The organism is Neisseria sicca (assembly GCF_017753665.1).
Lineage (GTDB): Bacteria > Pseudomonadota > Gammaproteobacteria > Burkholderiales > Neisseriaceae > Neisseria > Neisseria flava.
The window spans coordinates 2,415,164-2,530,506 of record NZ_CP072524.1; the positions used below are offsets into that span (position 1 = coordinate 2,415,164).

Sequence of the window (115,343 nt, forward strand, 5' to 3'; positions counted from 1 at the left end):
GATGGTTTCGACGTCGGCGCGAAAACCGGTACAGCGCGTAAGTTGGTCAACGGACGTTACGTTGATAACAAACACGTCGCAACTTTCATCGGTTTTGCTCCTGCCAAAAATCCCCGTGTGATTGTGGCGGTAACCATCGACGAACCGACTGCAAACGGTTACTACGGCGGCGTAGTGGCGGGTCCGGTCTTCAAACAAGTCATGGGCGGCAGCCTGAATATCTTGGGCGTTTCCCCCACCAAGCCTCTGACCAATGTTGCAGCCGTTAAAACACCGTCTTAATCCGAGTATCAACGAGATTATTTTATGTTCAGCAAGTTAACCCCTTTAGCTGAAACCAACATTCCGCCTCTGCTGTGTGCAAACGCAGCAGGGCGTTTGTTGCATTCAGACAGCCGTCAAATTAAACAAGGTGATATTTTTGTTGCCTGTCAGGGCGAATATACGGACGGCCGCAGTTATATCCCCGCCGCCATTGCCAACGGCGCGGCTTTTGTTTTTTGGGACGACGACGGCAAATTTGCGTGGAATCCCGAATGGAAAGTCCCCAATCAAGGCATCAAAGATTTGAAACACCGTGCCGGCATGTTGGCAGCGCAAGTTTACGGCAACGTTTCAGACGACCTCAAAGTCTGGGGTGTAACCGGTACCAACGGCAAAACTTCCATCACACAATGGCTGGCGCAAGCCGCCGATTTGTTGGGCGAAAAAACCGCCATTATCGGCACGGTCGGCAACGGCTTTTGGGGCGCATTGGAAGAAACCACGCACACCACCCCCGCCCCCGTCGATGTCCAAACCCTGCTCTACCGTTTCCGTCAACAAGGCGCGACAGCCGCCGCGATGGAAGTCTCCAGCCACGGTCTTGACCAGTCGCGCGTCAACGGCGTGCCATTCCGCAGCGCAATCTTCACCAACCTCACCCGAGACCACCTCGACTACCACGGCACGATGGAAGCCTACGGTGCCATCAAGTCGCGCCTGTTTTACTGGCACGGCTTGAAACACGCCATTATCAACGTGGATGACGAATACGGCGCAGAATTCATAGGTCGTCTGAAAAAAGACTGTTCCGATTTGGCTGTTTACGGCTACGGCTTCAGCGAACACGCCGACATCCGCATTGTTCATTTCACCGCTTCTTCAGACGGCATGGAAGCCGTATTCCAAACCCCGTGGGGTGAAGGCCGCTGCCGCACGCGCCTGCTCGGACGGTTCAACGCGCAAAATCTCGCCGCCTGCATCGCCTTGCTTTGTGCCAACGGCTATCCGCTTGATAAAGTATTGGATGTGTTGGCAAAAATCCGTCCCGCCTCAGGCCGTATGGATTGCATCATGAACAGCGGCAAACCCTTGGTCGTCGTCGATTACGCCCACACACCCGACGCATTGGAAAAAGCACTCTCCACCTTGCAGGAAATCAAACCGCAGGGTGCGGTTTTGTGGTGCGTATTTGGCTGCGGCGGCAACCGCGACCGCGGCAAACGCCCGCTAATCGGAGCAGCAGCCGTACAGGGTGCAGACAAAGTCGTCGTCACCAGCGATAACCCGCGTTTGGAAAATCCGCAAGACATCATCAACGACATCCTGCCCGCCGTTCCCGCGCCCGAATGCGTCGAAGCCGACCGCGCCGCCGCTATCCGTTACGCAGTCGAACGTGCCGCCGCAAACGACATCATCCTGATTGCCGGCAAAGGACACGAAAATTATCAGGACATGCAGGGAGTGAAACATCATTTTTCTGATTTTGAAGTGGCAGAGAAAGCATTGGCAGAGCGGAGATAACAACGGGTACCAAAGTTTTCAGACGGCCTGAAGGTCATCAAGGTCGTCTGAAAACGTTTATACCCACGATAAAAACAACAGACACACGCATTACGGCACGTCAGCTATTAAACCTATCGCAGTTGTTTCAGACGGCCTCTAATTATCATTTCAAGAGGCCGTCTGAAAAACAAGGAGACCGATTTGATGCTGAAAATGCCGACAAAAACCCTTTTAATTAGTGCAGCCATGATTTTATTTGCAGGCTGTACCATCAAACAACTGCCGCGCCCGAACGCCGAAATTGCCGAGCTGAGGGCGAAAGAACCGCCGACGGCGCAAAGCCTGCCCAATCCCGTTAAAGGCAAGCGTTTTGACGACACTTGGGGCGCAGCGCGCAGTCAGGGGCGCAGACATGAAGGCGTGGATATTTTCGCCAAGAAAAACACGCCGATACGCAGTACGACGCCCGGTATCGTCACCAAAATCGGGCGCAACCGATTGGGTGGCAAAGTCATCGGCATACAAGGACCGGGCGCATGGCACTATTATGCCCACCTCAACAAATTCGCCCGCGTCCGTCTGTACGACCGCGTGAAAGAAGGGCAAGTCATCGGCTATGTCGGTAAAACCGGTAACGCCAAAACCACACCGGCGCACCTGCATTATGGCGTGTATTTACCAAACGGAGCGATCAATCCCTATCCGTTGATTAATCAGGACAAATAGGTCGTCTGAAAAAAGAGTGAAGAGATGAACGCAAAAAAATTGGTCAAGGCAACGAACATCATCGGTATGGTAGCAGTGACACTGCTGGTGTACTGGGTGTTCGCGTTGATATTGATTCAAGTCTTCGGACTCAAGGTGTTCCGTGAACACATTACAGAAATTTTCCTGATGAGTATTTTGGGGATTTTGGCTGTGATGGGCGGCACGTTGATGCTGAACATCATGTTGAATCTGACCCGTATTGCCGAGCGCGGGCAGGAAGAAGAAGTCCGTGGCGGTAGGAAAACCGTATATCTGCTGTTGGCGGTATTTCCTATTTTGGCGGTGTTGCTGTTCGGCGGCAATTACCTGACTATTCAACAAAAACGCGATATCTTAATCCAATCGTCGGAGCGCATCGTCAAAGACAATTCTGCTCAACTCGATGCGTTGGCCGATTACCGTTTTGACTTGGCGTATATCAGAAAAACGTCGGAAATCTTGGATTTGATGGCTAAAGATGATTCTTCGTTCAACGCTGCCATGATTATCGTGCCGGATAAGATCGGCAACAAACCGGTTTATCTGGCTTTTTCAGCCGACTCCACCCGTCTTACCCTGAGTGACGAAGTCGTGCCTGCCGCCAATCAGAATGCAGAAGGTGGCGATAATTTCGTCGTGAATCGAAATGGTGAGAAAGTGGCGGTCAAGAAAACGGACTATGTCTATTCCCCGGATTTGAAGGGGCGCGAATACCTGCAAAAAGTATTTGCCGGACAAACCCAGGAAATGCGCTATGAAGCGGAAGACGGTCATTACAGCCTCTGCCACCCTTACCGTAAAAACGGTAAAACCATCGTATTGTGTTTCTCCGATTATCAGGAGTACGGAAAAATCGGTAGCTGAGTGTGGGAAAATCGGTTTCAATAGTACAGGAATACGTCAAGTGAATGATTTACAAGAAGTATTGCTGAATAAGTATGTAGAGATTTTAAACAAACCGGAACATCAGAACTTATTGCGTGCAATTAGCAATAAAGACAATAAATTATCCAATATCCATTTGGGCTTTGTCCCTGAGCATTATGAAAGCGCAGAACATAAAATTCTGATTGTCGGTCGAGAAACACGAAGTTGGTACGATAGCAAGAAATTTGATGAATATCATGCCGAAAATGTAAGGCAACTGATGTCGTTAAGCAAAGATTTTATTTGGCGGAATTTGACTGGGGATTTAAAAAGAAACACAAAAGGAGCAACATTTTTCAATTTCGTCCGCAAGGTTGCCAAGCGAAGTGGGAATGAGGGCATCTTGTGGGCTAATATTTTTGCGGTGGACTATAAAACTAAACATCCTAAACATTCGGATTGGTTCGAAGATATAAAAACACTTTCCTGTAAATTGTTACGTGCCCAAATTGAAATTTTAAAGCCACAGATTATTCTTTTCGTGAGCGGAGACGGCGGCGTAGCGGCGCGGAGGGAGTGCTTTCCTGATTTGTCCGGCTCGGATCAAGGCATAAACGGCTTGAATAAGGGAAAACTGGAAAAATTTTCTTTTGAAGGTAATAAGGAAATAATATGTTACCGAGCACCTCATCCCAGTACCAGAAATCGAGAAGGAAGGCGTGCTTTAAAGGTGCTCGTCGAAGAGTTGCTGCCTTCTGCCAAAGTGTAAAATGCCTTTGCAACAAAATGCCTGTTTGAAAAAAACAAACGAAAGAAACCATGAAACCACTAGACCTAAATTTCATCTGCCGGACCCTCAACCTTCCGACGCCGTCTGAAAACAAACCCGTGTCGCGCATCGTAACCGACAGTCGCGACATCCGCGCGGGCGATGTGTTTTTTGCTTTGGCGGGTGAGCGGTTTGACGCGCATGATTTTGTTGAAGACGTATTGGCTGCGGGTGCGGCGGCGGTTGTGGTTTCGCGCGAAGATTGCGCTGCTTTGGATGGCGCGTTGAAAGTTGATGACACACTTGCCGCATTGCAAACGCTGGCGAAGGCATGGCGCGATAATGTGAACCCGTTTGTATTCGGCATTACCGGCTCGGGCGGCAAGACGACGGTGAAGGAAATGCTGGCTGCGGTATTGCGCCGCCGTTTCGGCGATGATGCCGTTTTGGCGACGGCGGGCAACTTCAACAACCATATTGGGCTGCCGCTGACTTTGTTGAAATTAAACGAAAAACACTGCTATGCCGTGATCGAAATGGGTATGAACCATTTCGGCGAACTGGCGGTTTTGACGCAAATTGCCAAACCCGATGCCGTTTTGGTCAACAACGCCCTGCGCGCCCATGTCGGCTGCGGTTTTGACGGTACGCTCGATATTGCCCAAGCGAAAAGCGAGATTTATCAAGGCTTGGGCGAGAACGGATTGGCTTTGATTCCGTGCGAAGACGAACATGCCGCCGTGTTTCAGACGAGCTCCCAAGGTCATCAGCAACAGACTTTCGGCGTCGATAGCGGCGATGTCCACGCGGAAAATATCGTGCTGAAACCTTTGTCGTGCGAATTTGATTTGGTGTGCGGCGACGAGCGCACAGCCGTGATGCTACCTGTTCCCGGCCGCCACAATGTTCACAACGCCGCTGCTGCTGCCGCGCTGGCTTTGGCTGCGGGTTTGAGTTTGGACGATGTGGCGGAAGGTTTGAAAGGCTTCAGCAATATCAAAGGTCGTCTGAACGTCAAAGCCGGCATCAAAGGCGCGACCCTGATTGACGATACTTACAATGCAAACCCCGACAGCATGAAAGCCGCGATTGACGTGTTGGCGCGTATGCCTTCGCCGCGTATTTTTGTGATGGGCGATATGGGCGAACTGGGCGAGGATGAAGCCGCCGCCATGCACGCCGAGGTCGGCGCGTACGCCCGCGACCAAGGCATCGAAGCGGCTTATTTTGTCGGCGACAACAGCGTCGAAGCGGCGGAAACGTTTGGCGCGGACGGTTTGTGGTTCGCTGCCAAAGACCCGCTGATTCAAGTGTTGAGCCACAATTTGCCCGAACACGCCACCGTATTGGTGAAAGGTTCGCGCTTTATGAAGATGGAAGAAGTCGTCGAGGCGTTGACGGATAAAGAGGTCGTCTGAAAATGGGGCAGAAAAGAAAACGACCTATACTGTTGCAAGTTATCGTTGGGATGATAGTAGTGGCAGCAGTTTTATGGCCTGCGACAGTGTGGCTTTACATCGAAAATGTAGGATTTGAGACAATAAGGACAGCATACGAAATCACAAGTGGACGTTTACTTTGGTTTTGGTTAGGAAATTTTTATTTGCTTGTGCAAGTCATATTGATGCTGGTTACTGCTGTTGGACTATGGAGAGGTAAGGATTGGGCGCGTAGGTTGTGGCTATTTAGTTGCATTCTGTATATCGGCGGATTCGCATTTGAAGTGCAACTTTCCCTAACAGAAAAAGGCCAGTATGCGGTAGCATACGGCCTTTCCTGCAAGAAAGATTGCCATGAGCTACACACAACTGACCCAAGACGAACGATACCATATCCAATACCTGTCCCGCCACTGCACCGTCACAGAAATCGCCAAACAGCTTAACCGCCACAAAAGCACCATCAGCCGCGAAATCAGACGGCACCGCACCCAAGGGCAGCAATACAGTGCCGAAAAAGCACAGAAGCAGAGCCGGACTATCAAACAGCGTAAGCGAAAGCCCTATAAGCTTGATTCGCAGCTGATTCAACACATCGACACCCTTATCCGCCGCAAACTCAGTCCCGAACAAGTATGCGCCTACCTGCGCAAACATCACGGGATAACACTCCACCACAGCACCATTTACCGCTACCTCCGCCAAGACAAAAGCAACGGCGGCACCTTGTGGCAACACCTCAGAATATGCAGCAAACCCTACCGCAAACGCTACGGCAGCACATGGACCAGAGGCAAAGTGCCCAACCGCGTCGGCATAGAAAACCGACCCGCCATCGTCGACCAGAAAGCCCGCATCGGCGATTGGGAAGCCGACACCATCGTCGGCAAAGGACAGAAAAGCGCATTACTGACCTTGGTCGAACGCGTTACCCGCTACACCATCATCTGCAAATTGGACAGCCTCAAAGCCGAAGACACTGCTCTGGCAGCCATTAGGGTATTAAGGGCACATAAAGCCAGAGTCCACACCATCACCATGGACAACGGTAAAGAATTTTACCAACACACCAAAATAGCCAAAGCATTGAAAGCGGAGACTTATTTTTGCCGCCCCTACCATTCTTGGGAGAAAGGGCTGAATGAGAACACCAACGGACTCATCCGACAATATTTCCCCAAACAAACCGATTTCCGGAACATCAGTGATCGGGAGATACGCAGGGTTCAAGATGAGTTGAACCACCGGCCAAGAAAAACACTTGGCTACGAAACGCCAAGTGTTTTATTCTTGAATCTGTTCCAACCACTAGTACCATAGTGTTGCACTTGAAATCCGAATCCAAGATCGTTTACAATACAGTCAATTATTTAACTGTGAGTTGGGCAAGTTGGTTGTCATGGCCGGATGTTGTTATTCGTGCTGCAATTTGTTATAGCCTATTTTACTTACATCCTAAAGATTATTTTCAGACTCAAGAAAATAAAACTTGAAAAGACCGTCAGAAATATGAAAAAGATTTTTCTATTGGCTAGTTTGCTGATTGCCACGTTTTATGCCGGAATGAAAGTACAGGCATTTATTTATGAAGATACCTGTTTGGACTTGGGCGGCGGCAAAAATCCGGGAAATTATCCGATTTGCGTGATTGAGAAAGACGCTAACGCCGCTGCTACTCAATAATGTTGCCATCTCTCTAAACAACGGATAACGGGTTTGTCAGAAACCAGCATAGAGAGTGAACTTCAGCAGGCGCTGACTGTCATAAGCAGCTTGATAATCAACAAAGGTCGTCTGAAACTTTTTCAGACGACCCAAAAACCAAACTTTAAAACGGGCGATAAGCCCAATGTAACAACAAAAACAAAAGGAAGCCCCATGTTTTTATGGCTTGCACATTTCAGTAACTGGTTGTCCGGTCTGAATATCTTTCAATACACCACATTCCGCGCCGTCATGGCAGCCTTGACCGCCTTGGCGTTTTCCCTGCTGCTCGGTCCGTGGACCATCCGTAAACTGACGCAGTTGAAAGTCGGGCAGGCGGTACGCACCGACGGGCCGCAAACCCACCTCATCAAAAACGGCACGCCGACCATGGGCGGTTCGCTGATTCTGACCGCCATCACCGTGTCCACAATTTTGTGGGGCAACTGGGCAAACCCGTATATTTGGATTCTCTTGGGCGTATTGCTCGCCACGGGTGCGCTCGGTTTTTACGACGACTGGCGCAAAGTCGTCTATAAAGACCCCAACGGCGTTTCTCCCAAATTCAAAATGGTGTGGCAGTCGAGCGTCGCCATCATCGCCGCGCTTGCCCTGTTTTACCTTGCTTCCAATAGCTCCAACAACATCCTCATCGTCCCCTTCTTCAAACAAGTCGCCTTGCCGCTGGGCGTGGTCGGCTTCGTCGTTCTGACCTATCTGACCATCGTCGGCACTTCCAACGCCGTCAACCTAACCGACGGTCTTGACGGACTTGCCGCCTTCCCCGTCGTCCTCGTCGCCGCCGGCCTCGCCATCTTCGCCTACGCCAGCGGACACTCGCAATTCGCCCAATACCTGCAACTGCCTTATGTCGCAGGCGCGAACGAAGTCGTGATTTTCTGTACCGCCATGTGCGGCGCGTGTCTCGGATTTTTATGGTTCAACGCCTATCCCGCGCAAGTCTTTATGGGCGACGTCGGTGCGCTGGCATTGGGCGCGGCACTCGGTACCGTTGCTGTCATCGTCCGCCAAGAGTTCGTCCTCGTCATCATGGGCGGCCTGTTCGTCGTTGAAGCCGTGTCCGTCATGCTTCAGGTCGGCTGGTATAAGAAAACCAAAAAACGCATCTTCCTGATGGCGCCTATCCACCACCACTACGAACAAAAAGGCTGGAAAGAAACCCAAGTCGTCGTCCGCTTCTGGATTATCACCATCGTCTTGGTGTTAATCGGATTGAGTACGCTGAAAATCCGTTAACTATTCAGATCAATATCGAAAAGGTCGTCTGAAACAGATTTCAGACGACCTTTTTCTTTGTTTGAAAGAGAAACAGAAATCACAGGATTTGCTTTGAGGGCTTTCAAAAGTATCTGTTTGAAACGATACTGTGATTGCTGTTCAGCCCTTTAGATTTAATCGGCGCTACTCCGCCCAAATCACTGTTTCCGACGCATCGCGGCGCGGTTTCGGGTTAATGTCGCGCACACGGTAGCCGAAGGTTGCGGCGACGGATAAGCCGTAATTCTCAGGATCGAGCAATCTGGCTTCGGCAAGGATTTTTTCCACTTCAGCATACTCCATACCTTCAATGGCGCAAGAATCGATGCCGAGCATCGCCGCGCCGGTGAGCATATTGCCCAGCGCGATGTAGGTTTGCTTGCTTGCCCAGTCAAACAGGGCGCGTTCGTCGTCGGCGATGGGCATATCGTGGGTTTGGAAACGGCGGTAGCGTTCAAATGCGCCCGCCCTCTCTTCAGCGGTCAGACCGCGTCTGTCCATCATTTCTTCAAAAGCGGGACTGTCGTAGCGGGCGTGTTTTCGTGCCAATAGGAAAACGACATGGCTGGCCTCCAAAATGGAAGCCTGCATCCCCCAAGCAAAGGGTTTGATTTTTTCGCGCAATGCTGTGTTCTGCACAACCACAAACTGCCACGGCTCGCAGCCGACGGAGCTGGGCGAAAGGCGGCCGAAATCAAGGACGGCGGCAAAATCTTCGGCACTGATTTTGCGCGCGGGGTCGTAATAGCGGACGGAAACGCGGCGTTTGAAAATTTCGAGGGCTTGTTCGCGGGTCAGTATCATGATGATTCCTTTGATTGAGTATGGAAGGGGCTTCCTTTCGGACAATCAGAATGGTCAAACGTTCGCAAAGTTTGCAAGACCAGCGGCAGCGAAACCGTTTGACGGTTGTGTGCAGAAAGGTAGGCGGCGTTAATCAGCTCCAGCGATTTCAAGCCTTCGCGCCCATCGACAACAGGATCGGCCTTGCCGCGCAACACATCGACAACATTCCGATAATACAGCGGATGTCCGAAACCGTACACCGACGTGGTTTCGTAATTGGCGGTTTTGACCTGCTCGTCGTAATCACGTTCATTGGCAAAATTCCATTCCTGAATTTCGTTCACCGCCATGCCGCCGATGCGTACCGTGCCGGTTTCGCCCAAAATGGTAATCGAGCCTTCGAGGTTTTTCGGATAGGTACACATGGTTACCGCCATCGAACCGAACGTGCCGTCGCGCCAACGGAGGTTCATCACGCCTGTGTCTTCGGCTTCAATTTTGCGGTGGGTCGCAATCATCGCCTGCACTTCCGCCACCGGGCCGATGAGCCATTCCATCAAATCGACGTAGTGGCTGGCTTGGTTCATGAACGCGCCACCGTCCAGCTTCCAAGTGCCGCGCCAACCACCCCCTTGGTCGTAATACGACTGCGGGCGCGTCCAAAAAACATTCAAATGCACCATATAGATTTTGCCGAAGCGTTGTTCCGTGACCGCGCGTTTGAGCAGTTGCAGCGTGGCGTTGAGGCGGTTTTGTTTCACCACAAACAAGCGTTTGCCCGCTTTATCGGAGGCTTGAACCATGCGTTCACCGTCCGTAAAGCAGGTTGCCATCGGCTTTTCGGTAACGACGTGAAAACCCGCTTCCAATGCCTCAACTGCCTGTTCGGGATGCAAACCGGACGGCGTGGTGATGACGATTACGTCGGCATCGGTTTCGGCGAGCATTTCCGTATAGCAGGTATAGCCTTTCGCACCAGTGCGCTTGACCGCTGTTGCAAGCGCGGCAGGATCGATGTCGCATACAGCAACGAGTTCGCAATCTTCCTGCAACAATTCAAAAGAACCGAAATGATTGTTGGAAATACGGCCGCAACCGACTAAGGCGAATTTGATTTTACGATCGGAGATGGGTTCAGACATTTTCAGACGACGTAACAGAAAAAATGGGGGGATTATAGTGACATTTTGGTGAAGCGTTATAGACGGAAAAGCGCAAAGATATCGTCTGAAAATCTGATTTTGGTTTTTCAGACGACCTTTTACGTTAGGTTTGGTTTATCTCTCTTACGTGTCTGTCTGAAATGATGCAGGACAGTGCGGTCTGTTGTGGAAATGACGAGACGGATATTTTCTGTTTTAATTCCCCTATCGACAGCCCACCGTCGGGAGGTAGTATGTTTTACGGATTGGTTGTGGCAACATCGGCTTTCCTGTGTTTTGGATTTGGAAACTACATCATTAGAAACAGATGGTTGAAGGGGATAGTGTTATGTTCGGGCTGGATTTTAATGTTTTTTACCCAAGCAGAGGTACAACGGATGGTCAGTGTATATCCTGCTTCCTCAATCCGTAACTATTTCCTTATTGTGTTTGTCGAAGTGGTTTGCCTTATCTTTTTGTTCCGTAGATTTTCCCGATGAGGTCGTCTGAAAACCGTTTTCAGACGACCTTTTTCTATTTCCTGAACTCTTCCCTGACGATGTCCAGCCAAGCCCTGAGCGCGGGGGTGGGACGCTGGTGTTTTTTCCAAGCCATCGTCAGTTGCCAGCGGATTTCGGGTTCGGTCAGCGGGACGGCGGCGAAAGTGTCGGGGTTGATTTTGCGGGCGTAGTATTCGGGCAGAAGGGCGATGCCCATATGGTGCGCCACCATGTCGGCGAGCAGGTCCCATTGTCCGGTGCGGCAGACGACGTTGGGCGTGAAGCCTTGGCTGCGGCAGGCGGTTTGGATGGTTTCGTTGAGGGAAAAGCCTGAGCCGAAGAGGATAAACGGTTCGTGTTGCAGGCTTTTGAGGCTGAGGGCGGCATGGCGGGCTTGGGCGCGCGGCATGAGGACGACGAGCGGGTAGTCGCAGAGGGTAATGCTGTCGAAGTCTTCGTGGACGGGGGCGAGCAGTTGTCCGGCGTCGAGTTCGTTGTTGCGCAGGGATTGTTCGATGGCGAGCGAACCTTGTTCGAGGAAGGTCAGTTCGATGCCGGGCCATTGGCGGCGGAAACGGAACAGGGCGTTGCTGAGCAGATCGCTGCCGAGCAGTGCCAAACCCAGCCGCAGCGTGCCGCTTTTGATGTGGTGGTAGTCGTCGATACGTGCGAGCAGCAGGTCGCGTTCGTGCAGGAGGTTCAGCGCGTGGCGGTACACCTCTTCGCCGATGGGTGTGGTGGCGACTTGGCGTTTTTTGCGACCGTTTTCTTTAACCAGCAGCGGTACGCCCAGCTCTTCTTCCAATGCCTGTATGGTTTTGCTGACGGTGGGCTGGGTCAGGTTGAGCGCGGATGCGGCGGCGGAGAAACTTTGCAGGCGCACGAGTTCGGCGAAACAGTGCAGGCTTTTGAAGTCCATTATTCCTCTTGAGCATGATTTTGATGCAGATAATTCATATTATGCGTAAAGGAAACCCCTATAATCAAGCTTTTTGCGGATGCAGGCATTGCACCCGACATTACCTCAAACAACTATATCGATTACTACTAAACATCATGGATTCTTTCAGCAGAATTTTTCAGACGGCCTTGCAACTGGCCATTGTCGGCTCAGTATGGGTCGTATCGGAAGCCGTAGTGCGTTTTACCCACCTTCCCGTATCTTCGGGCGTATTGGGCCTGTTTTTAATGTTGGCCCTGTTGGGCAGCGGCGTGATTAAAACCGGCATGGTCGAGCGTGGCGCAAAATGGGTGTTGGGCGAACTGGTGTTCTTCTTCATCCCGATTATGGTATCCGTGTTGCAGTACCGCGATTTGCTGATGTCGGAAGGCTGGCAGCTCGTGCTGACCATCGTCGTCGGCACCGCGCTAGTGATGATCATCACGGCGCTGACGCTAAATTTCTGCTACCGCTGGAAACGCCGCCTGCATAAAAAATTGCACGCCTGATAGGGAATTAAAATGGATTACGCCGCGCTTACCTGCTTCGCTTGGACTTGTTTCGCCTATTTTGTGGCGAAAAAAATCTACCGCAAAAAACCGCTGATGATTTTCTCGCCCGTCGTTACCGTCTCGGTCAGCACCATCATCCTGATGCTGCTTTTAGGCATTTCCTACGATACTTACCACAAATACACGCAAAGCATCGTTTTCCTGCTCACGCCAGTAACGGTCGCCTTCGCCATCCCGATTTATGAAAACCGCGAAGTCATCCGCCGCCAGCTTCCCATCCTGTCGATAGCGATTATGGTCGGCATGTTCGTCGGCGTTGCCAGCGCGTTTTTGATGGGCAATATGTTCCACTTCGACAGCGAAGTCACCAACAGCCTGATGGCGCGCTCGATTTCCACGCCGTTTGCCGTCGTATTGGCAAGTGAAATCCACGGCTCGGCTTCGCTGGTGTCGCTGTTCACCATCATCACCGGCTTCGTCGGCATGATATTTGGTGATTTGTTTTTAGCGTTCACTCGCATCCGCTTCCACACCGCCAACGGTGTCGCACTGGGCAACGCCGCCCACGGCTTCGGCACTTCCCGCGCCGGACAACGCCACGAAACCGAAGGAGACCTTTGCAAAATTCCCCAAAATCCCCTAAATTCCCACCAAGACATTTAGGGGATTTCTCATGAGCACCTTCTTTCAGCAAACCGCACAAGCCATGATTGCCAAACACATTGACCGCTTCCCACTATTGAAGTTGGATCAGGTGATTGATTGGCAACCGATCGAACAGTACCTGAACCGTCAAAGAACCCGTTATCTCCGAGACCACCGCGACCGTCCCGCCTATCCCCTGTTGTCCATGTTCAAAGCCGTCCTGCTCGGACAATGGCACAGCCTCTCCGATCCCGAACTCGAACACAGCCTCATCATCCGCATCGATTTCAACCTGTTTTGCCGCTTTGACGAACTGAGCATCCCCGATTACAGCACCTTATGCCGCTACCGCAACTGGCTGGCGCAAGACGACACCCTGTCCGAATTGCTGGAACTGATTAACTGCCAACTGACCGAAAAAAACCTAAAAGTAGAGAAAGCATCCGCCGCCGTCATTGACGCCACCATTATTCAAACTGCCGGCAGCAAACAGCGTCAGGCTATAGAAGTCGATGAAGAAGGACAAGTCAGCGGCCAAACCACACCGAGTAAGGACAAAGATGCCCGTTGGACAAAGAAAAACGGCCTCTACAGACTCGGTTACAAACAACATACCCGTACCGATGAGGAAGGCTATATCGAGAAACTGCACATCACCCCCGCCAATACCCATGAGTGTAACCACCTGTTGCCTTTGCTGGAAGGAATAGCCAAAGACACAACCGTCTATGCCGACAAAGGCTACGACAGTGCGGAAAACCGGCAACATCTGAAAGACCATCGGTTGCTGGACGGCATTATGCGCAAAGCCCACCGCAACCGTCCGCTGACGGAAGTGCAAACCAAACGTAACCGATATTTGTCGAAGACCCGTTATGTGGTCGAACAAAGCTTCGGTACGCTGCACCGTAAATTCCGCTACGCCCGGGCAGCCTATTTTGGGCTGATTAAAGTGAGTGCGCAAAGCCATCTGAAGGCGATGTGTTTGAACCTGTTGAAAGCGGCTAACAGGCTAAGTGTGCCTGTTGCCGCCTAAAAGGCGGCCCGGATGCCTGATTATCAGGTATCCGGGGAGGATTAAGGGGGTATTTGGGTAAAATCAGGAGCAATTAGTGGCAGAAACAGCCGAAAACCTGTGTTTGGGTTTCGGCTGTCGGGGAAAGGGCTTTTTTGCAAAGGTCTCCGAAGGTGTGATGGCGAGCCTGACCATGATATTGGCGGGGCTGTTTATGGTCATCATCGGGCCGAGTATGGTGCATTTGGTGGTTTGGCTGATGGGCTGAACGGCAGTTTTACAAAGAGATTGGAAACGTCGTCTGAAAAGCCGTTAAGCAAAATCTGATGGCAGTATGATACCTTGTTGATATTTATTGCGAAAATACCCATGTTGACATTGCACCCTGCTACGCGGGACAGGCTATGGCAAAAATGATGGAGATTTGGGCTTTTCTTTGAATTGATTGTGTTGATGATAAAAAAGGTCGTCTGAAAATTTTCAGACGACCTTTTTGACAACAAGCTTTACCTATCGTCAGGCTCTTGGTTTTTCTGACGTAGTTTTCTTGGCTGTTTTTTTGCCTTCGGTAGGCGTTATGTAAGAATAGTAGTAGTCGTAAGTGCTGTTTGCCTCGCGTTTTATACCATTGAGGATAACGCCTTTGATGGTGATTTTGTTTTGACGCAGGCGTTCTGCACTGATAGCCAGCTCTTTGGTAGTCGTATTGCCGTAGCGGCTGACCAGAAGGACTGTGCCTGCATGTTGTCCGACAACGACGGCATCGGTTACCGCTAAAACGGGCGGAGTGTCGATGATGATGTAATCGTAACGTTTTTGCGCGTTTGACAACAGTTCTTTGAAACGGTTGTCCATCAGCAGCTCGGACGGATTTTTAGGATAGCTGCCGGTGCTGATGAGGTGCAGGTTAGGAATGTTGGTTTGAGTAACAGCCTGTGCAGGGGAAACCTCCCCGGATAGAATATCGGACAGGCCGAATTCGGGTGTTACGTTCAGCAACTGATCCAGATAGCCTTTGCGCATATCGGTATCAATCAGCAATATGCGTTTACCTGACTGTGCCATCACGGTGGCGAGGTTGGCGGAAATGAAGGATTTACCTGCTTCAGGAGCTGCACCGGTAATCATGAGGATATTATTGCGTGCGTCCAGCATGGAGAAGTAGATGTTGGTACGCAGGGCACGAATGGCTTCGACGGCGATGTCGGTACTGTCCTCGTTTGCCAAAAGATAGTTGGAACGGCCTTGGAGCGATTTGAACTTGCGCTTGATAATGTCGCGTTTTTGCTGGGTTTTTGAATGTGGGATAAGGGCTGAGACTTCGAGATCGAGGGCTTCGATTTCTTCAGACGACGTAATGCCGCGGCGCATACGGCCTTGCAGCAGGAACCACATGGAGGCAAGTGCGCCTGCGGCAAGCGCGCCCAATGCGGCGATAACGGCTTTACGCGGGGCGATCGGTTTTTCCGGCGTGTAGGCATGGTCAACGATGCGGACGTTGCCTTGCGCACTGGCTTTCATGATGTTGAGTTCTTGTTGTTTCGCCAAGAGTTGGACGTAGGTTGCTTGGTTGGTTTCTACGTCGCGGGTCAGACGGATGACTTCCTGTTGGGTGTTGGGCAGGCCGGCAATTTGCTGGTTGATTTTGCTCTTGGCGCGTTCGAGTACCGCCAGTTTATCCAAAACGGCTTTATAGGAAGGGTGTTCCGGAGTGTACAGTTCTGCCAAACCCGCTTCTTCGGTTTTGAGCAAGGTGATTTGGGTTTCGATGCTGGTCAGGCTTTCAAGCGCGCCTTTGGACTCAAGCGGAATATCGAGCGAACCGGAGCGTTCGCGATAGGCGTTGAGTTTGTTTTCTGCGTCTTGCAAGGTTTCTTTCAGACGAGGTAATTCTTCGCTGATGAATGCCAAGCCGCTGGACGCGACTTGAACGTCTCGTTCACGGTTTTGGGAGACGTAATTGTCGGCGATGCTGTTGAGAATAGTGCTGGTTTTTTTAGGATCGGTATCGGTATAAGACAGGTTGATGATAGGGCTGGTTTTACCTTTACTGATGACCGAGAGCTTGTTTTTTAGGTTTTCGATAGCGCTGAGTTTGGAGAATTTGGTCAGCTCGAAATCTTGCTCTGCCTCAGCAAGAATGCGGTCGACTTTTAGAACGGTTTCATTATTGACTTTAAGGGGCGCGCCGACGCGGCCTTCTTTAGTTGTACCGTCAGGGAGTGTCAGCAGATAGGTTTTGCTGTCTTTAACGGTCAGTTTGAAAGGTTTGTTAATCCAGTCCTCAGAAACGGTGAATGCGCCGATTTTTAACATCGGGTCGTCGCTGCCGCTGAGGTTGTGCACCATATTCCCGAAAATCGGGAAGTAGGTGGCTTTGACTTCTTGGTCGAGTTGTAGGTCTTCAACGGTTTTGCCCAATACCAAACGAGATTGAACGAGCTCCACTTCTGCTTCGGACGGGGCAGGTTCGTTGGAAAGCATGTTGTTGATTTCGGTTAGGATTTGGTTTTGTTTGGTTTCGATTTCCAACATGGCATCGGCACGATAGAGCGGGGTGGAGGCCAAACCGATTACGGCACCTGCCAATCCGCCTGCTAAGATTGCGGCGGCGATTTTGTTTTTGTTTTGCCACAGGCTTTGCATTTGTTGGCCGAAGTCGATTTCGTCGTTGCCGGCAGGGGCTGATGAGGGATATTGTTTGTACATCAGTAGACTTTCTTCTTAAACGGGTTCTGTTGTGCGGAAGTTGAGATTATTGCTCTGCCTGTCCGCTCAGTTTATCCGCCCATGTGTCGGCGGCTTGTTCGATTTGTAGAAAGACCGCTTCGAACATTTCGCTGCTTTGTTTGAATGGGTCGGGTATATTTTTTTTCGGTAGCCATTGGGCAAGCAAAAAAGCTTTGCTGCGTGCAGATGGCTGAATGTCGGCAACCATGTCGATATGTGCCGGCTCCATGACCAAAATCAGATCCGCTTCGTCGCACATCTGGGGTGTCAGTTGGCGGGCGGTATGTCCTGCGACAATAACGCCGTGTTTGAGGGCAGTTTTAATGGCTTGGAAGTCTGCATCTTTTCCAGCCAATGCGTTAATGCCGGCAGAGCTGATACGGTGGTTGGGCAGTTTTTTCTGCAAAATACGTTCTGCCGTCGGGGAGCGGCAGATGTTGCCCATACATACTACTAAAATATTTTGAAACATAGGGGAAGCGGTATTTTTTCTTGTATAGGGTCAAATCATTATAAAACAGTTTGCGGCCGGATATTTTATCGGTCTGGATGAGGATTCCGTTCATACATTATTCAGAATTCAGACGACTCATACCCGAACCGCTGTTCCGCCTGACAACAAATGTTGCCGGACCGTCAGGTTATTTGAATGTGCTGTCGATAGAGTTGACGTTGGTAACGAAGCTGGTTATTTGCGACACTACGCGGTTCCAACGGGTAACCGGCGCGGCAGTTACATAGACGATGTCGTTGGGGCGCAAGTCAAAGTCGTTGCCCAATGCGTAAGCAGTCGCGTCTTTCAGGTTAAGTTGGTAAATATGGATAGGTTTGACAGCATCCTCAGGTGCGCGGCGGATGACGAATACGCCTGTTGCATCGGCTTGAGTTTGGTTCATGCCACCAGCCTCACCCAATGCCTGTGTGAGATTTAAGCCATGATTGCCGATGGGCAGGGTCGCTTGGCGGCCGACTTCACCCATGATGTACACTTTGCTGTTGCTGTTGTTGGGGACGTAAACGATGTCGCCGTTGCTTAAGAGGTGGTTTTGCGACATATCGCCATACTGCATGATGTCTTGTAGGGAGATAGTGCGGTCAACACCGTTATGCGTCCATTTGATGTGTTGGGTGTCGGCATTTTGCGCCACGCCGCCCGCTTGGTTGACGGCATCAAGGATGGTCATGGGGACGTTGGTAATCGGCAGTTGGCCGGCTTGTCCGACAGCGCCGGAAATGGAAATGCGTTGCGAACGGAATTCGGTTACGTTGATGGTAACTTGGGGATTTTTAAGGTAACGTTTCAGACGACTTGTCAGGATATTTTGCAGCTCGTCTATGGTTTTGCCTTGTGCTTGGATTTTGCCGACCAGCGGGTAGGTGATGTAGCCGCTTTCGTCCACCCAGGCGCCGCGGCTGACTTGGTTGCTTTGCGGACTGCTTTGCTGAACGGGTGAATTGAGGTCGGTGTGCGCCCAAACCATGATGTTCAATACGTCGCCTTTGCCGATGTGGTAGCGGTAGGCAGCTTTGCTGCGTTCAAGGACTGCGTTGGTTTGCGACAACACTGGCGGTTTGCGCATTTTTTCAACGAGGCCGAAGGTAATCGGATAGATGGCGACACGTTTGTCGAATTTGGTGTCTGCGACGGTTTCGCCATTATCGTAAATGATGGCTTTGTTGCGTGTGTTGATGGTGGAGCCGGGAATGACGGTAGTGCTGTTACAGGCGGTCAGTGCCATCAGCGACAGGCCGATGAGGGCAAGCTGTTTTTTCATGTCGGTATCCTTGTCAATCTTATCTGGGTCGTCTGAAACTTTCAGACGACCTTTTTTGTAGGGTATCTTGCTTTATTGGCAGAATATTTTAATGTGTCTGCTTCCAAACTAAATCGCAAATATCATCTTTGGGATTAAAGCCGGCAGGGGCTTCAAGCAACAGGGCGCGCAGGGTTTGTTGGTCTGAGTTTGCGCATGCTAAATCCATACGCATAATTATGTCATTTAATTTGTCCCACGGCAGCATTACTTCACTGGCGGTCATAATTCGGGGATGAGTGGTTTTTTGCACTTCGTCTCCGATGAGCAACTCTTCGTAAAGTTTTTCGCCCGGACGCAGTCCTGTAATTTTAATTTCGATATCGCCGTCGGGATGTTGGGCATCTTTCAATTTCAGGCCGCTAAGCGTAATCATTTGTTTGGCTAAGTCAATGATTTTAACAGATTCGCCCATATCTAACACGAATACGTCGCCGCCTTTGCCCATTGCGCCCGCTTGAATGACGAGTTGGGCGGCTTCTGGGATGGTCATGAAGTAACGGGTGATGTCTTGGTGGGTCAGAGTGATGGGGCCGCCTTCGGCGATTTGTTTTTCAAATACCGGCACGACGGAGCCTGAGGAGCCTAAAACGTTGCCAAAGCGTACCATACAGAAGCGGGTATATTGGTTGGGTTCAGCCGCGAGTGCCTGCAGGCAGAGTTCCGCCATGCGTTTGCTGGCACCCATGGTGTTGGTCGGGCGCACGGCTTTGTCGGTTGAGATAAGCACGAAGGTGCTGACTCCGGATTCGACGGCGGCTTGGGCGCACAAGAGTGTACCGAAGACGTTGTTGCGGATGCCTTCGACAGTGTTGAACTCGACCATGGGGACGTGTTTGTAGGCAGCGGCGTGATAGACGGTTTCAACGCCGTACGCGGTCATGACGCTGATTAGGCGTTCTTTGTTTTGCACGGAACCAAGTAGAGGCACAACTTCAATTTGACTGCCGGCGGCTGCCTGAGTTTCGCGCAATTCTTTGTCTATGCTGTACAGGGAGAACTCGGACAGTTCGAACAGCAGCAATTTGGACGGGCGGCATTTCAGGATTTGGCGGCAGAGCTCGGAGCCGATGGAACCGCCCGCACCCGTGACCATCACGGTTTTGCCTGTAATGTCCGCGCCCATGAGTTCGGGGCGTGGGGCTACCGGGTCGCGGCCGAGCAAATCGACGACGGAGATTTTTTTCAGTGCGCTGACTTTGATTTTACCGTCCACCAAGTCTTTCATGCCCGGAATAGTCAGCACTTCGCATTTGTATTGTTCCAGATTTTGGATGATGCGGCGGCGTTCTTCCTGAGTGGAGCTGGGGATGGCAAGCAGGATTTTTTCCACGCCGTAGCGGTCGATGAGCGATTGGATGTCGTCAGGACCATAGACGGTGAGGTCGTAGATGACGGTGCGGCGGATTTTGGGGTTGTCGTCAACGAAGGCGACGGCGGAGTATTCGTTAACCTGTTTGATGGCTTCCAGCAGTTGGCGGCCGGATTGTCCTGCACCGTAAATGATGACGGGCACCATTTGTTTTTTGTGGCGGTCGGTCAGGATGGCACGCAGAATCATGCGCGAACTGGTGATACAGACAACCAGCAGCAAGAAATAAACGACGGGCAGGGCAAGGTGCAGTTTGCGCTCAAAAATCAGGGTAGTCAGGCAGAACAAGACGGCTGAAATCAGGCTGCCGAATGCGGCGGCGGTCAGGACGCGGGTACTGACGAAGCGGGTAACGGCTCGGTACAGCCCCAGTTTGACAAACAGCGCAATGGTCAAAAAAGCAGTCGAGCCGAAGGCGAGCCAGTTTGCCATGCTTGCCCATTCGTCAGAATATTGGGCTTTAAGGCTTTGAGCAAACCAAAAGGCGATAAAAACCATCAAAAGATCATGAATGACGAAGAAGGTTTTTTTGACGTTGCGGGGTAGGGATAACAGGGTTTCCAAATTCATTTTGGTATGTTCTGAGTAATGTTGTGGGCGGGTTTCAGACGACCTCGGTCATGCAAAGGTCGTCTGAAAAGACGTTTGTTGCTACGGAGCATTGGTTTTCCGTATGTGTCGGCTGTTTGCCGATTCCCTTTTTTATTTTGCTGAAGCGGTAAACCGCCGCCGTCCCGATGATACGGGTGCGGCGGTTTTTGCTTTATGCCGTGGCTTCTGACAATACGGCTTCGATGTGTTCTTTGCAGAACGCGATTTCGTCGTCGGTCAGCGTCGGATGCACCAAAAACATCAGGCTGGTGTCGCCCAGTTCGACGGCGTTTTTCAGTCGCTCTTTGGGTCGCCACGGCGTGTTGTCGAAGGCTTTTTCCAAATAGACTTCGGAGCAGCTGCCTTGATAGCAGGGGACTTTGCGCGCATTCAGTTCGTTGACGATGCGGTCGCGCGTCCAGCCTTCTTTGAGGTGTTCGGGTTTGACGAAGGCGTAGAACTTGTATTGCGCGTGTTCGATGTAGTCGGCGATTTCAATCAGGCGGATGCTGGCGAACTTGCTCAAGCTTTCTGCCAGTTTGGCGGCGTGTGCTTGGCGGCGAGCAGTCCATTCGGGCATACGTTTGAGCTGGATGCGACCGATGACTGCCTGCATTTCCATCATGCGCCAGTTGGTACCGAAACTTTCGTGCAGCCAGCGGAAGCCGGGGGCGTGTTCGCGGTGGTACACGGCGTCATAACTTTTGCCGTGGTCTTTGTACGACCACATTTTGCTCCACAGCTCTTTGTCGTTGGTGGTGACCATGCCGCCCTCGCCGCCGGTGGTCATGATTTTGTCTTGGCAGAACGACCATGCGCCGACGTGTCCGATGCTGCCGACGGATTTGCCTTTGTATTTTGCGCCGTGCGCTTGGGCGCAGTCTTCGATAACCCACAAATCATGTTCTTTTGCCAAGTCCATGATGCCGTCCATTTCGGCGGGCATACCGGCAAGGTGGACCACGATGATGGCTTTGGTATTCGGCGTCAGCGCGGCTTTAATGGTTTCAGCGCTAATGTTTTGGCTGTTCAAATCCACATCGGCGAATACGGGGTTTGCGCCCGCAGTAACGATGCAGGAAGCGGAGGCGAGGAAGGTGCGCGAGGTAACGATGACGTCGTCGCCTGCACCTATGCCCATTGCTTTAAGCGCGACATCGAGTGCCAGCGTGCCGTTGGAAAGGGCAACGGCGTATTGCGTACCGGCGAAGGCAGCGAATTCTTTTTCAAATTCGCGGCATTCGGTGCCCGTCCAATAATTGACTTTGTTGGACAGCAAGACTTTGGAAACGGCGTCGGCTTCTTCTTGGGTGAAGCTCGGCCATGGGGAAAGGGATGTGTTAAGCATTGGCTTTTCCTGCGAAAAGGCTGGTGGAGTCTTTAGGGGCGACTTCTTCCAGCAGTTGGCGGTTGATCAAGGTGTATTTTTGACCGTCGATTTCGACGTATGCGCCGTCATAAGGCGGAAACCAGAAGGCGCGGATTTTTTTCTCGACATCGTCGCCGTCATGGATTTGCTTCATGGCTTCCATTTCGTCGCGACTGACGTAGCGGCCGCCGATGTTGGGCGTAGTCGGTAGTTTGGCTTGCGCTTCGACGGCGCGGGCGATAATGCGTTGTGCGAACGGCTCTAATGCCTGCATGGTCTTGCGTTCGAGTGATTGGGCGGTTTCGACAGAAGAATCAATGGGGAAACGGTCCACTTCGATGATTTCGCCGGTGTCGATGGATGCATCGACATAGTGGGCGGTGCTGCCCCACTCGGACAATTCGTCCATGATGGCGAGGTTGTAGCCGCCCGTGCCTTTGTATTCGGGCAATAAGGCAGGGTGGAAATTAATCGTGCCTAAATGTGGTGTGGTCAGGAATTCGTCGCGCAGTTTGCGCCAATAGAGTACGGACAAGCCTAAGTCGTATTTCAGACGACCCTCTTTCATGGCTTCCAGGGCGGTGTCGAAAGTGTAGAGCGGCAAGCCCAATTCTTTGGCCGCGGCGGTCGTCGGCGAGCCTTGCAGGTGGCTGTCGGTCAATACGCCGACGATTTCGATACTGTTTTGTAAGGATAAGAATCGTAGCAGGTTGGCGGAAAGCCGTTTACGTCCCATGAATAATATTTTTGTCATGTAATAGTCCTTTTAATATTGTGAGTGTACGTTTGATTATGTAATGGTTAAATGTTTGAATCGATTAGAGAAGCTAAATCTTGAAGGGAGTCGATCCAAAAAGCGGGATGATATTCTGTACTAAAATTTTCGGGCAGGTGACAGTGGATATTACGCCCGGAGGGGCGCAATCCTATGGTTATCCAGCCTAAAACGTTCGGCGTGATGAAGTCTTTGGAAATGTTGTCGCCGATATAGATGAAGCAGTCTGCCTTTGCGGCATATTTGTCTTGTAAATAGTGGAAGCGTTTGCTGTCGGGCTTTTCCGAAGCGCAGGCTTCGGAGACGAGGATGTCGTCAAACAGGGAAGACAGACCCAAGGTTTCCAGTTTCAGGCGTTGGGTCAGGCTTCTGCCGTCGGTAATCAGTGCGCGTGCGGCGAAGGGCGCGGTTAGATCGGACAGGAAATCCGGCGAGGCATACGGCGTCAGCGTCGGGCGGTGCAGCCGGTATTGCCACAGAAGAACCTGTTTTTCCGATTCGTTGAAACCGCAGTGGCAGCACAACTTGTCCAGCCAGTCTTTGCCGTCGGGGTCGATGTTGCTCAAGAGGTCGTCTGAATTCCAATCGGGATACAGGGCGGCAACAGTATCGACGACCGCACGGATACCGGAGAGCTTGTATTCGTATTCCGAATACAGGGTATCGTCCAAGTCGAAGACAATGACGGCGGTTTCGGGATTAATCGTTTTCATGAACCAAGACCTTGGCATCGTAGCGCAGCATGATGAGGTTGTTTTCCCAGTCGTCTGAAAACGGGATTTCTCCGTCGCCGAGGTATTCGCGCATCAGCCAGCCCGGATAATTGCCGCCTGCGGCATATGTCAGCGGGAAGCCGCCGCCGAAGCGGGGGTTGATTTCCACGCCGTAGAATTCGCCGGTTTCTTCATTGCAAAAGAACTGTGCCGTGATGCAGCCGCGTGCGCCTTCCAATACCGCCATTTTTTCCAGCAGCGTTTGGTAGAGGCTGTTTTTGCGGGTGATGCCTTTACTGACTTCGCCGGTACGCACTTCCAAGCGTTTACGCGGAATCGTGCATTTCAGACGACCTTGTCGGTCGTAATACATATCGACGGTAAATTCGGAAAATTCTTTTTCGATATCGATAAGCTGACAGAACATTAATTTGGGGTCTGCCAAAACTTCAGGTGTCAGATCGGCAGGCGTGTCGATTCGTTTGGCACCGATGGCGCGGCTGCCGTCGTAAGGTTTGGCGAAGCAAGGGAAAACCAACTTCTCGCGGTCGTAAATTTCGGGCGAGCGTATGCCGTACTGTGCAAACAGGTCGGCAGTTTTACGTTTGTCGCGGCATCGCGCAATAAAGTCCGCATCGGAAACGACGATGTGGATACCTGCCGCTTCGAAGCGGTCGCGTTCATTCGCGAGTTTTTGCAGTTCGGTATCTATGGTCGGGATGATCAAACCGATGTTTTCGCGTACCGCCAGATTGAAAATGCTGTCGATATACGAATTGGAACTGATCAGCGGCACTTCAAACGAACCGTCGGAAACGTGACAGGCGGAAGACATGCGCGGAACCAAATCCGTCGTCAAAATCTTGACGTCATCTGAAAACTTGGCGGCTTCGGTTTGAAAATCCTGTACCAATTCGACGCGCCTTCCCGCGGAAAGGATAAGTACGTTATTTTTTTTCATCTGTGTCATTCCCTGTGAAATACGGCATGGTGGCTTCTCCCTCTGCCGAAATGCCTTCTTTGATAAAGACTTTTTTGACTGTCAAAAATAGGATCTTCATATCCAGCCAAAAACTGTAATGGTCGATATACCAAATATCGTGTGCGAATTTTTCGTCCCACGAAAGCGCGTTGCGTCCGTTGACCTGCGCCCAACCGGTTACGCCGGGCCTCATTTCGTGGCGGCGGTTTTGAAATTCGTTGTAAAGCGGCAGGTAGCTCATCAAAAGCGGTCGTGGGCCGACCAAGCTCATCTCTCCTTTTAGAACGTTCCAAAGTTCAGGAAGTTCGTCCAAACTCGTCGCGCGCAGTTTCTTGCCGAAAGGAGTCAGCCGCTCGCTATCGGGCAGAGGGTTGCCGTCTTTATCGACCGCATCGCGCATGGAGCGGAATTTGATCATTTTGAACGGTTTGCCGTCTTTGCCTGGCCGCTCTTGGGTGAAGAATACCGGTTCGCCCAAGTTTTTGCGGATGAGGTATATCAAAATCAAAAATACGGGCGAGAGGAAAATCAGTCCCGAGGCGGAGGCGACAATGTCAAACAGGCGTTTGAAGAATTTACTCATGGGCTAATCTTTCAATCAGGTTGACGATTTTTTGATACGCCACGTCGCGCTTGAAGCGGCGGACGATTTCGTCGGATTGAACGGGGTCGTTTTTGCGCGCCAGAATGTCTTTGGCGGCTTGGACGAAGCTTTCCACATCGCCGGAACGGTAGTCCGCGTGCGGCAGCAGGGTGAGGACTTCGGCAACTTCGTCATTGACTTGGCTGTTTAAAATCGGTTTTTGCAATGCCATGTAGTCAGACAGTTTGTTGGTAATCGACTGCATGGCGTAGGAATGGATGGCGTTGACGGAGATATCGCAGCCTTTGGCGACCGACATCATTTCGGCGTAGGGGATGTAGCCGTAAAACTTGATGCCCTCGCAGGCGTATTGTTTGAGCCTGTCCAAATCGGGGCCGCCGCCCATGATGTGCAGCTCTACATTTTCGCCGTCGTCCAAAAGTTTCTGGACGCCTTTGCACACGGTTTCCACGTCATAGCTGTAACTGAGTGTACCCAAGTAGAAGAAACGGGTTTTGCTGTCGCCGAAGTCTTTTGCCGGCGCGGCATCGAGTTTCGGAAAATCCGCACCGATATAGACGACTTCGCCGGGGGCGTTCGGATTGGCTTCTTTGGCGCGGTCGAGGTAGGTCTGCGATACGGCGACCAGCGCGTCGGCGTAACGGTAGGCACGGTTGGCGCGGGAGGAGAAGGGCAGCAGGTTGTGCGGGATTTTTTTCAAAAACGGCACGACCGAGGAGAAGGATTCCGGCCATACGTCCTGCACGTCGATAATCAGCTTGTAGCCCAAACGCGCTTTGTGTTCGCCTAAAAGCAGGTTGGTGGCGATCAGCGGGTAGGCGGAAAAGACGACGTCTTGCTCGCCCGGACGGCAGTTGTTCAGCCATTGCTCAAAATGTTTGACGAACACATGATGGCTTTTGACACGGTCCAGCGAGACGTTTTTGCCGTAGCCGCTCTCTTCCAGCAGCATGACTTTCAGGCGACCTTGCGAGGCGGATTCGGCATCTTCAGGTCGTCTGAAAGATTTGTCGTAGTGTTTGAAATTGCTGGTAATCAGCAGTACGTCATGAGACTGCGACAACAGCTCGGCAAGATACCAGAAGCGGTTGAAATGAGGCTCGGACGGCAGCGAACAGTAGGGGGCGACGATGGTGATGTTCATATTTCAGACGACCTCACATATCGTAAGCAGCCATTGTGGTGCGATAGATTTCATCATCGGAACACAAGGTCTCAACGTGTTTATGCAGGGCTTTGCCCATTTTCTCGCGCAGCTCGGGTTGCTTGATGAGTTTATCGACGGCTTCGATAAAGGCTTCGTCTTCGCCAAAGAGGAAGCAGTATCCGGTTTCGCCGGTAATGACCATTTCGGAAATGCCGCCCATGTTGTAGGTCACGACGGGTGTGTCGTAGAGACCGGCTTCAAGGATATTGTTGCCGACACCTGCGCCGTGGTCGCCGATACAGTGCGGCGTGTTCACCAAAATATCCACGTCTTTGAAATAGCCGGTCAAATCGCGCACGCCGCCGAGGAAGGTGACTTTGTCGTCTATGCCCAAACGTTTTGCTTGCGCTTTCAGATTGTCCATCTCTTCGCCTATGCCCGCCACGTTCAGGCGTACGGGCATATTGCGGTCAACCATTTTCTTAAAGATGTCCAACATCACATGCACGGCGCGGACGGTATCCAAGCGCGACAGCGTACCGAGCATGACGTAGTCCTTGGCGGTTTTTTCAGGAACGTAATCGGCTTTGTGCAAAGCGTTGTAGGTGTAGGTGATGCGGTTGGCGGGGAAGCCGTGGCGGATGAGTTTTTCCTGTTCGTGTCTGCAGTTGCCGATGATGTATACGCCCAGTTTGTCGAACAGTTTGGCGATTTTCGGATAAGTTTCGGCATCCAAACCGCGCGCGTGGTAGAACACTTTGGTTTTGGGAGAAGCTATTTTTGCTGCGATGGCGCAGGCAGGAACGATGCGCGCCATTTGGCAGTGGACGATGTCGGGTTTTTCCTGTTTCAACATCTTCATGTAGGCGAACATACCCTTGATGTAGCCCAAGATACCGCCCTGATAAAAATCAATAGGACGCCATTGGATGCCCAAGGCTTGGGCTTCTTTGATGAGCGGGCCATCGGAAGAGGCAAGGACGACCTCGTGGCCACGCTGCTTGAGCAACCGTCCTAAGCGGAAGGTCGCGTTTTCAGTGCCGCCGAGGCCGGACATGGAAGTAGTCAAAACAATTTTTTTCATAACGTGTTTTCTATCAAGGGGTGTATCGGTACGCGTTATACGCCGCATCGCGCTGGGGCAAGACGCTGTACAGGAAAATCAAAAAGCAGGGCAGCCAAATGAAGGGCATACGCAAAATGGTGGACGGGATAAAACCCGCCAAAAGGAATAACCCCATTGCTGCCAACCCAATGACGCGCTGCTTGCTTTTCATATTCCTGCCTGCGGCGACGCAGAAGAAATAGTATGCGGCATAGAATAAGAAAGCTGCCAACGAAATAAGACCAAAACCGAGATATAGCTCGATAAGGAAGCTGTGCGGGTTTTCAAACGCTAGACTGTCGCTCAAGTGGCCGCCGAAATATTCTTGGAATTTTTTCGGACCATAGCCCAACAGCAGGAATGGGGGATGTTCCCAGAAATAGTTATAGATTTCCTGACGGTAGCCGACCGAATTGTCGCTTTCCAAATCAAACAAGAATAAATACAGGCGTGAGGAAATGTTTTCCAAAAAGGCATTGCCGTGCAGGGAGAGCAGGAAATCAGCAATGTACTGTTTCGGAATCATCGACAAGCCCGCGCCTGTAACGCCTATGGTCATCAGCGTAAACAGCCCGTTGTTACGGTAAATCAGGTTCAGGATAAACAAAATGATGTAACACAAAGTGGCGGTACGCGACGCGCTGGCAAAAATGACTACGCCTAAACATAAAAAAAGTATCAAGCCGAGCAAGTATTCTTTTTTACTGACATCAATATTGAAAAATACTAAAACGGCAGGTGCGAAACAAAGGGCGGTCGTACCTAAGTTATTAGGGTTAAAGAAAAAACCCTTAATAATCCCCGCATCAATCGCCAACACTTCATCTGCTTGAACGAATTGGATGCCGGTCAAAATTTCCACAGCAGGCGGGATGATGATGAATGCGCAGAAAAACAGCAGTAGGCGGCGGATAAACGCCGCCGGATTTTCATGCCGGCTCAATACCAGGTACAGCAAATAAAACAGGCTGGGTAGGGACAGGAAGAAAAACGTATCCATAATCCTGACCGAATCCAGCGTGGTAATAAACAGATGGATGCCGCCCCAACCGCACATGATGGCAAGCGCCGCCAGCATCCTGCCTGCTTTGCCGTTGAACCGTTTGGACTCTAACGCAAAAATCAGCAGGGCGGTAGGCAGCAGCAGGATGGTCAGGGGATTGTCGATACGCGGAATCCCGGCTTTGTACGACAGCATCGGCCCCAGCATATAGGCGGTTGAAATCGTGTATATCAGCGTAATGTATAAAGTTTGTGTTTTGAGTTTCACTTTGTTTCCTGAGGTGGGACGGTTTCGGAAATATTATTATATGCAGAAACAATTTGTCTGACCGCAGAATCCGACTGAATGCGTCGGTAATGTATTGGGCGGTATATCGGCCGAAAAGTTTCAGTTCCGATGGTTTTGTGTCTGTCTGAAAACTGCTGCTTCCTTTCCTTTGGATTATCTTTTCAGACGACTCTTGACAGCAGCTGCTGCCGAAATAAGAGATGACTTGCGACTCCATATCAGATAAGAAAGTCCTACCAGCCAAAGCAAGGCGAACAACGGATAGTTTTCCTTTGTGCCAAAATAGGTGTAGCTCACGCAAAGCAGTACGCTCAAAGCAGTATTGGTATAAATTTTCAGCCGCGGCAGAGGGCGCCATACCCTAGATGAAAATTCGGTTTTGATGACGCAGAACACCCAAAACGATATTGCGCTCGCTATGGCGGCACCACGCGCCCCCAAATGGGGAACCAGTAGCGAGAGCAGACCGAAATTGATGGCAAAAGCGACAATGTTGACTGCTGTAATCAACCAAGTCCGTTTGACAACGTTCAATCCGATACCGCTGACTTCCGTAAGCGTATAGAACAGCGGATATAACATACATGAGAGCAGCAAAAACTGTACCGGAGCGTATTTTTCGGGCAATATCCAAGTAACGACGGGCGAGAAAATGCCGATAAAACAAATCATCGCACTGATTAATTCGGTCATCGAAAGGGTGATGCCGCCGATTTTATCCAAATGGGTTTTGTCTTCCACCCATTTGAACACCAAAGGCGCCCAAATGGTTGAGAATACGCTTTGAAAAATCAGGGCAACCGCGCCGAAGCTGACCGCCATCGAGTAAATGCCAAGCTCATCCAAACCCGCCCACTGTTTGAGCGCAAAACGATCGATCGAGGTCAATCCCCAATAAGCCAAATTTCCGAATGCCAAGGGCAAGCCGTAGCGCAGGCTTGCATGATGAGTTTCAGACGACCAAGGAGCGCGCACAGCTGCGCGCAGTTCATGTCTGGTTTGGTATGTCAAAACGGCGACAGTCAATACTTGCGCCACGGTATAGGCAAGAACAAGACTGACGGTATCAGTTTTGACACCGCTGAAAACGAATAACAAAACCAACGCCAAAATCAGGAATTTCGGTGTAAGTTGGCTGAGGGAAAAGGCAACGGCTTTTTCCTGCATCCTCAGTATTAGGGAGAGAAACCGCGCAAACAGGCTGGTTAGCAGGAAAACTAAAAACAATAACCCCAGGGTTTTATCTTGCAAATCAAAAATCAAATCTGCCGGCCAAGCTATATTCCATGCAAGCACTGCCAAAATCACGACAATCGTCAAAACGAAAGGAGACAGGCTGATGGATTTAAACAGGGACGCTTTATCTTTGGCGGCGTAGTATTCACGGATATACGCCTGATCCAAACCCAGCCCCAAAATCAGGATGGTCAGGCCGGAGATGGTTTGCAGTAAGACGATACGGCCGATGTCTTCCGCAGGGTAGTACCATGAAATCAGCGGAAGCGAGAGTATGCCGAAAGCCGCGCTGCCTATCGGGCCTAAGGCATAGCCAAGTATTTTTTTTATATTCATAAATTAGGAGGGGTTTGTTGCGGACAAGATTTTCAGACGACCTGAAAACGCAGCCGCATCATGCAAATAAGAGCTTTCTTAGGTCGTCTGAAAACAAACGGCCTAAGAAAGCCGACTGCCTGCCGAAACTTGCCGGCAAGCAGTCTGCCTGAATCGTCAAAGGTGTTACGCCTTCACGACTTTCGGGTTTTTCGCAGGGAATTTGCCGCGCGTATCGACAATCAGTTTGGCGTGTTCGGCAATCATGTCGTAGTCAAACTTGTCGTGGTCAGTGGTCAGAACCACGCAGTCGTATTTCGCCACGGTTTCCGGCGTCAGCGGCTCGCTCTTCAGGTCGAAGTAGTGATGACCGGGGATGTATGGGAATTCAAGCACATGCGGGTCAGAGTAGGAAATGTTTGCACCCAATTTGTGCAGGCGGTCCATCACTTCCACAGACGGGCTTTCGCGCATGTCGTCCACATTTTTCTTGTAGGCGATACCCAAAACCAAGATTTTGCTGTCTTTGATGGAACGGTTGTGTTCGTTCAAAGCCAGGCCCACTTTGCTGATGACGTAGTCGGGCATGTGGGAGTTCACTTCGCCTGCCAACTCGATGAAGCGGGTGTTCACGCCGTATTCGCGCGCTTTCCAAGTCAGGTAGAACGGGTCGATGGGGATGCAGTGTCCGCCCAAACCCGGGCCGGGATAGTAGGCAACGAAGCCGAACGGTTTGGTTGCCGCAGCGGCGATGACTTCGTGAATATCGACATCCATTTTGTCAGCGACGATTTTCATCTCGTTCACCAAACCGATATTCACGGCGCGATGGATGTTTTCCAGAAGCTTGGTCAGCTCGGCAGCTTTTGTGGAGCTTACCGGTACGACTTTGTCGATGGCAGGCTGGTATAGCGCGATACCGACTTCCAAACAAGCAGGGGTATGACCGCCGATGACTTTCGGGATGGTACGGGTTTCAAAATTCGGGTTGCCCGGGTCTTCGCGTTCCGGAGAGTAAACCAAGAACACGTCTTTACCGACTTTCAAGCCGCCTTCTTCAACGCGCGGCAGCAATTCTTCTTCGGTTGTGCCGGGGTAGGTGGTGGATTCCAAAGACAACACTTGACCGGCGCGCAGGTAGGGTTTCACCGCGTCGGTGGTGTCGATAACGAAGCTCATGTCCGGCTCGCGGTATTTGTTCAACGGAGTCGGTACGCACAAAATCACGGCTTCCACTTCACCGATGCGGGAGAAGTCGGTGGTGGCTTCAAACAGGCTGTTTGAGGCGGCGGCGATTTTCTCGGCAGGAATATGCTCAATGTAGGTTTCGCCTTTGTTGAGTTTGTCGACTTTGGTTTTGTCGATGTCGAAGCCCAAAACCTGATAACCGATGTCCACATAGCGGAGCATCAGCGGCAGGCCGACATAGCCCAAGCCGACGATACCGATTTTGGCGGTTTTATCTGCAAATTTCTGAATGGTGGTATTTTTCATGATAGGTCTCATGTGATGGAAAACAAATAGACGCGACCTTATTGGATTCGCGTCGTGCCTGCCTGTGGGAGGCGGGCAGGTAAAGAGGTGGAGCTGTTCGCAAGTTTAGAGTAAAAGAGGAAAAAAAAGTTTTACGCTCATGTAAAATATGGCATAGGTAAATACGGTGGCATGCATAAAATATGCATATATTATAAAACAATAATAACGTAATGCAATAAATCTTGTTGTTTTTAATGTGTATTATTTCTATAGTTATAAAAATTTGCATCGTAACTACAAATGAGTGACGGGTGATGGATTCCAAAATATTTTCGTAAATTAACCAAGCTTAAGGATTTCATAAGGCACGATTTAAAATTAAAAAGGTCGTCTGAAAACCTGATTCTCAAGGTTTTCAGACGACCTTTGCCCTAGATGGCGATTAGGCGGCGGCAACGGTAAAGCGTTCAAACAAATGCGCTTTGTTTTCCGCATCGTCGGCGATGGCAATCGCTAAATCCGCTACGCTGATGCCTGACGGAATTTCACCGTCCATCAGCAAATCGTCTTTGCCCAAGCGGTATTTGCCGGTTTTGTCTTCGCTGAAACCGCCGGTAACACCCAGTCGTGCCGGAGGGGAAACGAAAGACCAGTTCACATCGCGACGCGGCAGGAGTGCCGCCAAAAGATGGCGTGCGGCATTGGCGCCGTCGTAAATTTCTTTGGGGAAGTCGGGCGTATCGATAACTTGCAAACCAGGTGCGGCATACAGGCTGCCTGCGCCGCCGACTACCAACAAATAAGGTACTTGTGCTGCTTTTGCCGCTTCGACGATACTGCTTGCGCCGCGTGTAAAATCCGCGCCAATATTGGGATTGGTCCAGCTGGGATTGAACGCGCTGACCACGGCGTCAAAGCCTGCCAGCTTGTCGGCGAAGTCCGCCGCGTTGACATCTGCGGGTACGACGGCAACATTTTGCGCTTGGAACACTTTATCCGTATTGCGGGCAAAAGCGGTTACTTCATGACCGCGACCTGCCAATTCTCGAACGACTGCGTTGCCGACGTAACCTGTTGCGCCGATGACTGCGATTTTCATGTTTGACTCCTTGTTGAGGTGTGATTGATTAGATGAGCGCATTGTAAGGTCGTCTGAAACGCTTGATAATCCCTGATTTGCTGTTATGATTGTGAAGTTAAACTAAATAATCAGCCAAAATGCAAGACATCAAACCCCTGCTCGTTTTCGCCGCCGTCCTCGAACACGGCAGCATGAACGCCGCCGCTGCCGCGCTGGGCATGACCCCGTCTGCCGTCAGCCAGCACATCAACCGCCTCGAAACCCTGCACGGCATCAAGCTGTTAAACCGCAGCACGCGCAGCCTTTCGCCGACCGATGCTGGCCGCGCGTTGGGCGAATACTGCCGCCGCCTAGCCGCCACGCTTACCGATACGCGTACCGTTATCGACAACCTCAAAACCGAACCCGTCGGCGAATTGCGTATTTCCCTGACTTCCAGCGTCATCGAGTCCCGCGCTTTTCAGACGGCGTTTTCCAGATTGCAAACCGAGTTTCCCAAAATCCGCCCCGTCCTCAATTTCAGCGATACCTTGGACGACCTGCAACACAGCCAAACCGACATCGCCATACGCGGCGGCGACCGTGCCTTGGACGATCCCAATTTGGTTGCGCGCCATCTCGTTACCTGGCCGTACAGCATTTGCGCCGCGCCCGATTATCTCGACCGCCATCCGCCCATCACCCATCCTTCGCAGCTTCATGCCCACCGCTGGCTGCACTTCCTGCCCGTCCGCACGACCTTGCAACACGGCGGCGAAAGCTATTTTCTCGATATTGCCGACAGCATTGCCTGCACGCATCTTGCCGCCGTGCGCAGCCTGACCGAAAGCGGCTTCGGTTTGTCTTTGCAAGTGGGCGGCGAAGTTCGGGAAAAAATCGCCCAAGGTCGTCTGAAAACCGTTTTGCCCGAATGGACGCTGCCGCCGGTCAGCCTTTATTTGGTGACGCCTTATCGCGTCCAGTCCGCCAAAACCGAAGCCGCCGTCCGCATCTTCACGGAAAGTTTCGCCAAGGAGGCAGAGGCATGAGCGCGGAAAATTGGCGCGTTTACCTGATTTTGTGCGAAAACGGCGCGCTTTACTGCGGCATCAGCAACCGCCCGCAAGAACGGTTCGCCGCCCACCTCGCAGGCAAAGGCGCGAAATACACACGGCTGAACAAACCGAAGGCGATGCGTATCGTTTCAGACGACCTCTCCAAAAGCGAGGCGCTGAAACGGGAAATCGCCATCAAAAAACTGACGGTAGGGAAGAAGTGGGAGTTGTGGGAAGCGGCGGCGGGAAATGCTTCCCCTGACCAATAGCGTGGATATTTCCGGTAGTTGTGTGATAAAAGGTTGTCTGAAAAACAGAATTCAGACGACCCCTATTTTCTGTAAATCGCTGAATTTAACATTCTTGAAAGATAAGTTGAAATTCCCTAACCGGCAGCATAGTATAATGCCCGCTTTCCGCAAATCTTGAGGCCGCCATGAAACCGATACCCTATATCCTTGCGGCTGCGCTCTGCCTCAGCAGCTCAGCCGTATCCGCGAATCCTGTTACCTATATCTGCAAAACCGCAAACGGCATTGTCTTTACCAACCAGAAAACCGGTGCCGAATGTACCGTGTCCCATGTTGACGGCAGCGCGACCATCAGCAGCGAAGAAGCCGACAGCGCCGTTCCCGAAACGGTCAACCTGAAAGAAGCCATCGGTCAGGCAGCCCCCGAAATCGACGACATTAAAATCCTTCCGCGTCCGGCAGTAAGCAGCGTAACCAACACCGCAGAAGCCGCCAATCCCCGCTTGGATGTGAGACTGCGCAACCAGCCGGATACCAAAGCCGCCAAAGCGCGTGCCGCAGAGATGAACCGCAAAGCGAAAATCCTTCCTGCGCCCGTTGTATCCGCACCTGCGAAGCCTCAAATGTCGCGTAAGCAAATCCTTCAAAAAGAAGTCCGCAACGAGCAGGCCGCACTCGCGCGCGCCCAATCCCAACTTGCCGCCGCCCGCCGTCAGGGGGATCAGGCAAAAATCAACCGCCTGACTCGTGATGTCAGCGACAGGCAGGCAAGCATCCGCGCCATGCAGAACGAAATGGGGCGTTGATTCTTTTTTATAGCTTTATTGAAATCCACCTTCAAAAGGTCGTCTGAAAAGTAGCGAAACCCGCTACGGATATTTCAGACGACCTTTTTGCGTTGTGTTCCCATGTTTGCTAGCGAGAGTTTGAAAGATCGGAATGTAGCGCGGGCTATGCCCACGAATGCAGTTGGCGGGAGTCATGGTGGAAGGGAAGTTGTATTGTCGCGGGAAAGTCCGCGTTACGGTTTATAGCAACCTGTTTTAAGAAGGTCGTCTGAAAAAGCATCGGGCTTGCGATGCACGCATTTTCAGACGACCTTTTTGCGTCGTTTTCCCTATGCCCGCTAGTGAGCGTTTAAAAGATCGGATGTAGCGCGGGCTATACCCACGAATACAGTTGACGGGAGTTATGGCAGAGGAACAGTGGTATTTTCCCGGACTGGCGCAGGCTCCCGCTGCCAATTCCCTTTCTTACGCTAGAAGACGGTAAGCACAGAGTAAGGATTAATTCTACAAATCAATACCGTTGCAACGGCATCTTAAATTTCTTTCATTATATTCATTCAAATATAAATATCATATTAAACGACATAGCTATAAATGCAATATGAGAGTTTGGCATAAAAATTGCAGGATTCCACACATAGTTCCACTTATAAAAGTAAATATGCATCAAAAAATAAAAGAAACTCAAAGATTATCGGAGTTTATTTTGAATAAACGGCAATTTGATGAAGTTTCTATATTATATCTACTGATATAGATATGTTCTAAAAATTGTACTTAAGTGACAATTAACGTCAACCTATTTGATTTTCAATAATATATAAACAAAATAAATGAATGCCTGTCTCATAAAATCCGCGTGTGCCTTGAAGAAGATTTGGCGGCGGGACAGTGCGGGGAGTACTTCTTGTTTTGATTGTATATGCTTGAATTCAATCTGATATTTTTTAATAAATCCAACCAAGAGAGATTGTTATGAATAAGATTTTCAAAGTTGTATGGAACCGTACCATCGGCTCTTTCGTCGTTACCTCCGAATTGGCGAAGGGACGTGTCAAATCAAGCAGCGAAGGTGCTGAAGGGGATGTGCGCGCCTCAGAGGAAGGTCGTCTGAAAACCTTGTTCAGGCTGACGGCGTTGAGCGCGGCATTATTCGGCTTGTCTGAGAGTGCTTGGGCGCATCCTATAATAAATTCAGAGGGAGGCAAGGTTGCAACCGGGAGTGCGAGTGAGACGGCAATTGGTGGCGGCTCCGCAAGAGGTGTGGGATCGGTTGCAGTTGGTGCCTTTGCAAAAGCGGGTACAAGGATTGAGGCTGACGGTGCTGTTGCTATTGGCGGTAGCCAGGCAAGTACAGGTGCTTATGCTGACGGTAACAATGCGATTGCCATCGGTCAGGCAAGTAATGCAAATGCAGCGAAGGCAATTTCTATTGGTTCGGATACCATCGCTTCACATGAATGGACCAGTGCATATGGTGGCCGCGCTGAAGCAAAAAATCTTGGTGCAACAGCCCTCGGTAGCTGGACACAGGCTTCCGGTCAGTTTTCCATAGCCGTTGGCGGTAGCGACCGTTTCGGTCGAAATAATGATGCTGCAACGATCGCTTCCGGAGACCGTAGTACCGCCATTGGTCGTAATGCCAAGTCTGCCGGTGCGGATGCGATTGCTTTGGGTACGGGTGCACAGGCAACGCTAACTAATTCGATTGCTATTGGTAAAAATTCGGTTGCAACGGGTGTGAATAATATAGCTAAAAACCCTGTCAATGTTGGGAATGCGGTTGCGATCGGTTCTGGTGTGCAGGCATTGGGAGAAGATTCTGTTGCTATTGGTGTGTCTGCAGGTGCTAACTTGACAACAGCAACTACAAAACAGAGCCTTGCCATTGGTTGGACAGCGAAGGCGACAGGTTTGGCTCAGGCGGTTGCCATCGGTCCTGATGCCATTGCTTCGGGAGCGCAATCAACTTCCATTGGTAACAATACCCGTGCAATTGGGGATTCATCCATTGCCATCGGTGGCGACGATTGGAATGTCGTACGTACCAAACAAGTTGCAGCAGCAGGAAATAAACAGGTACATCAAGTATTCGAAGAGTTGACCGGTATGCCCATGAAGCAGCAAGGTGAGGCTTATAAAAATCCATTCAAAGGTACGACTGCCGGAGATGCCGCCGTCGCTATTGGTGTAACGGCACTTGCTGAGGGTGTATTGTCCACTGCCTTTGGTTCGGGTACATCTGCATCGGGCATAGGTGCAGCAGCGTTTGGTGTAGGCGCAACCGCCAGTCAGGATAAATCCGTCGCAATCGGTGCAGGTTCGCATACGCGTACCGATGCAACGGCTGTGACTGAAGCAACAGTTAATGGTGTCACTTACAGAGGTTTTGCGGGAACAGAACATATCACTACCGGCTCGCAGGTTTCTTTCGGTTCGGCAGGTTATGAGCGTCAGCTCAAGCACGTTGCGCCTGGCGCGATTACCCCAACTTCCACCGATGCGATAAACGGCAGCCAGCTTTACGCGCTTCATGTAGGGGCGGGTAATATTGCCAAATCGGTCGCCGATGCATTGGGCGGTGGTGCGACTGTCGGCAATGATCCGACAAATAATCAGGGTTCTTTCGTAACCTTGCCGTCTTATGACGTGCTCAAAGGCAGTGATAAGCCGAATACGGCAGGTAATGGCACAGCCAAATTCAATACAACTCCTGCTAAGAACGTCGCTGCTGCGATGACCAATCTCAATACCTACGTCAACCAAGGTTTTGCCGTCAAAGATAATGCGGGCGATACGAAGGGCATTGTTACGCCCGGAGAAAGCGTGCAATTTGCCGACGGCAATGCAACTACCGTTACCGTTGATACCGAAGCAAACGGCAATACTAAAATCAAATACGACGTTAAGGTGGATGACAGCACCATCAAGGTTGTTGACGGTAAGCTGACCGGTGCGTCGCAAACCCATTTTTATAGTGTAAATAGCGCAGATAAAACAAAAGCCAACTACAACAACGACGGCGCAACAGGTGAAAACGCGATTGCCGCTGGCCCTGAAGCCAAAGCGGCTGCAAGTAATGCGGTTGTAATTGGTAGCAAGGCTACTGTTGAGGCGGCAGCAGGCTCTGATTCCACTATTAATGGTGAGACTACCGGCGAAGGTTCGGTCGCCGTTGGCGCGCTAAGTAAAGCAAGCGGCAAGAATGCAACCGCCATCGGCCAAAAAGCAAATGCCTATGGACAAAACTCGTTTGCAGGCGGTCAAGATACTGAGTCATCAGGTAAATCCAGCGTGGCTGTAGGTGATGGTTCAAGAGCTACTGATAATTCTACTACTGCCGTTGGTCCATATGCCAAAGCTACAAAAGCAGGTGCGTCAGCGTTCGGTTTCAATGCCAATGCTCAAGCAATAGGCTCTGTGGCTGTGGGTCGACAAGCACAAGCTCTGAATTTGAATGCTGTTTCGGTAGGTAATGAAAGCAAGGCAAAAGGAGAAGATACTGTTGCTATCGGTACTAGTGCCGATGCTGTGCAAAATCGGGCAATGGCAATCGGTAAAGGCGCTGTTGCTAATGGTGCTGACACTATTGCATTCGGTGCCGCTACGAAGGCAGACCAAAGATATGCTATCGCGATCGGTTCGGGCAATAATGCGTGGAAAACTGATTCTATCGCGTTGGGACGTGCTGCCAATGCAGACGGCGCGGCTTCTTTGGCGCTTGGTTTGAACAGCCATACACGTTTGGACAACGCTATCGCTTTAGGTAATGGTGCAAATGCCGATCATAGTAATAGTATCGCCATCGGTAAATCCAGTCATGCAGCTGCATCCGCGGGAGTTGCTATCGGTAATGATGCACAGGCTTTGAAATATAGCTCCGTTGTTATCGGTGATCAGGCTCAATCCAATAACTCGCGCTCTGTCGTCATCGGCTATCACGCTTCTGCAACCAATCCTGCAAAACCAGCTTCGGCTGAAGAGGATTACAATCAAACCGTTGCTATCGGTGCATACGCCAATGCATGGGGCGATCAATCTACTGCCATCGGTAACAATGTAGACGCAATAGGCAATTCTTCTATCGCTATCGGTGCGGACGACTGGGATACCGTTGCAGCGAAAACTGTAGAAGGTACGGGGGGTAAAACGGTTAAAGAGGTTTATAAAGACTATACCGGCGATGTGATGGAAACCGGCAGTTATACTCATACGACTTCAAGCGAAGCTGCAGTAGCCATTGGTACTAAATCACAGGCAATAGGTCAATTATCCACAGCCTTTGGTACGGGTACGATCGCTGAAGGCGTCGCCTCTGCCGCATTCGGTATGGGTGCGAAAGCCACTCAAGGCAACTCTGTGGCAATCGGTGCGGGCAGTACGACTGCAACCGGTGCAACTAGTGTCAACGAAGCTACTGTCAATAATCTGAAATACTCAGGTTTTGCAGGCGGCAACAGTGTGAATCCAGGCGACCAAGTATCCTTTGGTTCTAAAAACTACGAACGCCAATTGAAAAACGTTGCCCCGGGCGAAATCTCTAATACTTCTACGGATGCCATCAACGGCAGCCAGCTGTACGCGGTACAAAACGTTTTGGGTAATACTGCCCAAACCGTTAAAAATGTATTGGGCGGAGATGCCGCAGTTGACGAAAACGGCAGTATTACTATGAGCAACATTGGTAATACCGGTAAAGGCAACATCCACGACGCGATCAATTCAGTAAAAGAGACTGCCGAGAAAGGTTGGAAGCTGAAAGCGAACGAAGAAGCCGACAGTGAAAGCGAAAAAATCGCTGCGGGCGACACCGTGACCGTGAAACAAGGTAAGAATATCCGTGTGAAACGCAGCAGCAAAGACCTGACAATTGAAACTGCGGACGATGTGGCGTTCAATAAAGTGACAGTCGGCAACAGCGTACTGACTACAGACGGACTGAACACACCGCAAGTCACCGCGGGCGACAGCGTATTGGGCAACAATGGACTGACGATTGCCAACGGTGCAGCAAATGCTCCGGTATCTCTGACCAAAGACGGTTTGAACAACGGCGGCAACAAAGTTACCAGCATTGCCGACGGTGTGGCTGATACTGACGCAGCGAGCTACAAACAAGTTAAAGCTGCGAAAACCGAGGTTCAAAAAGGTACAAACGTCGTCAGTGTCGACAAAACTGAAGGCACGGATGGTCATGCCATTTACACCGTCAATGCCAAAGGTACGGCTGTCTCTGCAGAAGGTACAGAAAACGGTCTGAAACTGACGTCGTCTGAAGATTCAACTACCAACGTAACTACTTACAATCTGGATTTGTCTGACAAAACCAAAGACTCCTTGAAAAAAGCCGACAGTGCATTACAAGGCATTGATGTAAAAGTCAATGATGAAAATGTCAAAACGTTGACTAAAGATGATTCCACGCTGAAATTTGTTAACGGCACAGGTACGACTGCCGAAAACAAAGGGGGCACTGTTACGTTCAACGTAAACAAATCTACGCTGACCACGGGTGCTGGTGGCGTAGTCAGCGCGGATACGGCAGGCGATGTATTTGCTACTGCAGCTGACGTTGCTAAAGCCATCAATAAAGCCGTTGTTGACAGTGAAAAAACCAGCGTTGTAGCAGCAGGCGACAATACTCATGTAGCTGCTGTGGAAGCAGGTAATCAAACGACTTACACTGTTCATGCTGACAATACCACCGTCAGCGTGAAAGATGGCGGTAAATTGGCGCTGAAGTCGTCTGAAGCGACAAACAGTAACCACACCAAAACCACCAACTACGAACTCGACCTTTCAGACGACACCAAAGCTGAGATTCAAAAAGGCGTGGATGCGAAAAATATCGTCGATACCAAAGGTATTACCTTCAGTGGCAACAGCGGCTCTCCTGTAACCAAAAAACTGGACGAAACGCTGGCAATTAAAGGCGACGATACAAATGTGGTTACCGAATCAGGTACAGACGGCATTACAGTCAAACTGAAAGACGAAATCACCGTTCAAACTGTCAATGCAGATAAACTCAAAGCGGGTGATAGTGTTCTGACCAATGATGGTTTGAACATTGCCAACGGTAACAATCCAGTATCCCTGACCAAGTCCGGTTTGAGCAATGGCGGCAACAAGATCACCAAAGTTGCCAAAGGTGAAAATGAAGATGATGCTGTGAATTATGCACAGCTTAAAGAGCTGGCGGAAAAAGGTCTAACCTTTGATGCAGACGGCAACACTTCAACTTCAAGCAAAAAACTGGGTGAGCGAGTCGGCATTAAAGGCGGCAACAACATTACCACTTCTGCAGACAACGACAATGTTACCGTCAAGCTGAATGACGATATTACGTTGAATAGTGTAACTGCGACTACCTTGAAAGCAGGCGACAGCACGCTGACGAATGCAGGATTGGTTACGCCTAAAGTCACTGCGGGCGACAGCGTATTGGGCAACAACGGTCTGACGATTGCCAACGGTGCGACAGGCTCTCCCGTATCCCTGACCAAAGACGGACTGAACAACGGCGGCAACAAAGTTACCGACGTAGCCAAAGGTACGGCGGATACCGACGCAGTGAACGTCAGCCAGCTGAACCCAGTAGCCAAAGCGTTGAACACCAACATTGATCCGACAACCGGAGAGGTTGCAGCGCCTAGCTTTACCGTTACCAAAGCGGACGGCACGAAACATCCTGCCGTAGGCACCGTTCAAGACGCATTGGACAAAGTAGGCGAAGAAGTGACCAAAGGTCTGAACATCGTTGCGGACAACGGGTCGTCTGAAAAAGTGAACTTGGGCGATACGGTCAAGTACACAAGCAAAGACAAGAACATCGTTACCACAAGCGGTACAGGCAAAGAAATCGACTTCAGCCTGGCCGAGAAAGTGACCATCGGTAAAGACGTAGCGAACGGCGGCAAACCGGTAGTGATCGACGGTAAAGAAGGTATTGTCAGCGGACTGACCAACACCACATTGGGCACCGCCCCATTGGCAGGATCGAACAAAGCCGCGACCGAAGCCCAGCTGGACGCTACCCAAGTGAACCTGAAAAACATCTTGGGTGGAGAAGCCAAGAACGAGAACGGCAATGTATCCACAGAAGATATCGGCGGAACAGGTGAAAACACCATCCACGACGCGATCAAGTCAGTGAAAGCGACAGCCGACAAAGGTTGGAAGCTGAAAGCGAACGAAGAAGCCGACAGCGAAAGCGAAAAAATCGCTGCGGGCGACACCGTGACCGTGAAACAAGGTAAGAACATCCTAGTGAAACGCAGCGGCAAAGAGCTGACGATTGAAACTGCGGACGACGTAGCGTTCAACAAAGTGACAGTCGGCGACAGCGTACTGACCACTACCGGACTGACTACGCCTAAAGTGACCGCGGGCGACAGCGTACTGACGACAGACGGTCTGAATATTGCCAACGGTACGGCAAATGCTCCGGTATCGCTGACCAAAGACGGTTTGAACAACGGCGGCAACAAAGTTACCAACGTAGCCAAAGGTACGGCGGATACTGACGGAGTGAACGTCAGCCAGTTGAACCCAGTAGCCAAAGCGTTGAATACCAACATTGATCCGACAACCGGAGAGGTTGCAGCGCCTAGCTTTACCGTTACCAAAGCGGACGGCACGAAACATCCTGCCGTAGGCACCGTTCAAGACGCATTGGACAAAGTAGGCGAAGAAGTGACCAAAGGTCTGAACATCGTTGCGGACAACGGGTCGTCTGAAAAAGTGAACTTGGGCGATACGGTCAAGTACACAAGCAAAGACAAGAACATCGTTACCACAAGCGGTACAGGCAAAGAAATCGACTTCAGCCTGGCCGAGAAAGTGACCATCGGTAAAGACGTAGCGAACGGCGGCAAACCGGTAGTGATCGACGGTAAAGAAGGTATTGTCAGCGGACTGACCAACACCACATTGGGCACCGCCCCATTGGCAGGATCGAACAAAGCCGCGACCGAAGCCCAGCTGGACGCTACCCAAGTGAACCTGAAAAACATCTTGGGTGGAGAAGCCAAGAACGAGAACGGCAATGTATCCACAGAAGATATCGGCGGAACAGGTGAAAACACCATCCACGACGCGATCAAGTCAGTGAAAGCGACAGCCGACAAAGGTTGGAAGCTGAAAGCGAACGAAGAAGCCGACAGCGAAAGCGAAAAAATCGCTGCGGGCGACACCGTGACCGTGAAACAAGGTAAGAACATCCTAGTGAAACGCAGCGGCAAAGAGCTGACGATTGAAACTGCGGACGACGTAGCGTTCAACAAAGTGACAGTCGGCGACAGCGTACTGACCACTACCGGACTGACTACGCCTAAAGTGACCGCGGGCGACAGCGTACTGACGACAGACGGTCTGAATATTGCCAACGGTACGGCAAATGCTCCGGTATCGCTGACCAAAGACGGTTTGAACAACGGCGGCAACAAAGTTACCAACGTAGCCAAAGGTACGGCGGATACTGACGGAGTGAACGTCAGCCAGTTGAACCCAGTAGCCAAAGCGTTGAATACCAACATTGATCCGACAACCGGAGAGGTTGCAGCGCCTAGCTTTACCGTTACCAAAGCGGACGGCACGAAACATCCTGCCGTAGGCACCGTTCAAGACGCATTGGACAAAGTAGGCGAAGAAGTGACCAAAGGTCTGAACATCGTTGCGGACAACGGGTCGTCTGAAAAAGTGAACTTGGGCGATACGGTCAAGTACACAAGCAAAGACAAGAACATCGTTACCACAAGCGGTACAGGCAAAGAAATCGACTTCAGCCTGGCCGAGAAAGTGACCATCGGTAAAGACGTAGCGAACGGCGGCAAACCGGTAGTGATCGACGGTAAAGAAGGTATTGTCAGCGGACTGACCAACACCACATTGGGCACCGCCCCATTGGCAGGATCGAACAAAGCCGCGACCGAAGCCCAGCTGGACGCTACCCAAGTGAACCTGAAAAACATCTTGGGTGGAGAAGCCAAGAACGAGAACGGCAATGTATCCACAGAAGATATCGGCGGAACAGGTGAAAACACCATCCACGACGCGATCAAGTCAGTGAAAGCGACAGCCGACAAAGGTTGGAAGCTGAAAGCGAACGAAGAAGCCGACAGCGAAAGCGAAAAAATCGCTGCGGGCGACACCGTGACCGTGAAACAAGGTAAGAACATCCTAGTGAAACGCAGCGGCAAAGAGCTGACGATTGAAACTGCGGACGACGTAGCGTTCAACAAAGTGACAGTCGGCGACAGCGTACTGACCACTACCGGACTGACTACGCCTAAAGTGACCGCGGGCGACAGCGTACTGACGACAGACGGTCTGAATATTGCCAACGGTACGGCAAATGCTCCGGTATCGCTGACCAAAGACGGTTTGAACAACGGCGGCAACAAAGTTACCAACGTAGCCAAAGGTACGGCGGATACTGACGGAGTGAACGTCAGCCAGTTGAACCCAGTAGCCAAAGCGTTGAATACCAACATTGATCCGACAACCGGAGAGGTTGCAGCGCCTAGCTTTACCGTTACCAAAGCGGACGGCACGAAACATCCTGCCGTAGGCACCGTTCAAGACGCATTGGACAAAGTAGGCGAAGAAGTGACCAAAGGTCTGAACATCGTTGCGGACAACGGGTCGTCTGAAAAAGTGAACTTGGGCGATACGGTCAAGTACACAAGCAAAGACAAGAACATCGTTACCACAAGCGGTACAGGCAAAGAAATCGACTTCAGCCTGGCCGAGAAAGTGACCATCGGTAAAGACGTAGCGAACGGCGGCAAACCGGTAGTGATCGACGGTAAAGAAGGTATTGTCAGCGGACTGACCAACACCACATTGGGCACCGCCCCATTGGCAGGATCGAACAAAGCCGCGACCGAAGCCCAGCTGGACGCTACCCAAGTGAACCTGAAAAACATCTTGGGTGGAGAAGCCAAGAACGAGAACGGCAATGTATCCACAGAAGATATCGGCGGAACAGGTGAAAACACCATCCACGACGCGATCAAGTCAGTGAAAGCGACAGCCGACAAAGGTTGGAACCTGAATGCCAACGATGAGACCTCATCTGAAAAAATCGCTGCGGGCGACACAGTAACCTTCAAAGAAGGCAAAAACGTCAAAGTCAGCCGCAACGGTAAGAGAATTACCATAGCAACTTCAGACGACGTATCCTTCAAGACAGTAACTGTCGGCGACAGTGTATTGACGGATAACGGTCTGACCGTGGGCAACGGCAAAGCAGGCAAACCTGTCAGTCTGACCAAAGACGGACTGAACAACGGCGGCAACAAGATTGCCAACGTAGCCGCAGGTAAAGCCGACACCGACGCAGTGAATGTTGCACAGCTCAAAGCAGCCGCAGCGAAAGCCACGTCCAAAGTGGAAAGCGGTAACGGCAACATTGTCGTTACACCTGAGCAAAATGCCGACGGCAGCACCACTTACAAAGTGGCGACCACACCTAACCTCAAAGCCGACAGCTTCACCGCAGGCGATACCGTTGTGAACAACGACGGCGTTAAAGTCGGCGACAAAGTGGCTCTGGGTAAAGACGGTCTGAAAGCAGGCGATGTGAACATCACCGCTGACGGCATCAACGCAGGTAACAAAGCTATCAGCAACGTTGCCGAAGGTAAGAAAGACACCGACGCAGTGAACGTTGCACAGCTCAAAGCAGCTGCAGCGAAAGCCACATCCAAAGTGGAAAGCGGCAACGACAACATCGTCGTCACGCCTGAGCAAAATGCCGACGGTAGCACCACCTATAAAGTGGCTACTGCCCCCGACCTTAAAGCTGACAGCCTGACCACAGGTGATACCGTTGTGAACAACGATGGCGTTAAAGTTGGCGATAAAGTGGCGTTGACTAAAGACGGACTGGACAACGGCGGTAACAAGGTTGCCAACGTAGCTGCAGGCGAAGCCGACACCGACGCAGTGAACGTTGCACAGCTCAAAGCAGCCGCAGCGAAAGCCACATCCAAAGTGGAAAGCGGCAACGACAACATCGTCGTCACACCAGAGCAAAATGCCGACGGCAGCACCACTTACAAAGTGGCGACCGCACCTAACCTCAAGGCCGACAGCTTCACCGCAGGCGATACCGTTGTGAACAACGACGGCGTTAAAGTCGGCGACAAAGTGGCTCTGGGTAAAGACGGTCTGAAAGCAGGCGATGTCAACATCACTGCCGACGGCATCAACGCAGGCAACAAAGCCATCAGCAACGTTGCTGAAGGCAAGAAAGATACTGATGCAGTAAATGTTGGACAGTTGAACCGTCTGACCGCTGCTGCTAAGACAGAAGTCGAAGCCGGTACCAACATTGCCAGCGTCAGCAGCAAACAAGGTGCGAACAAACAAACTGTTTACACCATTAATGCTGATGGTGCGAGCGTCTCCGCAGGTTCCGACAAAATCGTCGTGACCAAAGGCAAAAAAGATGCCAACAACGTAACCGACTACGCGGTTGACCTGTCTAAAGCCGTCAAAGACGACATCGCCAAAGGCGTAGCGGCGAAAGACGCAGTAGACAACAAAGGCATCAGCTTCGCAGGTGACAGCGGTACGACCGTTGCCAACAAACTGGGTGATACCGTAGCCGTTAAAGGCGATGCCAACATCACCACCACCGCAGGTTCGAACGGCATTCAGGTCGGCCTCAACAAAGACCTGAAAGTAGACAGCGTCACGACAGGCGGCGTAACCGTTAACGCTCAAGGCATTAGTATTGGTGCGCCAACTGCGTACAATCCGGCGAATACCGTCAGCCTCAGCCCAATTGGTCTGAACAACGGCGGACAACGCATCACCAACGTCGCTCCGGCGAAAGAAGGTACCGATGCGGTCAACCTGAACCAGCTTGTCGGCATGGGTAACGCTCTGCAAAACAACATTGCAAACGTCGGCAAAAAAGCCTACGCAGGTGTAGCGGGTGCGATTGCACAAGGCTCGATTCCGCAAGTAACCCGTCCGGGTGCGACCGGTATCGGCGTGGGTAGCGGCTACTACGGTGGTCAATCCGCCATGGCAATCGGCGTGTCTGCGATGAGCGACGGCGGTAACTGGGTTGTTAAAGGCAACTTCTCTGCCAACACAGACGGCCACGTCGGTGTCGGAGCAGGTGCGTTGTACCAGTGGTAAGCTAACGGCTCTTAGCTGAAGCAAAGGTCGTCTGAAATCCAAAATAGGGTTTCAGACGACCTTTTTTATATCTTGTATGAGGGATAAATTGGTTTTATTTGAAATTCATGGCTGGAAGGATGATGGAAGTTGGATTTCTTCTAAAACTTAAATCACATAACGACTTTTTCAGACGACCTTTGGTGATTCAATTTACCAAATCCCTGTAAACGTTTTTTCCGCCCGCCAAAATTTCCAACGCGATTTCGGTGTGAGTGTTAATGCGCCGCCGTTTTCCCCATCGGTCATCAAGGTCAGATTTTTCAGACGACCTGTGTGCAGCGCCTGCCAAATCGGGTGAAACCAGCGTTGTTCCCAATCCTGCAAAATATCTTGGTAGGCCAGTACGTCTGCCGTCGATCCGGTAACGGCCAAATCATCCATAAAAATGACAGCAGTGTCTGTTCCTGTTTCTTGCATCCAAGAGGCAAAGGCACGAAAGTCGTATGGTACATCTACGCGGCCGGAGGCAAATTGCGCCCACGGGCTGTCGGAGAAAAGGGAGGGTGATTGCTGCGTCCCTTGAATATCATGCCACAGCCACAGACCGTTTATCGGCGGTGTTCCGAGTTGGTTGCGAATGTTGTTGATTGGGTGTTGGTGCAGCCACATTTGGATTTCTGTCTGCTTGGCCAGCCATTGTCCGCTATCTTTGCCTGATGCTTGTTCAGACGACCCCATTTGTCCGTAAATATCCAATGCAGGCTTAATTTGCCAGTCTTGCGGATTGGGTAATAAGACAAGCCACAAATCGGGGCGAACGGGGACGAACCGCCAACCCTCGTCCTGATAAAAATCGGACAGTTCGCGACACAATCTGTCTGCCTCGTCAGTGGCAATATCGATATATTCACCGCCAACGACGCTAACTTGGTGCAAACCCATCTGCTGCCATAGCGGGGAAGCTAATGCAGCAGGTTGTTGCTGTGGAACGTTTGCAGCAGTTTTTGCATGTTCGAGCAGGCTGCCGTCCCATAAATAACGCCCGTAAAATTTTGATGTTTCAACTGCTTGTTTGTGTAAATGTCCGAAGCGAAGCAGACGGTTGAAGGCTGGCAGGGCAAGAGGGGGGACGGATTCGTCGCTTTGGCGGTTAAGCGACGGAATGGCAAGGGTCAGGTTCATGGCGGGCGGCAGGTTGGGAAAAAGCATCATTTTAAGGGAGAATGCCGGCCATTCCCAAATGGCTATGGGATGGGGTGTTTGAGGCAATATACGCGATTGTGATATAATTACGGACGTAAATTTCAGAAAAAACGGGTGTAAATCAAAACAATAGCCTTGATAATACGCCCTTGGTTCCCCATTGTGCTGTTTGCCGAAATATGAAAAAGGTCGTCTGAAAGACGGATAAATAGCAGACAGCCTTCTTTTAAATGAAAATCACATTGCCCGTGCGGATTGATAAAGCAGCCGCACCGCCGCATTAAAAGGATAATTCGTGATCGAAACAACCCGATTTCCCTTATTGCGCCGATTTTGGCACAACAAACCTATCCGTTGGTCTCTGTTGGGCATCCTTTTGCCTGTTTCCGGCGCGATGACTGCCTATGCAGTAACCGAACCTGTTCCCGAGTATCAAGGATTCAAAGTCGAGCGCGTTTCTGAAGAACTGCCGGCGGTTTATGTTGAAGCCGGTAATTTTCAGTCCAGTTACTGGGCGCAAGAAGTTGTTCAGCAGGGCGATTCCCTCGCCGATGTACTTACCCGCATGGGTGTGCCCCAAACCGACATCAAGCAAATCATGGCGAAAAACAGTGCGGAACGCGATATGCAACATTTGCGCGCCAACCAGTCTGTCAATATCCGCATCGATGCTTCGGGACAAGTTACCGACGTACAGTTTTTCACGGATGAAGAGCTTGAGCGCAACCTTGTCGCTTTGGAAAAAGTCAAAGGCAAATGGCAGGCTTCTACTTCAGAAGTGGATATGAAGACCATGCCGACCCTGCGTTCCGTCGTTGTCCGCACTTCCGCACGCGGTGCAATGGCGCAGGCGGAAATTCCTGTCGAAATCCGCGAGTCGCTGAGCGAAATTTTCTCCGACGTACTGAGCTTGGAGGATTTGAAAGAAGGCGATGTAATACGATTGCTGTATGACAGTATGTATTTCCGCGGACAACAAATGGGTACGGGCAATATTCTGGCGGCTGAAATCGTCAAAGGCGGTAAAAACCATCAAGCCTATTATTACAGCCAGGGTAAAGGCGACGAAGAGAGCGGCAGCTATTATGATCAAAGCGGTAAATCGCTCCAGCAAAAAGCGGGCTTCAACATCGAACCTGTCGTCTATACGCGCATTTCATCGCCATTCGGTTACCGGGTCCACCCCGTTTTGCATACCGTCCGTATGCATACCGGTATTGACTACGCGGCTCCTTCCGGTACGCCGATTAAAGCGACCGCTGACGGCGTGATTACCTTCAAAGGCTGGAAGGGCGGCTACGGTAATACCGTTATGATCCGCCATTCTAACGGCGTTGAAACCTTATACGGGCATATGAGCGCGTTTACCCCTGCCCAAGGTACGGTGCGTGCAGGCGAAGTGATCGGATTTGTTGGTACGACGGGACGTTCTACTGGTCCGCATCTGCACTATGAAGCACGGGTGAACAGTCAGCCTGTCAACCCGACTACGGTTGCCCTGCCGACACCTAAGCTGACGCCAACCAACATGGCTGCGTTCCGTCAGCAGCAGAAATCGGCAAATACCATACTGGCTTCTGTCCGCGGGCTTCCTGTTTCTGTGGCGCAATTGGATTAATTAGGCTACCCATATAGTATTGGGGCATGCTTTAAAAGGTCGTCTGAAAACCAGGTTTAAGGTTTCAGACGACCTTTTACATTGGGATGGATACGAAAACTTTTTCCAGTTCATAGGGCTTGAGGAAAGTTTTTTGGGAGGGATTGCAAATAACAGAATGCGCCAGAATCTCAATGATATAGTGGATTAACTTTAAACCAGTACGGCGTTGCCTCGCCTTAGCTCAAAGAGAACGATTCTCTAAGGTGCTGAAGCACCAAGTGAATCGGTTCCGTACTATCTGTACTGTCTGCGGCTTCGTCGCCTTGTCCTGATTTAAAGTTAATCCACTATAAATTGATAGGAAATTGAAACGGAAATATCAGGACGGTATTTCTGCAAAAGAGATTTAGAGATATGTATTTGCTGTCATTTTGAAACATGCCTTCATGGCGGTGAGGGAGTACATTCGTTTTTGAGCAAGAGCGGCAGGTAATGTTTTTATTTCATGTGTTATGTTGTGTGATTGCCATAAGAGACTTGTTATCAAAAAAAGGTCGTCTGAAACCGAATTTGAGGTTTCAGACGACCTTTTTTTGATACGGGTACGCAGTTTTTAGCGTTCCTTTCAGTTTTCTTGTAAAGAAACCGTCTGTTTGGCGAGGGGAGCAGGATGCAGTGCAGTCAGCTTCTTCGTCAAGATATTCAAAATCACGCCGTAGGCCGGCAGGAAGAAGAGGGTGCAGATGGTGAGTTTGAACAGATAATCGACAAATGCGATGCCCTGCCAGTTTGCCGCCATAAATTCATCGCTGCTGGCGTAAAAGGCAATGGCGAAAAATACCAACGTATCCAAGGCGTTGCCGATGACGGTTGATGCGGTCGGGGCGATCCACCACGCTTTCAGACGACGTAATTTGTTGAACACAAAAATATCAAGGATTTGTCCGAGTGCGTAAGCGGCAAAGCTGGCTAAGGCGATGCGTCCGACAAAGGTGTTGAATTCGGACAGCGCGCCTAAGCCTGTCCAACTGCCGTCGTGGAACAAAACGGAAAAGATGTAGGAAAGCAAAAGGGCGGGGAACATGACCCAAAAGATAATCCGCCGTGCCAAGTGCGAACCGAAAATGCGGACGGTCAGGTCGGTGGCAAGGAAGATGAAGGGGAAGGAAAACGCGCCCCAAGTGGTGTGGATGCCGAAAATTTGGAAGGGAAACTGCACCAGATAGTTGCTCGCGGCGATGATGAGGATATGGAAAAGCACCAGCCAGAAGAGTGCCTTCTGTTGTTGCGCTGTTGTAAATTCGTACATGGAAATCTTTCGGAAAGGCTTTCAGACAACCTTTTCATGAAAAAGGTCGTCTGAAAATGCGTAAAAGGGGATGGATTATTGGCTGTTGTGTTCGAACAGGCGTTTGCGTGCCAGTGTTTCAAACTCGGTACCTGCTTTGCCGTAATTGGCAAAGGGATGAATGGCGATGCCGCCGCGCGGTGTGAATTCGCCGAAAACTTCGATGTATTTCGGATCCATCAGGGCAATCAGGTCTTTCATGATGATGTTGACGCAGTCTTCATGGAAATCGCCGTGGTTGCGGAAGCTGAATAGGTAGAGTTTCAGGGACTTGCTTTCCACCATTTTGATATGCGGGATATAGCGGATGTAGATGGTGGCAAAGTCGGGCTGCCCGGTCATGGGGCAGAGGCTGGTGAATTCGGGACAGACGAACTTGACGAAATAGTCGTTGTCGGGATGTTTGTTGTCGAATGCTTCGAGAATTTCGGGGGCGTAGCCGGTCGGATATTGGGTTTTTTGATTGCCCAAAAGCGAGATGCCTTGCAGCTCTTCAGTGTTGCGGGACATGAGGGTTTCCTTAGTTTTTTAATGTGGGAGGTTTTCGAACCACGAAGGGCGGATTGTAATATAAGGCAGGGGTGATGTGTAACCTTTATGCAGCATCGGGGATCGTCTGAAGATATTCGCAATTAAACGATTTGAATTGTAAACGCAATTTTAAAAAATGATTAAAAATGTAATTTTTCAAATGATTGCTTTATTTTCAGCTTATTTCTGTCAATTGCGGGTAAATGAGGCTATGTGGTAAGAACTAAGCAGATGTTTGAAAGTTCTAAGAGTCGGTTTGATGGAAGACAAAAATGGGTAGTTCGCTCGAATGCAAATAATGTTTTATGCATAAAAAGTACCACTCGTTATTAACTTTAACCGATTGTCAGATTTTCATCAGAAGAATAGTCAATTAGATTAGTATGTTCACATAAAATAAATATTTGGTATTTTGATTCAATGATTTTTTCATCGTTGCCCTCGTCCGAAGGGCGCAGCGATTGAAGTTGGTAATTAAGAGGAATAAACCATGAGTTTTTCACAAACCGATTTGACCACGGCATTAAAAACCCTATCTGACCGCCTGCCTCAATTTTCCGAGCAGCAGACCAGGGCTGGACGGATGTTGCGAGTCGTAACCGAACGCCTCAGTTCGCATCTGAATGACAATCTGAAAGTATATGGCATCAATGAAAACCTCTGGTTTGCCTTGATGGCGGTTTACGTCAGCCCGAACAGTGAAATTTTGCCATCACGCTTGAGTGATTTGATGGATCTGACCCGCACCAGTGCAACCCGATTGTCGGACGAAATGGTTAGCCGAGGCTGGGTTGCACGCTATATCAACCAGCAGGACCGCCGTCAGATTGTGCTAAAATTGACCCCCGAAGGTGAGGTTTTTATCCAAAAAGTATGGCCGCAGGTTTCCAGTACGAGCCAAGAGGCTTGGAAAGATTTCACCGATGAAGATTACAACCAGTTGCAATATTTGTTGGGTAAGCTGCTGCGCCGGCTGGAGGGCTGATAAAGCGGATGCAGGATGTGGCGGATACCGATGATAAAACGGAGTATTCCATGAAAGCCAATCCCTACAAACAGGGAATCTGTATCGCTACCGCCATTCTACTTTCTGCCTGCGCTCAATTCGGTAAACAGGCTCCTTTGGAAGAACCTACCAATTACGGGCTATCTGAAGGTAAGTCTGCAGCCATGGTTCAAGATGCGTGGTGGATGCAACTGAACGACCAAAAACTTAACCAATTAGTTGCACTCTCTATCCGTAATGCTCCCGATTTGCGTATTGCTAAGGCGCGCTTCGAACAAGCACAAGCGCAGCTGGGAATAACTGAAGCCGCAAACAAAATGCAAATCGGGTTGTCCGCGCGAGGGGCAGGAGCATATGTTGCTCCTAAGCCTTCATCCGGTCATATTGATACTGACCATACCTTATTATTGGCAAATACTGCTTTACAGGGTACTTGGTCGTTTGACTTTTGGGGCAAGAACCGGAAACAGGCCGCGTCCATATTAGGAAAGCGCAAGGCCATTCTGTATGAGGCTCATCAAACGCGCATTGATATCGCCAATGCGGTTGCATCACAATATTTCACATGGCAGATGTTGTTAATACAACAAAATCTATTATCTGAGCGTATGGAAACTGCAGACAAAATGCAGCAACTGATACGCAGAAGGATTAATGCCCGCCTAGCTTCTGCAGAATCGCTTTATCCGGTTGAAATGCAACAGCAAAGTATGCAGTTGGAAAAGCTGGAGTTAGAGCGCCGAATTGCTAAAGTGCGTCATGCTTTAGCAATATTAAGCGGGACAACCCCTGACGGTTTATCTTTGTATATGCCTGAAAAAATGGCAGCAGTTCCCGTTGTTCCAGTCAATAAAATTCATGCAGATTTATTGGGTGCCCGCCCGGATATTGCTGCACAAAAAGCTATGTTGGAATCTCGGTTCAATACGGTCAAAGCAACAGAAGCTGAGTTTTACCCAAATATAGAACTCAAAGTTTTGGCAGGTCTGGCACATATTGATGCTTTTAATGTTGTACGAGGACGCACATCGGGTATGATTGGTGTACTTCCTGCCTTAAATCTGCCAATTTTTACTTCAGGAGCATTACAATCTAAGTTGGCAGGGCGGCGTGCTGAATATAACGAACAGGTAGCTCTTTATGACCGTACTGTTTTAAATGCTATGCGTGCTGCTGCTGATGCAGTTGTTGACTATCAAAATATGCAGAAACGACAAAGCGTTTGGGAAAAAATGCAGGAAACTGCTGAAAAAACAGTCCGTAACGCGAATAGTCGTGTCAATGCGGGATTAGATAATGGTCTATCTGCTCTACAAAAACAGAACGAACTTCTCCAATTAAAAATGCAGAAAGCACAATATCAAGCCGAGTCATTGATTGCATGGAGTAATTTAAATACCCAATTGGGCGGAGGGTTTAAGCTTGAGCCTTTGGGACGAAATGTCTCAAAAAAAAGTACAGGTAAAAAAGTACGCTGAGGAAAACAATGGCGGCTTGTTAATCAAGCTGCCATTTTGCTCTCTGTTGATTGCTGATAGGGTATAAGTGGACTAGTAACAATTAGGGAATGTAAAGAAAGTTTTATAGAAATGCCAATATGATCCTCAATCAATTTACTATTTTAGTTTTCCCTTTGGTGTATTTGAATAATAGGGGCTGACTGTTTAGGAGCGATGACTAGGTTTCAAATGATGTTTTGTTGAGAAAAACACAAAACCCGTTACTTAAAAAGTAGCGGGCTTTGTGTTTTTCGGTTTTGAGTATCTGATATAAGGGGAACAGTATGTCTCGTATATGCGCACTCCGATGAGATAAGAAAATGAAGGGGGTCGTTGTTTAATGACTCGAAGCAGGACGGCATCCGAGTGATTACTATTATATAATAATAGTAATTATTATCAATAACAAATTTTTAAATTCAAGATAACTTTCTGAAAGATATGAAAATTATTTTTTAGATTCGAGTGAAGGCCAAAGTAAAAGATGAAAATATTAAGTATCTAATTGATTTTATTAGTATTTGAATAAGATATTCTGAGCAGCTATTGGTTTATTGGCGTAGGGTACGGTATGTATTAATTAGAAGGTTGGTTAAAATAAAGCGGTCTTGCTGCTTTAATAGCAAGACCGCTTTATTTTCAATAATTTAAAATTTTGGTTTTAGAATAAAGAGTCTAACTGTTTATTATTGCCGGTATTGCTTGGCAAAACCGGTTCCTCTTGTAACTCTTGGCGCCCAGGGCGGCTAGAGTTTTGGGTATCAGACATATTATTGTCAGAAGGTTGACGAGTACGTCTAGATGGTTGAGTGGTCGGGTGTGGTGCTACTCCACCGTTTTCTAAGGCTAAATCGGAGCTGGTAGTCAGTCGTTCCTTCATATAATACTCACCACCATTAGAAACTATGCCTTCAGGTGCCTTCATGCCTTTGTTTTCAGTGCCTTTGAGGGCGTAACGCATATAATCTACCCAGACTGGAACTGCAATCGTACCACCGTAGCCGGCACGCCCCATGCTGCGGGGCTTGTCAAAACCAACATAAACAGCAGTTACCACTTTAGGATTGAAACCGACAAACCATGCATCTTTGTTGTCATTGGTTGTTCCGGTTTTTCCGGCAATATCGCTTCGACCTAATGCTGATGCACCTCGAGCAGTACCTGCACGAACTACATCTTGCATAATTTTATACATGATATATGCGTTTCGAGGGTCAATCGCCTGAGGAGCATTTTCTCCGGCAATTAAGGGTTGCATCTGTGCTTTCAGACGACCTTGGCTATCGTAGATTTTGTCAATCACATAAGCTGAGATTTTATATCCGCCATTAGCAAAAACACTATATGCTTCTGCAATACGGAGTGGAGTGGTTTCTCCAGTACCTAAAGCCATTGATAAACTTGCGGGAAGTTCAGACGGTTTGAAACCAAAACGTTGGGCATATTGCTGGGTATATCCAATTCCGATAGACATCAGGATGCGGATAGAAACCATATTTTTCGATGCGGTTAATGCTTGGCGCAATGTAATATAACCAGAATAACGCCCATCTGAATTTTTGGGTGACCACACGCTACCATTTGCTCCTTTTCCTGGTAGGGATATTGGGGCATCATTGATCATGGTTGAGGCTGTCATGCCTTTAGCTAATGCAGCGGAATATACAAAAGGCTTGAATGTTGAACCAGGTTGGCGCATTGCCTGAGTTGCACGGTTAAAAGTTTTGCTATGGTAGTCATAGCCACCAACTAATGCTTGAACAGCCCCGGTTTTGGCATCTAAAGAAACAAGTGCACCTTGTAGTAAAGGTTCTTGTACAACGGTCCAGCCATTGCCAATATTTTTTACTCTGATGACTGAACCGCGTCGGATACGGTCTTCCCCCATCTTTTCATTATTAACTGCTTTAGCTGCAAAACCTAACGATTTAGTGTCAAGGGTAATTTTACGACCGTTGGGTAGTTGGATTTGTACCGCTTTTCGAGAGGCTTCTAAGACAACTGCAGGAACCATTTTATCCACAGTATATAAAGTAGATAAATATTGGCTGACTGTTTCTTCAACATCATCTGTTTTGCTGAGGTCAATGTAGTTTTCCGCTCCTCTGTAGCTACTGCCTCGGTCAAAGTTTCTTAAGACCTTACGCAATGCTTCGGTAGCAACACGCTGATTTGCGGTATTTACGGTTGTATAAACATGAAAGCCTTGAGTGTAGGCTTCTTCACCATATTTTTCATATAGTTCTTGACGAACCATTTCTGCTACATACAACGCGTTTTGATCAATTTTTTGTACAAACCGCTCGTAATGTAATTCTTCTTTTAATGCGTCGTCACGTTGCTGAGAAGTAATCATCCCTTCTTCTAGCATATTATTCAGGATATAAGTTTGTCGCAGTTTGGCGCGTTCTGGATTCACAATGGGATTGTATGCAGAAGGTGCCTTAGGTAGTCCGGCCAACATGGCAGCCTCGGCCAAAGTCAAATCTTTAACATTTTTATTGAAATAAATCTGCGCTGCCGAAGCAAACCCATAAGCGCGTTGTCCCAAGTAAATCTGGTTGAAATATAGCTCTAAAATCTTATCCTTGCTCAAGGATTGTTCAATTTTATAGGCTAAAAGTGCTTCGTTAAATTTTCGGGTAAATGTACGTTCACTGCTTAAATAGAAGTTTTTGGCAACTTGTTGAGTGATAGTGCTTGCACCAGATTGAACGCCTCCTGCAACGATATTACTAATCGCTGCTCGAGCAATACCCCAAACATCTACTCCCCAATGTTCGTAAAAGCGTTTGTCTTCTGCGGCAATAACCGCGTTCTTGAGAATATCGGGGAAATCGTTGATTTTGGTAAATTCACGCCGTTGCTCACCATAGACGCCAATAATTTGCCCATCTGCCGAGTAAATAGTTAATGGCATTTTGGGTTGGTAGTGTTGTAAGGAGTCTAAGGGAGGAAGTTTTGGGTAGGTTACTAAAATTGCTATAGCAATCAATCCAGTAGTAAAAATTGCTAGGCCCAACATCAAACCGATACAGGTTGTTATAATCTTTTTAATCATGACTAGGTAATAATTTTGCCATTATTGGTATTAAATAAAGTAAAATAGATGTCGATTTCAATAAAACACGGCATTTCTCGTGTAAAGAGCAAGTCCTTTACGGATATCAAAACAGTTACTCACTCCTAAATAATACAGGGAAATCTTATGATTGGCTTATCAAAAAACCCTAAAAATACAACTAGTAAGGCTGGAAAGTCCTCTTCAGGGTTAAGCAACCGTTCTGCCATCGGCATCGATATTAGTCAGCATGCCATCAAGATGGTTCAGCTGTCAGGGCGTAGTTTAAACCAAATTCAGTTGGAAAAATACGTTATTACTAAATTACCTAAAAATATTGTAAAAGGTAACAAAATTCAAGACTACGACCAACTTGTCACTTATTTGCAACATGCATATTCGCAATTGCGCAGTTCTTGTAAGAGTATTATTGCAGCTATCCCTCAAGGATTGGCGACGATTGAGCAAGTGGTTTATTCACAAAAGGATACTGAGTTGGATTTGGATGAATTTGCAGAATCCGAAATCTCCTCAATCGGACCTATCGATGAAATAAATTATGATTATCAGGTCGTCGGTACGTCTGTTATTCCGGCAGGGCAGCAGATTTTGACGGTTGCAGCGCGTAAGGATGACGTTGAACCTATGATCGAAATGTTTGAGGGGGCAGGATTGTCCTTATCGGCGTTAGATTTGGATTTATTAGCGCAGCGTAATGCCTTCGTATTTTGGATTAACCAGTACGCTCCTGAATTAACAAATGAAAAAGTTGCTATATTTGGAATTTATGCAACACAGATGTATGCGTTAATTATTCAGAATGGGCAAATTTTATACAAGCAGGAAATGCCTGTAAGTACTGAGCAATTGAACCAGTTGATTCAACGTACATATCAGGTTACGGAAGAAAAAGCTGCCCAAATGATGGTATCTACGAGTAAACCAACTGATTATCAAACACAAATTGCAGACCGTTTTAATGTTCAAGTGGCTCAGGAAGTGCAAAGAGTATTACAGTTTTATTACACAACACAGCCGACAGATGCTTTTTCAAATGTGAAGCATATTTTATTAACTGGCTCTGCATCGCAACAGACTGGTTTGGCTGAAAGCATTTTTTCGCAGACAAATACAGCAACACAATGTATTCAGCCAGTTACATATGTGGAGCGAGGCGGTAAGGTCGATTTGTCACAGTTACAAGTTGATGCTTCTGCTTTGACACTTGCATTTGGATTAGCATTAAGGGGATTGTAATATGACTGAATTAATTAAAATTAACCTTCTTCCATATAGAGAAGAAATTAAGCAACGTAAAAGACAGCAATTTAAAATTTTGATGCTTTCTTCGTTATTAATAGGAGTTGGTTTATCTGCAATAGCTTATTTAGCGATCACTAATGCTATTAGTGATCAAGAAAGTAGGAATGCATTTTTGGAAGCAGAAATTACCAAGTTGGATAATGATTTAGGAGAAATAAAAAAATTACAGCAGGAAAAAGAAAACTTCTTGGCTAAAAAGCAAAAAGTTGAGGAGTTGCAAGAAAAACGTTCCCAAGCTGCATATATCATCGATAGTTTGAATGTGGTTATTCCAGATAATACTTATATCACTTCTCTTGATGCAGAAAATCCGACTTCTTATAAGATTACAGGTCGAGCGATTAGCGATAATAAAATTGCCATGTTTATGCGGTCTTTGCCAAGTACAGGTATTTTTATGCAGCCAGAACTTTTGGAAATTAAGAAAATTGATAATTATCAAGAGTTTAATATTAAATCTATGATTGGTTCTGCGAGTATTCCAGTCAAGTCGGAGAGAGAAACAATTAATGATGATTCGACGAAAGCACAGAACGGGGAGGAAAAGTAAATGGCCTCAGCAAAATTAAAAAATTTGGATATTCAGAATTTATATTTGTTGAATCCTGCTGCAAAGTTTGTATTAGCTGCATTAGCAGTTGCAGGAGTATTGGCAGTTGGCTATGGAATAGTATTTCGTGATCAGCTGGAAACACTTTCAACCCAAGAGGCAAAGGAGGCAGAGTTAAAGGAAACATATACGAAAAAGAGTATTGAGGCTGCAAGTTTGGATAACTTGAAAGCTGAATTAACATCTATTCGTTCTTCATTTGACATCTTGTTAAAACAGCTACCGACTGATGCTGAAATTCCTACTTTGATTCAAGAACTGCACCAGGCAGGTTCAGCAAACGGTCTTCGCTTAGATAGTGTAGTTCCACAGGTTCCGGTCAATGATGGGCCGATACAGAAGTTGCCTTATGAAATATCGATTACGGGCAAATATAATCAGATTAACCAATTTGCTAGAGATGTTGGTGGGTTATCGCGGATTATTACATTGGAGTCGTTAAAAATATCGCATGTTTCAGATGGTAAAAATAGCAAAGATAGTAAAAACGATACTTTAACACTCAGAGCAATTGCGACGACGTATAAAGCCCGCCCATCAGATGAAGTAGCAGCAGAACTGGCCGCTCAGCAGAGTCAGGCACAGGGGGATTCAGAAAATGGCCAAGCCAATTCTGAACAAAAATAATAAATGATAGGAAAATCATGAAAAATAAAATTTTCTTACTTACAAGTATCCTGTCATTGACGGGGTGTACACCGGCATATGACGATTTGAATGAGTGGATGACTAAGACACGTCAGGATGCTAAGTCTCATATTATTCCATTTGAGGCTCCGGTAGTGAACCCTCCGGCTGTTTATAATCCACCGGCTTATGGTGGTTTAAATGCATTCGATTTTCGACGGTTGGATAATGCACCTAAAGGTAGTAACGCCCCGAATCCTAATCGTCCAAAAGAAGCATTGGAAGCATTCAGTTTAGAAAATATGCGGTACGTAGGGATGCTGAGCAATGGCAGTAAAACTGCCGGTTTTATTGATGTAAATGGACATGTCTATACAGTTTATCCGGGGAACTATATCGGACAAAATTATGGAAAAATCCAAAGCATTACTGATGATTTGATTGTTTTGACAGAATTGGTTGAGGATAGTTCGGGCAATTGGATTTATCGAAAGGCGGAATTGCCATTAAGCAATAATGCTGAAAACAGTTCAAATGATGTCGGTAATGCTTTAGCAACGAATTCAAACTAATTTAAGGGGTCTCACTTCATGAAAACTAAGAATATGACGAAATTATTTGCCGGCATCAGTATGATTGCGGCAGCACAAATTGCGTTGGCAGGTAATATTACTGATATTAATGTATCAACTTTGCCGGATAGTCAAAAAATTATCAAAATACGTTTTGACCGGGATGTGATTAGCCCGAGCGGCTTTGTTACATCCACCCCGTCCCGAATTGCCTTGGATTTTGCCAAAACAAATATTCAATTGGCTCAACCTGTATTGGAATACGCAGATCCTTTGTTAAATCAAATTACTGCGGCTCAGAATAATGACCGATCTCGCATTGTTTTGGGATTGAATAAAGCAGCGCAATATAATACCGAAGTCCATGGTAATGAAGTATGGGTATTCGTTACAGAATCATCTGATCGAACCGAAACTTCTACGGCTATTTCAAATAATGCAAATGCACGTCAGAAGGCAAGCTCGTCTGAAACAGTTAAACAAACGGTAAATTCAGCTAATATTGACTTCAGGAAAGGTGCACATAACTCAGGTATTGTGGAATTGAATGCGCCTGCTTTCACAGGCAAACCTGAAGTGAAGCAACAACGTGATCGGGTGATTATTACTCTGAAAAATTATCCGTTGCCAACACAAGCGCAACGCAGTTTGGATGTTGCAGATTTCAGTACACCGGTTAAAAATATTACGTTAAAACGTATTGGAAATGATGCCCAACTCATTATTCGCAATAATGGCAATTGGGATTTCAATACCAAAGCTGCAAATGGTCAATTTGCTTTTGAAGTAATGCCTAAGTCCGCTAGTACGGAATCAAGTGGGTTGAATGCAAATCCAAACAAATCTTTCCGCGGCCGTAAAATTTCCCTGGATTTTCAAGATATTGAGGTGCGTACCATTTTGCAAATCCTTGCGAAGGAGTCCGGGGTTAATATCGTGGCCAGTGATTCCGTGAATGGCAAAATGACACTTTCTTTGAAAGATGTGCCTTGGGATCAGGCTTTGGATTTGGTTATGCAGGCGCGTAATTTGGATATGCGCCGACAAGGAAATATCATCAATATTGCACCTCGTGATGAATTGTTGGCCAAAGATAAGGCTTTCTTACAGGCAGAGAAAGAAATTGCCGAATTGGGGCCTTTATATTCCCAAACCTTCCAATTAAAATACAAGAATGTAGAAGAGTTTCGTAAAATTTTACGTTTGGACGACAACAATAGTGGAAACTCCAATGGTAGAAATACCTTGTTGAGTGGCCGTGGTAGTGCGCTGATTGATCCTGCAACGAATACTTTGATTATTACAGATAATCGAAATGTTGTAGAAAAATTCCGTAAGTTGATTGAGGAGTTGGATGTACCGACTCGTCAAGTCATGGTTGAAGCCCGTATTGTTGAAGCAAAAGACGGTTTTTCACGTGATTTGGGGGTGAAATTCGGTGTCGCAGGTTCCAAAGGACGCAACGCTTGGGGTAACTCTTGGAGTAATGCGCAAGATAACCATAATACTAATTCAGCTGTTTTGCGAGGTGATGCTAATTACCGTACATGGTCTTTACAACCGAATATTAGCCTGCCTGCAGCAGCAGCGACTAATAATATTGCTCTAGTACGAGCTTTGTCATCAGGTGCATTGGGTTTGGAAATTTCTGCTTCGGAAGCTACTGGTAAAAGTAAGACCATTTCTAATCCGCGTGTCCTGACTCAAGACCGTAGAGAGGCTACTATTGAGTCCGGTACTGAAATTCCGTATCAGGAGGCTTCTTCCAGTGGTGCAACTTCGGTTTCGTTCAAAAAAGCCGTGTTGGGCTTAACGGTAACGCCGAATGTAACGCCTGATGGTCAAGTTATCATGACTGTAAAAATTACCAAAGATACGCCGCAAGACTGTACAGTGGACTCTTTGATTACCAAATGTATTCAGACTAAAAACCTGAATACTCAGGCAATGGTTGAAGATGGTGGCACGTTGATTGTTGGCGGTATCTATGAAGAAGATAATAGCGATACGATTAACAAAGTACCATTATTGGGCGATTTGCCAGTGGTAGGCAATTTGTTCAAATCCCGTGCGAAAAAAGAAGAGCGTCGTGAATTGCTGGTTTTCATCACTCCGCGAATTATGGATGGTGTAGGCAGCAATCTCCGCTACTAAAATTGGAAAAGGCATATACTCGGAAGAGTATATGCCTTTTTAATTGGCACAAATTAGATAGGGAATTTTAGGGATTTTTGTTTATTTCGGAAGGAATATGGTGAAATATCCATAAATGGTAATAGCTATATTCGATGATGTATTTCTATTTATTGAAGAGTTCAATCTAGACTTCGCCACATAGTAAGAGATATTGAGTTTTTTATACACTGAGGGCTGCTTTCATTCTAAATTGTTTGTGACAAATGAGTGGGAATGAAGCTGCTATTACTATAGAGAGGTCGTCTGAAAACATCACTTTAATCTTTAATGCCATCCATGGTCTTAGGTAAGCAGGAGTAAACACGATATAATCGGTACTGTTGGAAACTAAGTATAAATAAGCACCAACGCATGCTCGGCAGTATTCATAAATCTTGTATCGGATGAACACCTTCATGGAAAAGCTCAATGGTAATTTAATTCTCATCGGATTGATGGGAGCAGGAAAAACAACGCTGGGAAGGCAGTTTGCTCAAATGTACGATTGCCCGTTTTATGATAGTGATTTGGAAATTTGCTCAGCGTCAGGTGTTTCTATTTCCACTATTTTCGAGATGGAGGGAGAGGAAGGATTCCGACACCGTGAGACTTTGATGCTGAAAAAGCTGTCGGCATTAAACGGCATTGTGTTGTCGACGGGAGGTGGCTCGGTTTTGCGTGAAGAAAACCGACGTTTCTTGCGTGAGCATGGTACGGTGGTTTATTTGCATGCATTACCTGAAGTGCTGTTGGAGCGTACACGTTATGATAGCAGCCGCCCGCTTTTAAAAACGGACGATCCTTTAAAGAAATTACGTGAATTGTATACGGTTCGAGATCCGATTTATCGTGAGACCGCGCATAGCGTTATAGAGTCGGAGAGTTGTGCTAAAACCCTTCGAAAATTGGTTGAATGTTTGGATGGGCAGCAATTCATTGAATATGATGATTGAAGGTGTTGCCTTTGTTGATTAGGTGTAGAAACCAGTAGCGTTGTTTACAGTATTTCCAGGAGAATACTGAAACATGAACATACACAAAAATACACGTCTCACCCCGCACCACCGCCAAGCCATTTGGCTGGCCTACACGCAGGGGAAGGAAAGCATCACCTCCCTGGCACGCCGCTACCAAGTCAGCCGCGTCACCATTTACCGCGCCCTTAAAGCCGCAAGAGGCAGACTGCTCAAACCCCAAACCAGTACCAACAACCGTTTCAAACAGGCTAAGTACGGAATGAAACGCCTGGCCAAGGTAGAACGCGGCATTCAGGAAAAACTCAAAAAGCAGGCCAAACGCTACAATAAATCCTACCCCGGAGAGCCGGTACATCTCGATACCAAACGGCTGCCGCTGCTCAAAGGGCAGAAAGCCACCGATAAGCGGGATTACCTGTTTGTCGCCATCGACGATTTCTCAGGGGCGCTATACGCCGCCATTTTGCCGGACAAAACCTCAGACAGTGCCGCCAAGTTTCTGACCGAACACCTGATTGATCCCTGCCCATACCTGATTGAGACCTTTGCAAAAAAGCCCTTCCCCCGACAACCGAAACCCAAACACAGGTTTTCGGCCATTTCCTTCCCCCCAATACCTCCTGATTTTACCCAAATACCCCCTTAATCCTCCCCGGATACCCGATAATCAGGCATCCGGACCGCCTTTTAGGCGGCAACAGGCACACTTAGCCTGTTAGCCGCTTTCAATAGGTTCAAACACATCGCCTTCAGATGGCTTTGCGCACTCACTTTAATCAGCCCGAAATAGGCTGCCCGGGCGTAGCGGAATTTACGGTGCAGCGTACCGAAGCTTTGTTCCACCACATAACGGGTCTTCGACAAATATCGGTTACGTTTGGTTTGCGCTTCCGTCAGCGGACGGTTGCGGTGGGCTTTGCGCATAATGCCGTCCAGCAACCGATGTTCTTTCAGATGTTGTCGGTTTTCCGCACTGTCGTAGCCTTTATCGGCATAGACGGTCGTATCTTCGGCAATGCCCTCCAACAAAGGCAACAGGTGGTTGCACTCATGGGTATTGGCGGGGGTGATATGCAGTTTCTCGATATAGCCTTCCTCATCGGTACGGGTATGTTGTTTGTAACCGAGTCTGTATAAACCGTTTTTCTTTGTCCAACGGGCATCTTTGTCTTTGCTCGGTGTGGTTTGGCCGCTGACTTGTCCTTCTTCATCGACTTCTATGGCTTGACGCTGTTTGCTGCCGGCGGTCTGAATAATGGTGGCGTCAATGACGGCGGCAGATGCTTTCTCTATTTTTAGGCCTTTTTCGGTCAGTTGGCGGTTAATCAGTTCCAGCAATTCGGACAGGGTGTCGTCTTGCGCCAGCCAGTTTCGGTAGCGGCATAAGGTGCTGTAATCGGGGATGCTCAGTTCGTCAAAACGGCAAAACAGGTTGAAATCGATGCGGGTGATGAGGCTGTGTTCGAGTTCGGGATCGGAGAGGCTGTGCCATTGTCCGAGCAGGACGGCTTTGAACATGGACAACAGGGAATAGGCGGGACGGCCGCGGTGGTCTCGGACGTAACGGGTTCTTTGACGATTCAGGTACTGCTCGATCGGCTGCCAATCAATCACCTGATCCAACTTCAATAATGGGAAGCGGTCGATGTGTTTGGCAATCATGGCTTGTGCGGTTTGCTGGAAGAAGGTGCTCATGAGAAATCCCCTAAATGTCTTGGTGGGAATTTAGGGGATTTTGGGGAATTTTGCAAAGGTCTCCTTCTGAAATATTTCAGACGACCTCTCAGTGAATAAGGCAAAAGCCTGAAATAATCAGGCTTTTATAATTGGCTCCCCGACCTGGGCTCGAACCAGGGACCTGCGGATTAACAGTCCGTCGCTCTACCGACTGAGCTATCGGGGAAAGATTTCGGATTATAGAGAAAGAAGTAACTTACGTCAACACTATTTTAAAAAATACAATGGTGTAAGTTCCTAAAATACGGATAAATACCGGAATTTATAGAATTTCAGCAATATGCTTCGCAGCACGCTTGGCATCCAACAAAATCAAGCCCAGCTTACCGCTTTCTCTTGCCATCAAAGCCAAAACCGCGTTTTCTCCTGCCTGACTCAGCAAAATATAACCAGTCTTCCCTTTCACCATAACCTGATCAAGCTCACCGCAAGCCAACTCATGGACGGAGCGGTTACCCAATGCCAACAATGTTGCTGACATCGCACCAACACGGTCTGCATTTAAATGCGACGGCAACATAGTTGCAATAGGCAAACCGTCAGTAGAAATAACGGCTGAAGCAGTAATATCAGGAGAGGTATTATTCAAATCGCTTAATACAGAAATCAATAATTGTTGCATACATATTCCATTCTAAAATAATAATCGGTATATAGTGTGTTAACGGCTGCCATAGCGGTGGTATAAAACTTTGACCAAGGTTACAAATGCCTCCTTGTTCAAGTCAGGCATACCGCCGATAACCAAAATCAACTTGGTATTACCGATATATAAAGGGAAGAAAGTCAACTCACTTTGTCCTGAAGGATCGCAAATACCCCATGCATTATTATTAATATGCAGATTATTACGGATTAATAGGCGATGGCTACTGTCCATCTTTGTTACTTCACTGGCCAAAAGCCCCAACTCTTCGGCAGCCTCGTGATGGAAATTCGCATTTGCAAAATACAATCCGTTCTCATCTGCCAATAATGCCTTACCTGAGCTTGAAAGTTGCTCCAATACAGAAGGCAATTGCTCGTCAGTAAGATGTATCTCCTCATTACTGACATTTTCATCACCATACAGAAACTCAAGGCGTTGCAGGCGGTACAGCAAATTCAAAGCGGTATCAATATTACTGGTATCTGCCCATGCCAAAATTTTCTCACTGCTGATAACCTCTGTCGGACTTGCCTTCAGCAAGCTATATAACAAAGTGCGGCTGGCACTGGGGGTATCACTCGTCACCGCATAATATGCCCCTGCCGGTGTAACTTTAGGATATAAATTTGATTGTAAAGAAAGAGTCGATTCCATTTATTTTATACCTCTAAACCCGGGTCGATTGAGAACAACATTGCACTTACCAATTGTTTTACATCATCTTCTCTTCGAGCATCAATCTCAAATACCGGCACATTAAAATTATTTTGAGCCAAGTATTTCTGATAAACGTCAACGCTTGGCAGTGATCGAATATCCATCTTAGTAACACCGACAACCAGCGGGGCTTTTTTCAATAATTCACGAAAAGCCTCTAAGAAAAATTGCAGGTCTTTTAGTGGGTTAGTACGGGTATTATCCAAAAGCAGAACCAAACCCATACTACCTTGACTTAAAATTTCCCACATAAAATTAAAACGTTCCTGCCCTGGTGTACCATAAAGATGGACTTTCACCTCTTCATCCAAATGAATAACTCCATAATCCATTGCTACAGTAGTATAACCTTTTCGCACCAACGTCATATCGGAAGCTGATGCGTCCGTTTGTACAGGAGGTTCATCCGACAAAGCTGAAATAGCTGTTGTTTTACCCACTCCGACCGGACCGGTAAAGATAATCTTATTTTCCTTCATTACATGTCCTTCTTATCGTTTTCCCAATAACTTACGCATCAATCGTTGCAGCAGTCCGCGTGGTTGCTCTTGCGACGGTCCTGCAATCTTCTCGGCATCTTTTACCATCTGACTATCAGGCACATTGCTATTTACATCAACTTGTTCGGAAACGTTGGTCTGATTGTGTGCGTATTCAGTGTCCGTTGCCAAGAAACCAGTTACAGAGGTAGCTGCAAGATAATTCAATATATCGGGCATCTCCAACGGCATAACCTTATAGAGGATATTCAGATTAACCGATGTTTTAGTCAGAAAGGCGGACAGCCTCATAGATTCAGGCACAGGAGCCAGCCTGGTCAGATTGGGCCAACGTTTCAATGTAAAAATAGTTTGAGGCGTCATCGGATAAATCAGACGACCTTGTGCGGTCCAAATCGCCATCTGCCACAGACAAGACATAATGGTAACTTTGGCTTTTTCCTTCCATTGAGGATTGTCAGGCACTACTTTGCATACCACAGAAAGATTGTCGTCTTTGCAAAGGCTCTCCAAATCATGCGCATTAACAGTCAACAAAACACGCTGAATACTTGGGAAAACTATCAATACTGGCTTACCTTCATGTAAAACAGCAATATCCTGATGACCTTGACTAGCGAATTTCAATGCTCCCAACAATCCTTTATTCGGGTTAAATCGTTTGATTGTTGCTTTTCGCTCTCCTTCGGCACCACCATTACCCTGAGTATTTTGTTTTGCTGTCTCACTATCAGCGGGATTAAAAACATTGCCTCCTTGAGCTAAACTTCTCAATACAGGAAACAAGGTATCGAATTTGACTGGCTTAGGGAGATATGGCGTCTCCACAGAAGGTTCTTGTGAGCAAAACATCGCAACTGGAATATCGGAATATTCGATTTTCAACGTTTTCCAAGTCTCAATACCGTCAGCCGTATCTGTATCTACCAGAACCAAATCCGGCTTTTCAACAGAATCAGTACCGATGATTTGATAATTCGTCGTATTGTGCATTTTGAAAGCCATACGGAATACAGCTTCCTGCTGCTCATCCATATCACGAAGCATAACCCGTATGGTTTTAATTTTAGGTAACAGATTGTCCATAGATGGTACTCTCTAAATGTTATTTTATTTTTTTGAATATTGATTTACGCGTTGAAGCAAGCGGCTCATAGCCAAAATAACCTCTTCCGGCAAACTGACAACCCGTTCACGCAAGATACGTAAGAACTGTTCCAAACGTGCCCAGTCTTCAACTCTTTCGTAAAGATCAAACAACATGATATATAACTGAGACTCTTGCGGATATTGCAGTACAGCCTGCTCTAAAGTATCAACAGCCAAATCCAACTGACCATACATCAATAAGGACTCGACTTCTTTTAGAGCCTCATCAGCAGGTGATGAATTCATGCTGATAACGGACGAGTCTTTTTGTACCAAATCTCGGTATTTCGCTTTCATTTGCAAAGAAGTGGGCTGTAAATAACCTCTGGCCAAACCAATTTCTTTCACGCGATTCTCATTTGGTCCCTTTTCCAAATCATCAAAAACCTCATGGTAACCTAGACTATATCCCCAGCCGAGCATCCGTTCTTTCACTTGGCGGCCATATTGTCCGAGTGAGTGATAAAGCTTCCATAAATGTTGCGCGAACTGACCAATTTCTTCATTTTGGTAGTCCAACTTCAAAGCATCAATAATTAAGCTGGCAGGTTTTGGAGAGGTTTGAATAGCACGGTTGTATTGTTGTACTGCTGTTTTATAATCAACCTTATCCTTCAAAATTTTCGCACCATGCTCAGGCTTAACAAATCCAATGACTGCACCCATTTCCTCGGGGGTGATGTCATTAAATTCTTTTTTCCCTAACACAATTAAAGAACGTTTTGAAGCTTGAGAAGTTGGAGAAGTGTGCTGAACATCATCTGAAGAAGTTGAATCCGATTCTGAAGAATCTTCGATTCCTGAAGGTTCACCAATTCTGCGCTCAATTTCCTGCAAGCTCCATCTCAAACGCTCCTCAGCCAAAACACGCAGGCGCAAGTGCGTCGGCTCAGTCATTAAACCAACCTTAACGTATTCAGCCAAACTCTCCTCGGACAAAACCAATCCGTGTTTTTCCAACGCATCAGCCAACATATCGACATTGCCTACGCGGAGGCTCAACCCGATTAATTCATGAACCAGCTTTTCGGGAGCCCCATCGCCCAACCCGTTCAGATACCCTGCCAAAGACTCTGCAGCCTTGCTTTCATAACCGAACTGTTTGTACACCTGATATTCAGTCAGAGGATCGACTTCCTGAGCAGATACTGATGCCGTTGAACCCGAAGTCTCGCCACCACCCCATTCCCAATCCTGTTGTTCAGTATCAGAAACAGACTGATTGACCTGATCCATCCAATCCGGAGTAACAGCATCCTCATCTTTTTGATTTGGTTTGTTATGATGTATTGATGATTTGGCAACCTTAGTTGTTTTTTTATGTGTCGTTCCGCTTTGCTTGAAACGGACAAACAACAATACAACCAACAAAAGCGCCAACAATACGATTAAAAGTGAATAATCCAAGAACACCTCCCGTTACTGTGGAGCAGCAAACAAACTATATTTTATATTCATATCCGGCAACCATCAAAATTGCCGAATCATCTTATTTTCTGAGTGAATTATGATAACATGATTCAACCGATAATTACATAAAAAACCATTTTGCAAATACCTATATACCATTTTCCAAATCGAAGACACCTATAGATTCGACATGCGAAGTCTGTGCAAACATATTCATTACGCCTGCAAATTTCAGCCTATAACCCTTATTTACCAATACTTCCGCATCTCTGGCAAAGGTTGCCGGATTGCAAGAAACATATACTATCTTTACCGGCAAATACGGAGCATGTAGTGATTTGACAACAGCATAGGCACCACCTCTCGGGGGATCAAGCAACATCTTGTCGAATTGACCCCATGACGCTACCACAACCTCATCTGTTTCAAACAAATCCGCTTCAAAGAAGGATACCCTATCGGAACAACCGTTAGCCGAAGCATTGTTTCGTGCTCGCTTAACCAACGAACCTTCACCTTCGATTCCAACCACTTCAGCCCCACTTTTTGCCATAGGAATACTGAAGTTTCCAAGCCCGCAAAACAAATCTGCAATACGCTCGTTTTTCTGAATATCTAGAAGTTTCAAAGCCCTGCCAACCATCACTCCATTTAAGCCTGCATTAATCTGGGTAAAATCCCCGGGTTTGTACGGCATTTCAACCTCAAACTCAGGTAAAGCATATCCCAAAGGCTGACAATCTTTCGGATAGAATGGCTGGGCCTCCTGTCTTCGGGCTTGCAGCCAAATCTGCCACTGTTTTTTCTCATGACCGAATATCGTATCAAACCATTTTTCAAGTTGTCTCAATTTTTGACTAGGCGGTTTTTTTCCGGAACAAATGTTCAAAACCGTTAGTTTTTCGCTATTAAAAAACTCAATGAATAGCAAATCCAAATCTATCAAACTTTGCAACATTTGCTTTATTTTTGGCAACTTCTCAGAAATATGAGCCGGCAACACCATACATGAATCGACATCAATCACTTCATGACTCTTTTTTGCCTTAAAACCGATTTTCAGACGACCACCTGCATCCTTTGAAATACTCAGTCTGGCACGCTCCCGATAATGCCATGGTGTTCCATATATAGCTGGGAGAATCTGCTTGGGTCGGATTTTGCCGATGCGTTCCAACTGCTCTTCCATAATGCGTTGTTTAAATGCAATCTGGGCTGTCGAATCAATGTGCTGTATTGAACAACCACCGCATGTATCAAAATACCTACACTTCGGCTCAACTCGATTTTCCGAATATCGGGTGATGTCAATGACCCGTGCCTCATCAAATTGTTTTTTTGAACGGATGATTTCAAACCGTACCCGCTCACCCGGTATCGCTCCTTCAATAAACAATGCCTTACCATTAACGCGCGCGACACCTCTTCCTTCATAATCCAAAGAAAAAATATCCGCCTCGCCCTCATATTGCCTGTTATCTGTCCGCATCTTCATCAAGAAAATCCATTTTGCCCGACAGGGCACATTTTGTTTGCAAAAACGCATATTCTCGCACAAAACCAAAAAGATTCAGGTATGATTGCCCGAAATATTTCCTCCCCCCTTTTTAAATTTTAAAACATGAAAAAAATTCTCTTCAGTACAAGCCTTGCAGCTTTGGCCGCCTACGCAACTGCCAACACACCTGTTCCTGATGTTTCCCCCGTCTCACAAGGTCAACATGTTGTCATCAACATTCCGCAACAGCGTCTGTTCCTCTATACCGACGGACAATTAACAAAAATTTATCCCGTTGCTGTCGGCAAAGCCATGACCCAAACCAACCTTGGGGAACACAAAATCGGAGCCAAAGCTTTTAATCCTACTTGGCACATTCCGAAATCTATTCAAAAAGAACGCGGAGACGGCGTCAAATCCGTACCGCCCGGCCCCAATAATCCTCTGGGTCCTGTCTTTGTCCGCTTGGGCGATCCGAAATTCAGTTTGGGCATTCACGGCACGAACGCGCCTGCCAGCGTACCGGGTGTCCGCAGCCACGGTTGCGTGCGCATGAAGTCTCCGGATGCGCTTGAATTTGCAAAAACCATCGCAACCGGCGCCCCTGCTTCTGTTATTTACCAACTTGCCAGCCTCAACGAAGATGCCAATAAAAATCTTTGGCTGGCTGCATATCGCGATCCTTACAATAAAAAGAACCTCGATACCGATGCCCTGAAAAAAAGTATTGCCGCTTGGGCTAAGGCGCACGGCAAAACGATTAATGCCGCCCGTATTGATGCAATTTTGAAGGCGCGTACCGGGGCGACAAACTGTTTGACCTGTGCTAAAGGCGTCAAATTGAAAACCCCGCTGAAATCCTTGGCATGGATGAGTGGCTCCAGTGCCTTCAGCAAACCGAAAGTCATGCCGAAACCCGCCCCTGTGAAAGATGAAGTATTGCCTACCGGTTCTGAAATCGAAATAGATGCCGAAGATACTCCGACTCCGAAAGCAGCTTCGGAATACTCGCCGAGAAAACCCAAAGCTGCCGAATACACCCCTCCGCCGGCAGCTTCTACACCTTCCTATCCAAAATATGATCTGCCGGCAGACGGAGATCCTACTTCATTGCTGTTTTAAGTAGAGATTGCCCTATAACTGTTTAAAATAGAATAGGTTGCTCACCATTTATTCTGCATGAACAGGAATAACCGTTAGGTAAGTTGCCTTTATAAGGTCGTCTGAAAACTTGTCTTCCATGTTTTCAGACGACTTTTCTTTTATAGTGGATTAAATTTAAATCAGGACAAGGCGACGAAGCCGCAGACAGTACAAATAGTACGGCAAGGCGAGGCAACGCCGTACTGGTTTAAATTTAATCCACTATATATATGTCGGTACCGTTTCGTATTACTCATAGAGACCTTTGCAAAAAAGCCCCTCCTTCGACAGCCGAAACCCAAACACAGGTTTTCAGCTATTTTTCCCCCTAACACCTCCTGATTTTACCCAAATGCCCCCTGAATCCTCCCCGAATACCTGATAATCAGGCATCCGGACCGCCTTTTAGGCGGCAACAGGCACACTTAGCCTGTTAGCCTCTTTCAACAGGTTTAAACACATCGCCTTCAGATGGCTTTGCGCACTCACTTTACACAGACCAAAATAGGCTGCCCGGGCGTAGCAGAATTTGCGGTGCAACGTACCGAAGCTTTGTTCGACCACATAACGGGTCTTCGACAAATACCGGTTGAGCCCTTTGCAAAAATAGTCTGCTAACGAAATTTGACGCATAAAAATGCACTAAAAAATTTTCAATTGACTAAAACCTTCCTAATATTGAGCAAAAAGTAGGAAAAATCAGAAAGGTTTTGCATTTTGAAAATGAGATTGAGCATAAAATTTTAGTAACCTATGTTATTGCAAAGGTCTCGGAAGGTATAGCCGACGGTACGACCGTCTATGCCGATAAAGGCTACGACAGTGCGGAAAACCGGCAACATTTGAAAGAACATCGGTTGCTGGACGGCATTATGCGCAAAGCCCACCGCAACCGTCCGCTGACGGAAGCGCAAACCAAACGTAACCGGTATTTGTCGAAGACCCGTTATGTGGTCGAACAAAGCTTCGGTACGTTGCACCGCAAATTCCGCTACGCCCGGGCAGCCTATTTCGTGCTGATTAAAGTGAGTGCGCAAAGCCATCTGAAGGCGATGTGTTTAAACCTGTTGAAAGCGGCTAACAGGCTGAGACCTTTGCAAAATTCCCCAAAATCCCCTAAATTCCCTCCCAAGACATTTAGGGGATTTCTCATGAGCACCTTCTTCCAGCAAACCGCACAAGCCATGATTGCCAAACACATCGACCGCTTCCCATTATTGAAGTTGGATCAGGTGATTGGTTGGCAGCCGATCGAGCAATACCTGAATCGTCAAAAAACCCGTTACGTCCGAGACCACCGCGGCCGTCCCGCCTATCCCCTGTTGTCCATGTTCAAAGCCGTCCTGCTCGGACAATGGCACAGCCTCTCCGATCCCGAACTCGAACACAGCCTCATCATCCGCATCGATTTCAACCTGTTTTGCCGTTTCGACGAACTGAGCATCCCCGATTACAGCACCTTATGCCGCTACCGCAACTGGCTGGCGCAAGACGACACCCTGTCCGAATTGCTGGAACTGATTAACCGCCAACTGACCGAAAAAGGCCTAAAAATAGAGAAAGCATCTGCCGCCGTCATTGACGCCACCATTATTCAGACCGCCGGCAGCAAACAGCGTCAAGCCATAGAAGTCGATGAAGAAGGACAAGTCAGCGGCCAAACCACACCGAGCAAAGACAAAGATGCTCGCTGGACAAAGAAAAACGGCCTCTACAGACTCGGTTACAAACAACATACCCGTACCGATGAGGAAGGCTATATCGAGAAACTGCACATCACTCCCGCCAATACCCATGAGTGCAACCACCTGTTGCCTTTGCTGGAAGGTATAGCCAAAGATACGACCGTCTATGCCGACAAAGGCTACGACAGTGCGGAAAACCGGCAACATCTGAAAGAACATCGGTTGCTGGACGGCATTATGCGCAAAGCCCACCGCAACCGTCCGCTGACGGAAGTGCAAACCAAACGCAACCGATATTTGTCGAAGACCCGTTATGTGGTCGAACAAAGCTTCGGTACGCTGCACCGTAAATTCCGCTACGCCCGGGCAGCCTATTTCGGGCTGATTAAAGTGAGTGCGCAAAGCCATCTGAAGGCGATGTGTTTGAACCTGTTGAAAGCGGCTAACAGGCTAAGTGTGCCTGTTGCCGCCTAAAAGGCGGTCCGGATGCCTGATTATCGGGTATCCAGGGAGGATTAAGGGGGTATTTGGGTAAAATTAGGAGCAATTAGGGGCGAAAACAACCAAAAACCTGTGTTTGGGTTTCGGCTGTTGGGGGAAAAGGAATTTTGCAAAGGTCTCTATATCATTAATACAGCCAAAAACCGACATAGGTCAAACAACAAGATGAAAAACCGATACAGGCCGTCTGAAAAAACAGCCTGCAAAAACGGAAATCAATGATCGCTCGCTTCGGCCGCGCCTACCCCCGTCATCGAACGGACGTACTGCGCGTCAAAACCCGCCTTGTCGCAGCCGGCCTGTTCCGATTTGTCGGCCAGCGACACCAGCCAGGCCACGATAAAGGCCAGCGGGATGGTAAACAGCGCGGGATTACCGTAGGGGAAGACGGGTTTGTCGTGATGCAGCACACTCACCCACACGGTCGGCCCCAGCACAATCAGCACCAGCGCACCGAGCAGCCCCGCAAAACCGCCCGCAATCGCCCCGCGCGTGGTCAGCCCCTTCCAAAACATACTGAGCATCAGCACGGGGAAATTGGCCGATGCCGCCAACGCGAAAGCCAACCCGACCATAAAGGCCACATTCTGATTCTCAAAGGCCATCCCGAACACAATCGCCGCAATGCCCAAAGCCAGCGTGGCCGCCTTGGAAACCCGCATCTCTTCGTGCTGCGTGGCCTTGCCCTTGCGGATGACCGAAGCGTACAAATCATGGCTTACCGCCGATGCGCCCGACAGCGTCAGCCCGGCCACCACCGCCAGAATCGTGGCGAAGGCAACGGCCGAAATAAAGCCCAGCAGCAAATCGCCGCCCGTAGCCCCGGCCAAGTGCACCGCCGCCATATTCGTGCCGCCCACCATTTCATACACGCTTTTGCCTTCTTTGAAAACCTGCGTGAAAAACTGCGGGTTGTCGCGGCTCAGGAAAATAATCGCGCCAAAGCCGATGATAATCGTCAGCAGGTAGAAATAACCGATAAGCCCCGTAGCCACCACCACCGACTTGCGTGCTTCTCGCGCATCAGGCACGGTGAAAAAGCGCATCAGAATGTGCGGCAGCCCGGCCGTGCCGAACATCAGTGCGAAACCGAGCGACAGCGCGTCTACCGGGTTTTTGACCAGCCCGCCGGGCGACATGATTGCCTCGCCCTTTTCATGCGCCGATACGGCCTGGCCGAACATGGTTTCCAGATTGAACCCCGCATGTTGCAACACAAAAAACGCCATCAGCGTCGCCCCGCCCAGCAGCAACACCGCCTTAATCATCTGAACCCATGTCGTTGCCAGCATCCCGCCGAACAGCACATAGGCCACCATCAGCACGCCCACCAGTATCACGGCGGAAAGGTAGCTCATGCCGAACAAAAGCTGAATCAGCTTGCCCGCACCCACCACCTGCGCGATTAAATAAAGAATCACCACCAAAAGCGAACCTGCGGCAGAAAACACCCTCACCGGCGTTTGTTTCAGGCGGTAGGCGGCCACATCCGAAAACGTGTACCGTCCCAGATTACGCAGCCGCTCAGCCACCAAAAACAGCACAACAGGCCAGCCGACCAAAAAGCCCGTGGAATAAATCAGCCCGTCGTAGCCGCTGGTAAACACCATTGCCGAAATGCCGAGAAAAGACGCGGCGGACATATAGTCGCCCGCAATCGCCAGCCCGTTCTGCGTGCCGGAAATCCCGCCGCCGCCCGTATAGAAATCCTTGGCCGAACGGTTTTGCCGTGCCGCCCACTTGGTAATCAGCAGCGTGCTGCCGACAAAGACGAAAAACATCACGATGGCCGTCCAATTGGTCGCCTGTCGCTGCACGTCGCCCGTCAGCGCGTCCGCATACGCCGCATTCGCAAATATCGGCGAAATGAAATATAATATTGTTTTTATGTATATTTTTTTCATCGGAATTTCCTTAATGGTTGAAATTGAGCCCTTTGGGGCAGTAGAATCTGGATTTTTTGTAACAACAGGCGTTATCCCTTTCCAATCGGACAGGTACATGAAGCTGTGCCTTATGCATGTTCCTGTACGTTAGTACAGGATGCATCCCCCTGAACTTCACGTACTACCTCCCGCGTGGTTTTTTCGAAATAGCCGTTGGCCAACCACACATACGCCAGTGTAATAAGGAAGGAAAATACAATAACGGCGATGCCGGCGTAGATGCCCCAAGTGGTAATGCCTCCTTCGGAAACTTTGCGTCCCAAAAGGTCGGGGCGCGTGCCGATGATCCAGATGAAGGCCGTGTAAACGGAAAACATTACTGCCGAAAACGACCAGCCCAGCAACGACTTCTGCCGCGCCATTTTTTGGAATTTCGGATTATTCAGGATTTCAGCCGTTAATCTGGCCTCTTCCGTAGATGATTTGCCCATCGGTTTGCTCCTTATGTAGGGGTTATTTAATTGCGAAGCGGCAGCCCGCCGAGATATTAAATGTCCAAGCCGCACCCGATGCCAATCGCAAATTCTGATTAAGCCTATCCGGACTACCTATGGCTTGATTCAATTTAATGAATATAAAAGAAAAAATTTTAAAAACGATATTTTTGGCGCGGTAATTGCAAATTTGGATAAGGATTATCAAAAAGGTTGATGCCTAATAAGGCCGAAGTAATTCGGTTTCTGAATAGTTAATTGATTTTAAATAAGAAAATTCAAACAAATGCACGGATAAACATGGGCAAAACAGACAGGACGCTGCCCTCTATCTGTAGAAAAAAGAAGAATATATGGATATCAATCAATTGCGCGCCTTTATCACTGTGGCGCATACGCAAAATCTGACGCAGGCCGCCGAAAGGCTGTTTTTGTCGCAACCGGCCGTTTCCGCCCAAATCAAGGCCATAGAAAGCGACATCGGTACGCCGCTTTTCACCCGCACCAGCAACGGTATGCAGCTTACCCGCGCAGGCGAAGTGCTGCTGCCCGAAGCCGAAGCCCTGATGCAGCACAAGCACCGTTTGGAAAAGTTTGCCGAAACGCTGTCGGAACACTTCGTCTCCCATGCGCAGCTCGGCCTGATCCACCCCATAGCATCACACAAGGTAACCGAACTGACCCGCCTGATCCAACAGCGCAGTCCCGATGTGCAACTTCACATCCAATACGGTATGAGCGGCGAAATTTTGGAACGCTTGACCGCAAAGCGGCTGCACGGCGGTTTTTTCCTCGGCCACATAGAAGGACGCAGCCTGCAATGCCGTTTCCTGCAAAACATCGCCTACGCCTTGATTTGCCCGGATGGGGAAGAAGATAAGTTGCGGCGCGGTTTGCCCAAAAGCCTGAATGACTACACTTGGATAGAGATGTCCGGCATATCCGGCAGCCACAAAAACCTACAGCAGTTCTGGCAACGCCACAAGCTGTCGCCCAAAAAGCAGATCATCTGCGATTATCCGCAAACCATTATCGACTTGGTCGCCGATGGTGCGGGACTGGCCATGGTGCCCAAACATACCGCCAATGCCGCCCGCACACAAGGCAAACCCGTCGCCCTGATAGACGAATTCGAACAAAGCCTGCCGCTGCATTTCGTTTATCTGGACGAATATGGCACCGACCACGCCCTATTGTTGCTGCTGGATTGTGTGTTGGAAGTTTGGCAGGCCGAAATCGGCAAAGCCTGACCAACCCTTTTATCCATCCCGTCAGAAACACCCGCCCCTTCACAAATGTTCTTCTGCAAGGGCGGCGGTCTGCCTTATGTCTTCCTCCGGCAATGTGGTTAGTCTGCCGGTTAGAATTTTCAACAATACCCCATAGGCGGGCAGGAAAAACAGGGTGCAAACAGCCAGTTTGAACAGATAATCAACAAAGGCGATATGCGGCCAATTGGCAGCCATAAATTTGTCACCGCTGCCGGCAAAGGCTATGCCGAAAAAAAAGTAAAGTGTCGATTGCATTGCCGGCAAACATTGATGAAAAAGGGGCAATCCACCACGATTTCAGGCGGCGCAGCTGGTTGAACACGAAAATATCTAATATCTGTCCGACCGCATAAGCCGAAAAACTGGCGACGGCGATACGGAACACAGACGGTATGAATACGGCCAAAGAGGCAAAACCGACCCATGTGCCGTTTTGGAACAAGACGGATAATGCGTAAGACAGCGCCAGAGCGGGAAACATGACGAAAAATACTATCCTCCGCGCCAGCCGCTGCCCGAAAATCCGAACGGTCAAATCGGTAGCCCAAAAGATAAACGGAAAGGTCAGCGCGCCCCAAGTGGAATGTACTTCAAATCCGTTGGGCAGGGTTACGGTGAAGGGGAATTGCACCAAATAATTGCTTGAGGCAATAATGAGCATATGGAACAATACCAGCCAAAACAGCGCATGCCGTTGCTGGGCATAAGAGAAGCCGTTGTCTTGCATAGGAATCCTTGATTTTTGTTTAAATATTTGAAATTAGAAGGCGGTAAAATGGAAAATACTTGGTTTTATTGGGCATTGGCTTCTGCTTTCTTTTCCGCTTTGACGGCTGTTTTTGCCAAAGCCGGCTTGCAGAGCATCGATTCGGATTTTGCCACCTTTATCCGCACATTGGTTATTTTGGCTGCCTTGGCGGCATTTTTGAGTTATGCGGGCAAATGGCAGGGCGTGACCGATTTTTCCGCGCGCAATTGGACGTTCCTGATATTGTCGGGTTTGGCCACAGGCGCATCTTGGCTGGCTTATTTTAAGGCCTTGCAGATGGGCGAGGCCTCAAAGGTCGCGCCTGTGGATAAATTCAGTATCGTGCTGGTGGCGTTGTTCGCAGTGGTGTTGAAGGAATGGCCGTCTTCCCAGGAATGGCTGGGCATTGGGCTGATTGCCGCCGGCGTGCTGACTTTGGCCGAGACCTTTGCAAAAAAGCCCTTCCCCCGACAACCGAAACCCAAACACAGGTTTTCGGCCATTTCCTTCCCCCCAATACCTCCTGATTTTACCCAAATACCCCCTTAATCCTCCCCGGATACCTGATAATCAGGCATCCGGACCGCCTTTTAGGCGGCAACAGGCACACTTAGCCTGTTAGCCGCTTTCAACAGGTTCAAACACATCGCCTTCAGATGGCTTTGCGCACTCACTTTAATCAACCCGAAATAGGCTGCCCGGGCGTAGCGGAATTTACGGTGCAGCGTCCCAAAGCTTTGTTCCACCACATAACGGGTCTTCGACAAATATCGGTTACGTTTGGTTTGTGCTTCCGTCAGCGGACGGTTGCGGTGGGCTTTGCGCATAATGCCGTCCAGCAACCGATGTTCTTTCAGATGTTGCCGGTTTTCCGCACTGTCGTAGCCTTTGTCGGCATAGACGGTCGTATCTTTGGCTATACCTTCCAGCAAAGGCAACAGGTGGTTGCACTCATGGGTATTGGCGGGAGTGATGTGCAGTTTCTCGATATAGCCTTCCTCATCGGTACGGGTATGTTGTTTGTAACCGAGTCTGTAGAGGCCGTTTTTCTTTGTCCAGCGAGCATCTTTGTCTTTGCTCGGTGTGGTTTGGCCGCTGACTTGTCCTTCTTCATCGACTTCTATGGCTTGACGCTGTTTGCTGCCGGCGGTCTGAATAATGGTGGCGTCAATGACGGCGGCAGATGCTTTCTCTATTTTTAGGCCTTTTTCGGTCAGTTGGCGGTTAATCAGTTCCAGCAATTCGGACAGGGTGTCGTCTTGCGCCAGCCAGTTGCGGTAGCGGCATAAGGTGCTGTAATCGGGGATGCTCAGTTCGTCGAAACGGCAAAACAGGTTGAAATCGATGCGGATGATGAGGCTGTGTTCGAGTTCGGGATCGGAGAGGCTGTGCCATTGTCCGAGCAGGACGGCTTTGAACATGGACAACAGGGGATAGGCGGGACGGCCGCGGTGGTCTCGGACGTAACGGGTTTTTTGACGATTCAGGTATTGCTCGATCGGCTGCCAATCAATCACTTGATCCAACTTCAATAGTGGGAAGCGGTCGATGTGTTTGGCAATCATGGCTTGTGCGGTTTGCCGGAAGAAGGTGCTCATGGAAAATCCCCTAAATGTCTTGGTGGGAATTTAGGGGATTTTGGGGAATTTTGCAAAGGTCTCATAAGGGGATACGACCTTCAATAGTTTTTGTGTTTTTTCATCAAACGACATCTTCTATAGGGAAATCCTCACAAAGCCTCCAGCATTGTTATGTTTCCCGTCTTAATCCTGTTGCTTGGTGAACAAAAAAGTCTACTTGGAAAATTAAATGTTCGTAAATTCAAGGAAATCTTGGAAGTATTTTATGTTTGTTTTTAGCAGGCAGAGTTGATGGATGATGAGATGGAAATGAATGAAAAAAGAGTGATGACATTAGATGACTGGATACGGCAGTCTCCGCTACCGCGCATAGAGGCACGTATGCTTTTGCAAAAGGCGGGAGGTTACAGCCGTGTTCAATTAATAACGCAGGGAGCAGAAGCGATTCCGGCAGATATTTTCGCTCGGCTGGATAGTTTGGCGGAGCGTCGTCTGAATGGTGAGCCAATAGCTTATATCATGGGTGGCCGGGAGTTTTATGGTCGTTGGTTTGAAGTCTGCCCTGATGTTTTGATTCCCCGTCCGGAAACCGAGCATTTGGTTGAAGCGGTTATCGAACATCTCCCGAAAAACGGACGGGTTTGGGATTTGGGTACCGGTAGCGGGGCGGTGGCCGTTACGGTGGCATTGGAACGGAAGGATGCAGAAGTACGCGCGTCTGATATTAGCAGGCAGGCTTTGGTTGTTGCCCGTCGAAACGCAGAAAATTTAGGTGCAGCAGTTGAGTTTGCATCAGGATCATGGTTCGATACGGATAAAACGTCGTCTGAAGACAAATATCGTTTTGATGTTATTGTTTCCAACCCTCCTTATATTGAGAAAGATGACAGCCATTTGAATCAAGGAGATTTGCGTTTTGAGCCTCAGACGGCATTGACCGATTTTGCCGACGGCTTGACTTGTATTCGGGAGCTGGCACAGCGTGCGTCTGAATTTTTGAAAGAGGGCGGGTGGTTGCTGTTGGAACATGGATATAACCAAGGTGGGGCAGTACGGCAGATTTTGTCGGAAAATGGTTTTACAGAGATTGAAACCCGACAGGATTTGGCCGGTTTAGACAGGTTGACTTTGGGCGTCAGGCGACATATTGAATAAGAGTTTTGGTGGTTTGAATAATAAAAAACCAAACGTCAAACCCGTACACGCCAATACAGCCCGGAATTTAAAAAAGTCGTCTGAAAACCCAATTTTTGATTTTCAGACGACCTTTTTTAAAGATTACGCCTTACAAATCAAATTCAGCCACAACCGGCGCATGGTCGCTCGGGCGTTCTTGCGCGCGCGCGTCCAAATCGACATAAACGTCTTTCAACACGGCAGACAGGGCGGGGCTGATAAGCTGGTGGTCGATGCGCAGTCCGAGTTTGCGTTGGAACATCGCGCCGCGATAGTCAAACCAAGTGTAAAACGCGCCTTCGGGGTGGATTTGGCGCAGGCTGTCAGTCAAGCCCAAATCCAACAGATTTTTGAACCACTGTCTCTCGATGGAAGAACAGTGGATTTTTTCATGCCATTTTTCAGGGTCGTAGCAGTCGGCATCGGCTGGCGCGATATTGAAGTCGCCGAGTAAGACCAGTTTTTCGTGGCGCGTCATTTCGTCGCGGACAAATTCGGTCAAAGCGGCAAACCATTGTTCTTTATATTGGAATTTTGGGCTGTCGAGGGCTTCGCCGTTGACGCAATAAACATTGATGACGCGCACGCCGTTGACGGTTGCGGCGATGACGCGGCGTTGCGGGTCGTCGGGCAGGGCGGGCAGACCGACGTGTACGTCTTGCGGTTCGTTGCGGCTGATGATGGCGACGCCGTTGTAGGTTTTTTGCCCGCTCCAAACGCTGTGCCAGCCCATCATTTGCAGGGCGGCGGCGGGAAATTTGTCTTGGTCGAGCTTAAGCTCTTGCAAAACAAGGACATCGGGTTGATGGTCGGCAAGCCAGTTTTGCACCTGCGGCAGGCGCACGTTGAGGGAATTGACGTTCCAAGTGGTGATTTTCATGCAGATTCCGTGTGTGAGGGTCGTCTGAAAAGCGTTTCGGGCTTTTCGGGCAAAATAAGGACGAAACAAAAGCGGTTCATGCAAAACCGCTTTGTTGGGTAAACGGGACGTTATTGTAACATCAGGGGATTTTGGCGGCTGCCGGTTTTGAAACAAAAATCCGTTTGAGAAAACAATGCTCAACAGCCCTTAGGCGGCTTTACGGTTTTCCAAATGGCGCAGCGTATTGAGAATGGCGGCCGCTTCTTCGGATACCAGTCGGTATTCGATGACGCGGTGGTAGCGGGTGAAATCGATCAAACCTTCGGAGCGCAAACGCGCGAGATGGTTGGAAACAGCAGTCGCAGGCTGTCCGAGTGCTTCGGATAACTCAGCGATGCTGCGTTCGCTGTCCATCAACATGAACAAAATGGTCATGCGTTCGGGGTTGGCGATGAGTTTGAGAAGAGAAGAGAGACGTTTGGTTTCCATGGTGTATGCCTTTCTGTTCGTGTAGTTTGATTTGAGAAGCATTACAAAAAGAAGATGATTGTGATTCTTCTTATATTTTTAAGAAATTTCAAATGCTTATGTTCGTAAGTGTACATCAATCAGGAGCAAAAGAGAGCATTTGCGTTTAAATTTGCCGTAAATAATTGTTGTTTGATCAAATCCCAATGTATTTTAAAACGAGCAAAAAGACGATTTTTTAGAAATGAAAAACAAGGTTTAATTTATAAGAAAATGAAAAGGCAGAAGTGTAGATTTGGGTTGAAATTTAAAAAATAATTTATAAACAGATAAATATAAAAAGCAAAGCTGTTTTTTTGATATTTGTATTGATAGCAGACAACTGTTTTTTAAAATTAACGAAGTTTTAGGGAAAGTCTTGTCTGTACGTTTTCAGTCTGTAAAAATTTTACAACGGTTACTATCAATTTTGTTATTTGGTTTGAAGGAGCATCTTGATGGGAACGGCGTGCAGGCAGTCAACGAGGTATCGACTGCCTGCGTATTCGGCTATACAATCCGACCACCTTTCTTTGGTATACCTTTATGTATATTCTGATTACCTTTTTCTTCAAACTCTTCGCCGCCATGCCTCTGCGCCTGTTGCACGCATTGGCGGGCGTGTTGGGCGGTGTGGTTTATTATCTGCGCCGTGAGGATCGCGAACGCGTATTTGACAATATGCGCACGGCCGGTTTGCAGCCCGATGAAGCGGCGGTCAAGGCTGTGTTCCGCGAAACCGTCAAAGGCGGGTTGGAATTGCCCGTGGCTTTTTTCAGACGACCTGAGAGCATAGAAAAATTGTTTGTAGAAGTACGCGGTTGGGAGCATGTACAGGCTGCGTTGGATGCGGGCGAAGGATTGTTGTTTATTACCCCGCACATCGGCAGCTACGACCTTGCCGGACGATATATCAGCCAACAGCTTCCGTTTCCACTTACGGCGATGTACAAACCGCCGAAGCTCAAAGCGATGGATGAAGTCATGCAGGCGGGGCGCGTACGCGGTAAAGGTAAAACCGCACCGACCAGTATTCAAGGCGTTAAGCAGGTCATCAAAGCCTTGCGTGCGGGCGAAGCCACCATCGTTTTGCCCGACCATGTCCCTGCGCCAGAAGAAGGCGGAGACGGTGTGTGGGCAGAGTTTTTCGGTAAACCGGCTTTTACCATGACGCTGGCAGGCAAGCTCGCGCAGGTAAAAGGGGTTAAGGCATTGTTTTTCTGCGGAGAACGCCTGCCGAAAGGACGCGGGTTTGTCCTGCACATCGAACCCTTACGCGGCGAACTGAACGGCGATAAAGAACACGATGCGCGGGTAATCAATGAATATACGGAATATTGGATAAGCCGGTTCCCGACGCAGTATCTGTTTATGTACAACCGCTACAAACAGCCCGCAGGTGCGCCGGAGCCTCCCGAGCATGGGTGAAAAAATGTGAAATGTCGTCTGAAAACCTGGTGTTTGAATTTTCAGACGACCTTTTTTAATCATTTTTGTGGACGGATTCCACGCTACGGGTTTGTTATAGTGGATTAAATTTAAATCAGGACAAGGCGAGGCAACGCCGTACTGGTTTAAATTTAATCCACTATAGTAATTCGAGGGTGGGGCACACGGATACACGATACGCCGTGCTTAGATTGTAGGAAATCGTCGCATTGTTTACACCACAGGTTGAGAAAAATAAGCCTGCAAGACCTCAAACGGCGTATCACCGTTCAAACTGCGGTGCGGCTTCACAGTGTGAGACCTTTACAAAAAAGCCCTTCCCCCGACAGCCGGAACCCAAACACAGGTTTTCGGCTGTTTTCGCCCCTAATTGCGCCTAATTTTACCCAAATACCCCCTTAATCCTCCCCGGATGCCTGATAATCAGGCATCCGGGCCGCCTTTTAGGCGGCAACAGACACACTTAACCTGTTGGCCGCTTTCAACAGGTTCAAACACATCGCCTTCAGATGGCTTTGCGCACTCACTTTAATCAGCCCGAAATAGGCTGCCCGGGCGTAGCGGAATTTACGGTGCAGCGTACCGAAGCTTTGTTCCACCACATAACGGGTCTTCGATAAATATCGGTTGCGTTTGGTTTGTGCTTCCGTCAGCGGACGGTTGCGGTGGGCTTTGCGCATAATGCCGTCCAGCAACCGATGTTCTTTCAGATGTTGCCGGTTTTCCGCACTGTCGTAGCCTTTGTCGGCATAGACGGTCGTATCTTTGGCTATACCTTCCAGCAAAGGCAACAGGTGGTTGCACTCATGGGTATTGGCGGGAGTGATGTGCAGTTTCTCGATATAGCCTTCCTCATCGGTACGGGTATGTTGTTTGTAACCGAGTCTGTAGAGGCCGTTTTTCTTTGTCCAGCGAGCATCTTTGTCTTTGCTCGGTGTGGTTTGGCCGCTGACTTGTCCTTCTTCATCGACTTCTATGGCTTGACGCTGTTTGCTGCCGGCGGTCTGAATAATGGTGGCGTCAATGACGGCGGCAGATGCTTTCTCTATTTTTAGGCCTTTTTCGGTCAGTTGGCGGTTAATCAGTTCCAGCAATTCGGACAGGGTGTCGTCTTGCGCCAGCCAGTTGCGGTAGCGGCATAAGGTGCTGTAATCGGGGATGCTCAGTTCGTCGAAACGGCAAAACAGGTTGAAATCGATGCGGATGATGAGGCTGTGTTCGAGTTCGGGATCGGAGAGGCTGTGCCATTGTCCGAGCAGGACGGCTTTGAACATGGACAACAGGGGATAGGCGGGACGGCCGCGGTGGTCTCGGACGTAACGGGTTTTTTGACGATTCAGGTATTGCTCGATCGGCTGCCAATCAATCACTTGATCCAACTTCAATAGTGGGAAGCGGTCGATGTGTTTGGCAATCATGGCTTGTGCGGTTTGCTGGAAGAAGGTGCTCATGAGAAATCCCCTAAATGTCTTGGTGGGAATTTAGGGGATTTTGGGGAATTTTGCAAAGGTCTCATAGTGGCTGTTTCCACTATACATCACCGTTCCTCTATAATGGACAACAGTATTTGAACGAAGTCGATACCGGCAAATCTGCCCACATCTAAAAATTACTCTTGGAGAAATTTATGAATTCGAAAATCAAAGTCGGCATCGTCGGTGCAACAGGTTACACCGGCGTAGAGCTTTTGCGGCTTCTCAGCAGTCATCCGAATATTGAAATTACAACGGTAACCAGCCGCAGCGAGTCAGGTAAAGCAGTTTCTGATTACTTTCCCAGTCTGAGGGGAATCTACGATCTGACCTTTCAAACACCCGAACACGCCGGTTTGGAAAAATGCGATATTGTCTTTTTCGCCACCCCAAATGGAATCGCCATGAACGATGCTCCTCGTCTTTTGGAAAAAGGTATCCGCATCGTCGACTTATCCGCTGACTTTCGTATACAGGATATTTCCACATGGGAACATTGGTACAAAATGAAGCACGCCAGCCCCGATATTGTTCCTCAAGCGGTGTACGGGTTAAGTGAATTAAACCGCGATGCCATCGCGTCTGCACAAATCGTTGCCAACCCCGGCTGTTATCCGACCTGCGTTTCACTGCCTTTACTCCCCTTGCTGAAAGAAGGTCGTCTGAAACCGCATATGCCGCTGATTGCGGACTGTAAATCAGGCCTATCCGGCGCAGGTCGGAAAGCTAATACCGGCTCGCTGCTTTGCGAGGCTGGGGATAATTTTAAAGCCTACGGCATTACGGGACACCGACACCAGCCCGAAATTCGGCAAACCATCGCCACATTGCAACCAGGAATTGCCGAACATTTCATCTTCGTTCCCCATCTGACACCCATGATCCGGGGTATGCACGCCACTTTATACCTGCATCTTGAAGACGGTTGCAATCCGGAAGCTGTTTTACACGAATTTTATCGGGACAGTCCTTTTGTGGACATCATGCCTGCCGGTTCAACACCAGAAACCCGCAGCGTGCGCGGTGCAAACCTTTGTCGTATCAGCATCCAAAAATCTTCGTCTGACAATGTATGGATCGCTCTATCCGTCATCGACAACTTAGTTAAAGGGGCAGCAGGACAAGCTGTTCAGAATATGAATATCATGTTCGGCTTTAATGAAAAACTCGGTTTGATACAAACTCCACTCCTACCTTAATCATATGAAAAGGTCGTCTGAAAACTTTTCAGACGACCTTCTCTATTTTGACTCATGCGACAATGAATATGCACAGCACATTTACTGGAATGCGCATTACAAATACGGCTGCAAAGTCCGCTTTAAAATATCAATATCGCTAACTTCAGTAATATTGGCTTCCCCCAAACGGTTCAGCCCGATAAAACGCATCACGCCGCTACTGACCTTTTTGTCATGGCTCATATGGCTAATCCATTTTTCAAACGGGAATTTAGGCGGCAATGACGGCAATCCTGCGGCCTCCATTAAAACAGCGATTCGACGTGTGTCCGCATCGGAAATTTTACCCAATTCTTCGGATAATCTACCTGCCAGCACGCAACCCGCTGCCACTGCCTCACCATGCAACCATACTCCGTAACCCATTTCCGCCTCGATGGCGTGTCCGAAAGTATGGCCAAGATTAAGCCACGCGCGGATACCTTGTTCGGTTTCATCTTTGACAACAATGTCGGCTTTCATTTTGCAGCAGTGATATACCGCCTGCGTCAATTTCTCTTGGTTTTGCGCCATCAAATCCGCAACATTTTGTTCCAACCACTCAAAGAAATCAACATCGCCAAGCGCACCATATTTAATAACTTCCGCCATACCTGCCGATAATTCTCGGCGCGGCAAGGTCTTCAATGTTTCCAAATCAGCCAAGACCGCCTGCGGTTGGTAAAACGCACCAATCATATTTTTTCCAAGCGGATGGTTGATGCCCGTCTTCCCACCTACTGATGAATCCACTTGACTCAACAGAGTTGTCGGGATTTGGATAAACGGCGCACCTCGCTGGTACGTTGCAGCGGCAAAGCCGACCATATCGCCGATTACCCCGCCACCCAATGCAATTAGTGTGGTTTTCCGTTCGGCCCTGTTTTCCATCAATCCGTCAAAAATAAGGTTCAATGTCTGCCAGTTTTTATATTTTTCGCCATCCGGCAAGATAATGCTGAAATGCCTGATACCGATTCTGTCCAAACTCATTTGAAGACTTTTCAGATATAAAGGCGCAACAGTCTCGTTGGTTATGATTGCGGCCGTTTTATTCAAATAAGGCTCAAGTAAACTATCAGCCTGACCGATAAGATCGTACCCGATAAAAATAGGATATTGATGAGACGGAGTTTGAACAGTCAAAGTACGCATAGGAGAAGACTCCTTGTCAAAATAAATCATGTGGGAACAACGCAAAATAATATACGCTTGCCGCTCCGTTGAAAACTGACTAGATGATAAAGAACGTTTTATCAAGCAAAACCAATAGGGCTGCAAGCGTATAACTAAAGGTCATCTGAAACCGTTTTTATTACATTTCAGACGACCTAATCTGTAGAAAAACATCGCGTTGTTTACACCACAGGTTGAGAAAAATAAGCCTGCAAGACCTCAAACGGCGTATCGCCGTTCAAACTGCGGTGCGGCTTCACAGTGTTATAGAAATTAATAAAGCGGCACAACTCCTTTCGCCGGTGTTCAGGACTGTCAAACAACTGTTTCTCATGCCACATCTCCATCAGGGTGCGGATAACACGTTCCGCCTTACCGTTGGTCTGTGGACGGGCAACCCGGGTAAACTTTTGACCAATCCCGTTCTCATAACAGGCTACACCAAAAGCATGGTTGGCCGAGCCTTTATATTCCGTACCGTTGTCGGAGTAAACGCACTCAATCAGATATGGGCAGGGATCAATCAGGTGTTCGGTCAGAAACTTGGCGGCACTGTCTGCAGTTTTGTCCGGCAAAATGGCGGCGTATAGCTCCCTTGAGAAATCGTCGATGGCGACAAACAGGTAATCCCGCTTATCGGTGGCTTTCTGCCCTTTGAGCAGCGGCAGCCGTTTGGTATCGAGATGTACCGGCTCTCCGGGGTAGGATTTATTGTAGCGTTTGGCCTGCTTTTTGAGTTTTTCCTGAATACCGCGTTCTACCTTGGCCAGGCGTTTCATTCCGTACTTAGCCTGTTTGAAACGGTTGTTGGTACTGGTTTGGGGTTTGAGCAGTCTGCCTCTTGCGGCTTTAAGGGCGCGGTAAATGGTGACGCGGCTGACTTGGTAGCGGCGTGCCAGGGAGGTGATGCTTTCCTTCCCCTGCGTGTAGGCCAGCCAAATGGCTTGGCGGTGGTGCGGGGTGAGACGTGTATTTTTGTGTATGTTCATGTTTCAGTATTCTCCTGGAAATACTGTAAACAATGCTACTGGTTTCTACACTTAGATTGATTTGAAACCCAACGAAAACCGGATAATTCGCAATGTCGGTTTCGACAACCTATAGTGGATTAAATTTAAACCAGTACGGCGTTGCCTCGCCTTGTCCTGATTTAAATTTAATCCACTATAATTTGTCTAAAGGTCGTCTGAAAAGCGTTTTCAGACGACCTTTGGTTTTGTCGGTGTGAATGGTAGCGTGGGCTTTGCTCACGAAAATGGCAAGTAAAAGAGGTTGTCTGAAATTTGGGGTGTGGTTCGTGGGCAGAGCCCACGCTACGGGTTTGCAGTGATTCGTAGGTGGAACTCACGCTATGCGGTTAATGACTTAATTCCCCTTCGTAATACCTGCTTTATCCGAGCTTTGCTTCTTCGCCGAACACTTCCCGCCACAATTTCCTGACATTGCCGTAATGGGACAGCAATTCGTCGGTTACTTCGGTTTTTTCCGCGTCGCGCAGTTTGGTGTTGTGCTGCTGCTGGCGGTAGAAGCGGTAGGCGGTGCGGCTTTGTTCGGCGAGGGTTTTGTCGATGAGGCCGCAGTCGGCGGCGATGTTCAAGAGGGCGATGTTGCCGTAGTTGTCGAGGAGTTGCGGATATTTTCGGGCATGGGCAAGGATGAGGTATTGGACGATAAATTCGACGTCGACCACGCCGCCGCGCGCGTATTTGACGTTGTTGTCAACTGGCGGATGGGTGGGGAACATTTTTTCGCGCATTTCGATGATTTCGCCTGCCAAGGCGGTTTGGTCGCGTTCGGCGGTGAGGATTTCGGTGCGGATGCGGTCGAAGGCCGTCTGAATTTCGGGTGTGCCGCAGATGAAGCGGGCGCGGGTGAGGGACTGGTGTTCCCATGTCCATGCGTTTTCGCGCTGGTATTTTTCGAAGGCGGCGATGCTGTGGGCGAGGAAGCCGGCGTCGCCGTTGGGGCGCAGGCGCAGGTCGGTTTCGTAGAGGCTGCCTGCGCCGGTGGCGGCGGATAGCCAGTTGGTCAGGCGGCGGGCGAGGCGGCTGTACACGTCGCCTGCGTCGGGATGGGGATCGTCGTAGAGGTAGACGAGGTCGAGGTCGGAGGCGTAGCCGAGTTCTTTGCCGCCGAGTTTGCCGTAGCCGACGACGGCGAATTGCGGGGTGTCGCGGTGTTTTTTGGGCATGTCCGCCCATGCGCACGGCAGGGCGGCGGCGAGGATGGTGTCGGCGAGGTCGGAGAGTTGGTCGGAGAGGGATTCTACGGTCCACAGTCCGGCGAGGTCTTGGACGGCGAGGCGGAAGACTTGGGCGTGTTGGAAGCGGCGCAGGGTGTCCATTTGCGCTTCGGTGTCGCCGCCGCAGGCTTTGAGGTCGTCTGAAAGGGCGGTGGCGAGGGCTTGCCAGTCGAACGCGGTATCCAAAAGCTGCGCGCTGATGAGTTCGTCCAGCAGAATCGGGTATTTGCTCAGATACGCCGCCACCCATGAGCTTTGGCTCATAATCTGCGCCAGTTGCGCCAAGGTTTGCGGATGTTCGTTGAGGAAGGCGAGATAGGCGGAGCGGCGGCTGATGTTTTCGAGGAAGTCAAACAGCCGCATCAGCGTATCGGTCGGGTTGTTTTGCTCGGCCGCCGCCTGTACCAACAGCGGCACAATGGCGTCAAAACGCGGCTGGGCGTGTGCGGAAAGGTGGCGGTATTTATGGCCGTGCCGGATTTGGTCGAGCCTTGCGACGATGGTTTCGGCATCGAACCCGTGTTCTTTCAGACGACCTTGCCGCTCTTCTTCGTCGGGTTTGTCCTGCCATGCCCACTGCCATTCGCTGTTGTCCTGTGTTTGCTCTTCGGGTTCGCTCAAAATTTCGTTGAACAACTGATTGACCTTGTTACGATGAACGTTGAGGTCGTCTGAAAAGGCGGCGTAGCTGTCGAAACCCATGCTTTCGGCGAGCAGTTGCTGCTGTTCGGGCGAGGCGGGCAGGGTTTGGGTTTGCTGGTCGTCCCAGTATTGCAGGCGGTGTTCGACGTCGCGCAGGAAGCGGTAGGCGGCAAGCAGGGTTTCGACGTTTTCAGACGGCATGATGCCCAATTCGGCAAGTTTCATCAGCGTTTCCTGCGTGCCTTTCAGTTGCAGAGCGCGCATTTGTCCGCCGCGTATCATTTGGAAAATTTGGGCGATAAATTCGACTTCGCGGATGCCACCTGCGCCGAGTTTGATGTTGTCCGCCATGCCTTTTTTACTGACTTCGCTGCGGATTTGGCGGTGCAGGTTGCGCATCGCTTCATACGCGCTGTAATCCAGATATTTTCGGAACACAAAAGGGCGCACCAGCGCTTTGATGTCGTTCGGATATGGCGTAACCACGCGGCCTTTGCACCATGCGTAGCGTTCCCATTCGCGTCCCTGCGTAATCAAATATTGCTCCAGCGCAGTTTCGCTCAATACCAGCGCGCCGGAATCGCCGTCCGGCCGCAGCCGCATATCAACGCGGAACACCTGTCCGTCGGCGGTGATGTCGTTCAGCAGCGCAATCAGTTTCTGCCCGACTTTGGTGAAAAATTCCTGATTACCGCGTTCGCGCCTGCCGTCGGTGTCGCCCGATTCGGGATAGACGAAAATCAAATCGATGTCGGAAGACACGTTCAACTCATAGCCGCCCGCCTTGCCCATCGCCACCACGCTCAAATGTTGCGGCGATTTGGTATAACGTCCGATCGGCGTGCCGTACATGTCCCGATAATAGGCGTAGGCGAAATCCAGCGCGGTATTGACGGCAAAATCGGCAAACAGCGTAATCGTGCGGGTTACTTCGTTCAAATCGCTGATGCGGTTTATATCGCGCACGATAATCTGCGACACCACATAACGGCGCAACTCGCGCAACTGCCGCGCCAATTCTTCCTCGTTTTCTTCCGCGCGGATTTTGTCCCAGTCGGCAAAGGCTTGGAAATCTGCTTCAGTCAAAACCTTGTCCAGCATGGGCAGGAAGATTTCGGGCTTGAGTTTGCCGTTGTCGAGCTGGCGGGCAAGGAAGAGGGAATGGCGGCGGGCGGTGTCGAGGCGGTTGTCGGACATTTCGGATTCCGTTTGGAAAGATGGCGGGAATGGTAGAGTGGATTAACTTTAAATCAGGACAGGGCGAGGTAATGCCGTACCGGTTTAAAGTCAAGGCACTATATCATAGCAATCTTGGAGGTCATCTGAAACAGCAAAACACCTTTCAGACGACCTTTGCAAAAGCTGACGGCAAAGCGTTTACATGGCAAAATACCGCCTGTTTGCGGGTCATCCGAATTTTTCAGACGACCTTTTACCCTCTTCAAAAGGAATCCCCATGTCTTTGCAAAACATCATCGAAACCGCCTTTGAAAACCGCGCGGACATCACCCCGACCACCGTTACCCCCGAAGTCAAAGAAGCCGTGTTGGAAACCATCCGCCAACTCGATTCAGGCAAATTGCGCGTCGCCGAACGCTTGGGCATAGGCGAGTGGAAAGTCAACGAATGGGCGAAAAAAGCCGTCCTGCTTTCCTTCCGCATCCAAGACAACGAAGTCCTCAACGACGGCGTGAACAAATACTTCGACAAAGTGCCGACCAAGTTTGCCGACTGGTCTGAAGACGAATTCCGCGCTGCCGGTTTCCGCGCCGTACCCGGTGCCGTTGCGCGCCGCGGCAGCTTTGTTGCTAAAAACGTCGTTTTGATGCCGTCTTATGTCAACATCGGCGCATACGTTGACGAAGGCGCGATGGTCGATACTTGGGCGACCGTCGGTTCTTGCGCCCAAATCGGTAAAAACGTCCACTTGAGCGGCGGCGTCGGCATCGGCGGCGTACTCGAACCCCTGCAAGCCAGCCCGACCATCATTGAAGACAACTGTTTCATCGGCGCGCGTTCCGAAATCGTCGAAGGCGTGATTGTCGAAGAAGGCAGCGTGATTTCCATGGGCGTGTTCATCGGACAATCCACCAAAATCCTCGACCGCACCACCGGCGAAATCTACCAAGGCCGCGTACCGGCAGGCTCGGTTGTCGTGTCCGGCAGCATGCCTTCCAAAGACGGCAGCCACAGCCTTTACTGCGCCGTCATCGTCAAACGCGTGGACGCACAAACCCGCGCCAAAACCAGCGTGAACGAATTGCTGCGCGGTATTTAATCGGCAAACAGAAAAGGGGAGAGGTCGTCTGAAATAGCGCAAAACATAAATGTGTTTCAGGCAAATGGTTCCCTTGTTCGAATGGAAAGAGGTCGTCTGAAAACCGGATTTCGGGTTTTCAGACGACCTCTTTGTTTACGATATGTGGCGATATTACGTTGTATGACTTAAGATAGAGAAGTCGAAAAATATAATTTAAAACAATATATTATCCTGTTTTTCTAGAATTGTTGTATGCAATCGCGTATAATTCTGCGATTAATTTGTTTAACGGTCGTATCAGACGCAGGCCGTCTGAAACCGGATACAGGAGCCCAATTACCATGATGACCTTATATTCAGGCATTACCTGCCCGTTCAGCCATCGCTGCCGTTTCGTGTTGTACGAAAAAGGCATGGATTTTGAAATCAAAGATGTCGATATTTTCAACAAACCCGAAGACCTTGCCGTCATGAATCCGTACAATCAAGTACCTGTTTTGGTTGAACGCGACCTCATCTTGCACGAGTCCAACATCATCAATGAATATATCGACGAACGTTTCCCGCATCCGCAACTGATGCCCGGCGATCCCGTGATGCGCGGACGCGGGCGTTTGGTGTTGTTCCGCATGGAAAAAGAATTGTTCAACTACGTTCATGTTTTGGAAAACCCCAACGCGACCAACAAAGAACAGGCTAAAGCGCGCGAAGCCATCGGTAACGGGCTGACAATGCTGGCTCCTGCTTTTGCGAAGAGCAAATACATCCTCGGCGAAGATTTTTCTATGATTGACGTAGCGCTGTCTCCCTTGTTGTGGCGGCTTGATCATTACGACATCAAACTCGGCAAATCCGCCGCACCTTTGTTGAAATACGCCGAGCGCATTTTCCAACGCGAGGCCTTCATCGAAGCGCTGACGCCCGCCGAGAAAGCCATGCGCCGATAAGCTTCCGAAAGGAGATACCATGACGACTTCGACCAAACCCTATCTGCTTCGTGCCTTATATGAATGGTGTACGGACAATGGCCAAACGCCGCATCTGGTCGTTTGGGTTAACGAACATACCCGCGTACCCATGCAATATGTCCGCGACAATGAAATCGTACTGAATATTGGCCCGACCGCCAGCCATAATCTGAATATCGATAACGATTGGATCAGCTTTTCCGCCCGTTTCGGCGGGGTGGCGCACGATATTTGGATTCCCGTCGGCCATGTTATCAGCATCTTCTCCCGCGAAAGCGGGGAGGGGATGGGGTTCGAAGTCGAGCCTTACGAAGCGGATGCTTCCGGTAATGAGTCGCAGCAGGAGCCGGCGGCAGATAAGCCGACTGACAGCGGGCCTGCCAAGTCGGGCAAGGTATTGAAGTTCGTCAAATAAAACGAAAGGTCGTCTGAAAGTAGATTTCAGACGACCTTTTTACTGATACGCATGATCTTTCAGGTTAGGTTCTTTGGGGAGGATTACGTTATCTGTTTGCCCAAGATGACCACATCCGCTTCAAATGTTTCCAAATCGCACACTGCGGGCAATCTGCCCCATTCTTGAAAACCGAACGAGTGGAAAAGATGCAGGCTGGGGTGGTTGTGTCCGAAAATCACGGCCAAAACGTTTTTAATACCCAAGGAGGGCGCACGCTCCAGCATATTGCGTAGCAGGATTTTACCCACGCCGACCCCGCGCATATTGTGTCGGACATAAATACTGATTTCCGCGCTGATGTGAAACGCGTGGCGCGGATAATAATCGCTGAAGCTGCCCCATGCCAGCAATTCGCCGCTATGGTTTTTCAAGACATAAAGCGGGCGTTTGCCGGAATGTGATTCAAACCAAGGCTTACGGGTTTCGATGCTGACGGGCGATAAATCGGCGGTGGATTGGCGCGCTTCAATCGTACTGTTGTAGATTTCGACAATGTCGGGCAGGTCTTCTGTTTTTGCCGGAGTAATCGTGTATTCCATTTTCAGACGACCTGCCGGCTATTGGATGAGTTTGGAAATGGTTTTAAAGGCAGGATGTTTCGCATCACCCATCAGGTTGAATAATAGACTCTCAACGTTGGATACGGCGGCTCCGGCAGTAAGCATCTGCTGCAAGGCATTGTCTTTGTTAAGCGGGTTTCTGGAGGTGGTACATTCGTAAGGGATGTGGACGCGGATATTGTGCTTGAGCAAGTCCAAGGTCGTCTGAAGCATACAGATGTGCGCTTCCGCACCGATTAAGATGATGTTTTCGATTTGTTTCTCTTTCAGAATGGCCATGACTTCGGGTGATGCGGCGGAAAAACGGGTTTTTTCGAATATCGGCGTATTGTGCAGAAGCAGGGATATGGCGGAAACCGTTTTACCCAAACCTTTTGGATATTGTTCCGTTGCTGCAAACGGTATGTTTAGAGCCGACAAACCTTGCAGCAGGATGCGGCAATGTTCGATCATTTGTTCACTGCCGTGCAATGCGGGCAGCAGGCGTTCCTGAATATCGACAATCAGGCAAAGCGTATTTTCCGTGTTCATTTGAATTTCCTTTCAGACGACCTTGGGAAGAGGTTGTTTGTGTATATGCTGCATCAAAACGGTAAAAGTACTTAAAGTCTGTTTATTTTAAGAAAAACAAGTGGGAAAGGTAAGACGGTCGGTCAAACTGTTCTGTATTATACAAAGGCTTTTCTAAGAAGAGCCAATTAAAACAACTTACATATCACACGGAGGTAATACTATGGGATGGATCGTTACGATTATTATCGGTTTCATCGTTGGTGCTTTGGCAAAATTCCTGCATCCGGGTAAGGAAAATTTCGGATTCATTATGACGACTCTGTTGGGTATTGGCGGGTCGGCGTTGGCAGGATTTGTGGGGCAAAAATTAGGTTGGTATCACGTGGGTGAACCTGCCGGATGGATTGCCTCAACCATTTTCGCCGTAATCATTTTGGCGGTTTATACACGGTTTTTGAAAAACCGCTAATCTGATATAGATGATTAAAGCAGGCCGGAATATCGGTCTGCATTTAGGATTGAAATGGAAAAGCCCATGTTGTTATTTCCCGTACAAGCGGGAACGGCAGCTTGGGCTTTTTGGTTTGAACTTTATATATTTGAAAGAAAAATGGGGGTATAGATAATGGAACAATATAAAAAGTAAAAGACCTGCATATTTTATGCAGGTCTTTTATTTTGGGGTGGCTGATGGGGCTCGAACCCACGACAACTGGAATCACAATCCAGGGCTCTACCAACTGAGCTACAGCCACCGTAAAACTAAAATTTTGGCACGCCCGACAGGAATCGAACCTGTAACCCCCGACTTAGAAGGTCGGTGCTCTATCCGGTTGAGCTACGGGCGCTCATGCCGATTCGTGCTAAAGCATTATTGGTCGGGGCGGTGGGATTCGAACTCACGACCCTCTGCTCCCAAAGCAGATGCGCTAACCGGGCTGCGCTACGCCCCGACTTGAAGAGTGAAACTATACAGATAGGTTTGTAAAAGGTCAACTGTATTTTTAAGTTTGTTTTTATTTCTTGTCCTATCTTTTTATTTTTTATTAAGATTTATTTTTATGAGTATGCCAGGAAATAGAATGAGAATATGAGTTTGAATGTGCAGGAATGTGGTTTTACGGGGTGTGTCAAACCGGTTTAAAAATGCGATAATCGCCGATATTGTTCATTTTGATTGGGAAGGAAGGTTTATGGCTGCACAATTAATCAACGGTAAAGAGGTGTCGGTCAAAAGACTGGCAAAAGTTGCCGAAGCGGTGGTAAAGCGTCAGGAAGATGGTTTGCGCGAACCTTGTTTGGCGGTCATTTTGGTGGGTAATGATCCTGCCAGTGCGGTATATGTCCGCAATAAAAAGCTGGCTTGCGAAAAATGCGGTATCCGTTCTTTGTCTTATGAGCTGTCTGAATCGACTTCCCAAGAAGAGTTGTTGGATTTGGTCGGGCGATTAAATGAGGATGATGCTGTGGACGGTATTTTGGTGCAGCTTCCGTTGCCGGCACATATCAACAGTCAGGCCGTTCTGGAAAATATTGTTCCACATAAGGATGTGGACGGCTTCCATCCTTACAATATAGGACGGCTGGTGGTGAAAATGCCGCTGATGCGACCATGTACGCCCAAAGGCGTAATGACGCTTTTGGAAGAATACGGGGTCGATTCAAAAGGGAAAAAAGCGGTTGTTGTCGGCGCTTCAAATATTGTAGGCAGACCTCAGGCTTTGGAACTATTGTTGGCACGCGCGACGGTAACGGTATGCCACAGCGCGACGCAGAATCTTGCTGATGAAGTGGCTGCGGCGGATATTTTGGTCGTTGGCGTGGGTATCCCGAATTTTGTTAAAGGCAGTTGGATTAAGCCCGGTGCGGTTGTGATTGATGTCGGTATTAACCGTTTGGAAGATGGCAGTTTGTGCGGTGATGTGGAGTTTGATGTGGCAAAAGAACGGGCTGGCATGATTACCCCTGTTCCCGGTGGCGTTGGCCCGATGACGATTGCGACGCTTTTGGAAAATACCTTGCACGCGGCTGCACTGCATGACTGAATGATATAAATTGTTATGGAAAAGCCGAGCCGGAATACACGGGAGGGATACGGTATCCCGCGTGTTCCGGCTTGGCTTTTTGATGTCGTGGTAAAGGTCGTCTGAAATCAGTTGGTACATGATTGTCCCTTACGATTTCAGACGACCTTTTTTCATTTTTTCAACAGGTGCAGCAGATATTGACCGTATTGGTTTTTCGCCATCGGGCGGGCGAGTTCTTCCAAACGCTCGTCTGAAAGCCAGCCGTTGCGCCAAGCGATTTCTTCGAGGCAGGCAACTTGCAGGTCTTGGATGTTTTGCACGGTTTGGACGAATGAGGCGGCTTCGTGCAGGCTTTCGTGCGTACCGGTGTCCAACCATGCAAAGCCGCGTCCCAAAAGCTGGACGGACAATGAACCGTCGTCAATATACATTTGGTTGAGAGAGCTGATTTCGAGTTCGCCGCGTGCGGAGGGTTTGACTTGTTTGGCAAACTCGACGACGCGGTTGTCGTAGAAATATAAGCCTGTTACCGCCCAGTCGGATTTGGGCTGTTTCGGTTTTTCTTCGATGGATAAGGCGTTGAAGTTTTCGTCAAATTCAACGACGCCGAAACGTTCGGGGTCTTTGACTTGGTAGCCGAACACGGTGGCACCGTGTTTTTTAGAAGCGACTTGCTTCAGGGTTTGGGTGAACGACTGACCATAGAAAATATTGTCGCCCAAGACCAAGCAGACGTTGTCGTTGCCGATAAATTCTTCGCCGATGATGAATGCTTGCGCCAAGCCGTCGGGGCTGGGCTGCTCGGCATAGCTGATGGAGATGCCGAAATCGCTGCCGTCACCGAGCAGTCGTCTGAAAGAGGGATTGTCTTCGGGAGTGGTGATGACCAAGATTTCGCGTATTCCTGTCAACATCAATACGGACAGGGGATAGTAAATCATGGGTTTGTCGTACACGGGCAGAAGCTGTTTGGACACGCCGCGCGTGATGGGGTAGAGGCGTGTGCCGCTGCCGCCGGCAAGGATGATGCCTTTCATGGGTTTTCTCCTGAGTAGTGTGTGTTTGCGTGATTTTCAGACGGCCTTCGGTCTTAAAGAGGCTTGCCGTTTCTCATGCCGAAGAAGCTTTTGATATCGAAGTAAATGGAACGGATGTCACCAGCTTCATTTTGAACATCAATACGGTCATAGACGCTGTCATTTTTCTTTAACAGAGCTTGTCCGACTACACGATATTCAGGCATGTGTTCTTCAATCCAGGAGTATTCGGCGGCAATGCCACTCATAGTATCATTTTCAATGATGACAATTGCCCTTTCGATAGAGCTACCATCGGCTTTTATTGTCTTCTGAACTGTCGTTTGTGCAACATGATGTCGTGTTTCTTTGGCTGAAATTGGCGTAGAAACAAACAAGACGGAGGTCAAAGTTGCTAATAAGAAAATGCGGAATGGAGAGTACATGGATATTCCTTTGTATGATGAAGTCTGATGTTTTCAATAGAAGGATTGCATAGTTTACAACTTACCTAAACGTTCCAAACGGTAGCTGCCGTTCAATACGTTTTGCCACCAGGTTTTGTTGTCCAAATACCATTGCACTGTTTTGCGGATACCGGATTCAAACGTTTCCTGCGGTTTCCAACCCAGTTCCCTGCCGATTTTGGCGGCGTCGATGGCGTAGCGCACATCATGACCAGGGCGGTCTTGCACGAAGGTAATCAAATCTTCGTACCGTGCTACGCCGGCAGGTTTTTCAGGAACGAGTTCTTCCAGCAGTGCGCAGATGGTTTTGACCACTTCAATATTGGCTTTTTCGTTGTGGCCACCGATATTGTAGGTTTCGCCGACGACGCCTTCGGTAACAACCTGATACAGCGCGCGGGCGTGGTCTTCGACAAACAGCCAGTCGCGGATTTGCATCCCGTCGCCGTACACGGGCAGGGGTTTGCCATCGAGCGCGTTCAGAATCATCAACGGAATGAGTTTTTCGGGGAAGTGATAAGGGCCATAGTTGTTCGAGCAGTTGGTTACGATGGTCGGCAGTCCGTAAGTGCGCAGCCATGCGCGGACGAGATGGTCGCTGGAAGCCTTGGAAGCGGAGTAGGGGCTGGACGGGGCGTAGGGCGTGGTTTCGGTAAACAAATCATCCGTACCGTGCAAGTCGCCATAAACTTCATCGGTGGAAATATGGTGGAAACGGAAAGCTTCGCGTTTTTCAGACGACATTTGCTGCCAATAGGCACGCGCAGCTTCCAGTAGGTTGAACGTGCCGACGATGTTGGTTTGGATGAATTCGCCGGCAGAATCAATCGAGCGGTCAACATGACTTTCCGCCGCCAAGTGCATCACGGCATCGGGCTGGTGTTGCGTAAATACGCGGTCAAGTTCGGCACGATCACAGATATCCACTTGCTCAAAAGCGTAACGAGGGCTGTTGGCTACGTCGGTCAGCGATTCGAGATTGCCCGCGTAAGTTAACTTGTCGAGATTGATGACAGAATCTTGGGTATTTTGGATGATGTGGCGGACCACTGCCGAGCCGATAAAGCCCGCGCCGCCGGTAACGAGGATTTTTTTCATGGGATGGGTCTAAGATACAGTACAGCCTTGAATTATAACTGTATATATATTTTTTGTATCTTGGATATCAATTAATATCACGGCATTATTTTGATATTTCGGTAGATCATCTCATTTAACTCTAAGAATATCATGAAGATATTTTCTATGATTATTTTGGCGTACCTTAAACGTTTTACTATAATTTAATTTCAGCAGCATGAATCCCAACAGTCCAGCCATCTTAAATCCGTAATTAAGTCTTCCCCTTAAAAGACAATCGAATTTTGCATCGTCCCTGAATGAAAATTTGTATAAAATGCTATTGGCAATATTGAAAAAGAAATTATTAAAATAAATTTTGTTTGTCAAAACCCTTTTATTAACCCAATACAATAAAATCATTATGAAACACACACCTATACCTTATGAACGTCAGGAAATCATCCGACGTGAGCGCGAGTTGGCTAAATATGCCAATACTATGGATAGTTTGTTTTGCATTCCTTTTACCAAGCAGGGCATCGGCGTTGATGCCATATTGTCGCTGATTCCTTTTGTTGGGGATATTGCCGGACTTTTGTTGACGATGAAGGCTTTTCGCATGGGGCGGGAGTTGGGCGTGCCGGATCATAAAATGCGTCCTGCTGTATATCTTGCTTTTGCCGATATGTTGCTCGGCATGATTCCTGTTGTCGCTACGCTTATTGATATTTTCTTACAGCCGAGCCGCCGTACTTTGAAAGTTATCAATGAGCATGTGCGTAGTGAGTATGGCATCGACTACGACATACATTTGGAGCGTCCGTTTATGCACACGGCTTTGGAAAAGAAACAACAACAATCAGATTTTTGGCGCAAACCTGTTGCGGCTTGGTTGTATCTGCATCTGCCTGATTTTTTCGGCTTGATTGCGCTGGTGTTGATGGGTTGGATAACGGTTGCAGTAAGTAGATGGGTATGGAGCGGTATGGCTTATCTGTTTCACGCTGTTGCCGGTTGGTTTTGAATGCTTGTGATTTGAATGGAGATATATAGCAGGCTAAGTTTAAATCAATATTGCGTTGCAATGTCGCAGTATAGAGAGAATGGCTCCCTAAGTATGAGCGTACCAAGTGGACTGGTTTCGTACTGTCTATACTATCCGCGATTTTGTCCTAATTTAAACTCAACCTCTATATCTAAAACATACGTTTAGGTTTTGCTTCCTAAACGTGCAGATAATGCAAATGCAAACTTAATTGATGTCCAAACGTTCCATACGGTAGCGCATGGAGCGGAAGCTGATGCCCAAAAGCTTGGCAGCCTGAGTGCGGTTGTAACGGGTTTGCTGCAACGCTTGTTCGATAATGCCGCGCTCGATTTGGTCAAGGTAGTCTTGAATCTGCATGGTGCGCGGGTCAAACGGCGGAAGCGGCTGATGATCCAAAGTTTCGCCTTTTTGTGTTTCGGAATCGACGATGTCATCGAGATCGAGGTTTGGATGGTCGTTTTTTGGTGTCGGCGTATTTTGGATTTGCAAGTCGTCTAGCTGGATAACTTGTCCAACAGTCAGGGCGACGGCGCGTTCGAGGATGTTTTCAAGTTCGCGGAAGTTGCCGGGATAGCTGTAATGCAGCAGGGCTTCTTGCGCTTTGGGACTGAGTTTGTAGGTTTGCGTACCGTGGCGGTGTTTGTAGAGTAGGTACAAAATCAGCGCGCCCAAGTCTTCACGCATTTCGCGCAGGGGCGGCATGTGCAGGGTAACGACGTTGAGGCGGTAATATAAGTCTTGGCGGAACGCGCCGCTGTCAACGAGGGCTTCGAGGTTTTTATGGGTGGCGCAGATGATACGGACATCGACGAAAGTTTCGCGAGCATCACCGATGCGGCGCACAGCTTTTTCTTGAATGGCGCGCAGGAGTTTGACTTGCATGGCAAGCGGCAAGTCGGCAACTTCGTCGAGGAACAATGTGCCGCCGTCGGCGTGTTGGAAGAACCCGAGACGGTCTTGGTCGGCGCCGGTAAAGCTGCCTTTTTTGTAGCCGAAGAATTCGCTTTCCATCAGGTTTTCAGGAATCGCGCCGCAGTTGACCGCGATAAAGGGCTTGTCGGCGCGATCGGACAATTCGTGGATGGTACGCGCCGCCTGCTCTTTACCGGTACCCGACTCGCCGGAAATATAAACGGGCACGCCGCTGCGGGCGAGGCGGCGGATAAGGTGGCGGACTTCAACCATTTGGGGCGAACTGCCGAGCAGCCGCGGCATATCTTCTTCGCCACCCAATTCGGGCACGTCTTCGTTCGCACGCATAGCGATTTCACCGGTGGCAAAGCGTTCTTTCATGGAACGCAGACCTTCAGGAACGGTAACGGAGCCGCTCAAGTCGCGTTTGGGTGGCTTGGGCGGAGTTTTGGGCTTGTTGAATGCGGCAGCGACGGGCGCGGACGGTTTTTCGGTTGGCGGCTGGGTAATTTCGTCGGTGCTGTTGGAAACAGAGACGGCGGATTTAACCAGCGAGCGAAGTTGGGAAAGGGTAATCGGCTTTTGCAGGTAGTCGAACGCACCCGCATTAAGGGCTTCGACCGCCTGGTCGGCATTACCGAAGGCGGTAATGACGGCGACAGGGGTGTCGAGCATGAGTTCGTCTATGTATTGGACGACTTCGAGACCGGAGCCGTCGGGCATCCGCATATCGGTCAAGACGAGGGAATAGTCGTTGTTGTCAAGCTTGTCTTTGGCATCTTCTACGCCGACGGCGGTCTGCACGCGCAACCCCATCTTCATCAGCGTCATTTCCATCAAGTCACGGATGTCGGCCTCGTCGTCGACGACCAATACTGGGTCTTGCAGCTTACTCATTGTGTTCTCTCGGTAAAATCAGTTCGAATCCGTTCATTTCGGGGTGGTAATGGAGTTGACCCATATTGGCGTGTGCCAGTTCGCGGGCAACGTACAATCCCAATCCCGTACCTTGTTTTTCAGTGGTGTAGAACGGCTCGAAGAGATGGTTGCGGACTTCGGGCGAAATGCCTTTGCCGTTATCGGCAACGACGATGGAAATGTGCATCCTGCCGCTGGGGCGGATCAGGACGGTAATCGCGTTTTCGTCCTGACGGCTGTGCCTCCATGCGTTATTGCAGAGGTTCCACATGATTTGTTGGATGTGCATCACATCAGCGAGGACGGTAAGGTTGTTGCCGTCCATGTTCATGCGCAGGCAGCCGATGGCTTCGGAATTGTTGAGTGTGAACTCTTGTTTGAAGTCGAGCCAGAATTTCATCAGGTTAATCGGCTCGCGGCTGATGTTGTCGCGTTTGTTGAGCAGGGAGATGTCTTCCAACATTTTGTCGATGCGCTGGATGTTGCTGTCGATGATACCGCAAAGCTTGGCTTTAACGGGATCGGGTTCGGCATCGTCATCACTTTCTTGCAGCAAATCGCTGGCATGACGGATGGCGGACATCGGATTGCGGATTTCGTGGGCGAGGTTCGCGGTAAGCTGTCCGAGCGAGGTGAGCTTGGTAGACATAGCTTCTGCCGCGACTTCGCGCAGCGAGCGGACATACAACATGAGCAGTTCCGTCTGTTCCTGAATCAGCGGGACGGCGCGGACGTGCATGGCGTGTTGAAAGATGTGGATATCGGTTTCAAACGGTTTGTCGGGATGATATTGCCAGCGTGTAACCAATTCGCCGAACACGACTTCTTGCTGGTCAACCACCAAACCAGGGAAATAGGTTTTTGCCTGTTTGTTAAAAAGCCAGACGCGTTGGGTGCTGTCGATGACGATAACGGCTTCCTGCACGCGGTTGAGAACGAGGCGGTTCAACCCGCTGATACGGCGGTAGGCAAGCTGATGGCGGCTGGCGGATTCGGTTGCTTGTTCCAGATAGCGGGCGGCGAACGAAGTCAGCATGGCAACGAGGTAACACGCGCCGCTAAGCAGAACCGTAGTAATCAGAGGCTGCGTATCCCAATCAAACGGATGCAGGCGGATGCTGCCGTCGAGCAGCAGATTGAAGAAAAACAGCATGGACGCGTAGCCTGCGTACAGCATAGGGTAATGCCCGTAGCTGAGGAGACAGGACGTCGCGACAAAAGGAAGGACAAGGATACCGAAACCCGAATCGACTCCGCCGGCGATATACACCAGTATCATCATCATCGAAATATCGACGACTGCGCTGGCATTGGGCAAATCCAAAGTCTGCCATTGCCAGTCCGGACGGGCGACGGATAACAAGATGAGGAAGGAATACAGCGCTGCCCAACTGTAAAATTCGACAGGAGGGAATGACATACCGACATGGGTGCCATTGCTGTAAACGCCGAAAGCATGCATAACCAACAGCGGCAGCACGATGGCTATGCGGGCGATATTGATTAAACCGGGTATCCGCTCGCTCAGGTTTCCCAGTTCCTGAAAGCCGGATTTACTCATATCCGCAACCCTTTTTGTTTATTTTTATCATTATTAGTACCTGTTTTTGAAATCGTTCTGCGATATTTCCGCAGACGGTCGTAAATATTTTTTTAATTTTGTCAGCATAACATAAAACGACCGTGTTTTCTAGGTTTTCAATGTGTTACCGCGCCTTTTGTTGTTTATACGGAAGTCGCGGACAAGGTTTTCAGACGACCTGATACGTCCAAAACCTTCCCTTTTTTGCCGCGCTTGCCGTCGATGTCGCAAATGCGCAATTTTTCCTGATGCGCCGCACCGCGCTTGCCGACGGTTTCGACGATAAATTCCGCAGACGTGGTCACGAGGACATGTTCCAAAGATGCGCCTTCGGTCAGCGACATCAACTGCAAACCGCGCCCTTTGGGCATGACTTTGAGTTCGCCAATGGAAAACGCCAAGAGGCGGTGGTCGCTGCTTGCCAGTACAATTTTGCAGTCGGGATTGATGAGCGAAGAAGCATAAACCGCAATCGGCAGCAGGACGGTTTCGCCGCTGTCCACGGTCATCACCACTTTGCCCGCTTTCACGCGTCCGACCATATCGCCCAGTTTGGCGATGAAGCCGTAGCCGCCGCTGCCTGAGAGCAGGTAATGTCGTTCGGGCTGTCCGGTGAGCATGGCAACGGGTTTCGCGCCGTTTTGCAGCTCGATTAACGATGAAACCGGCACGCCGTCGCCGCGTCCGCCAGGGATTTCGGCGGCATCAAGCGTGTAGGTTCTGCCCAATGAATCGAGGATGACGACAGGTAAAACGGTGCGACCTTCAAGGGTTTGTTTGAGGCGGTCGCCTTCTTTGAACGCGGTTTGGCTCAAATCGAGATTGTGTCCGGCACGGCTGCGTATCCAGCCTTTTTCCGACAAAATCAGTGTGATGGGTTCGTCGGCGGTAGTCTGCGTCAACACGGCGCGTCCGGCCTCTTCCACCAGCGTGCGGCGCGCATCGCCGAACTGCTTCATGTCCGCCTGCATCTCTTTGATAATCAGCTTGCGTTTTTCGTTTTCGTCGCCCAAAAGGATATTTAGACGACCTTGTTCTTCGCGCAATTCGTTCAATTCTTTTTCGAGTTTGAAACCTTCCAAACGCGCCAACTGGCGCAGGCGGATTTCCAAAATGTCTTCGGCTTGGATTTCGGTCAGCCCGAACGCCGCCATCAAATCGGCTTTCGGGTCGTCTGATTCGCGGATGACTTTAATCACTTCGTCGATGTGCAGAAAGACTTTCAGACGACCTTCAAGGATGTGCAGCCGTTTTTCCACTTGGTTCAAACGGAATTTCAGACGGCGTGTTACGGTAACGATGCGGAAATCCAACCATTCCTGCAAAATCGTTTTCAGGTTTTTCTGCGCGGGGCGGTTGTCCAGCCCCATCATCACCAAGTTCATGGACACATTGCCTTCCAGCGAAGTCTGCGCCATCAGCGTGTTGATGAAGGTATCCGTATCGATGCGGCTGGATTTCGGTTCGAACACAAGGTGCACGGGATGTTCGCCGTCGGACTCGTCGCGCACGCGGTCGATTAAATCCAGCATCAGCTTTTTGGTGTTGAGCTGGTCTTGGTTCAGCTGTTTTTTGCCTGCTTTCGGTTTCGGGTTGGTTTGTTCTTCGATTTCGGCAAGGATTTTGGCGGAATTGGCGTTTGGCGGCAGCTCAGTCACAATCACGCGCCACTGTCCGCGCGCCAATTTCTCGATTTCATAACGCGCACGCACGCGCACGCTGCCCTTGCCGGTTTCGTAAATACGGCGCAATTCGTCCGCCGGCGTAATGATTTGACCGCCGCCGGCAAAGTCGGGCGCAGGAATATATTGCATCAGGTCGGCGGTTTCCAGTGTCGGTTTCTTCAACAACGCAATCGCCGCCTGCGTGACTTCATTCAAATTGTGCGACGGAATTTCGGTCGCCATGCCCACCGCGATGCCAGACGCACCGTTGAGCAGCACCATGGGCAGGCGGGCGGGCAGGTGTACAGGCTCGTCAAACGCGCCGTCGTAGTTCGGCACGAAATCCACCGTACCCTGATTGATTTCGGACAACAGCAATTCCGCAATCGGCGTCAGCCGCGCTTCGGTGTAACGCATCGCCGCCGCCCCGTCGCCGTCGCGTGAACCAAAGTTGCCGATGCCGTCGATTAAGGGGTAGCGCAAGGTAAAATCCTGCGCCATCCGTACCATCGCCTCATAGGCGGAACTGTCGCCGTGCGGGTGGTATTTACCCAAAATCTCGCCGACCACGCGCGCCGATTTCACCGGCTTCGCCCCCGCCATCAAACCCATATCGCGCATGGCAAACAAAATGCGCCGCTGCACGGGCTTTTGGCCGTCTGAAACTTCAGGCAGCGCGCGGCCTTTGACCACGCTCATGGCGTATTCGAGATAGGCGCGTTCGGCGTATTGACCTAACAGCAGGTAGTCTTCACCGACAGGGGATGGGACGGAAACGTGTTCGTTCATAAGGAAGCTGGAATGAAAGGTAAAGGGCGATATTGTAAAATAAAAATGGGGTTTCTGTTAGAGAAGGACAGTTCGTACTAAGTTTTGATTGGATATCGGCGGGAAGTTTGTAGAATTTTAGACATTAAGGGTCGTCTGAAAATTTTCAGACGACCCTTAATGTACAGTAGTGGTCAGTATTTCAGTACGGGTCAAACCGGTTTGTTAGCCTCATGCCCGTACGTTTGATATAAATGCCTTGTTTGCTCGGAGAAAGTATTTTCAGACGACATAGAAGGTCGTCTGAAAAGCTTTGGTTTGTTGTGAAAAGTAGGTTCGGTATTCTATAAACCTGCATAGTTTCGGAAATACAGCAGTTATTCGTACACAATGCCTGCAATTATCTCATGTTCGTTTAGTCCACCGTATTGTTGTTCCCAATCGTGTGAGGCTTCGAGTGTATCGCATTCTTGGGCAACGGATAATTGGATACCGTCCATTTTGTCGGAGACCATTCCGCTAAGGCGGTCGCACATCTCGGCAGAGAGATTTTGTTCGGAAGATTGATGGGCTTCTGAATAACTGAAAGGAAATGCCAAAAATCCTAAAACGAAGGCAGCGACGGCGAGCCATGCATTTTTACGGTAACGGTTCATTATATCCTCCAATCAAATGAAACTAAGATTTTTCTTACTTGCTTGTGTCAAACAGCCTTTGCTTCATGAAAATCTGATTACAATCATCGTAATATATGCCATGTTTTACCTGATTATGGCTGAGGAAGGCCTGGTTTGTTTGAAGCGTTAGAAGAATCATACTAAGCAAAAACAAAAAATGCAATACTTTTTCTTAATTCAACTAATATTTTTCTTACATTTTTAATAAAACTAAGGTAAAATAAACCCACAAGTGCTTCATTGTAGGAGGCGCATTTCAGCCTGAGGATCGATATGGATACATTTAAAGACAGATTGGTATTTTTGTGGAAAGACGAAGCGCGCCAAGCCAAAATTGCCGCAGACATTGATATGACCATTGCGGGATTTAGTAGGATTTGGAACGAAGGCGGTTTGCCGAAATCGGAAACTCTAAAAAAAATCAAACAACTGAAAGGTTGCAGTATTGACTGGCTGTTGACTGGGGAGGGGAGTCCGTTCCCTAATGTGCAAGTTCCGTCTTCTACTGCAGTTGCTTATGATACATTGGGTAATCCGGTTGATATCGACGAGTTTGTCTTTGTTCCTCGTTATGATATCCAGGCTGCCGCCGGACATGGGCGGTTAGTAGGTGATGAAAAACCTGTTTTTACCATGGCATTCCGTCGGTATTGGGTAGAAAATTATGTTACCCGTGATACTAAAAACCTTTCCGTTATTTCGGTCAAGGGGGATTCTATGGAAGGGGTTTTGAATGATGGGGATACTATTTTAATCAATCATGCTGAGACTGCGCCGAAGGATGGGCTGTACGTTTTGAGGCTTAATGAGAATTTGTTGGTAAAACGATTACAGCTGATGCCAGGCGGGGTGGTGAATGTGATTTCCGCCAATGAGGCTTATCCGACTTTTGAAATTGATTTGAATAATTTGACGGACGATGTTGCCATTATCGGGCGTGTCGAGTGGTTCGGGCGAAATATTTGAATGGTGTAGTCCTTGTATTTTCAGACGACTTGTTAAGTAGTGGTTTATGGTTTTTATCTCTATTGATAAATATAGAAGTGGACTCCATCTTGCATGGAGAAGTCCGTGAAGCTGCAACTCTTGATGCCGGTCAATCTGAGGGCAGACTTGCTTTAGGTTAAGGTTTGCAGGACAATATCGAAAATATTCATATAAAAGGAAACACATCATGTCAGACGAAAGTCCAATTATTTTCACTGATAGCTGCTGTACCAAGGTTGCCGATTTGATTGCAGAAGAAAACAATCCCGATTTGAAATTACGCGTGTTTGTTAATGGCGGAGGTTGTTCGGGATTCCAGTATGGTTTTACTTTTGATGAAATCAAAAATGATGACGATTTTGAAATTCAGAAAAACGGCCTGACTTTCTTGGTGGACCCGATGAGCTACCAATATTTGGTTGGTGCGGAAATTGATTACACTGAAAGTTTGCAAGGATCGCAATTTGTTATTCGTAATCCGAATGCGGAAACGACTTGCGGTTGTGGTTCATCCTTCTCAGTTTGAACCATATGTAGATAAAAAAAGGCCGTTTGTTTATACAAACGGCCTTTCGTTTGTAATTGCTTTCCAATAAAAATCATCTGTCTTATAATCTATAATTCCCTTTGGGAATATTTACTCATGTACTATTATGTTGTCTGTTATTTGATTTGCATCTGGTTTTTTGCCGATAGGGTTGTTTATCTAAAGGGATAACTATCAGATATTTGAGTAATTTAATAAATTTCGGGAGTGGTGTCTAAGTCAGATGATAAGTTGACGGATCGCTGCCGTGTATTATGGTATAGGAAAATCAAGCCGGTTTCCGTGAATGGGATTAAAAGTTCGGTTTGTTCTAGGATAACAATGAAAAACTCTGACAAACTTTACGATGTCTATGTTTCTTATCCGCCAGATGTCGATCATGAGCGTATCAATGCATGCCTATATGATAACTTGCCGGAAAAAGAAGCAGAAGATTTGGTTCAGGCACTTTCTGAACGTCCGCAAGCGATTATTGCCGAGAATTGTACACAGGACGAGCGCGAGAATGCGCAGCAGTATTTCAACTACTTGGGGCTTGATGTTATTGTGCGTCAATCCATGGAGTTGCAGGTAAGCGAGACTGAAGGTGACAATGAGGAGACCTCTTTAAAGCAATGTCCCGTTTGTATGACGATTACTGAGGATGTGGCAGCGGATGAATGTGCCGTCTGCCATTTCCATTTTGCCAGTGCAACCGAACAAATTATCCAACGCAAACGCATAGAATGGCAGGAAAAGGTTGCGTTCGAACATAAAAAACAAGCTGAAATCGCTCATAAATTGCAACTTGAAAAAGAGCGGGAAGAGAAGTTGATGCGGAAAGAGATCCGTGCCGAACTTGAAAGCAAATTGCGGCAGGAGTTGGGACAGGATCCTAGACTGGAGGCCCTTACTTCCAAGCGCAACATGATTGTTCTAGTTTCTGTTTTGGGTGTGTTGGCTATATTCGGCTTGGTAGCGGCAGGATATTTGGCAGCTAAATACCTTTGATGAATGCTTTAAATTTGAATATATCGTAGACCGGATTTCATTTTGAAATCCGGTTTTTATTATTGTGATGTCCTGCTATGAAGAGTTGTATTGATTTTGTGGGGATACTGTATCGTGTCTATTGAAACGGATTGTCCAATGTACCATAATCCGACTGTTCTATTCCTATTAAAACAATAAAGGTCAAAATTATGTGCCAACTGCTCGGCATGAACTGTAATACCCCAACGGACATTATGTTTTCCTTCGAGGGTTTCCGCCGCCGCGGCGGCATTACCGACCATCACGCCGATGGATTCGGTATCGGTTTCTTTGAAGGGAAAGGTGTACGATTGTTTCACGATGATAAGCCCAGCGCAAATTCTCCGGTTGCCGACTTGGTTCGCGCCTATCAAATTAAATCTGAAAACGTCATCGCCCACATCCGTAAAGCCTCGCAAGGGCAGACTTCTTTGGCCAATACCCATCCTTTTATGCGCGAAATGTGGGGCGAATATTGGCTCTTTGCGCATAACGGGCATTTGATTGATTTTTATCCGGAACAAGGCGAGTATTACCATGCTGTCGGTACGACCGACTCCGAACGTGCATTTTGTTATATCCTCAACCGGCTTCGCAGCCGTTTTGCTGAGAAACCTGATTCCGATACTTTGTTTGATGCCGTTGCTGCGCTAACTCACGAAATTCGCCGCTTTGGATTGTTCAATTTTGTGATGTCCAACGGCGACTGCCTGTTTGCACATGCCAGCACGCTGCTGCACTATATCGTGCGCAAAGCTCCTTTCGGCAAGGCACGGCTTTTGGATGATGACGTGATGGTCGATTTTTCCGCAGTTACCACCCCGAATGACAAAGTCTCCGTTATTGCCACACTGCCCTTGACCCGAGACGAAACTTGGTCGCAATTAGCTGTTGATGAATTAGTCATGTTCCGAGACGGCGATATTGTCCGCAGCGACCGCCCTGAAAGCCCTGTTTACATGAGCGCGGAAGAGGGGTTGGCAATTGCCCGCGCAGTCGGCGTGTCCGTATAAATATGAAAGGTCGTCTGAAAAATGTTCAGACGACCTTTTTCATGCTGGTCGTATCAATAATTGGTCGAGCAGAACTGCTCACGCTTGTCCGCATCGGCGGCATAACACGTCAAGCCCATGCCTGCCGCGTTGCTGTTGTTCGCCTTCGCTCCCGGTTTTTTGTTCACCAAAACTTTGCCGTTTTTCCCGATTTCCACGGTTACGCCTTTACCGTTTTTCAGCTTCCATTTCAACACCTGCGCATCGGCATTCTGACACTTGTTGACCGAACAGCCGCCTTCAGTCGCCACATTGCCGTTTTTATAAATCACACACTGCTGCTGGCTGTCGGCGCAAGCCGCATAGGCAGCAACGGAAAAACAGGAAATCAGTGCGGCAAACAAAACAGGTTTCATAGTTTGGACTCCTTGGGTGGTGATGATGGGTTTGCAATATCTCAAACTATACGCTTGTTCGTATCGATAAGCCATCGGGCGTCAGGTAAGCAATATATTGATTCGATATTGGGTAAGTTTCAAATGTTATTAATCAGTTGGTAATAAAATATTCATCAGCGCGATATTGATATAGTAGTTGCTTCTGCCTATCTTTTCTTTGTGCAGGAATCCGCCTTCTGTCAGTTCGTCCAGGTATTTGGCGGCACTGGGGCGGGAAACTTTCAGCGTTTTCATCAGGAAATCGATTTTTGTGTAGGGATGATTGAACAGGTGGTTAATCAGGTCTTGGCTGTAGAAGTTGAAGTTTTCCCTGATGCGGTGTTTGTAGTCCAGCATCGCCTGATGGATCTGCTGCACGGTATCGATGCCGTCCTTGGCGGTTTGTTCCACAGCTTCCAGCATATACAGCAGCCAGCCTTCCCATTCACCCGTATCGCGTACGTGTTGCAGCAGGCGGTAATATTCGCTTTTGTTCCGTACTAGATAGCGGCTGAGGTATAAGACTGGAATATCCAGCAATCCGGTTAAAACCAGATACAGCACATTGATAATCCTGCCTGTTCTGCCGTTGCCGTCGTAAAACGGGTGAATGCTTTCAAACTGGTGATGGAGCAGCGCCATGCGGATAAGCGGGTCGATAGGTTTTTCCGTGTTGTCGTCGTTGATAAATGCTTCCAATCTGCTCATCAGGCGGATGATGTCGTCCGTATGTTGCGGCGGCGTATAGACGGTTTCGCCGGTACGGTCGTTTCTCAGCATCGTCCCCGACTGTTTACGGAATCCGGCACGGTTCTTTTCCAACTCGGCCTGTATCGTCAAAATATGATTGTTGGTCAGCATTCCGTGTTTTTGGATAAGGTCGAAGCCGCAATGCAGCGCTGAAGCATAATTTTGCACTTCTTTGATGGTAGGACTGGATGGACTTGCCGATATTCCTGCACGGAACAGTTCGTCATGGGTGGTAATGATATTTTCGATTTCCGAACTGTCTTTGGCTTCCTGCAAAGACAGCGTGTTAATCAGAATGCCTTGGTTGGGAATGTTGCGGCAGATACCTTTTAATTCGGCCAGATAACGATGTGCGGAATTCAGTTTTTTCAAGACAGGGACCGTTTCGAGGTCTGCTTCGGGAGGGAATTGTTCGATCGAGTACATTTTAGGTTTTCGGTTAATTAATAAAAAAATCCCATTTTTTTGCTATATCGCTTCGATATGATAAAAAAACGGGATTTTTTTTACAATTTAATTTTATTTATTTGTTTCAAAACGGTTTTACTTTAAATAGCACTTCAGACTAATGTTACCGCTTCAACTTCGCAAACGCATCCGCCATCGCCGAATTGGTCGGGGTGCGGTCGTTGCGTTGGGGTTTGCGGTCGCGGCGTTCCTGATGTCGGGTTTCAGACGACCTGTTGCCTTTGGTTGCGCCGCCTGGTTCGTCATCCAAGCGCATGGTGAGCGCGATACGTTTTCTGGCGGCATCGACTTCCAGCACTTTCACTTTCACCACGTCGCCGGCTTTCACCACTTCGCGCGGGTCTTGGACAAATTTATTAGACAGGGCGGAGATGTGCACCAAGCCGTCCTGATGGACGCCGATGTCCACGAATGCGCCGAAGTTGGCGACGTTGGAAACTACGCCTTCGAGTATCATGCCGACTTGCAAGTCGCTGATTTCGTGGATGCCTTCGGCGAAGGAGGCTGTCTGAAACTCGCCGCGCGGGTCGCGGCCGGGTTTTTCCAGTTCGGACAGGATGTCCAAAATGGTCGGCAGGCCGAAGCGTTCGTCGGTAAAGTCGGACGCTTTGATTTGCTTCACGCGCTCGCGGTTGCCGATGAGTTCGGCGGCGGTAATGCCTTGTTGCGCCAGCATTTTGGCGACGACGGGATAGGCTTCGGGGTGGACGGCGCTTGCGTCCAGCGGCTCTTTGCCGCCGTTAATCCGCAAAAAGCCCGCCGCCTGCTCGAAGGTTTTTTCGCCCAAACGCGGTACTTTCAGCAATTTTTTGCGGCTGTCGAACGCGCCGTTTTCATCGCGGTAGGCGACGATGTTTTGGGCAAGGGTTTGATTCAAACCGGAAATCCGCGCCAAGAGCGGGGCGGAGGCGGTGTTCACGTCCACGCCGACGGCATTCACGCAGTCTTCGACCACCGCGTCCAGTGATTTGGCGAGCTGGCTTTGGTTCACGTCGTGCTGATACTGGCCCACGCCGATGGATTTGGGGTCGATTTTGACCAGTTCGGCGAGCGGGTCTTGCAGCCTGCGGGCGATGGACACCGCGCCGCGCAGGGAAACGTCCAAGTCTGGGAACTCGCGTGCCGCCAGTTCGGACGCGGAATAAATCGACGCGCCGGCTTCGGACACGACGATTTTGTGCAGCCCCATTTCCGGCATTCCGCGCACCAGTTCGCCCGCGATTTTGTCGGTTTCGCGGCTGGCGGTGCCATTGCCGATGGCGATGAGCTTCACGCCGTGCTGTTTAATCAGGCGCGACAGTGTTGCCAACATATTGTTTTCTTGGTGTAAATAGACGATGACGGTATCCAGCAGCTTGCCCGTGTCATCTACCACGGCGCATTTCACGCCGTTGCGGTAGCCCGGGTCGAGACCCAAAGTGGTCAGCCGTCCGGCAGGCGCAGCGAGCAGCAAGTCTTTGAGATTGCGGGCGAACACGGTAATCGCGTCGGTGTCGGCGGCTTCTTTCAGACGACCTAAGGCTTCAAGTTCCAGCGACAAAAAGATTTTTGCACGCCAAGTCAGGCGCACGGTGTCGCGCAGCCATTTGTGGCCGTCTGAAACCTTGAAACGGCGGGCGATGAGTTGCTCGTATTCGCTTTGCTGCGTAATCGGCGTGTCGTCGGGCTGGTATTTGAGCGCGATGTTCAACACGCCTTCGTTGCGGCCGCGCAAAACCGCCAGCGCGCGGTGGCTGGGCATGGCGCGGACGGGTTCGCGGTGGTCGAAATAATCGCTGAATTTTTCGCCTTCGGTTTCTTTGCCTTCAACGACTTGCGCGTGGATTTCGGCTTCGTTCCACAGCTTGTCGCGCAGCGTGCCGATGAGTTCCGCGTCTTCGGCAAACTGCTCCATCAGAATCGCGCGCGCGCCGTCCAATGCGGCTTTGGCGTCGGGGACGTTTTCGTTCAGGTAACCTTGCGCGGCGGCTTCCACGTTCTGTGGCTGCTCGGCAAGCAACACGTCTGCCAGCGGCTGCAACCCGTGTTCGCGCGCGATTTGCGCCTTGGTGCGGCGTTTGGGCTTGTAGGGCAGATACAGGTC

Annotated in this window: 91 protein-coding genes, 4 tRNA genes, 8 pseudogenes and 1 riboswitch (2 of these 104 running past the window's edge); of the genes and pseudogenes, 46 read left to right on the top strand and 57 right to left on the bottom strand. The window is 49.1% G+C overall.

Annotated features, from left to right (window positions below; all coding sequences use genetic code 11):
* From penA to mraY, 9 genes are all read left to right on the top strand, one after another.
* Nucleotides 1-282, top strand: partial view of a peptidoglycan D,D-transpeptidase PBP2 gene (penA, locus tag J7445_RS11420; RefSeq protein ID WP_029609824.1) — the final stretch only. 1,467 nt of this gene lie to the left of the window's left edge; the window shows 282 of its 1,749 coding nt (coding positions 1,468-1,749); its start codon lies beyond the left edge, outside the window; its stop codon occupies nt 280-282.
* Nucleotides 283-306: 24 nt separating this feature from the next.
* On the top strand, nt 307-1,785 hold the full coding sequence (locus J7445_RS11425) for a UDP-N-acetylmuramoyl-L-alanyl-D-glutamate--2,6-diaminopimelate ligase (protein ID WP_070655440.1): 1,479 nt from the start codon (nt 307-309) through the stop codon (nt 1,783-1,785).
* A 186-nt stretch (nt 1,786-1,971) separates the two neighbouring features.
* Nucleotides 1,972-2,493, top strand: coding sequence for a M23 family metallopeptidase (locus tag J7445_RS11430; protein WP_070655442.1), 522 nt, complete (start codon nt 1,972-1,974; stop codon nt 2,491-2,493).
* A 24-nt stretch (nt 2,494-2,517) separates the two neighbouring features.
* Nucleotides 2,518-3,378, top strand: a complete 861-nt coding sequence (locus tag J7445_RS11435) for a hypothetical protein (RefSeq protein ID WP_049230309.1) — start codon at nt 2,518-2,520, stop codon at nt 3,376-3,378.
* 40 nt (nt 3,379-3,418) lie between these two features.
* Nucleotides 3,419-4,150 carry a uracil-DNA glycosylase family protein gene (locus J7445_RS11440; RefSeq protein ID WP_083310414.1) on the top strand — a complete coding sequence of 244 codons (732 nt, stop codon included), beginning with the start codon at nt 3,419-3,421 and terminating at the stop codon, nt 4,148-4,150.
* 50 nt (nt 4,151-4,200) lie between these two features.
* Nucleotides 4,201-5,568 (top strand): UDP-N-acetylmuramoyl-tripeptide--D-alanyl-D-alanine ligase, encoded by a 1,368-nt coding sequence (locus J7445_RS11445; RefSeq protein ID WP_070655443.1) that lies wholly within the window; start codon nt 4,201-4,203, stop codon nt 5,566-5,568.
* A 375-nt stretch (nt 5,569-5,943) separates the two neighbouring features.
* Nucleotides 5,944-6,909, top strand: a complete 966-nt coding sequence (locus J7445_RS11450) for an IS30 family transposase (RefSeq protein WP_209282909.1) — start codon at nt 5,944-5,946, stop codon at nt 6,907-6,909.
* A 189-nt stretch (nt 6,910-7,098) separates the two neighbouring features.
* Nucleotides 7,099-7,272 (top strand): hypothetical protein, encoded by a 174-nt coding sequence (locus J7445_RS11455; protein ID WP_180949620.1) that lies wholly within the window; start codon nt 7,099-7,101, stop codon nt 7,270-7,272.
* A gap of 195 nt (nt 7,273-7,467) precedes the next feature.
* Nucleotides 7,468-8,550, top strand: a complete 1,083-nt coding sequence (gene mraY / locus J7445_RS11460; protein ID WP_070655447.1) for a phospho-N-acetylmuramoyl-pentapeptide-transferase — start codon at nt 7,468-7,470, stop codon at nt 8,548-8,550.
* A 165-nt stretch (nt 8,551-8,715) separates the two neighbouring features.
* Here mraY and J7445_RS11465 read toward each other — a convergent pair whose 3' ends face one another.
* The 3 genes from J7445_RS11465 to J7445_RS11475 form a co-directional block, all read right to left on the bottom strand.
* On the bottom strand, nt 8,716-9,378 hold the full coding sequence (locus J7445_RS11465; RefSeq protein ID WP_280530528.1) for an NAD(P)H-dependent oxidoreductase: 663 nt from the start codon (nt 9,376-9,378) through the stop codon (nt 8,716-8,718).
* Entirely contained in the window at nt 9,372-10,499 is a 1,128-nt protein-coding gene (locus J7445_RS11470; protein WP_070655451.1) for a Gfo/Idh/MocA family protein, read from the bottom strand. Before J7445_RS11470 ends, J7445_RS11465 begins: the two co-directional genes overlap by 7 nt.
* Before the next feature lie 534 nt (nt 10,500-11,033).
* The gene (locus J7445_RS11475; RefSeq protein WP_070655453.1) at nt 11,034-11,918 is read right to left on the bottom strand and encodes a LysR family transcriptional regulator; all 885 of its coding nucleotides are present in this window, start codon (nt 11,916-11,918) and stop codon (nt 11,034-11,036) included.
* A 137-nt stretch (nt 11,919-12,055) separates the two neighbouring features.
* Here J7445_RS11475 and J7445_RS11480 point away from each other — a divergent pair, with 137 nt between their 5' ends.
* The 4 genes and pseudogenes from J7445_RS11480 to J7445_RS11495 form a co-directional block, all read left to right on the top strand.
* On the top strand, nt 12,056-12,448 hold the full coding sequence (locus J7445_RS11480) for a CidA/LrgA family protein (RefSeq protein WP_244969482.1): 393 nt from the start codon (nt 12,056-12,058) through the stop codon (nt 12,446-12,448).
* A gap of 12 nt (nt 12,449-12,460) precedes the next feature.
* Nucleotides 12,461-13,114 carry an LrgB family protein gene (locus J7445_RS11485; protein ID WP_209283065.1) on the top strand — a complete coding sequence of 218 codons (654 nt, stop codon included), beginning with the start codon at nt 12,461-12,463 and terminating at the stop codon, nt 13,112-13,114.
* A gap of 10 nt (nt 13,115-13,124) precedes the next feature.
* Entirely contained in the window at nt 13,125-14,132 is a 1,008-nt protein-coding gene (locus tag J7445_RS11490; protein ID WP_209283066.1) for an IS5 family transposase, read from the top strand.
* A 145-nt stretch (nt 14,133-14,277) separates the two neighbouring features.
* Nucleotides 14,278-14,379, top strand: a pseudogene (locus J7445_RS11495) (LrgB family protein); the annotation flags it as partial.
* A gap of 248 nt (nt 14,380-14,627) precedes the next feature.
* On the opposite strand, the gene J7445_RS11500 reads toward J7445_RS11495, so the two are convergent.
* The 15 genes from J7445_RS11500 to J7445_RS11570 all read right to left on the bottom strand — a co-directional run bounded on the left by J7445_RS11500 (nt 14,628) and on the right by J7445_RS11570 (nt 32,730).
* Complete coding sequence (locus J7445_RS11500) at nt 14,628-16,820, bottom strand: polysaccharide biosynthesis tyrosine autokinase (RefSeq protein ID WP_070655457.1); 2,193 nt, start codon at nt 16,818-16,820, stop codon at nt 14,628-14,630.
* A 46-nt stretch (nt 16,821-16,866) separates the two neighbouring features.
* Nucleotides 16,867-17,313, bottom strand: a complete 447-nt coding sequence (locus J7445_RS11505; RefSeq protein WP_003743280.1) for a low molecular weight protein-tyrosine-phosphatase — start codon at nt 17,311-17,313, stop codon at nt 16,867-16,869.
* Nucleotides 17,314-17,482: 169 nt separating this feature from the next.
* On the bottom strand, nt 17,483-18,616 hold the full coding sequence (locus J7445_RS11510) for a polysaccharide export protein (RefSeq protein ID WP_209283067.1): 1,134 nt from the start codon (nt 18,614-18,616) through the stop codon (nt 17,483-17,485).
* A gap of 88 nt (nt 18,617-18,704) precedes the next feature.
* Nucleotides 18,705-20,597, bottom strand: a complete 1,893-nt coding sequence (locus J7445_RS11515) for a polysaccharide biosynthesis protein (protein WP_070655459.1) — start codon at nt 20,595-20,597, stop codon at nt 18,705-18,707.
* Nucleotides 20,598-20,790: 193 nt separating this feature from the next.
* Nucleotides 20,791-21,966 carry a DegT/DnrJ/EryC1/StrS family aminotransferase gene (locus J7445_RS11520; protein ID WP_070655461.1) on the bottom strand — a complete coding sequence of 392 codons (1,176 nt, stop codon included), beginning with the start codon at nt 21,964-21,966 and terminating at the stop codon, nt 20,791-20,793.
* Entirely contained in the window at nt 21,959-22,741 is a 783-nt protein-coding gene (locus J7445_RS11525) for a formyltransferase family protein (protein WP_070655463.1), read from the bottom strand. Before J7445_RS11525 ends, J7445_RS11520 begins: the two co-directional genes overlap by 8 nt.
* 47 nt (nt 22,742-22,788) lie before the next feature.
* Complete coding sequence (locus tag J7445_RS11530; RefSeq protein WP_070655465.1) at nt 22,789-23,475, bottom strand: HAD family hydrolase; 687 nt, start codon at nt 23,473-23,475, stop codon at nt 22,789-22,791.
* Nucleotides 23,462-24,436 carry an ATP-grasp domain-containing protein gene (locus J7445_RS11535; protein ID WP_070655467.1) on the bottom strand — a complete coding sequence of 325 codons (975 nt, stop codon included), beginning with the start codon at nt 24,434-24,436 and terminating at the stop codon, nt 23,462-23,464. Before J7445_RS11535 ends, J7445_RS11530 begins: the two co-directional genes overlap by 14 nt.
* Nucleotides 24,423-25,040, bottom strand: a complete 618-nt coding sequence (locus J7445_RS11540) for a sugar transferase (RefSeq protein WP_019271164.1) — start codon at nt 25,038-25,040, stop codon at nt 24,423-24,425. The genes J7445_RS11535 and J7445_RS11540 overlap by 14 nt, the downstream gene beginning before the upstream one ends.
* The gene (locus J7445_RS11545; RefSeq protein WP_070655469.1) at nt 25,033-26,205 is read right to left on the bottom strand and encodes a glycosyltransferase; all 1,173 of its coding nucleotides are present in this window, start codon (nt 26,203-26,205) and stop codon (nt 25,033-25,035) included. The genes J7445_RS11540 and J7445_RS11545 overlap by 8 nt, the downstream gene beginning before the upstream one ends.
* A 13-nt stretch (nt 26,206-26,218) precedes the next feature.
* The gene (locus tag J7445_RS11550; protein WP_070655471.1) at nt 26,219-27,292 is read right to left on the bottom strand and encodes a glycosyltransferase family 4 protein; all 1,074 of its coding nucleotides are present in this window, start codon (nt 27,290-27,292) and stop codon (nt 26,219-26,221) included.
* 13 nt (nt 27,293-27,305) lie between these two features.
* Nucleotides 27,306-28,583 (bottom strand): O-antigen ligase family protein, encoded by a 1,278-nt coding sequence (locus J7445_RS11555; protein ID WP_070655473.1) that lies wholly within the window; start codon nt 28,581-28,583, stop codon nt 27,306-27,308.
* Nucleotides 28,584-28,757: 174 nt separating this feature from the next.
* A complete protein-coding gene (locus J7445_RS11560) occupies nt 28,758-30,176 on the bottom strand; it encodes a lipopolysaccharide biosynthesis protein (protein ID WP_070655475.1) in 1,419 nt (472 codons plus the stop codon).
* 165 nt (nt 30,177-30,341) lie between these two features.
* On the bottom strand, nt 30,342-31,649 hold the full coding sequence (locus J7445_RS11565) for a nucleotide sugar dehydrogenase (RefSeq protein ID WP_003769118.1): 1,308 nt from the start codon (nt 31,647-31,649) through the stop codon (nt 30,342-30,344).
* A gap of 424 nt (nt 31,650-32,073) precedes the next feature.
* Entirely contained in the window at nt 32,074-32,730 is a 657-nt protein-coding gene (locus J7445_RS11570) for an NAD(P)-dependent oxidoreductase (protein ID WP_070655477.1), read from the bottom strand.
* Nucleotides 32,731-32,849: 119 nt separating this feature from the next.
* On the opposite strand from J7445_RS11570, the gene J7445_RS11575 reads away from it, so the two are divergent.
* The 4 genes from J7445_RS11575 to J7445_RS11590 all read left to right on the top strand — a co-directional run bounded on the left by J7445_RS11575 (nt 32,850) and on the right by J7445_RS11590 (nt 46,941).
* Nucleotides 32,850-33,740 (top strand): LysR family transcriptional regulator, encoded by an 891-nt coding sequence (locus J7445_RS11575; protein ID WP_070655479.1) that lies wholly within the window; start codon nt 32,850-32,852, stop codon nt 33,738-33,740.
* The gene (locus J7445_RS11580; RefSeq protein ID WP_070655481.1) at nt 33,737-34,015 is read left to right on the top strand and encodes a GIY-YIG nuclease family protein; all 279 of its coding nucleotides are present in this window, start codon (nt 33,737-33,739) and stop codon (nt 34,013-34,015) included. Before J7445_RS11575 ends, J7445_RS11580 begins: the two co-directional genes overlap by 4 nt.
* Nucleotides 34,016-34,182: 167 nt before the next feature.
* Nucleotides 34,183-34,803 (top strand): hypothetical protein, encoded by a 621-nt coding sequence (locus J7445_RS11585; protein WP_070655483.1) that lies wholly within the window; start codon nt 34,183-34,185, stop codon nt 34,801-34,803.
* A 957-nt stretch (nt 34,804-35,760) separates the two neighbouring features.
* Nucleotides 35,761-46,941: a YadA-like family protein gene (locus tag J7445_RS11590; protein WP_209283068.1), complete on the top strand. Its 11,181-nt coding sequence runs from the start codon at nt 35,761-35,763 to the stop codon at nt 46,939-46,941.
* A 192-nt stretch (nt 46,942-47,133) separates the two neighbouring features.
* Here the strand turns inward: J7445_RS11590 and J7445_RS11595 are convergent, their stop codons facing one another.
* The gene (locus J7445_RS11595; protein WP_083310406.1) at nt 47,134-48,135 is read right to left on the bottom strand and encodes a hypothetical protein; all 1,002 of its coding nucleotides are present in this window, start codon (nt 48,133-48,135) and stop codon (nt 47,134-47,136) included.
* 313 nt (nt 48,136-48,448) lie between these two features.
* On the opposite strand from J7445_RS11595, the gene J7445_RS11600 reads away from it, so the two are divergent.
* A complete protein-coding gene (locus tag J7445_RS11600) occupies nt 48,449-49,744 on the top strand; it encodes a M23 family metallopeptidase (protein ID WP_070655383.1) in 1,296 nt (431 codons plus the stop codon).
* 607 nt (nt 49,745-50,351) lie between these two features.
* On the opposite strand, the gene J7445_RS11605 is transcribed toward J7445_RS11600, so the two are convergent.
* Both J7445_RS11605 and queF read right to left on the bottom strand, forming a co-directional pair.
* Nucleotides 50,352-51,035 carry a 7-cyano-7-deazaguanine/7-aminomethyl-7-deazaguanine transporter gene (locus J7445_RS11605; RefSeq protein ID WP_070655381.1) on the bottom strand — a complete coding sequence of 228 codons (684 nt, stop codon included), beginning with the start codon at nt 51,033-51,035 and terminating at the stop codon, nt 50,352-50,354.
* 75 nt (nt 51,036-51,110) lie between these two features.
* The gene (gene queF, locus J7445_RS11610) at nt 51,111-51,584 is read right to left on the bottom strand and encodes a preQ(1) synthase (protein ID WP_070655379.1); all 474 of its coding nucleotides are present in this window, start codon (nt 51,582-51,584) and stop codon (nt 51,111-51,113) included.
* Nucleotides 51,585-51,588: 4 nt separating this feature from the next.
* Nucleotides 51,589-51,633, bottom strand: a riboswitch (PreQ1 riboswitch).
* Between the two features lie 462 nt (nt 51,634-52,095).
* Here queF and J7445_RS11615 point away from each other — a divergent pair.
* Nucleotides 52,096-52,590 (top strand): MarR family transcriptional regulator, encoded by a 495-nt coding sequence (locus J7445_RS11615; RefSeq protein WP_003743760.1) that lies wholly within the window; start codon nt 52,096-52,098, stop codon nt 52,588-52,590.
* Nucleotides 52,591-52,640: 50 nt separating this feature from the next.
* Nucleotides 52,641-54,089 carry an efflux transporter outer membrane subunit gene (locus J7445_RS11620; protein ID WP_070655377.1) on the top strand — a complete coding sequence of 483 codons (1,449 nt, stop codon included), beginning with the start codon at nt 52,641-52,643 and terminating at the stop codon, nt 54,087-54,089.
* Nucleotides 54,090-54,771: 682 nt separating this feature from the next.
* Here the strand turns inward: J7445_RS11620 and J7445_RS11625 are convergent.
* Nucleotides 54,772-57,171, bottom strand: coding sequence for a penicillin-binding protein 1A (locus tag J7445_RS11625; protein ID WP_070655375.1), 2,400 nt, complete (start codon nt 57,169-57,171; stop codon nt 54,772-54,774).
* A 147-nt stretch (nt 57,172-57,318) separates the two neighbouring features.
* Between J7445_RS11625 and pilM the strand changes: the two genes are divergently transcribed.
* The 7 genes and pseudogenes from pilM to J7445_RS11660 form a co-directional block, all read left to right on the top strand.
* The gene (gene pilM, locus J7445_RS11630; RefSeq protein WP_070655373.1) at nt 57,319-58,428 is read left to right on the top strand and encodes a type IV pilus assembly protein PilM; all 1,110 of its coding nucleotides are present in this window, start codon (nt 57,319-57,321) and stop codon (nt 58,426-58,428) included.
* A gap of 1 nt (nt 58,429) precedes the next feature.
* Nucleotides 58,430-59,044: a PilN domain-containing protein gene (locus J7445_RS11635; RefSeq protein ID WP_209283069.1), complete on the top strand. Its 615-nt coding sequence runs from the start codon at nt 58,430-58,432 to the stop codon at nt 59,042-59,044.
* Nucleotides 59,045-59,731: a type IV pilus inner membrane component PilO gene (locus J7445_RS11640; RefSeq protein ID WP_019270411.1), complete on the top strand. Its 687-nt coding sequence runs from the start codon at nt 59,045-59,047 to the stop codon at nt 59,729-59,731. It begins immediately after the preceding gene.
* 17 nt (nt 59,732-59,748) lie between these two features.
* Complete coding sequence (locus tag J7445_RS11645; RefSeq protein WP_070655369.1) at nt 59,749-60,303, top strand: pilus assembly protein PilP; 555 nt, start codon at nt 59,749-59,751, stop codon at nt 60,301-60,303.
* Between the two features lie 18 nt (nt 60,304-60,321).
* On the top strand, nt 60,322-62,457 hold the full coding sequence (locus tag J7445_RS11650) for a type IV pilus secretin PilQ (RefSeq protein ID WP_070655368.1): 2,136 nt from the start codon (nt 60,322-60,324) through the stop codon (nt 62,455-62,457).
* 437 nt (nt 62,458-62,894) lie between these two features.
* Nucleotides 62,895-63,431, top strand: coding sequence for a shikimate kinase (locus J7445_RS11655; RefSeq protein ID WP_244969483.1), 537 nt, complete (start codon nt 62,895-62,897; stop codon nt 63,429-63,431).
* Nucleotides 63,432-63,504: 73 nt separating this feature from the next.
* A pseudogene (locus J7445_RS11660) lies at nt 63,505-63,996 on the top strand (helix-turn-helix domain-containing protein); the annotation flags it as partial.
* 146 nt (nt 63,997-64,142) lie between these two features.
* On the opposite strand, the gene J7445_RS11670 reads toward J7445_RS11660, so the two are convergent.
* The 8 genes from J7445_RS11670 to rlmD all read right to left on the bottom strand — a co-directional run bounded on the left by J7445_RS11670 (nt 64,143) and on the right by rlmD (nt 71,112).
* Nucleotides 64,143-65,150 carry an IS5 family transposase gene (locus J7445_RS11670; RefSeq protein WP_209283070.1) on the bottom strand — a complete coding sequence of 336 codons (1,008 nt, stop codon included), beginning with the start codon at nt 65,148-65,150 and terminating at the stop codon, nt 64,143-64,145.
* Nucleotides 65,151-65,282: 132 nt separating this feature from the next.
* A tRNA-Asn gene (locus tag J7445_RS11675) sits at nt 65,283-65,358 on the bottom strand.
* A gap of 96 nt (nt 65,359-65,454) precedes the next feature.
* Nucleotides 65,455-65,814 (bottom strand): roadblock/LC7 domain-containing protein, encoded by a 360-nt coding sequence (locus tag J7445_RS11680; protein WP_003743735.1) that lies wholly within the window; start codon nt 65,812-65,814, stop codon nt 65,455-65,457.
* 39 nt (nt 65,815-65,853) lie between these two features.
* A complete protein-coding gene (locus J7445_RS11685) occupies nt 65,854-66,495 on the bottom strand; it encodes a peptidase M23 (protein WP_070654376.1) in 642 nt (213 codons plus the stop codon).
* Nucleotides 66,496-66,500: 5 nt separating this feature from the next.
* Entirely contained in the window at nt 66,501-67,037 is a 537-nt protein-coding gene (locus J7445_RS11690) for a GTP-binding protein (protein ID WP_003743737.1), read from the bottom strand.
* A gap of 12 nt (nt 67,038-67,049) precedes the next feature.
* The gene (locus J7445_RS11695) at nt 67,050-68,144 is read right to left on the bottom strand and encodes a response regulator (protein WP_070654375.1); all 1,095 of its coding nucleotides are present in this window, start codon (nt 68,142-68,144) and stop codon (nt 67,050-67,052) included.
* 24 nt (nt 68,145-68,168) lie between these two features.
* Complete coding sequence (locus J7445_RS11700) at nt 68,169-69,620, bottom strand: tetratricopeptide repeat protein (protein WP_070654374.1); 1,452 nt, start codon at nt 69,618-69,620, stop codon at nt 68,169-68,171.
* Nucleotides 69,621-69,765: 145 nt separating this feature from the next.
* Complete coding sequence (gene rlmD / locus J7445_RS11705; RefSeq protein WP_244969485.1) at nt 69,766-71,112, bottom strand: 23S rRNA (uracil(1939)-C(5))-methyltransferase RlmD; 1,347 nt, start codon at nt 71,110-71,112, stop codon at nt 69,766-69,768.
* A gap of 126 nt (nt 71,113-71,238) precedes the next feature.
* Between rlmD and J7445_RS11710 the strand changes: the two genes are divergently transcribed.
* On the top strand, nt 71,239-72,237 hold the full coding sequence (locus tag J7445_RS11710; protein WP_209283071.1) for a L,D-transpeptidase: 999 nt from the start codon (nt 71,239-71,241) through the stop codon (nt 72,235-72,237).
* Nucleotides 72,238-72,378: 141 nt separating this feature from the next.
* Nucleotides 72,379-72,525 (top strand): annotated as a pseudogene (locus J7445_RS11715) (IS5/IS1182 family transposase); the annotation flags it as partial.
* Between the two features lie 138 nt (nt 72,526-72,663).
* Here J7445_RS11715 and J7445_RS11720 read toward each other — a convergent pair.
* Nucleotides 72,664-72,849: pseudogene (locus tag J7445_RS11720) on the bottom strand (transposase); the annotation flags it as partial.
* Nucleotides 72,850-73,031: 182 nt separating this feature from the next.
* On the opposite strand from J7445_RS11720, the pseudogene J7445_RS11725 reads away from it, so the two are divergent.
* Nucleotides 73,032-73,346 (top strand): annotated as a pseudogene (locus J7445_RS11725) (transposase); the annotation flags it as partial.
* 63 nt (nt 73,347-73,409) lie between these two features.
* A complete protein-coding gene (locus J7445_RS11730) occupies nt 73,410-74,417 on the top strand; it encodes an IS5 family transposase (RefSeq protein WP_209283352.1) in 1,008 nt (335 codons plus the stop codon).
* Nucleotides 74,418-74,659: 242 nt separating this feature from the next.
* On the opposite strand, the gene J7445_RS11735 is transcribed toward J7445_RS11730, so the two are convergent.
* Nucleotides 74,660-76,348, bottom strand: a complete 1,689-nt coding sequence (locus J7445_RS11735) for a cation acetate symporter (protein ID WP_045075230.1) — start codon at nt 76,346-76,348, stop codon at nt 74,660-74,662.
* A gap of 110 nt (nt 76,349-76,458) precedes the next feature.
* Nucleotides 76,459-76,821 (bottom strand): DUF485 domain-containing protein, encoded by a 363-nt coding sequence (locus J7445_RS11740; RefSeq protein WP_070655303.1) that lies wholly within the window; start codon nt 76,819-76,821, stop codon nt 76,459-76,461.
* Between the two features lie 356 nt (nt 76,822-77,177).
* Between J7445_RS11740 and J7445_RS11745 the strand changes: the two genes are divergently transcribed.
* A complete protein-coding gene (locus J7445_RS11745; RefSeq protein WP_070655305.1) occupies nt 77,178-78,074 on the top strand; it encodes a LysR family transcriptional regulator in 897 nt (298 codons plus the stop codon).
* Between the two features lie 39 nt (nt 78,075-78,113).
* Here J7445_RS11745 and J7445_RS11750 read toward each other — a convergent pair.
* Nucleotides 78,114-78,822: pseudogene (locus J7445_RS11750) on the bottom strand (7-cyano-7-deazaguanine/7-aminomethyl-7-deazaguanine transporter).
* Nucleotides 78,823-78,870: 48 nt separating this feature from the next.
* On the opposite strand from J7445_RS11750, the pseudogene J7445_RS11755 reads away from it, so the two are divergent.
* Nucleotides 78,871-79,284 (top strand): annotated as a pseudogene (locus J7445_RS11755) (EamA family transporter); the annotation flags it as partial.
* Nucleotides 79,285-79,433: 149 nt separating this feature from the next.
* Here the strand turns inward: J7445_RS11755 and J7445_RS11760 are convergent.
* Nucleotides 79,434-80,441: an IS5 family transposase gene (locus J7445_RS11760; RefSeq protein WP_209283073.1), complete on the bottom strand. Its 1,008-nt coding sequence runs from the start codon at nt 80,439-80,441 to the stop codon at nt 79,434-79,436.
* A gap of 309 nt (nt 80,442-80,750) precedes the next feature.
* Between J7445_RS11760 and prmC the strand changes: the two genes are divergently transcribed.
* Nucleotides 80,751-81,578 carry a peptide chain release factor N(5)-glutamine methyltransferase gene (prmC, locus tag J7445_RS11765; protein WP_029609848.1) on the top strand — a complete coding sequence of 276 codons (828 nt, stop codon included), beginning with the start codon at nt 80,751-80,753 and terminating at the stop codon, nt 81,576-81,578.
* 130 nt (nt 81,579-81,708) lie between these two features.
* Here the strand turns inward: prmC and xth are convergent, their stop codons facing one another.
* The gene (xth, locus tag J7445_RS11770; protein WP_019271373.1) at nt 81,709-82,479 is read right to left on the bottom strand and encodes an exodeoxyribonuclease III; all 771 of its coding nucleotides are present in this window, start codon (nt 82,477-82,479) and stop codon (nt 81,709-81,711) included.
* A 189-nt stretch (nt 82,480-82,668) separates the two neighbouring features.
* Nucleotides 82,669-82,950 (bottom strand): ArsR/SmtB family transcription factor, encoded by a 282-nt coding sequence (locus tag J7445_RS11775; RefSeq protein ID WP_070656723.1) that lies wholly within the window; start codon nt 82,948-82,950, stop codon nt 82,669-82,671.
* A 564-nt stretch (nt 82,951-83,514) separates the two neighbouring features.
* Between J7445_RS11775 and J7445_RS11780 the strand changes: the two genes are divergently transcribed.
* Nucleotides 83,515-84,396 carry a lysophospholipid acyltransferase family protein gene (locus tag J7445_RS11780; protein WP_209283074.1) on the top strand — a complete coding sequence of 294 codons (882 nt, stop codon included), beginning with the start codon at nt 83,515-83,517 and terminating at the stop codon, nt 84,394-84,396.
* Between the two features lie 234 nt (nt 84,397-84,630).
* Here J7445_RS11780 and J7445_RS12385 read toward each other — a convergent pair.
* Both J7445_RS12385 and J7445_RS11785 read right to left on the bottom strand, forming a co-directional pair.
* Nucleotides 84,631-84,714, bottom strand: a pseudogene (locus J7445_RS12385) (IS481 family transposase); the annotation flags it as partial.
* Between the two features lie 146 nt (nt 84,715-84,860).
* Nucleotides 84,861-85,868, bottom strand: a complete 1,008-nt coding sequence (locus tag J7445_RS11785; protein WP_209283075.1) for an IS5 family transposase — start codon at nt 85,866-85,868, stop codon at nt 84,861-84,863.
* Nucleotides 85,869-86,044: 176 nt separating this feature from the next.
* Between J7445_RS11785 and argC the strand changes: the two genes are divergently transcribed.
* Nucleotides 86,045-87,088 carry an N-acetyl-gamma-glutamyl-phosphate reductase gene (argC, locus tag J7445_RS11790; RefSeq protein ID WP_019271088.1) on the top strand — a complete coding sequence of 348 codons (1,044 nt, stop codon included), beginning with the start codon at nt 86,045-86,047 and terminating at the stop codon, nt 87,086-87,088.
* A 96-nt stretch (nt 87,089-87,184) separates the two neighbouring features.
* Here the strand turns inward: argC and aroB are convergent, their stop codons facing one another.
* The 3 genes from aroB to glnE all read right to left on the bottom strand — a co-directional run bounded on the left by aroB (nt 87,185) and on the right by glnE (nt 92,366).
* A complete protein-coding gene (aroB, locus tag J7445_RS11795) occupies nt 87,185-88,264 on the bottom strand; it encodes a 3-dehydroquinate synthase (protein WP_070654885.1) in 1,080 nt (359 codons plus the stop codon).
* Nucleotides 88,265-88,467: 203 nt separating this feature from the next.
* Nucleotides 88,468-89,274, bottom strand: coding sequence for an integrase core domain-containing protein (locus J7445_RS11800; RefSeq protein WP_209283076.1), 807 nt, complete (start codon nt 89,272-89,274; stop codon nt 88,468-88,470).
* Nucleotides 89,275-89,675: 401 nt separating this feature from the next.
* The gene (glnE, locus tag J7445_RS11805; RefSeq protein WP_146736261.1) at nt 89,676-92,366 is read right to left on the bottom strand and encodes a bifunctional [glutamate--ammonia ligase]-adenylyl-L-tyrosine phosphorylase/[glutamate--ammonia-ligase] adenylyltransferase; all 2,691 of its coding nucleotides are present in this window, start codon (nt 92,364-92,366) and stop codon (nt 89,676-89,678) included.
* 259 nt (nt 92,367-92,625) lie between these two features.
* Between glnE and dapD the strand changes: the two genes are divergently transcribed.
* From dapD to J7445_RS11820, 3 genes are all read left to right on the top strand, one after another.
* Complete coding sequence (gene dapD, locus J7445_RS11810; RefSeq protein WP_146736262.1) at nt 92,626-93,447, top strand: 2,3,4,5-tetrahydropyridine-2,6-dicarboxylate N-succinyltransferase; 822 nt, start codon at nt 92,626-92,628, stop codon at nt 93,445-93,447.
* A gap of 323 nt (nt 93,448-93,770) precedes the next feature.
* Nucleotides 93,771-94,376: a glutathione S-transferase N-terminal domain-containing protein gene (locus J7445_RS11815; RefSeq protein WP_070654702.1), complete on the top strand. Its 606-nt coding sequence runs from the start codon at nt 93,771-93,773 to the stop codon at nt 94,374-94,376.
* Nucleotides 94,377-94,395: 19 nt separating this feature from the next.
* A complete protein-coding gene (locus tag J7445_RS11820) occupies nt 94,396-94,812 on the top strand; it encodes a ClpXP protease specificity-enhancing factor (protein WP_019271652.1) in 417 nt (138 codons plus the stop codon).
* An 83-nt stretch (nt 94,813-94,895) separates the two neighbouring features.
* Here the strand turns inward: J7445_RS11820 and J7445_RS11825 are convergent, their stop codons facing one another.
* Both J7445_RS11825 and J7445_RS11830 read right to left on the bottom strand, forming a co-directional pair.
* Nucleotides 94,896-95,393 (bottom strand): GNAT family N-acetyltransferase, encoded by a 498-nt coding sequence (locus tag J7445_RS11825; protein WP_070654704.1) that lies wholly within the window; start codon nt 95,391-95,393, stop codon nt 94,896-94,898.
* Between the two features lie 18 nt (nt 95,394-95,411).
* Entirely contained in the window at nt 95,412-95,945 is a 534-nt protein-coding gene (locus J7445_RS11830) for an isochorismatase family protein (RefSeq protein ID WP_070654706.1), read from the bottom strand.
* A gap of 202 nt (nt 95,946-96,147) precedes the next feature.
* On the opposite strand from J7445_RS11830, the gene J7445_RS11835 reads away from it, so the two are divergent.
* Nucleotides 96,148-96,396 carry a GlsB/YeaQ/YmgE family stress response membrane protein gene (locus J7445_RS11835; protein ID WP_003743713.1) on the top strand — a complete coding sequence of 83 codons (249 nt, stop codon included), beginning with the start codon at nt 96,148-96,150 and terminating at the stop codon, nt 96,394-96,396.
* Between the two features lie 210 nt (nt 96,397-96,606).
* Here J7445_RS11835 and J7445_RS11840 read toward each other — a convergent pair.
* The 3 genes from J7445_RS11840 to J7445_RS11850 all read right to left on the bottom strand — a co-directional run bounded on the left by J7445_RS11840 (nt 96,607) and on the right by J7445_RS11850 (nt 96,880).
* Nucleotides 96,607-96,682: transfer RNA gene (locus tag J7445_RS11840), tRNA-His, on the bottom strand.
* Between the two features lie 16 nt (nt 96,683-96,698).
* Nucleotides 96,699-96,775: transfer RNA gene (locus J7445_RS11845), tRNA-Arg, on the bottom strand.
* Nucleotides 96,776-96,802: 27 nt separating this feature from the next.
* A tRNA-Pro gene (locus tag J7445_RS11850) sits at nt 96,803-96,880 on the bottom strand.
* A 240-nt stretch (nt 96,881-97,120) separates the two neighbouring features.
* Between J7445_RS11850 and folD the strand changes: the two genes are divergently transcribed.
* On the top strand, nt 97,121-97,972 hold the full coding sequence (gene folD, locus J7445_RS11855) for a bifunctional methylenetetrahydrofolate dehydrogenase/methenyltetrahydrofolate cyclohydrolase FolD (protein ID WP_070654708.1): 852 nt from the start codon (nt 97,121-97,123) through the stop codon (nt 97,970-97,972).
* 152 nt (nt 97,973-98,124) lie between these two features.
* Here folD and rfbA read toward each other — a convergent pair whose 3' ends face one another.
* The 3 genes from rfbA to rffG are packed head-to-tail and all read right to left on the bottom strand — an operon-like array spanning nt 98,125 to nt 100,535.
* The gene (gene rfbA, locus J7445_RS11860; RefSeq protein WP_070654711.1) at nt 98,125-98,991 is read right to left on the bottom strand and encodes a glucose-1-phosphate thymidylyltransferase RfbA; all 867 of its coding nucleotides are present in this window, start codon (nt 98,989-98,991) and stop codon (nt 98,125-98,127) included.
* A gap of 53 nt (nt 98,992-99,044) precedes the next feature.
* Nucleotides 99,045-99,416, bottom strand: a complete 372-nt coding sequence (locus J7445_RS11865) for an adenosylhomocysteinase (RefSeq protein WP_186805554.1) — start codon at nt 99,414-99,416, stop codon at nt 99,045-99,047.
* A gap of 54 nt (nt 99,417-99,470) precedes the next feature.
* A complete protein-coding gene (gene rffG / locus J7445_RS11870) occupies nt 99,471-100,535 on the bottom strand; it encodes a dTDP-glucose 4,6-dehydratase (protein ID WP_070654713.1) in 1,065 nt (354 codons plus the stop codon).
* A 385-nt stretch (nt 100,536-100,920) separates the two neighbouring features.
* On the opposite strand from rffG, the gene J7445_RS11875 reads away from it, so the two are divergent.
* Nucleotides 100,921-101,523, top strand: coding sequence for a DUF4112 domain-containing protein (locus J7445_RS11875; RefSeq protein ID WP_070654715.1), 603 nt, complete (start codon nt 100,921-100,923; stop codon nt 101,521-101,523).
* Nucleotides 101,524-101,751: 228 nt separating this feature from the next.
* Here the strand turns inward: J7445_RS11875 and J7445_RS11880 are convergent, their stop codons facing one another.
* From J7445_RS11880 to J7445_RS11895, 4 genes are all read right to left on the bottom strand, one after another.
* Nucleotides 101,752-103,356 (bottom strand): sigma-54-dependent transcriptional regulator, encoded by a 1,605-nt coding sequence (locus J7445_RS11880; RefSeq protein WP_070654717.1) that lies wholly within the window; start codon nt 103,354-103,356, stop codon nt 101,752-101,754.
* Nucleotides 103,349-104,938 (bottom strand): sensor histidine kinase, encoded by a 1,590-nt coding sequence (locus J7445_RS11885; RefSeq protein ID WP_070654719.1) that lies wholly within the window; start codon nt 104,936-104,938, stop codon nt 103,349-103,351. Before J7445_RS11885 ends, J7445_RS11880 begins: the two co-directional genes overlap by 8 nt.
* Before the next feature lie 164 nt (nt 104,939-105,102).
* Nucleotides 105,103-107,412, bottom strand: a complete 2,310-nt coding sequence (gene parC, locus J7445_RS11890) for a DNA topoisomerase IV subunit A (protein ID WP_070654721.1) — start codon at nt 107,410-107,412, stop codon at nt 105,103-105,105.
* Nucleotides 107,413-107,768: 356 nt separating this feature from the next.
* Entirely contained in the window at nt 107,769-108,047 is a 279-nt protein-coding gene (locus tag J7445_RS11895) for a hypothetical protein (protein WP_019271728.1), read from the bottom strand.
* Between the two features lie 294 nt (nt 108,048-108,341).
* Here J7445_RS11895 and J7445_RS11900 point away from each other — a divergent pair, with 294 nt between their 5' ends.
* The 4 genes from J7445_RS11900 (at nt 108,342) to J7445_RS11915 (ending at nt 111,626) form a co-directional block, all read left to right on the top strand.
* Nucleotides 108,342-109,034 (top strand): S24 family peptidase, encoded by a 693-nt coding sequence (locus tag J7445_RS11900; RefSeq protein WP_039408255.1) that lies wholly within the window; start codon nt 108,342-108,344, stop codon nt 109,032-109,034.
* A gap of 208 nt (nt 109,035-109,242) precedes the next feature.
* Nucleotides 109,243-109,581 (top strand): iron-sulfur cluster insertion protein ErpA, encoded by a 339-nt coding sequence (gene erpA / locus J7445_RS11905; RefSeq protein WP_003680162.1) that lies wholly within the window; start codon nt 109,243-109,245, stop codon nt 109,579-109,581.
* A 342-nt stretch (nt 109,582-109,923) separates the two neighbouring features.
* Nucleotides 109,924-110,592 (top strand): hypothetical protein, encoded by a 669-nt coding sequence (locus J7445_RS11910; RefSeq protein ID WP_070654723.1) that lies wholly within the window; start codon nt 109,924-109,926, stop codon nt 110,590-110,592.
* Between the two features lie 191 nt (nt 110,593-110,783).
* Nucleotides 110,784-111,626, top strand: coding sequence for a class II glutamine amidotransferase (locus J7445_RS11915; RefSeq protein ID WP_049226585.1), 843 nt, complete (start codon nt 110,784-110,786; stop codon nt 111,624-111,626).
* Between the two features lie 53 nt (nt 111,627-111,679).
* On the opposite strand, the gene J7445_RS11920 is transcribed toward J7445_RS11915, so the two are convergent.
* The 3 genes from J7445_RS11920 to J7445_RS11930 form a co-directional block, all read right to left on the bottom strand.
* Nucleotides 111,680-112,021, bottom strand: a complete 342-nt coding sequence (locus tag J7445_RS11920) for a hypothetical protein (protein ID WP_045072473.1) — start codon at nt 112,019-112,021, stop codon at nt 111,680-111,682.
* A gap of 129 nt (nt 112,022-112,150) precedes the next feature.
* Complete coding sequence (locus J7445_RS11925) at nt 112,151-113,218, bottom strand: Fic family protein (RefSeq protein WP_070654724.1); 1,068 nt, start codon at nt 113,216-113,218, stop codon at nt 112,151-112,153.
* A gap of 145 nt (nt 113,219-113,363) precedes the next feature.
* A protein-coding gene (locus J7445_RS11930) for a Tex family protein (protein WP_070654726.1) crosses the window boundary here: on the bottom strand, nt 113,364-115,343 show its 3' portion. The gene runs 294 nt beyond the window's last position; only the last 1,980 of its 2,274 coding nucleotides appear in the window; the start codon falls outside the window, past its right edge; the stop codon is at nt 113,364-113,366.

Coding starts and splice junctions, on each gene's coding strand:
- J7445_RS11425 (WP_070655440.1), top strand. CDS start 307: ATGTTCAGCAAGTTAACCCCTTTAGCTGAAACCAACATTCCGCCTCTG.
- J7445_RS11430 (WP_070655442.1), top strand. CDS start 1,972: ATGCTGAAAATGCCGACAAAAACCCTTTTAATTAGTGCAGCCATGATT.
- J7445_RS11435 (WP_049230309.1), top strand. CDS start 2,518: ATGAACGCAAAAAAATTGGTCAAGGCAACGAACATCATCGGTATGGTA.
- J7445_RS11445 (WP_070655443.1), top strand. CDS start 4,201: ATGAAACCACTAGACCTAAATTTCATCTGCCGGACCCTCAACCTTCCG.
- J7445_RS11450 (WP_209282909.1), top strand. CDS start 5,944: ATGAGCTACACACAACTGACCCAAGACGAACGATACCATATCCAATAC.
- J7445_RS11455 (WP_180949620.1), top strand. CDS start 7,099: ATGAAAAAGATTTTTCTATTGGCTAGTTTGCTGATTGCCACGTTTTAT.
- mraY (WP_070655447.1), top strand. CDS start 7,468: ATGTTTTTATGGCTTGCACATTTCAGTAACTGGTTGTCCGGTCTGAAT.
- J7445_RS11470 (WP_070655451.1), bottom strand. CDS start 10,499: ATGTCTGAACCCATCTCCGATCGTAAAATCAAATTCGCCTTAGTCGGT.
- J7445_RS11475 (WP_070655453.1), bottom strand. CDS start 11,918: ATGGACTTCAAAAGCCTGCACTGTTTCGCCGAACTCGTGCGCCTGCAA.
- J7445_RS11480 (WP_244969482.1), top strand. CDS start 12,056: ATGGATTCTTTCAGCAGAATTTTTCAGACGGCCTTGCAACTGGCCATT.
- J7445_RS11485 (WP_209283065.1), top strand. CDS start 12,461: ATGGATTACGCCGCGCTTACCTGCTTCGCTTGGACTTGTTTCGCCTAT.
- J7445_RS11490 (WP_209283066.1), top strand. CDS start 13,125: ATGAGCACCTTCTTTCAGCAAACCGCACAAGCCATGATTGCCAAACAC.
- J7445_RS11500 (WP_070655457.1), bottom strand. CDS start 16,820: ATGTACAAACAATATCCCTCATCAGCCCCTGCCGGCAACGACGAAATC.
- J7445_RS11505 (WP_003743280.1), bottom strand. CDS start 17,313: ATGTTTCAAAATATTTTAGTAGTATGTATGGGCAACATCTGCCGCTCC.
- J7445_RS11510 (WP_209283067.1), bottom strand. CDS start 18,616: ATGAAAAAACAGCTTGCCCTCATCGGCCTGTCGCTGATGGCACTGACC.
- J7445_RS11515 (WP_070655459.1), bottom strand. CDS start 20,597: ATGAATTTGGAAACCCTGTTATCCCTACCCCGCAACGTCAAAAAAACC.
- J7445_RS11520 (WP_070655461.1), bottom strand. CDS start 21,966: ATGCTTAACACATCCCTTTCCCCATGGCCGAGCTTCACCCAAGAAGAA.
- J7445_RS11525 (WP_070655463.1), bottom strand. CDS start 22,741: ATGACAAAAATATTATTCATGGGACGTAAACGGCTTTCCGCCAACCTG.
- J7445_RS11530 (WP_070655465.1), bottom strand. CDS start 23,475: ATGAAAACGATTAATCCCGAAACCGCCGTCATTGTCTTCGACTTGGAC.
- J7445_RS11535 (WP_070655467.1), bottom strand. CDS start 24,436: ATGAAAAAAAATAACGTACTTATCCTTTCCGCGGGAAGGCGCGTCGAA.
- J7445_RS11540 (WP_019271164.1), bottom strand. CDS start 25,040: ATGAGTAAATTCTTCAAACGCCTGTTTGACATTGTCGCCTCCGCCTCG.
- J7445_RS11545 (WP_070655469.1), bottom strand. CDS start 26,205: ATGAACATCACCATCGTCGCCCCCTACTGTTCGCTGCCGTCCGAGCCT.
- J7445_RS11550 (WP_070655471.1), bottom strand. CDS start 27,292: ATGAAAAAAATTGTTTTGACTACTTCCATGTCCGGCCTCGGCGGCACT.
- J7445_RS11560 (WP_070655475.1), bottom strand. CDS start 30,176: ATGAATATAAAAAAAATACTTGGCTATGCCTTAGGCCCGATAGGCAGC.
- J7445_RS11565 (WP_003769118.1), bottom strand. CDS start 31,649: ATGAAAAATACCACCATTCAGAAATTTGCAGATAAAACCGCCAAAATC.
- J7445_RS11570 (WP_070655477.1), bottom strand. CDS start 32,730: ATGAAAATCGCAGTCATCGGCGCAACAGGTTACGTCGGCAACGCAGTC.
- J7445_RS11575 (WP_070655479.1), top strand. CDS start 32,850: ATGCAAGACATCAAACCCCTGCTCGTTTTCGCCGCCGTCCTCGAACAC.
- J7445_RS11580 (WP_070655481.1), top strand. CDS start 33,737: ATGAGCGCGGAAAATTGGCGCGTTTACCTGATTTTGTGCGAAAACGGC.
- J7445_RS11585 (WP_070655483.1), top strand. CDS start 34,183: ATGAAACCGATACCCTATATCCTTGCGGCTGCGCTCTGCCTCAGCAGC.
- J7445_RS11590 (WP_209283068.1), top strand. CDS start 35,761: ATGAATAAGATTTTCAAAGTTGTATGGAACCGTACCATCGGCTCTTTC.
- J7445_RS11595 (WP_083310406.1), bottom strand. CDS start 48,135: ATGATGCTTTTTCCCAACCTGCCGCCCGCCATGAACCTGACCCTTGCC.
- J7445_RS11605 (WP_070655381.1), bottom strand. CDS start 51,035: ATGTACGAATTTACAACAGCGCAACAACAGAAGGCACTCTTCTGGCTG.
- queF (WP_070655379.1), bottom strand. CDS start 51,584: ATGTCCCGCAACACTGAAGAGCTGCAAGGCATCTCGCTTTTGGGCAAT.
- J7445_RS11615 (WP_003743760.1), top strand. CDS start 52,096: ATGAGTTTTTCACAAACCGATTTGACCACGGCATTAAAAACCCTATCT.
- J7445_RS11620 (WP_070655377.1), top strand. CDS start 52,641: ATGAAAGCCAATCCCTACAAACAGGGAATCTGTATCGCTACCGCCATT.
- J7445_RS11625 (WP_070655375.1), bottom strand. CDS start 57,171: ATGATTAAAAAGATTATAACAACCTGTATCGGTTTGATGTTGGGCCTA.
- pilM (WP_070655373.1), top strand. CDS start 57,319: ATGATTGGCTTATCAAAAAACCCTAAAAATACAACTAGTAAGGCTGGA.
- J7445_RS11635 (WP_209283069.1), top strand. CDS start 58,430: ATGACTGAATTAATTAAAATTAACCTTCTTCCATATAGAGAAGAAATT.
- J7445_RS11640 (WP_019270411.1), top strand. CDS start 59,045: ATGGCCTCAGCAAAATTAAAAAATTTGGATATTCAGAATTTATATTTG.
- J7445_RS11645 (WP_070655369.1), top strand. CDS start 59,749: ATGAAAAATAAAATTTTCTTACTTACAAGTATCCTGTCATTGACGGGG.
- J7445_RS11650 (WP_070655368.1), top strand. CDS start 60,322: ATGAAAACTAAGAATATGACGAAATTATTTGCCGGCATCAGTATGATT.
- J7445_RS11655 (WP_244969483.1), top strand. CDS start 62,895: ATGGAAAAGCTCAATGGTAATTTAATTCTCATCGGATTGATGGGAGCA.
- J7445_RS11670 (WP_209283070.1), bottom strand. CDS start 65,150: ATGAGCACCTTCTTCCAGCAAACCGCACAAGCCATGATTGCCAAACAC.
- J7445_RS11680 (WP_003743735.1), bottom strand. CDS start 65,814: ATGCAACAATTATTGATTTCTGTATTAAGCGATTTGAATAATACCTCT.
- J7445_RS11685 (WP_070654376.1), bottom strand. CDS start 66,495: ATGGAATCGACTCTTTCTTTACAATCAAATTTATATCCTAAAGTTACA.
- J7445_RS11690 (WP_003743737.1), bottom strand. CDS start 67,037: ATGAAGGAAAATAAGATTATCTTTACCGGTCCGGTCGGAGTGGGTAAA.
- J7445_RS11695 (WP_070654375.1), bottom strand. CDS start 68,144: ATGGACAATCTGTTACCTAAAATTAAAACCATACGGGTTATGCTTCGT.
- rlmD (WP_244969485.1), bottom strand. CDS start 71,112: ATGAAGATGCGGACAGATAACAGGCAATATGAGGGCGAGGCGGATATT.
- J7445_RS11710 (WP_209283071.1), top strand. CDS start 71,239: ATGAAAAAAATTCTCTTCAGTACAAGCCTTGCAGCTTTGGCCGCCTAC.
- J7445_RS11730 (WP_209283352.1), top strand. CDS start 73,410: ATGAGCACCTTCTTCCAGCAAACCGCACAAGCCATGATTGCCAAACAC.
- J7445_RS11735 (WP_045075230.1), bottom strand. CDS start 76,348: ATGAAAAAAATATACATAAAAACAATATTATATTTCATTTCGCCGATA.
- J7445_RS11740 (WP_070655303.1), bottom strand. CDS start 76,821: ATGGGCAAATCATCTACGGAAGAGGCCAGATTAACGGCTGAAATCCTG.
- J7445_RS11745 (WP_070655305.1), top strand. CDS start 77,178: ATGGATATCAATCAATTGCGCGCCTTTATCACTGTGGCGCATACGCAA.
- J7445_RS11760 (WP_209283073.1), bottom strand. CDS start 80,441: ATGAGCACCTTCTTCCGGCAAACCGCACAAGCCATGATTGCCAAACAC.
- prmC (WP_029609848.1), top strand. CDS start 80,751: ATGACATTAGATGACTGGATACGGCAGTCTCCGCTACCGCGCATAGAG.
- xth (WP_019271373.1), bottom strand. CDS start 82,479: ATGAAAATCACCACTTGGAACGTCAATTCCCTCAACGTGCGCCTGCCG.
- J7445_RS11775 (WP_070656723.1), bottom strand. CDS start 82,950: ATGGAAACCAAACGTCTCTCTTCTCTTCTCAAACTCATCGCCAACCCC.
- J7445_RS11780 (WP_209283074.1), top strand. CDS start 83,515: ATGTATATTCTGATTACCTTTTTCTTCAAACTCTTCGCCGCCATGCCT.
- J7445_RS11785 (WP_209283075.1), bottom strand. CDS start 85,868: ATGAGCACCTTCTTCCAGCAAACCGCACAAGCCATGATTGCCAAACAC.
- argC (WP_019271088.1), top strand. CDS start 86,045: ATGAATTCGAAAATCAAAGTCGGCATCGTCGGTGCAACAGGTTACACC.
- aroB (WP_070654885.1), bottom strand. CDS start 88,264: ATGCGTACTTTGACTGTTCAAACTCCGTCTCATCAATATCCTATTTTT.
- J7445_RS11800 (WP_209283076.1), bottom strand. CDS start 89,274: ATGAACATACACAAAAATACACGTCTCACCCCGCACCACCGCCAAGCC.
- glnE (WP_146736261.1), bottom strand. CDS start 92,366: ATGTCCGACAACCGCCTCGACACCGCCCGCCGCCATTCCCTCTTCCTT.
- dapD (WP_146736262.1), top strand. CDS start 92,626: ATGTCTTTGCAAAACATCATCGAAACCGCCTTTGAAAACCGCGCGGAC.
- J7445_RS11815 (WP_070654702.1), top strand. CDS start 93,771: ATGATGACCTTATATTCAGGCATTACCTGCCCGTTCAGCCATCGCTGC.
- J7445_RS11820 (WP_019271652.1), top strand. CDS start 94,396: ATGACGACTTCGACCAAACCCTATCTGCTTCGTGCCTTATATGAATGG.
- J7445_RS11825 (WP_070654704.1), bottom strand. CDS start 95,393: ATGGAATACACGATTACTCCGGCAAAAACAGAAGACCTGCCCGACATT.
- J7445_RS11830 (WP_070654706.1), bottom strand. CDS start 95,945: ATGAACACGGAAAATACGCTTTGCCTGATTGTCGATATTCAGGAACGC.
- J7445_RS11835 (WP_003743713.1), top strand. CDS start 96,148: ATGGGATGGATCGTTACGATTATTATCGGTTTCATCGTTGGTGCTTTG.
- folD (WP_070654708.1), top strand. CDS start 97,121: ATGGCTGCACAATTAATCAACGGTAAAGAGGTGTCGGTCAAAAGACTG.
- rfbA (WP_070654711.1), bottom strand. CDS start 98,991: ATGAAAGGCATCATCCTTGCCGGCGGCAGCGGCACACGCCTCTACCCC.
- J7445_RS11865 (WP_186805554.1), bottom strand. CDS start 99,416: ATGTACTCTCCATTCCGCATTTTCTTATTAGCAACTTTGACCTCCGTC.
- rffG (WP_070654713.1), bottom strand. CDS start 100,535: ATGAAAAAAATCCTCGTTACCGGCGGCGCGGGCTTTATCGGCTCGGCA.
- J7445_RS11875 (WP_070654715.1), top strand. CDS start 100,921: ATGAAACACACACCTATACCTTATGAACGTCAGGAAATCATCCGACGT.
- J7445_RS11880 (WP_070654717.1), bottom strand. CDS start 103,356: ATGAGTAAGCTGCAAGACCCAGTATTGGTCGTCGACGACGAGGCCGAC.
- J7445_RS11885 (WP_070654719.1), bottom strand. CDS start 104,938: ATGAGTAAATCCGGCTTTCAGGAACTGGGAAACCTGAGCGAGCGGATA.
- parC (WP_070654721.1), bottom strand. CDS start 107,412: ATGAACGAACACGTTTCCGTCCCATCCCCTGTCGGTGAAGACTACCTG.
- J7445_RS11895 (WP_019271728.1), bottom strand. CDS start 108,047: ATGAACCGTTACCGTAAAAATGCATGGCTCGCCGTCGCTGCCTTCGTT.
- J7445_RS11900 (WP_039408255.1), top strand. CDS start 108,342: ATGGATACATTTAAAGACAGATTGGTATTTTTGTGGAAAGACGAAGCG.
- erpA (WP_003680162.1), top strand. CDS start 109,243: ATGTCAGACGAAAGTCCAATTATTTTCACTGATAGCTGCTGTACCAAG.
- J7445_RS11910 (WP_070654723.1), top strand. CDS start 109,924: ATGAAAAACTCTGACAAACTTTACGATGTCTATGTTTCTTATCCGCCA.
- J7445_RS11915 (WP_049226585.1), top strand. CDS start 110,784: ATGTGCCAACTGCTCGGCATGAACTGTAATACCCCAACGGACATTATG.
- J7445_RS11920 (WP_045072473.1), bottom strand. CDS start 112,021: ATGAAACCTGTTTTGTTTGCCGCACTGATTTCCTGTTTTTCCGTTGCT.
- J7445_RS11925 (WP_070654724.1), bottom strand. CDS start 113,218: ATGTACTCGATCGAACAATTCCCTCCCGAAGCAGACCTCGAAACGGTC.